Below are 115,343 nucleotides of genomic sequence, written 5' to 3'. Positions count from 1 at the left end.
CCGTACCGGCTTACTACATGGAATCGGCCGACGAAAAGATAACCATCAATTCTTTTAAGGAGTTTTTTGATTAGCAACCCTTATCGCCATGTGGTACTGATTCTTTTAAGCGTAAACTTTTCAAAAATCCCGACAGCAATTTCTTTGTGATCACCCTTTTCTGATTTACGCACGTAATTAGTTAAATTCAGGAGCTTTAACTGCGATGTATTATTGTTACCGCTGATGTTGAGGTTGGCATACATCGTTTTTAAAACTATGGTATCTGCATCTTTTACCCGCTCATAATCAATAAGCATGGCCAACGTATCTCTTTTGTTTTTAATTAAAGATGAACTGTAATAGAAAATACTGCTGCTGCGGTCAAAATCCACCCTCGCGGTGTCTTTATAAAGCGCGCCGTAACTGCGCTTATTATTATCCTTAACGTATTGGTTAAATTCATGAACATACTCCAGTTGCAGGGCGTTAATCCTGGAAACCAATTCCCTTTTAGAAAAATCGAAGGTGTAAACTTTATTGATATCATTAAACCTGGTATAGGCGCCCGGAGGCATGCTGGTAGCTATAAAGGATATTAACGAAAACAACATCAACATATTAAGAATTATGGGTTTAAAGTGATATACTGCAGGCTTGTTAAACTGATAAAAAGACACCGGTAAAATAAGCAGGGCTATATAATCGGTATAATCAATTGTACGGTAAATTGGTACGCCGGCACCATTTAATGCATCGATAACAGGCTGTATTAAGGGCGATTTCCAAACTACAAAAAACAGCAACGTAAAAAAGTAAACCAGCTTAATTTTCCGTGGAAATAAAGCGCTCAACAAAAACGGGAAAGCAAACAATCCGGCAAAATCCGAAAGTTTGCCCGTTAAACCGTTATGGAACGTTTGTTTAAAATACCAATCGTTTACAATAAGTAACAAAACCGCGGCTATAAATACCGGGTTACTTAATTTGTGCCTTTCCATTGCTAAAGTCTAATTAACAGCAAGTTATAATAATTAATTCAGTAGTTTATGAAGCTTTTCAAACTTCTTTTAAGCTAATCTCACGCTATTGTACAGGCAATCGCTTTTAAAGATTTGACATCGAAATATAGGTAGCCCCTAACGGGGCAAGGATTTTTTCCTTTTAGTTTCTACAAATATGTAGCCTCTACGAGGCATATCAGCATGGTTTTTTGCCTCGTAGAGGCTACATATTTGTAGAAATATTCCATCTAATCTTTATTTGCATCGTAGAGGCTACCTGTTTGTAGAAAAATATTGCAACCTTTTTTGCTCCTTAGGAACTACCTTTCTTCAGGACCAACTTTTAAGAGCGATTTTCATGCGCTATTGTATAAACGTTTGTTAAAACGGTATTAGTTGCCTATAAATCCGGCCCTATTTCTTCTCCCTTTCGGTCGCTAACACACAACATACTGTCCTAAATAACAAGCATATTGTTGGGCGTAAAATCCCTGTTTTTTATCATCGGTATATAAAAAAGGTTACTGCTATTTAATAGGGCTGGTAATTGAAAATGTTTCAAAAAAAATGAAGAATGGCATCTCCATTGATATAAATAATTTAGTATATTTAATTGGTATAATGAACGTTACAAATTATTATATGATAAAAAACTTATAAAGCCATGGACCATTTCAGAGAAATAAAAAACAGCTTAACCTGGCACAATGAGGGCAAATTTGAAGTTGAGCTGATTAACGGTATTATTACCAAACTTAACTTTTGCGAGCCGGGTAAGGGCCCCGAAGATGTAGGCAAGTGTCTTACATCAACCAACTATAAATATTTACAGTCGGTTTATTCATGCCTCGGCGACCTGTTCACTTTTATTGAGGAAGAAAACAAAAGGTTGGGCTACAGCTATGCACGTACAAGCGATGTTTTGCCACAACAGCAACAAGAAGTTACAGGAAACGCCTACCCGCTGCTTGGTGAAACCAAAATAAGGCCGTTAAATGATTACGCCAACCAACCGGAATCGGGCAATTCATCCCAGGCAAATGAATTGATAAGGGATGCCGGGTGATAGCTGCCTGCAAAAAGCTGATTGCTTTTTTGGTGTTGTGTGATACTTAAAGTATCGCATTGGCTTTTTTATGTGTTTTTCTTTGTTATTTGCCCAGTATCTTCTCATATAGCTTTAAATAGTCGGCCACCATTTTATCTGCCGAAAATTGCGAGCTCGCCCAGTTACAGCAGTCTATTCTATTAAGCTCGGCTAACCTGCCCACTGCTTCAACAGCCTCATCAACATTATTAACTAAAAATCCGGTTTGGGCGTGTTTAATTAACTCTGGCATCGATCCCTTGTTAAATGCTATCACGGGCGTTCCGCAAAGCATCGCTTCGGCCACGCTCATGCCAAAGGGCTCATTAAAACTGATGGGGTGCAGCAGGGCGGCGGCATTGCCCAACAACTCTTTACGCTTATCGGGGCCGGCATGGCCAATGTATTGTATTTGGCCCGATAAATAAGGTTCAACCCGTTCACGGTAATAATTCCCATCCTGTATAATACCTGCAATTAACAGCTTCCGTTTGCTTTTTTGGGCTATCTCAATAGCCTCGGCAGTTCCTTTATCAGGATGGATGCGGCCAAAGTATAAAAGGTAATCTCCCGGCTGCTCGTAAAACTCAAAATCGCGGGTATCCAATCCATTATAAACCGTACCCAGGTAATCCAGATGGGGACTACGATCTGAATTACTAATGGACACATAATGCCCTATATGGTTATATTTTTTATAAACCGGGATAATTTTCTGCGACGAAAAGCCATGTATCGTAGTGATAACAGGCGTGTTAATCAGCCCGGAATAACTGAGCGGCAAAAAATCGAAATTATTATGGATAATATCAAACCCGGCCGCTTTTTCCATCAGGTTGCTAATGTGCAGGCACTCCAACACTTTGGCATCCTGGCTCCGGTCTTCCTCGTACCCGGTGGCACAAACAGCATCCAGCTTTCCGGCAGTTATCGAATCGCCGGTGGCAAACAGCGTTACATCAATACCCAACTTTACCAGTCCCTCGGCAATGTTAGATGAAATTTGTTCCCACGGGCCGTAATGCCTGGGCGGTGTGCGCCAGGCTACGGGGGCTAAAACAGCTACCTTCATTTAGCAGATTTCCAGTTTCTGGCCGTATTTGTTATACTCGTACTCCAGTTCAAAAGCTTTCAATACCGTTAAATGCGATATCAGGTACGCCAGTGTACTTTCGGCTCCCTGGTTACGGTTAATACCGCCGGGCAGCAAGCCATCGCAGCAACCCTTTGTTTCGTGGTCGTAAAGAGGTGCACGCAGGGTATTTTCGCCCAGGAACCATTTGTAACTCAAAAACATTTTCTCTACATATTGTGGCACCCTAAAAATCTGGTAAGCCTGGAAATGCATCAGCACCATAGCCATGGTTTCAATAGCTTGCTGATCGAACGTTGGAAAAGTACCGCCACGGTAATACCAGCCATCATTACCAACCGGGCTTAAGTAACCGTTTGATAGCGTGAGCTTATCTAAAAACGCCATCGATGCCAGGGCAATCCTTTTAGCATCCTCGTTGCCGGTTATTTCACAGGAGTGTAACAAAGCCAGCGGAAGTATGGCATTATCGTAGGTCATTTTCTCCTCAAACCATTGCCAATCTTCTGATTGCGTTTTTTCAAAAGCATCAATGAGGGGCTGGGTTAAATCGTTTAGTATTTTAATCATCCCATCATCTGTGGGTACGGCCTGCAGGTAAAGGCTTATACCAATAATGGTGTTGCCTATTCCCCTCAAATGTTTCAAACTTGTAAAATGCGGTACCGATTTATGAAAAATCTCTAAAGCAAATTCACGGTATGAGTTACTTGCCGCGCAGCCTATCAAATGGCCTAACGACCATATGGTGCGCCCAAACGAATCTTCTGATCCTACTTCATCCAGGTAGCGCCTGTCAAAACTCAAAAAGTTGCGGAAGTTACCATCATCCGTCTGCATATAGTGAATATAGCTAAGGTATATAGGCAGCAATTCAAAAGCCTCCTTGCTGCCGCTGCGCTGGTAAGCCATTAAGGCCATGATAAGTGCGCGGGCGTTATCATCAAGGCAGTACCCCTCTTTTAAGTTGGGGATGCCGTATTTGGCGTGTTGCACAATGCCAGTATCATCGGTCAGGCGCAAAACGTGCGTGAGGCTGAATTTTGGCAATATCTCGGGGTCGACAATACTGTTTTTTAATATCTTATCACTAAAATCAAAACGGGCCGTAGCTTCCTGGGCCACTTTTATAAATTCGGCACCAATTACCGGCCAGCGCAGGTGCAGGCCATATTGGTAGGCATTCTCCTTCAGTTCCTGCAAAACTCTGTCCTGGTCAAGCAGCTCAATTACGGTATCGGCAAGCGCATCTGAATTTTTGAAATCGAATAGCCGGCCCCGGCCATCGGCCAACAACTCGGTAGCGTGCCAGTAAGGTGTAGATACTACAGCAGCACCAGCGCCAACAGCATAAGATAAAGTGCCACTGGTAATTTGTGCCTCGTTAAGGTATGGTGTTACATAAATATCACAGGCGGTAAGGTAATCTACCAATTCCTCTTCGGATACAAACTTATTGATAAAGGATAGATTTTTGGATACCCCCAACTGCGTTGCAAGCGATTTCAGGTGATCGCGATACTCCTCTCCCGAATTTTTTATAACACCCGGATGGGTGTTACCCAGTACTACGTACATTACATCGGGGTGTTTTTCAACAATTTTTGGTAAAGCCCTAACCACGGTTTCCAGCCCTTTATTACGGCTTATCAGCCCGAAAGTGAGCATTACCCTGCGATTTTTAAACGAACTAAGCGCTTTAACCGGGTTTTCTTCCGGTGCTTCTACATCGGGCACGCCATGTTCTATAATCTGTATCTTATCAGCAGGAATTTCATAAATAGTGGTTAAAAACTCCACAGCACGCTGGCTCATCACGATGATCTTTGACGATTGTTCGGCAATCTCGCGGATGATGATGCGCTGAACATAGCTGGGGTCTTTTAATATGGTATGTAATATTGATATCAGTGGTTTTTCCAGCCGGTTTATCAACGGTAATATATAAATACCACTCTCGCCGCCGTAAATGCCAAATTCATGCTCCATAATGCAAACATCCGCCGCGCTGGTATTGATGTAGTTGGCAGCACGGATATAGTCTTTTTGATGATTTTGACGGATAACATATTTCACTTCGTCCGGGTATTCGTATTCGTGCACATCTTCAGAATCATTAAGCGCTACCACGAAACCGCCCTGCAGTAATGACTTCCTGTCGGGATAATTTGCGCTGATAGCGTGCATTAAATTGTGGTTGAATGTGGCTAAGCCGCACTCGCGGGGAGGGTAAGTTGATATGTAGGCGATTTTCATAATTCGATAGCGTGTTAAAACTTGTAGTTGTGTGCATAAACAGCGATAGCAAGCCGGCTGTTTAATTTGTGACCATAAAAAAGTGCATTAATGTTCTTATTTCCCTGTTTAAAGGCCTTTACAGCATTTTTTTATATGATTATTCTATAAATGCATAAACCATACCAGTTTAATTCAAACAAAATATTATGAGGTATTATTCAATATTCGTTACATAAAAGTTACCAAAGGCTGTATAGGAATCTGCTTATTAAATTTAATTATAAGCCGGCCGCTTGTTCACCGTACCTTAAAAGGCCGCAGGCAACAGGGCGCTTTCGTTATAAATTTTAATGCAACTTACACACACCAAACTATAACCCAACCCACCTTTTTACAACACACCTTTCACACACTTTTATCCCGCCTTTGCGGCCAAACAAACAGTAGATAATTAACTTATGATGTAATTTAAAAGCGAAAACCTGTTTACAAAAAATGTAAAAAAGCCAATATGATATCAGGAAGACTTAGTAACAAGAAGAACATCTTCTCTGTTTCCCTACTGTGCAGAACCTTTACAACAAATATACTCAAAAATTGGGCGCAACAATAACTTATAGCCCGCCCCGGGGCTTTTTTCTTAACGGGTCAGTTAGTATAATGCCCTATTGCTTCTATAATCACCGCGCAGGCCTTTTCTATCTCGCGGGGCTGGATAATGAGTGGTGGTGCCAGCCGCATGGAGTTGCTGCAATGTAAAAACCAATCGGTTATTACACCGTTTTGAATACAACGGTCTATTATTTTCTTATTCAGGTCAAAGTTTTCCAGTTCAACGGCCAGCATCAGGCCTTTGCCGCGCACCGCTTTAATGGCCGGGTGTACCAGTAGCTTACGGAACAGGGCTTCTTTTTGGGCTACTCCAGGCACAAGGTTGTCATTAATCAATACATCCAATGCTGCCAGGCCTGCCGCGCAGCACACCGGGTGGCCCCCAAACGTGGTTATATGGCCCAGGATAGGGTTATCTTTTAACGCAGCCATAATTGGAGTTGATGCAATAAACGCACCTATCGGCATACCGCCGCCCAGCGCTTTGGCCAGCAACAAAATATCGGGTACTATGCCAAAGTGCTCAAAAGCAAACAACTTTCCGGTACGCCCAAATGCAGCCTGAATTTCATCTAAAATCAACAATGCACCCGTTTCATCGCAACGCTTGCGCAAAGCTTGCATATAGCTGCTATCTGGTACCCGCACACCAGCTTCGCCCTGCACGGTTTCCATAATAACGCATGCGGTTTTGTTGGTTATTAATTGCAGGTCATCGGTATTGTTAAAATTGATGAAACCTACCCCGGGTAGCAATGGGCGATACGCTTGCTTAAACTCCTCATTACCCATTACGCTTAAAGCGCCGTGGGTGCTGCCATGGTACGAATTGTGGCAGGCGATGATCTGTTGCCTGCCGCTAAATCGTTTAGCTAACTTCAACGCGCCCTCCACCGCCTCGGCGCCCGAATTGGTAAAATATACCGATTGCAAACTATCAGGTAATAATGATACCAGTTTATGTGCAAACATTACCTGCGGTGTTTGCACAAACTCGCCATAAACCATCAGGTGCATGTATTTATCAACCTGCTGTTTAATGGCCTCCTTTACATAAGGGTTGCCATGCCCAAGGCTGCTTACCCCAATACCCGATATCAGGTCAATAAACGCCCTGCCCGATGCATCGTACATATAAATACCCTCGGCGCGCTCAAACTCCAGCAATAAAGGAAAGCCGGTAGTTTGCGCGTTATTAGCCAAAAAAAGCTGACGGAGAGTAGACATGTGAAAGTTGTATGTTATAAGTTGTAAGTTGTATGTATAGAACAGCACAAAGATAATTGTTAATGCCGCAAAATGATCGTTTTTCAAAAATCAGGAATTATGCGTTCTCAATCGCGGTAAGGTTAAACAGGCTCAAATATTTTGATGGCCTGAATTGCGCTATACGTCAGTTTTCATGTTAACCATGATAAAACACAAACTATTGATTACAAAGTAAATATAAAATAAATATCTGAAATGTGTTAAGTTATGTTAACCCAATTTTATGCATTGCCGTGCAGCTTTTAACGTTTAAAATTTAGAGTTTAGATTTTAGCATTACCTTTGTGTTTACTTAGCGGTCATCTAAACAAAACACCGTCATTGCGAGGTACGAAGCAATCCCAAACTATTCGGGCGGATTTGCAATTCGGAGATTGCTTCGTACCTCGCAATGACGGTCGAATCAAATCAATTGAATAGCTGCTAAGGATTTTAAAAAACTATGAAAGATCACCTGCGGCATCCTGTATTTTCTGTTATCTCAAAACTTGCTGCGCAGCATAATGTACAGGTGTATGCTATTGGTGGTTTTGTGCGTGATATTTTTTTGGACCGCCCGTCAAAAGATATAGATATTGTAATTATAGGTAACGGGATTGATTTTGCCGAGGCCGTGGGTGCAAAGCTGAAGGTAAAAGTTGCTGTTTATAAAAACTTTGGCACTGCATCGCTCAAATACCAGGACCTGGAGGTTGAGTTTGTGGGCGCCCGCAAAGAATCGTACCGCCGCGACTCGCGTAAGCCTATTGTTGAAAATGGGACGTTGGAAGACGATCAAAAACGCCGCGACCTTACCATCAACGCGTTGGCCATATCCCTTAACCCGGAAACTTTTGGCCAACTGCTTGACCCATTTGGCGGCATTACCGATTTACAAAACAAACTGATCCGCACACCGCTAAACCCGGTGGAAACTTTCTCTGACGACCCTTTGCGCATGATGCGTGCCATCAGGTTTGCATCGCAGCTTAATTTCAGGATAGACGACGAGGCCGTTACTGCTATAAAAAACAATGTAGATAGGATTGCCATTATATCGCAGGAGCGTATAACTGACGAACTGAATAAGATCATCCTATCTAAAGTCCCTTCCATTGGGTTCAATTATTTGTTTGATACCGGCTTATTGCATAAAATATTCCCGTTGATGGCCGGCCTTTACGGTGTTGATTATATTGACGGCAAAGGCCACAAGGATAATTTTTACCATACCCTACAGGTGCTTGATAACATTTGCGAAACCACCGACGACCTTTGGCTACGCTGGGCCGCTATTTTACACGATATTGCCAAGCCCGCCACCAAGCGCTTTGAACCCGGCCACGGCTGGACATTTCATGGCCATGAAGACCGCGGCGCGCGCATGGTGCCTAAAATATTCGCCCAGTTAAAATTGCCCCTTAACGAAAAAATGAAACAGGTGCAAAAACTGGTACAGCTGCATTTAAGGCCCATAGTGCTCTCGCAATCTATTGTGACAGATTCGGCAGTGCGGCGCTTGCTTTTTGAAGCGGGAGATGACATCGAAGGGCTAATGTTGTTGTGTAAAGCAGACATCACCACAAAAAACGAATACAAGGTTAAAAAATACCGTAACAATTTTGAGCTTGTTCAACAAAAATTAAAAGATGTTGAAGAACGCGATAGCATCCGTAACTGGCAGCCGCCGGTTACCGGGCTGGATATTATGGAGCTTTTTGGCATAAAAGAAGGCCGCGAGGTAGGAATTATCAAAAATCAGATACGCGAAGCTATCCTGGAAGGCGAAATTCCGAACGAACGGGAAGCTGCCATCAGCTATACAATTGCCAAAGGTTTAGAAATTGGCTTAAAAGTTGTGGCAAGCTGAAATTGAATTAAAACACTATTTTTGTCCCCATTAAAAATTTACTAACAAAATGGCACTATACAGGTTCAGGGTTACTTTCGAAGATTATGATGATGTGATGCGTGAAATTGATGTAAAATCGAATCAGACATTCGAAGATTTACACCGCGCAATACACCAGTCAACCGGTTATAATCCCGAATTCCCATCGTCTTTTTATATCAGTAACGACCAGTGGATGAAAGGCGAAGAAATTACCTATTTGCCAAATCAAAAAAGAAAAGATCGTGGCATTTCGCTCATGACCAATGTAAAGCTACTGAGCTTTATTGACGATCCGCATCAAAAATTTTATTATACGTTTAACTTCGACCGTCCTTTTGATTTTCATGTCGAGCTGATGAAAATTATTCTTGACGAAACACCAGGAACAACCTACCCCGCAGTTATAAAATCAGTTGGCGAGGCGCCAAAACAATTTGGCAATGTATTTACGCCTGCTGCAACAGCTGCCGCACCGGATGAAGATTTTGACTTTTTAAATGAAATGGCCTATAACCCGGAAGATGCCGAAGATTTTTCGGAGGTAACCGACATTGACGCCGACCTTCCCGAGGAAAAAGCTGCCGAAGACGAAGAAGACGACGAATTTGGTAACGAATTTGCCGACGATGAAGGCTTTGACGATGACGACAAACCACATCGTGGTGGGGGTGATGATTATTAAGGACGATCTCAGCACCATGATTGCGAGGATTTAGCAGGTAATACCTAAAAAGAGGATAACGTCTTGGCTTCAGATGCTCATAGCAACTATGTCATTGCGAGCGAAGCGTGGCAATCGCGTCGCGTTCATGGCGAATTTGCATAGTTCGCGATTGCTTCGTTCCTCGCAATGACATATTTTATTTAAACATGCCTCATTTACCTACAAAAACCCTCATTGTAATTGCCGGCCCTACAGCCACTGGCAAAACGGCGGCGGCTATTGAGGTGGCAAAGCACTTCAATACGGTGGTAGTATCGGCCGATTCGAGGCAGTTTTTCAGAGAAATGAGCATTGGTACGGCTAAACCAAGCGCCGAAGAATTATCACAGGTAAAACATTATTTTATTGATTCCCATTCTATAACCGAGCCCTTTTCGGTAGGTGATTTTGAGAGGGAATGCCTTGTATTGCTCGACGAGCTTTTTAAAAAGCATGACTATGTCGTTTTGGCAGGTGGCTCGGGTCTGTACATTAAAGCTATTTGCGAAGGCTTTGATGATTTGCCAACTGCCGATCCGGCTATCCGCGAACAATTGAACCTTGAGCTGGAAGAAAAAGGGCTTAATTATTTGCAGGAGAAGTTAAAACTGGCCGACCCGGTTTACTATAACCAGGTTGACCTGGGTAATCCGCAACGCATTATCAGGGCGCTGGAAGTTTTTGAAAGCACCGGCAACCCCATTTCATCCTATAGGCAGGCAGCTGTTAATAAGCGCCCGTTCCACATCATCAAACTGGCCCTTAATATGCCACGCGAGTTATTGTACCAACGCATTAACTACAGGGTTGATATTATGTTACAGCAAGGCTTATTACCCGAGGTAACGTCATTGCTCCCCTATCGTCATTTAAACGCCCTGAACACGGTAGGTTATTCCGAAATTTTCGATTACATAGATGGTAATACTACGCTTGACAAAGCGGTTGAAATGATAAAGCAAAACACCCGCCGGTTTGCCAAAAGGCAACTCACCTGGTTTCGCAAGGATCAACAGTTTATTTGGTTTGATGCCGGAGCACCGGATTTAATCGAAAAAATGATTGAAACGGTTGAAAAAACTTCTTAAAAATTCAATCAGTTACTTCAGCGTTGTATAACCCGGTCAAAATCCATTTAATACCCTCAACATTAGTATAAAATTGCTAATATTGCAGTTTAAATGCTAAGTACTACAATTTAGGTGGATTTAGCGGGTTTTTAAATTAGCATGCACAAATATTATCTTACCCATCTGCAGGAATTAGAATCGGAAGCCATTTACGTAATAAGGGAAGTGGTTGCCCAGTTTGATCGCCCTGCAATACTGTTTTCGGGCGGTAAAGACTCCATTGTTGTTACTCACCTGGCTCAAAAGGCTTTTTGGCCCGCCAAAATACCTATGCCGCTTATCCACATAGACACCGGTCATAATTTCCCCGAAACTATGGAATTCAGGGACCAGCTGGTTGAGAGGCTGGGTGTACAATTAATCGTAGGCTCGGTTCAGGAAGCCATCAACAAAGGCCGCGCGGTTGAAGAAAGCGGCATTAACGCCAGCCGGAACGAATTACAAATTGTATCGTTATTAGATACCATCGAACATCATAAAATTGATGCTGCTATTGGCGGTGCCCGCCGCGATGAAGAAAAAGCACGTTCAAAAGAACGCTTTTTTTCGCACCGCGATGAGTTTGGCCAGTGGGACCCAAAAAATCAACGGCCGGAGTTGTGGAATATTTTTAACGGACGCAAGCGCATGGGCGAACATTTCAGGGTATTCCCAATCAGCAACTGGACAGAGATGGATATCTGGAATTACATCCTGCAGGAAAACATTGCTATCCCTTCGCTATACTTTGCACATAACCGTAATGCGGTTTACCGCGACGGCACCTGGTTGCCGGCATCGGAGTTCTTATCTCTGCGCGACGGCGAATTTGTAGAGAATAAACTGATGCGTTTCCGTACCCTTGGCGATATAACGATTACCGGTGGCATTGAATCGGACGCAGATACGCTGGAGAAAATTGTTGCCGAAGTATCGGCCACGCGCAGCACAGAGCGTGGTAATCGCAGCGACGACAAACGCTCGGATACATCAATGGAAGACAGGAAAAAACAAGGCTATTTTTAAATTGAATTAACAGGCTTTTTGGCCAACAATATACTACGCCAACCTGGCAACAGGCCATACGTACCTCATTATTATGGAACTATTACGTTTTACAACCGCCGGCAGTGTAGATGATGGAAAAAGCACCCTCATAGGGCGGTTACTATACGACTCCAAATCTATTTTTGAAGACCAGATGGAGGCCGTAAAACAATCGAGCGAAAGGAAAGGCTTGCAGCACATCGATCTTTCGCTGCTTACGGATGGCCTGCGATCTGAAAGGGAACAAGGTATCACCATTGACGTTGCTTACCGCTATTTTGCCACGCCAAAACGTAAATTTATTATTGCCGATACCCCCGGCCATATTCAATACACCCGTAACATGGTTACCGGGGCCTCAACAGCTAACTTAGCCCTGGTACTTATAGACGCCCGCAAAGGTGTTGTTGAACAAACCTGCCGTCACTCTTTTATCGCGTCGCTGTTAAAAATCCCTCACATCATCGTTTGCATCAACAAAATGGATCTGGTTGATTACTCGGAGGAAGTATTTAATAATGTAGTTGAGCAATACAAAGCTTTTGCTGCCAAAATAGATGTTAATGACATCCGTTTTGTGCCTATCAGCGCGCTTGAAGGCGACAATGTAGTTAACGATTCGGTTAACATGCCATGGTACAAAGGCGAAAGTTTGCTGCACACGTTAGAAACCATTCATATTGCGAGTGATGAAAACCATGCCGATGCGCGTTTCCCGGTACAAACCGTGATTCGCCCGCATGCTGCCGAATATCATGATTATCGCGGCTATGCAGGCCGTATTGCTGGTGGCATATTTAAACCCGGTGATAAAATAACGGTATTGCCTTCGGGATTAACATCGGCTATTAAATCAATCGATACATTTTCAGGACCTGTTGAAGAAGCTTTCGCGCCAATGTCGGTATCTATTACCCTGGAGGATGACATTGATGTAAGTCGTGGCGATATGATTGTTAAAGATGAAAGCGAACCATTTGTAAGCCAGGACCTGGAAGTAATGCTTTGCTGGATGGGTCCCCGTGGCCCGCGTCCGGGCGCCAAATATCATCTTAAAAATACTACCCGCGAGGTGATGGCCATTATAAAAGAAGTTTATTACAAGCTTGACATTAACACCATGGAAAAGCTTGAAAATGCAGGGGATATTAAAATGAACGAGATGGCCCGTGTACGCCTGCGCACCACCCAGCCACTTGTTTTTGATGAATACCGCAAAAACCGTATTACCGGCTCATTAATTTTGGTTGACGAAGCCACCAATGAAACCGTGGCCGCCGGAACGCTGGCGCCCCCCGCCCTGTAATTGCGGATGTACAGATTTCAGATGTGCAGATTTTAAATTTCAGATGATAAGAACAGGGTCCGGCTTCTTTTGAAACCGGACCCTGTTAGCTTAACAAGCTATTATTTTATCATTTGAAATCACTGTTGTCCGGGGAAATTTATAAACACAGAAAAAACCGGCTCCCAATTAAATAAAGGCAGTTTTAAGTGGTAATTCAAAAATCAAGGCCCTTTAGAAAAGCGTAGCCGCAGTTGGTTCAGGCGGCTTGTAGTTTAACAAGGCTTTCTCTGGGTCAAAAAGGAAAGCCATCAGGTTGATATAGGTCATCAGGTGATGCTTGACCATAGCTGCTAAGTTAGCGTAAGACCATTTCCGTTTACCGGCTTTGTTGACTTGGGAAAGGACGATCTGGACAAGGAGGTCGCATATCAGCATAGACCAGACCTGTATTTGGATAGCATTGACATTATCCCCCAAAAAGTACCTCAACGGGTATCGCTGCTTGATGCGTTTGAACAGTAATTCTATCTGCCACCGTTTTTTATACAAAGCAGCGATCTGTTCGGGCGCAAGAGTGGGCTCGTTGGTAATGAACGCGAGCTCTTTCTGGGTGGCAGGGTCCTTAAAAACGACCCTGCGGGCCCGGATAAGGGATACTTTGCGCCTGTTGCTATGCCGTCCAAGCAGCAGGGACTGGTCAGCTATTACCCCCTGTTCGGATGAATAGGTAGAAACAGGGGATTCGGACAACAACTGGTAGTTTGCATCATTCTTCTGCCGGGTAACCCAGGCAATGCCCTGTGCGCCCCACGCCTCGAATTGTTTATAATTGGTATAAGCCCGGTCAAAGACGACTATAGAGCCTGGCGGTACCTGTACTTCCTGCAGGAATACAAGGTCGTGGTGCCTGGCTTCCGTAAGTAAGGTAAAACAGGGCAAATTATGTTCCGCATCGATCATTACGTGGGCTTTTATCCCGCCTTTCCTTTTGCCATTGCTTTTCGACATACCTGCACCGCCCATAATATTCGAGAAAAGGGAGATCGTGGTCGAATCGATAATGAAAAGCTTCTTAAGCGAAGGGCGGCTGTCCGGTAAACTTCCGTAGAAATATCTGTACAGTTGATGATAGGCCGCCGCGAAGAAATCAGCCGGGCGCCTGCTATTGGCATCCGACAGCGTGCTCCTGCGTGGGGTATTGGTCAACCCCAGATGGAGAAGCCTGCTTCGGTTCGCCTGTAACCCCGTAACCAATTCACGCAGGGAAAGGCATTGGAAAAAGCCTTGGTAGAGCATCGTGACCAAGTGGTCGTAACTCATGAATGACTTACAATACCTATCGGCAGAATACTTTTGGCTTTGCTTTGAAACAATATGGCGGGGGATCAAACTAAGCAATTGTGCGAATACCGGCTGTCCGCTAAAAAAATTATCTTTGGGCATAAAGAATAGTTTGGTGTGGTAACTAAAGCTACTCTTTTAAAAGGAGGTTATGCCTCCTTTTTTATTTCCCCGGACAACAGTGATTTCAAATGTGCACATCTGAGACCCTAAATATACTTCGCTCCAAACTTGCTCTTCACGTCGGCAACAATCTGTTTCACATTTTGCTCCTCACTTCTCGGGCAAATCATCAGGGTATTGTTGGATTCAACTACGATAAAATCATGCAGCCCCTTTAAAATCACGAGTTTTTCGCCAGGTACGTTTACCATACAGTTTGATGAATCGTACATGATCACTTTTTCTGAAGGGATTACTGCGTTGCCAACGTAATCCTTCTCGGCAAGGTCATAGATAGACGCCCACGTGCCCAGGTCACTCCATCCAAATTCTGATGGCAATACATACACATTATTGGCTTTTTCCATAATCCCATAGTCAATGGATATGTTAACACATTGCTGATAAGCTTTGTGTATATGGGCTTTTTCGTCATCTGTATTATAAACCGGCCTCGCATCGGCAAAAATCTCATGCATTTCGGGCAAAAAAGTATCAAAAGCTTTTACAATCTCCTTGGCCGACCATACAAAAATACCTGCGTTCCATAAAAAGTCGCCGCTTTGGATAAAAGTTTTTGCTATATCAAGTGTTGGCTTTTCAGTAAAAGTTTTCACCTTGTGGAAGTCTGAATTTATGGTGTTATCAGTGTATTGAATATAACCATAGCCGGTATCCGGCCTTGACGGTTTGATGCCAAGAGTTACCAGGCAATTGTTAGCGGTGGCGGTTTCTAACGATTTAATGATGGCTGTTACAAAAGCATCTTCATCTAATATTTGCTGATCGGAGGGAGCCACAACAATGGCCGCGTCAGGATTAAGGCTTTCTATCTTAAAACATCCGTAAGCCACGCAAGGGGCGGTATTGCGCATAACCGGCTCGGTAAGTATTTGCTGGTCTTCCATATCCGGAAGCTGCGTTTTTACAAGTTTGGTGTAACTTTCGTTAGTTACAACATAAATATTTTCTTTAGGACAAACTTTTAAAAAGCGTTCATAAGTATTTTGTATCAGGGTTTTGCCGGTTCCAAGAATATCAATGAATTGTTTAGGATGCGATGTGCGGCTTATAGGCCAAAAACGGCTACCTATTCCGCCTGCCATGATGATGGCATAGTAGTTTTTGTTCATGTGTAATTTTAAGAATTAAGCTGAATATATCATAATCGAAAATTAGCAACTTTGAGCACTAAAATACATTAACAATTCAACAAACAAGTAGTTTCATTATAAATTATTTAACAATTAAACTACTCATTATTAAGCACAAAAGTCCCGGCCACATTAACAGCCGGGACTACTTTATAAAATAAGGCGTAATTATCAGGCTTTAAACACTCCTATTGGTTTGGCAGTGAAATCGGGAAAAAGAATTTTATCATTGCTGATCCTGAGGTGCTTATCGGCCACCTCGCTAAACACATTCCTGAAATCGGTTGTAACCGCAAGGTCGCGGCCATCTTCAAGGTTCTCTGCAGCAAGTGGCTGCATGCTGCCATGCACCAGGCCCCCGTTTACACCGTTGCCTAAAATAAAGTTGCATGATGCGCGGCCATGGTCGGTACCACCAGTACCGTTTTGATGAACAGTACGGCCAAACTCGGTCATCGTCATTACTGTTACATCATCCTGGTAGGTGCTGCCTATATCTGTCCAAAAAGCCATCATGCTATTACTCAGGTCGGCTACATTACGGGCAAATATGCCATTCCCTGTTCCCTGGTTAAAGTGCGTATCCCAACCGTTTGATTCGGCAAAAGCTACCTCCATACCCACATTCATTTTTATCAGCTGCGCAATTTGCTTTAAAGAATTGCCTAAGGCCGAGTTTGGATAAACTGCTCCGTTGGCCGGTATATAATTTTTAATATTAGCCTTTTGCAGCATTTTTAAGGCATCAAAACTTTCTTTGCCAGTATCTTTTAATAAACCAGGAGCGGTTCTGTCATAAAGCTCCTCAAAGCTTTTTGCGGCCAGGTTGGTGCCTGCCGGGTTGCCGCGCATTTGCAAAGCAAAATCCTGCAGATTGCTGATGGCAACAGCCGGGTTATCGCCATAAAAAGACCGGGGCATAGCCGATGTTAAGCTTACCGCCGTAAAAGGCGTAAGTGCATCATGTCCTAACAGGCCAACCGCACGGTTAAGCCAGCCACTGGCGGTACCTTTATTAAAAGGAGTACCGCTTTCCATATAATCCTGCGCATCAAAATGTGAGCGGGTATTATTTGGCGAGCCGATACCATGCACTATGCCCAGCCTTTTTTCGCGAAACATAGGTTCAAAAGCTTTCATAGCGGGATGTAATCCAAACCTGCCATCCAGATCTATAAGTGGATTGTTGTTATCTGTTTTGGCTGCATCCATAAATAAGCCGGGACGGGCCTCCTTAAGGTATTGATCGGTAAACGGAGTTACGGCCATCAGCCCATCCATAGCGCCACGCTGAAAAATGCACACCAGCGTTTTGCCTTTTTTATAAGGGGCTATTATCTTATCCTGCGCGGCAGCTTCGGCTATAAATGCCGGGATACCGCCCATAAGCCCAACGCCAAAAAGCGCAAGCCCACCTGTTTTTAAAAATCCTCGTCTTGATAACATAATCTTTTGCAATTTATCCAATTAACGTCTTTGGTATTCCGGCGATCCGATGATAATACCTACTACCTGGGCCATCATTGATTTTGCTTCGTCGGGCTTAGGCATTACTTGTACCCTGGCTTTTTTACCCATAGTGTCGCCTACCATTGATAAGGCATCTTTAACCGGCGGCGTGTTAATATTGCTTGCCTTATCTACCTTTACCACCAGCTGCGGATCATTGAGCATTGGGGTTAGTTGTTTTATGGTGTTATCCAGCGGCCGTTCGGGCATAATAAGTTTGCTGTAGGCAACAAGTGCCGCCTGGCTGCTTTCGGGCTCGTGGCCTTTGTTTAATTTTAACAAATCGAATGTAATCCCCGGTATCCGTCCAGTGGCAAAAGCCAGCCCGAAATTCATCCGGCTAAGTAAAGCGCCTGTATTGATCCAATACTGGCCTTTATCCGGAAAACCGGTTGGCGCCTGGTAATAGTATACTTTTTCGCCCATGCGGTTTATCCAGGTATATAACTGGTAGGGCTGTGTTACCTGAGCATTTAAGCTACGCACGGTATTTATGGCAAGCTCAAACGGCGATTTTGTTTTCTCGCGCAAGGCTGATGCCGACCAAAACTCCGGCGCAGATACCATCGTAATTAATACCTGTTTAATATTGCCATCACTGTTTAAAAAGGTTTTGGCCATTTTATCAATTAAACTTTGTGGCGGTGCATCGCTCACAAACCTTACCGCCAGCTTACGCGATATAAATTTTGCTGTAGATGGGTGATGTGCCAGCATATTCAATAATTGTACACCTTCATCGTAACCGCCGTTGGGCCCAAAATGCCGGCCTAATACAACCTTCTCACCGTTATCATGCCGACCCGGGGTGAATAAAAAGTCGCCGTCGTGCACCATTCCATCAGCAATAATGCCTTTATCTATAACTTTTGATATGATGTCGTTTCCCTTGCTATAATCGCCCATAGGGTATACCGACCAGCCTGTAAGCACCTTAGCAGCCTGGGTAACATCCTGCTGGCTGTATCCGCCATCAACACCCAGCGTATGCAGTTCCATTACTTCGCGGGCGTAGTTTTCATTAAGGCCACGTTGCTGCCTTGCTTTTTTTAACTTGTTAAGCGCCATGGCTTGCTTAGTTGTATCGGCAAACACCAATTTGAGTGTCATTTTAGGCTTCTCCGGCAGGGCAGATGCGCTGCTAAAATTATCCAGGTAATATAACATAGCCGGCGATTTGGCTGTGGCTAATAACAAATCATTAAACTTACCCAATGCGTTGGGCCTGATAACATCGCGCTCATAATCAGGAATAAACTGGGCGCATTCATTTTTAGTGATGGATACATTGAAATGGTTAAACCAAAAACTAGTCATCACCTCTTGCAACTGGTTATTTGTATAAGCTGCCCTTAATATTTTTTGATGTATAAACTGCCTGAACAACTCCTGCTGTGGTTTCATGCCGCTTTTTACCATGTAGTCCTGCAGCATCTTTTTATACTCAGGCTTGTTGCTTTGAATCGAATCTTTATTAATAACCCCATCTTTTACAGCCCGCCGTGCTACAATACCTGGCCGCGGATAGGTATCAACAATTTGGCTATTGCTTAACTTAAGTGCATCAAAGCTCTCCAGCACCTGGCTAAGGGAATCGTCGGGTAGTTCAGCATCCAATTGCTCGCTAAACCATTTTTCCAAACCCTCGCGGACAACGGCTTCAACCTGACCTGGCGTAGCACCATAAGTAAAGCGGCTTAGTAAATGTGCCGCTGCCTGATTTTTACTTAAGCCGGCTTGCTTATACGGGAATTTATGAATCTCGTTTGGATTATCGCGGCTATAAAACGACGAAAAAAACAGCAAACCGCCAATGAGCACAAACAATGGCAGCATCAACCCTTTTAATGATTTCATGAATGAATTATTTTTCGTTTACAATTCTATGACCAAGATGAGCAGGGATAGTTTAATCCAAATGTAACAGGACTTTGTAACAAATATGTGCAGGAATTATAAAAACTCAAAAACACGCAAATAGTTTGCCCGCTTTTTATTGAGGTTTTGAAAATACTAATAAAAACCAAACTGAATGGCAGCCATATCGGCAATTGCATTGCCAATAGCTAACGATGCTGTTGCCGCCGGTGATGGGGCGTTGATAACATGCAGCATATTATCCTTGGCCTCAATTTTAAAATCATCGAGAGTTTCGCCTTCGGCAGATATGGCCATTGCCCTTACGCCGGCGCGGCCGGGCTGCAAATCGTCCATAGTAAGGCTGGGAATAAGCTGTTGCAGACCGGTTAAAAAACGTTTTTTTGAAAAGGCGCGCCGGTACTCATCAAGCCCAAAACGCCAGTGTTTTGTAAACAGATTCCAGGTGCCTTTAAATTTTAAAGCTTCGATAGTATCGCCTAAAGAGAAATCTGTTTTACCATATCCTTCGCGCTTAAATACAAATACGGCGTTGGGGCCGCACTCTACGGTACCGTCAATCATCCTGGTAAAATGTACCCCGAGGAAAGGGAACTCAGGGTTTGGAACCGGATAAATGAGATTCTTCACTTTGCTTTTCCCTTGCTCGGTCAAATCAAAATAATCGCCCCTGAAACCAACTATATGGGCCTCGCTTGGTGCACCTGCGCCGGCTGCCAGTCTATCGGCCTGCAAGCCACCGGCAGTTATCAAATATTTTGTATTAAAGGTGCCTTTACTGGCAACTACAGTAGTATAGCCAGCATGGTGTTCAAATGCTGTAGCAGCACAATTGGTAAGCACCTTGCTTTGGGAGAATTTGGCCTCAAACAGTTCGCGGTATTTACGGGTAACAGCAGCAAAGCCGATGATTCCGGTACAAGGCACCCAGATGCCTTCAATCCCTTCGCAATAAGGTTCAATTTCTTTAATCTGCGCACTGTTAATACATTCAATCCCCTCTACACCGTTGGCGAGGCCATTATTAAAAACCTTGTTCATATGGGCCAACTCGGATTGTTTAGTGGCGACAATGATTTTTCCGCAAATGTCATGAGGTACATTATGCTCTTTTGCGAACGCAACCAGTTCCCGGCGGCCATCTACACATAATTTAGCTTTGTACGAATTAGGCTTATAATAAATACCTGAGTGTATAACTCCCGAATTATGGCCCGTTTGGTGGGCGGCTACCTCGCCTTCCTTCTCCAGCACCAGGATTTTTTTATCCGGGTTGCGGGTATTGATTTTATAGGCTGTTGCCATACCTACTATGCCACCACCTACGATAACGAGGTCATATAAATTTTCCATAGTTTGTTTACGCTACGTAACCCTAACAGCATTGATATTAGTAATACTTACCGCTTTTAAAGCAACCCAAAAATAAAAAAAAACGGGCTGACGCAAGTCAATCCGTTTTCATTTTTATAAAGCTCTGTATAATTTTAGGTTCCTTGATACTATTGTTGTATGCTTTGAATATACTTGCCGTAACCACTTTTAATATACTTTTGAGCTAAAGCCTGCAGGCTTTCGTAATTGATGAATCCCATGCGGTAAGCAACCTCTTCTATACAGCCTATTTTGGTTGCCTGTCGTTTTTCAATTACACGTACAAATTCAGTGGCATCGCTCAATGAATCAAAAGTACCTGTATCAAGCCATGCGGTACCCCTATCCATGACGCCAACATGCAATTGCTCTTTTTCAAGATACACACGGTTAACATCTGTAATCTCAAATTCGCCTCTTGGCGAAGCCGGGATATTTTTGGCTATTTCAACTACCTGGTTATCGTAAAAATAAAGGCCGGGAACCGCGTAGGATGATTTAGGCTTCAATGGCTTCTCTTCTATCGAAACAGCTTTAAAATTTTTATCAAATTCAACTACACCATAACGCTCAGGATCGGCAACGGGGTAGGCAAATATTGCGGCCCCCTTTACGTCATTAAAACTTTGCATCAATGTGCTAAAGCCCGATCCGTAAAATATATTATCACCAAGTACCAAAGCTACTTTATCAGTGCCAATAAAATCGGCTCCAATTACAAAAGCCTGGGCGAGGCCGTTCGGTACTTCCTGTACAGCAAATTCAAAGCGGCAGCCAAGCTCGCTTCCGTCGCCCAGCAAGCGTACAAAGCCTGGCTGATCTTCGGGCGTAGTTATAATTAATATCTCATTTATCCCGGCCAGCATCAATACCGATAAGGGATAATAAATCATTGGTTTATCATAAATAGGCATCAACTGCTTACTTATAGCTTTGGTAATTGGATATAGGCGGGTTCCGGAACCGCCTGCCAGGATAATTCCTTTCATATGAGTATCGGTTAGATTTTTATTGTACAGATTCAAGCGCTTTAATACAAACTATCAAACTATCACGCCAATACGGAATACTGATGCCAAATGTTTTTTTTATTTTGGATTTATCCATTACAGAAAAAGCAGGCCTTGCTGCCCTGGTAGGATATTCACTTGTACGTATCGGGTTGGTTTTTACCTGCGTGTTTGATATATCAAATATGCCTTTGGCAAAATCATACCAGGACGTTACACCCTCATTGCTGTAATGATAAATACCATAATTATCTGTACCAGAAGTAATGATATCCAATATCGCGCCCGCCAGATCGATACCATAGGTTGGCGTGCCTACCTGGTCGGCAATAATCTTTAACTCGTCCCTTTCTGCACCAAGCTTAAGCATTGTTTTAACAAAATTATTGGCAAATTCAGAGTACAACCAACTGGTGCGGATAATGTAGTGCGCCGGCAATATAGCGGCAACATCCTGTTCGCCTTCTAATTTCGTAAGGCCATAAATGCTTATCGGTTCAGCAATATCGTCCTCAACCAGTGGATTGGGTTTATCCCCTTTAAACACAAAATCAGTTGATACCTGTACTAATGCTGCGCCATACGCCTTACATTGGATTGCCAAATTTTCGGCTCCGGTTTTGTTGATTTTACGGGCAAGGTCAATATCGTCCTCCGCTTTATCTACCGCAGTGTAAGCCGCACAATTAATGACGTGAGTAGGTTTATATCGTTCAAATATCTGGTTCAGCAAATCGGCATCAAGAATATTAGCCTCAGATTCCGGGAGGAAAAATATCGAAGTTATACCTTTAAGGGCGGCCACCTTTTTTAAACATTGCCCCAGCTGACCCGAAGCACCAAACACCACTATATTTTGCATATCGAAACTTATAATCTTAATTATCGGGGATAAATGTAATTATTAAAAACCCAGATCGCCTGCATCTTTTAAAAATGGCAGCTCCAGGTCTTTTTCAGACACCAACAGTTCAGTTGCCGACATACCCCAATCAATATTCAATTCCGGATCTGCATAATGTAAACCACCTTCGGCGGTTTTGTTATAATAATTATCGCATTTGTATTGAAAAACTGCCACATCGCTCAAAACAATAAAGCCATGTGCAAATCCCCTGGGAATAAAAAGTTGTTGATTATTTTCTTCGGATAGCTTTACCGAAAAGTGTTGCCCGTAGGTAGGTGATCCGGTTCTCAGATCAACAGCAACATCCAATACCTCTCCTTTTGTTACTCTTACCAATTTTGCCTGTGCATGTTCGCCTTTTTGAAGATGTAGCCCCCTGAGTACACCTTTGGTTGAATAAGATTGATTATCCTGAACAAAATTAGCCTGGTAGCCCAGTGCTTTATTGAAATTTTGTTCATTGTACGATTCAAAAAAATATCCCCGATCATCATTAAATATTCTTGGGGTAATCACTATACATCCCTCGAGTAGGGTTGGGACAATTGTCATAAAATGCGTGTAATGGTTTTACTATTATTTGTTAATTGAGTATTGATTATGGTAATAACTGCAATAGGCCCCACTTATAACGTTATTTAACATAATTTTGTTGCCAAGACCAACAATAGTCGGGAAGTTCTTGCTCAAAAGTCAACAAAGCAACCGGTCAAATAGTTTTCAGCACGCAGCTAAATAGCATTATTAATCCATGCCTCCTGAAACAGAAAGCATGGATTAATTTATCAACCAATATAGGCAATTTAGGGATTTGTCTTTATCGCCCGCAATGACTATAACTATAGCCGCACAAAAACTATAGTTTCATAAGGGTCAACCGTGCCCGACTCGTAAAGGCAGGCGACAGTTTTTTTGTTTATTACACTTAGGCTGGAATAACCTGCGGGCCCCTTATGCAACACTTTCAAAAGCTGCCAGGTCCGTCCCTCGTCAAGGCTCATCTTGAGTGTTAAATTAACGCGGTATCCTAATGAGTTTAAGTTGGAGAATAACAAACAGCTGACAGTACTATCCGTTTTCCATGAATATCGATATATGCTTCCTTCGCAAATTGGATCGGTGAGGGAAAGTACCGGTAAGGACGCTGTCCAGGTAATGCCGCCATCATAACTGTTGGATTGCGCCCGAAAAGATCCTCCTCCGTAATACCTGCTGTTTAGCAAAATTTCGCCGTTATACTGCTTGTTGTTTGAAGAAACTTCAACCGGCTGACATTCATTGGTGTTTGCTATTGTATTTCCGCTTGCATGCCAGCTAACTCCGTGGTCATCACTGTAAATAATATGAGAGCTGTACATGAATTTGTCGGCATCTGTAAAAAAGGAATGATCACATCCAATAATTAGCCTGCCTTTGTGTGGGCCGTGAGCTAACTGTATTCCTGTTCCAGGGCCCGTAGCATACCAGTGCCATGAAGGGTCCTTAACAGCTTGCGTAATTTCGGTAGGGATTGTCCAGGTAACGCCATCATCGTTGCTGCTTGCCACCCAAACAGTGCGGCCATGTGTATTTTTTGTGGCAATTATAGAATCTTCGAAATCCTTATTTAAATTTTGCGACATCACCAGCCAAATAGTACCTGTGGTTTGGTCCTGAACAACCGACGGATTGTCGCAAGCATTTTTTCCGTCATGAAATGCTACTCGCTGTTCACCCCAAGTTTTGCCGTTATCAACAGAGCGCCTGAAAACAACATCAACCTCGCCAGAATCTCCTCCGCCTATCTTTCTACCTTCGCAAAAAGCGATCAATGTACCTTGTTGCGTGTTTAACAATACAGGTGCGCGATAGGCTGCGTAACCATTTATTCTATTTTGAAAAACAGTATCAATAAGTGATACTGCAGTATCTATTTTTAAAGTAGTATCCGTTTCTAAAGTCACTGGCGGTCTCGCCGAAGTATCTATGACTATTTTCGGGGTTGTTTTTTTGCATCCAACGGTACATATCGTTCCCAATACCGTTAGTACTAAAAGGCGTAGGCTCTTATTGTACATAATAGTTAAAATCATTAATTAGGGGATGCTGCAAACCAGCACCTGTTTGTAAATATAATATTTTTGGGGGCTGCTATATTATTTCAGGAGCAAAAAAACCGGTTGTACATCATAAATAATAAATTATAAATGTTAGGTTAACACGCACCGTCAAACAGACACTGAGAATTTAATTGATAGAGAGAAAAATGGCATTTTTTTAGCTGAATCGACTTCTATTTATAGAAAATTATGATAGTTTAGGTTTTATAACGGATAACGTGGAATGCAAATTGAATATGGAAGGCTTTAATCAAAAGTTAAAAAAGCAAACTCAGATATCACAACATATTAAATATCAAATACTGCAAAAATCAATAGATTTCCCGGCTAATGCAGCTTCGTTTCGTCTACCGATTATAATTTGATACCCCTCATCATGTGCTAAAGCTATGATATAATTAACTAATGCCATGTATGGGGGATATCAAAATAAAAATTGTTAGTTATCGCTCTGTAACAAATACGCCCTTACTTAAATAATCATGGTACGCAAATGTAATACCTTCCTTTAGCGTGGTGTGATATTTCCAGCCGGCTTTACTCAGCTTGGTAACATCCATTAATTTACGTGGTGTTCCATCGGGTTTTGACGTATCAAAAACTATTTCACCGGTATAACCAATTACTTCTTTAATCAAATACGCCAAATCTTTAATCGACAGATCTTCACCTGTACCGATATTAACCAGGCCGGGTTCATTATAATTTTGCATCAGGTAAAAACAAGCCTCGGCCAGGTCATCAGCAAATAAAAACTCCCGTTTAGGCGATCCTGTACCCCAAATAGTAACGCTTGGCGCGTCTTGTTCTTTGGCTTCGTGAAACCGACGTATTAAAGCTGGCAAAACATGTGAGTTTTGAGGGTGGTAATTATCATTAAGGCCATATAAATTAGTTGGCATCGCCGATATATAATTACATCCGTATTGTGCACGATAGGCATCACACATTTTTATGCCCGCTATTTTGGCTATTGCATAAGGCTCGTTAGTATCTTCAAGCGGACCGGTTAAAAGATATTCTTCTTTTAACGGCTGGGCTGCCATTTTAGGATATATACAACTTGAACCCAAAAACATCAGTTTTTTAACTCCGTTTAAATAGGAGTTATGGATAATATTATTTTGAATTTGGAGATTATCATACAAAAACTCGGCACGGTAGGTATTATTGGCTATAATCCCGCCAACTTTTGCGGCTGCTAAAAAAACATAATCGGGCTTTTCCTGCGCAAAAAAATCAGCTACCTGTTGTTGATTACGCAAATCGAGTACATCTGATGTTCTGGTTATAAAATTGGTAAATCCTTCTTTCAACAGTTTCCTGTGAATGGCCGAACCTACCATTCCACGATGGCCTGCAATATATATCTTGGAGTCTTTTTCCATTGGCGTTATTCAAATTGGTTTTTAATTGTATAACCCGATTCCTTTAGTAATTTTTCTTTGCGGAAGTGGTTAACATCAGCATCCATCATATCTTCCACCAGCATTTTCAAATCATATTTAGGAGTCCAACCCAGTAAAGTTTTTGATTTTGTAGGATCTCCTATCAGCAATTCAACCTCTGTCGGGCGGAAATATTTAGGGTCGACAGCCACAACTTCCTTACCAACTTCAACCTGAAAATCTGGAGAATCGCACGATACCACGTAGCCTTTTTCATCAACGCCTTCACCTTTAAATTCGATTGTTATACCTACTTCTGCAAAAGCCATTCTAACAAATTCACGTACGCGCGTAGTTACGCCTGTTGCAATTACATAATCAGTAGGGGTTTCCTGTTGTAATATCAAATACATAGCTTCTACGTAATCCTTGGCATGGCCCCAATCGCGTTGCGCATCAAGGTTACCCAAGTATAATTTATCTTGTAATCCCATCGCTATTTTAGATGTAGCACGGGTAATTTTGCGGGTTACAAATGTTTCGCCCCGTAGCGGGCTTTCATGGTTAAATAATATACCATTACAAGCGTAAATGCCATAAGCCTCGCGATAGTTCACTGTTATCCAATAAGCATACATTTTTGCTACTGCGTAAGGTGAACGGGGATAAAAAGGCGTGGTTTCTGATTGTGGAACAGCCTGAACCAAACCATACAACTCAGATGTAGATGCCTGGTATATTTTTGTTTTCTTCTCCAAGCCTAATATCCTGATGGCTTCCAATAACCGCAGGGTGCCTATTCCATCTGCATTTGCGGTATATTCCGGGGTATCAAAGCTTACTTTAACATGCGACATAGCACCCAGGTTATAAATTTCATCTGGTTGCACCTGTTGAATTATTCGAATAAGATTGGTTGAGTCACTCAGATCACCATAATGCAAGGTCAGATTTATATTTGTTTCGTGGGGGTCCTGATATAGGTGATCGATTCTATCAGTATTAAATAAAGAACTACGTCGTTTTATACCATGGACTTCGTAGTCTTTTGATAAAAGTAACTCTGTAAGATAAGCTCCGTCTTGTCCGGTAATACCTGTTATTAATGCAACTTTTTTCATGAATTGTAGTATGATTTATTGAGAAATTTATTTAATAATGCCCTATAATATAAAATTAAAAAAATAGTGTTCGTTACAAAATACCTTTTGAACAGACGATTAGGCTCTTGACATAAACGAAAAAGCCACTCTAAACTATTCTTTTGCATCCATCCAGGGGCACGTTTTTGCATACCTACTAAAACTGGCAGGGCACCTCCAACTCCTATCATAACTGCATCAATTTTACCCTTCATAGCACTCATCCATTTTTCTTGTTTCGGGCATCCAAGTACAACAAATACTATTGAAGGGGCCGCGTCATTGATTTTTTTTGCCACTTCAGCTTCCTCCTTGGCCGACAAGCTTCGGAACGGCGGGGAGTAAACGCCCGAAATTCTTAACGCCGGATAATTAATACTTAGGTAAGATTTCGTGTTATCGAGCATTTCTGTAGTGCCACCGTAAAAATACACGCCTAAATTGTCTTGTTCAGCTTTTTTTAATAAGTCAGGCAGTAAATCCATCCCGGCAATGCGCTCCTGCTTTATTCCATATAAAGATTTTATTGCCTTTGCTAAGGGCATTCCATCGGGAGTAATTATATCTGCGTTTTTAACAACATTTGCAAAATCAGTATCCTGATGAGCCTCTACAAGCATATGCACGTTTGCTACACATACATAAGATGAAACTTTTTTTGTGCCCAGCTCAACTATCGACTTAATGCACTCTTTATAAGTGCCTTTAGAAATAGGTATTGATATCAAGAATCTCTTATTTGAGGTCATTCTGCTTATTTAACATTTAGGTATTACTAACTCTTTATAATAAGATTTTATCCAAAACTAAAGTATTCTGTAATTAAAAAGCCAAAGTATATTTAAGATTTAGCGGTTTGCGATTTTTTATACTGATGCATTGCAGGCAAGTTACTATGTTTTGCACGGCGAATTCATAATGACAAATGGCGTAACGCATATCAAATAACTCTGCATTTTTCATTTCGTTGATATATCTTTTACCATTAATTCGAAATACATGCTTTTAAAGAATATTGCAAGATTTAAATTTAACATTTCGACAGTAAATCTAAGATTAAATATGTTAATTTTCAAAAAAAAGGTTTTATTTATCAAAATTTCATAAAAAAAATAAACCTTCCGCTGTTAGGAAGGTTTAACATTAAAAAAATGGCTGGCCTTTTACAGGGCAGATATCGGTTTATATCATCGCAATAAATAATGATACGAGGAATTTTCTATTTCCTTAATAAAGTTTTTTTTACTTTAGTACTTTTTGAAATATAGCATTCTGAAGCTGTTTATTCGAATTTACTTTTTCAAAATAGTTTGTTCCTATGGATATTTGCGACACATCTGAGTGATTGAAGCGGATGGTAGCATTTTTGACATTGTAAATAACATTGCTGTCAACCTTCATTAAAGATGAGCTCTCGTCAAAAAATATCCCATTATTAAACGAGCCGACAGCATCATTGCTACGTGAAATATTGTAAATATAATTACAGCGATAAACACAACCAACTTGTTTACCAAGTGTGTAAATACCGCCGCCATCGGCCAGTTGTTGCATCACATCATGAATGTGATTGTATTCAATAAGGTTGTAAGATGTAAAGTTATCCTGCGATTTAAAGTTCCAGCCCACAGCTATGCCGGTATAGGGCATATTATAAATTAAATTATGAGCTATTAAAGTATGATTTGCTTGCACTACAGCTATCGCGTCGGCTGTACGATGCAATAATCCGCAATTGTAGATTTTAGTGTTCGTAACTACATTTCTTGATGGAGACGATGCGGGGTTAAGATGCTGCCCTACGGGATCATTATTATCAATACCTATCATTACACCTCCGCTGCCACATGAAGTGATTACACAGTTATCTACCGTATTGTTAGCTGAATACTCACCTATTCTTAATGCATAATTGTCCAGACCAAAAAACCTGCAATTCTCAAAAGAGCAATTTTTAGCATATTGGGTGAATATGGCTTGTCCGCTCGTAAAAGCGCCCTGGGGCGATGTAAAGCCCGTTGAAAAATCAAGCCATGGGTAATGGGCCAAATTGGATTGCTGCTTAGCCGGAGTTAATGTGGTAACGCCCCATTCAGAATTTGTGTACCTAAAATCTATCCCGACGAAGTTTAGATTAGTTACAAAATTATTGCTATTGCCTTTTATTAACATCATCTTACTCAGCACCGGCATATAGAACGACATATTATTAGGATTGTCTTTTGTATTGCCATAATAGTATAGATATCCCGATTGTTTATCGTAACACCATGTACCCGGAGCATTTAAAAATGACTTTACATTTTCAACTATATATCGCGTGCGTTTGCTGAAAAAGCCTACCGGGAAGTGTGCCGGGCTCTTAAGTAATACTGTTTTTTTTGAAGGATCAATCTTATATATGTCATGCACAGAGGTATCCCAGCTTTCATACAAAATAATTTCTGCCGAGCCGATATCGTTTTGCATATTGTCCAAATCATTGCCGCTGTAGGTAAAGCCGGAAAATGCCGTTATCGAATCAACTGTCAAACGGGGGAAGGACTTGTCATCAAATACGCCGGATTTATAGCTGTTCCTGAATTCAGGTAATTGTTCCTGTGTATAATATACGGGCGAATGCGCCCTTACCAACCGGGTATCATCGACATATAACGACCGGGGGACGGCTTTATCTGATTTTGGTGCCCCTGTTTTATATACCCAGATATTAGCACCCTCTTTTTTCCAGGGGCCTGTCAATTTTTCACCTCCGCTTATGATAACTTTTTCTCCGGGATATGCCATGTAGGTAACACTATAGTTTTCATTACCCCCGTCCTGCGGGCCGAAATTGAGCGTATTGGTTACTTCATAAACGCCGCCTCTTAAAATAACTTGTACATTGGTGTTCAATCCATTTTGAGTAATGGCCCGTACCGCGCTCTTGGCTTTATTTATGGTAGCAAAGGGCTTTGATATTGAGCCATCATTGTTATCAGATCCTGTAAGCGAAATATAAATTTTTTGCTGAGCATTGAGATGACCGGAAAGTAAGATAAAGAAAAATAACAAAAAGCAGAAAAATCTAACTGTTAGTTTCATGGCGATTGTTTTAATAGGGGGTTGAAAAATTTGATTATTTATCACTTTGTTATAGACATCCAACACTTGGCGATAGTTTAACCGGGATGCGAATGATTCATTAAAAGAGATAAACGCATTTGACCATGATTTTTATATTCCTATACATTATAATAATTACATAAACCCGAGTTTGTTTTATCAGGTCGTCAGTATAGAACGCGGCATGCAGGATGCCATTGTATCCATTCTATATCAATTCCGCTACGCCATATAATGCAGCACCGATGACTGGCGCACCTGTAAAAAATGTTTCAAATACCCTGGCTGGCCGTCATTTCACGTAACGGTTGAGCCCGGGATTTGTTTTACAGCTTTATAAATAAACAAAGAATGGCACCATAATACCTCGATCGTTCCTGGTGACCTCATTTATCATCACCCCAACCTAATCCAGCACTGGCAAAGATCTCTCAAGAAACGTTTTATTGTTTATGCAAATCCAACGAAAAGGAATCACGCGGCCATAGCGGTGAGAAAAGATCAAGCCGTCCTACTTTCAGGTTCAATAAATTCCGGCGTACCAGCAATAAATTGCTCCTTTACCGTAACGTTATGAAATTACTAAAAGAGTTACAACGCCTCCTTATATAGGATATGCCGGCAAATGACATACAAAAATGCTGCTTTTACTATACTTAGTATAATAAAAACAGCAACAGTATCACAATGTATTTATACGATCCCGTTTTTTTCCCAAAAGCCCTTCAGCCATTTTGTGGTAATTTCTACCCCTTCATCAACTGAATATCTTGACTCACCCGTAACTTTGAAAGTTGGCTCCATAGGTGCCGGGTTTTCAGAAATCATGTTCTTATATCGGGAAAGCGTTATTGGGAATTTTACATTAATTTTTTGCAAACCGCTTCCGACTACGGCAAGTGTATAAACCATAAAAGATGGGACAACTCTGGCAGGCTTCCCGGTAATAGCTTTGGAAAAACTGTTTGCCCAGTCATATAAGTATAAAGGTCTGTCACCAACGTAAAGAAATTTCTTCGAAACTTTCGGACTCTGAGCATTTTCAATCAATTTAATTATCTGAATACAGACGTTTCCAACATACCCGTATGATCTTTGCACCTTCTTACTCCCTGGGTGAAAATATTTACCTTGTTTCACCACTTTCCAAAATTCATGCGGATAACGCAAATGCCATTTCCCCCAGATATTTGTAGGTCGTACGGTTACCCAATTGAATGAATAATTGCCATTCCGAAGCGTATTTTCAGCTATAATTTTTGATTCACCATAAACAGTATGCGGAGCATATTCATCGTCAGCAGTTGGAACAACATCCGATTGATTTACGTATTGTGTTGAAACATTAACTACAAAACAATTAGGATTACTTTGATCGGCAGCGTTAAATACATTCTCCGAACCTTTAGTATTTGTAAGATAATCCTGCATAACCAATCGCGGATCGCAATCGGTTACAGCAGCCATATGTACTACAACATCGGGCTTAACTTCAATAAATTTCGACAACAATTCGGGATAGTTTAAGATATCAATATTATACCACAACTCGTTTTTTTGTAATTCTATCTTAGGCGAATCAATATCGATAATAAACACGTCGCTTCCTTTTTGATATTCCCTTAGTGCTTCAACTAAGTTCGTTCCTATAAATCCGTTTCCACCCGTAATTAATATTTTCATAACCTATAATTTAATTAATTCTTTAAATGACATATTTAGTGCATTTATGTAACGTTCTAAAGTGTATTTTTCAATAAATAGTTCTCTTGATTTGTCTCCCATTTGTTTCAACAGCTCAGGATCACTTACTAATAAAAGGATTCTTTCCGCCAGTTGGTCAGAATTTCTAATATCTACCAAGTACCCATTTTGGTTTTCTTCAACAATACTTTGTATACCCCGCCAGCGGGTAGCAACAATAGGTAATTTAAATTCCATCGCCTCAAGTAACACCAATCCGAATGACTCCGAAATAAAGAAACTTGGGAAGCAAAAGATATCAGCATTCAAAAAAGCCTGCGTTTTCTTTTCCCCGGTTATTACGCCGAGATACTCTACGTAACTATCTAAATTAAATTCACTTATTTTTTCAAAAAAAGCATTTTTATAATCATCTGTTTCAAACTTTCCGGCAATCTGCAGTCTTACACGGTGCCCGCGCTGATGTAATTTATATATCGCTTCTAATAAAAACCCTTCACCTTTTGTGGAATTTAATAAACCAACAAAAAGCACGTTGATCTCTTCGTTAGTTTTGGCGCCGGCATTGTTTATAATATCAACATAATCATCGGGGATACCAAGCGGGACTATTGCAGTTTTTTTTGCTTTCAGAAACTTCCCGTCATTTGGATTAAACGCAGAACTGCTAATGGCTAAATCAGGTTTTTTTAGTGCAAGTAAAGTAAGGGCTCTAAATAGAAAGGGCATTTTGGGTATCACCTCGCTTATACCCGCAGCATGAAAATGAAATATCGTTTTTTTAAATAATAACCTGGTGCATAGCAGAAACACCACATCACGCAATATGCTCACTGTAGGCGCGTTAGAGGGAGGATAGTACAGAACCTGAATTTTGTGCCGGAATTTTAAAATGTAAGTTTGTTTTATAATTGATAAAATATGAAATATTTTATGAAACGAAAGCTTGCCGCGCTCGTTCATTTCCCTCGAAAAATTCATTCTAACGTGAAAAAACTGCACATCATCAAACTCGTTTTCAAGCATGTATTTGATCATCAGCGCTTGGCCACCGTAAGGGGGGGGGTTTGACCTATTACTAATATTTTATTTTTAAAATTCATTTTACTTTTTCCACAGCTCAAACAAAACAATAAAATTTAACATCTGTGCTCAAAACAAATGCTTTAACTACGGCAATATCCATATTTATGGAGTTCAATTGAGATAGGACGTATTTCCTTACTAAAGGTGATATTGCCCTCATCCTAAAAATCAAATAACATATATAAATTCAGCAACTTTATATATCTGAAACCAAACGGACATTATTTTGATATGTACAAATTATCAATACCGTTTGGCTTTACCCATTAGTATCCATAGTTTGGGGAATACTAACCTGATATATATAATCCCCGATCTGAATAAAGCCATATGTAACGAGGTATGTCGTCTTTCAAATATATATACCTGCCGGGGTTTAAAACAAAGGGGTGAATTAAAGTTTTTAAGTCTTTCTTTGAACGGAACTTTGGGATTACACCATTTAAGTAAAACGTCATTAGTTTCGCAAACTCCAACTACATCTGACGATATGTAGGAATTAATTCCATACTTTTTTGCTCTCAATCCATAATCTATGTCGCCACCTGGGTGGTGAAAAACCTCGTCTAAAAAACCTACTTTCAAAAAAACACTCTTAGGTATTAAAACAATGTTGCCATTAAAAAAATCGCAAATTACAGGTTTCCCTTGTGGTAGCAATTTCTTTTTGTCCTTTAATAAATAGCCACTATAGGAGATAGCATCTGAATCGCCGGCTTTGCAAACGCCGGCAATTATCGATTGGTAGTTAAAGAGCGCGGAATCCTTCAATAATTTGTCTATTGCATCTTCTAATAGGGTCGAATCATCATTTAACCACATATAAAAGTCATAGTCGTATTTTGCAGCTTCTTTCCATGAACTTATCATGCCCCGTCCCCAAAATAAATTACCATCACCTTTAATAATATTAACATCCGGGTATTGTGAGGCTACGGCTTCAGAAGTCCCATCTGTAGATCCGTCATCAGTTAAATAGATATCTACCTTTACCTGGCTTTTTTTAACAGAAGCATAAGCGGTTTTCAGGCACTCGAGTGTGGTATCTTTCCTGTTATGACAGGTTAAAAGAATTGCTATGTCTTTGCTTTTCACGGGATCTTAAATAATTTTTATAGTTTAATATCGGCAATGGTATCAGAAAAGGCAATCCAAGAAAAAACGGATACCTTAAATAAGCTTCGCCCTGCAACGAAATGATTATAACAATAATTAAAAATATGGCATCAACCTTTGATACTTTGGAAACGTTCTTATATAGAATGTAGAAAAACCAAAATGTGCCTATCAATCCGGCACAGGCAATAAAATCAGTGAACCCATTTCCCAAGCCGGGATTCTTGCCATTTTCAATCATATGTACTATCTCGGGATCGTCAGCAAACCTTGTAGCAGCATTGAACCCGTTTCCGGTAAACGGATGTTTTTGAATATAATGGTAATCAAATAAAATTTCGCCAAAGCGTGTGGTATTGTAATCGCCATTACTTGTAGATGCATCTTCAAATTGGTACTGTACTTTTGATCCCAAAAAATCAAGTGAGTTGAAAAGGTAAATACCTAATGTAAAAAATATCACTGTTATCGTTACTGCAAACGCCTTATTTATTTTGGTGTACGCCAGCAAGTAAACAACTACCAACACTGCAAACAGGAAGAAACCTGTAGTACTGATTGTGGAAAGGAAAGCGATAAATATGATAGCAAGTTTTTTACGTTGGTTTGCCATCAGGTAATTCAGCCTGCGGAAATTAAGGAAAAGCGCAACATTGATGTATCCTTGGAATGCCGTCGGCTCCCAAAACATGCCTGAATTACGAAGTACGTGTTCACCCGGCGCCAATCCCCTAAAGGTATATAAACCAACTGAGTGTGTATCGGCGCCTAAAAAGAATGATTGCATCACATTGTCGCCACCAATAAAATGTATTAAATAAAATGGAAAGCTTATTAAGCATATAAAATACATAACATCAAGTAACACCATCGAAAACCGCGCCCCCAGTATTGCCATCACAACTATCCCGATAAATATTTTTATTATAAATCCTAATAAAAATACACCCTGCGATGCGCCAAGAGTATAATATTGATAAATAATTAAAATTACGAATAAAAAAATATAAATGAAAAACGACCTGTAGAAAGGCCATTTTAAACGCGCACGATAGTAAAAGAAAAGAACACCTGCGATGGCAACCATCGCTCCGGGTGTCCAGGATTGTGCAGTAAGAGCAGGGTCGCCACTCGCAATCAGCAACAAAAATACCAGTAACCTGTCTTTAGTAACCCTTTTTAAAAAATTCATATATCAATTGCAAAGCTATAACTCATTTTCATTTAAAAATTGCTTAATGTTCTTAAATGACAGGCTATTTGCCTTTAGCCATTCAGGATCTTTATCCCACCACTTTAACTTCAGTAATTTTTCAATCTCCTCGGCTGTAAACCTATAACGTACGTGCTTTGCAGGCGCACCTAATACTATACTATAAGGTTCGACCGACTTGGTAACAATAGCTCCGGCGCCTATTATAGCTCCGTCACCAACAGTAACTCCATCAAATATCAAAACATTATTTCCAATCCAAACATCATTACCTATCTTAACGCAATAGGCACTGTCTTTCAAATAATTATGTTCGCTAAAACGTTGCTCATTAACGTAAGTAAAGCCTGCCTGTTTATAAATAGAAAAAAATGCAGGATGTATGGACACATATTCTTTCGAGGGATGCAGCCCCAATGAAATGCTCACGTTATCCCCTATTGCACAATACTTCCCTATATCTGACCTGAATACGGCAGAATTATTTGCAATGTAAGTACCATACCCTATAAAGCTGCTTCTCACCCTTGACCCTTGGTATACTGCGTTATTACCACCGAATTTCGTTTTGCTATCCAATTGAACCCCTTTTTGCAAAGTAACATTCTTCAACCAGCGCGCCTTACTTTTAAAATAAGTCTGCTTCATCCAATTATATATAAGGTTATTTGTCAAAAAGCTCATATTATTTCAATAACTGTCACTATGCAAGCGTTAATAAATATTTAAGCACCACCTATTATTTCGGCAAACTCGGCGGGTGTTTCAGGGTAAAATATTTTCGCACCGTCTTTCAAATTGCCATTAAGATATTTAATAAAATTAGCTTTATTATCGGTTGAAACAGGCTCAAACATGCAGATTAGTGATATTGTCGTTTTTCCTTTGTTGGCAGCCTCAAACAAAGCAGCAGATGAATACCCGATGATCGTATCAAAATTGTCGAAAATGATATTAGCCGGTATAAAGGAGGGTACAATAACACCATCCTTTTCTTTTCCATACAGGGAATTAAATCGTGGATGTATCTTAATGGCCACATTTTCAAGTCCCATAATTTCTATTATTGCATCATTTTTAGATATATATTCTTGTTCATACACCATATTGTCAGGAACGGTATTACCCGACAATAGCAAATATTTCTGATTACCGATATGAAACTTCTCATTCAGCAACTTTTTTATATAAGCGAAATTAATAGGAATACGCTCCAATACTTTAATATGGTATTTCCTGATATATTGGTCACTTACTTTTGGAAAATATTCTGTACCATTCCAAACCGGAATGGTAAGCGCATTAAAATTAAGCCATATCCAAAATTGCTTAACTAATGAATTAACAGTATACCGGTCTTTCCACATCGACATATCAATGTCCGGCTTGTAATAGATCGTATTATTCGCAGCAATTTTTGTTAGCCACCAGCTGATGTGAAAACCAAATGCGTTGTAAAATATATATATGTCTGATTTTTCAGGTTTGCCAAGCTTTTTCAACAGGTCAGCTTTATATTGTTTCAGTTTTAAAGGCAGGATAATTTTATTTAGGCCGGATAATTTTGGCGGCCGGTCAACAAGAATTACCTCTTTATCAGAAAACATTTTGCTACAAAACTCATGTAACGATGGCTGATCTGTTATGATTTTAAAATCATCGTGCCCTTCAGTTAACGATAGTACCTCCGGGATAGACAAGTAAGAAAGACAAACGATATATAGCATTTTTTTTAAATTAATTTATTTGATTCCGTTACCAAAAACATTCCTACTAATTACATACGGCAGCTATCATTATAGGTATAAATACCTTTGGCGATACCTGAAACCTGTTTAAATATTTTTTGGGCATATGCTTTGTTTTACAGTGCGCTTACTTGTTTACGCTCCTTAAATTTAGTGACTAAGCCAATTACCTGTTTGTAAAACATCAGGTAAAATATTATGACAATTATTGCCAATTTTAAAGTGAGCCCAAGCCATCCGGGAGAAACATATTTGAAAAATATAAATACCAATGCTGCCATCCCAACATAATATAAAGCTATTATTTTAAAGTTTATACGGAGCACATAGTATCTGAGTGATATCTTATAAATGATAGCAAAATATATTAGCTGCGTGATCACTGTAGAATAAGCCGCTCCATCAATACCATAATATTTAATCAGAAAATAGTTTAATATGATATTGGTTACAGCTGCAAAAACACTGATGAACATCAGTGCAATTATCTTTTTGCTTTGATGGAATGACAGGTTCTGCAATCCGTTCATCTGGATAAAAAAATATCCGAACGCGACTATAGGAACTATGTACGCTACTTTTAGGTAAGATTCCGTAAGAGATATCTTTATAAAGTCGTTACTGATAAATGCCACGATAAAGCACATAAACAGCTGCAGTAGGATATTATCGTTATGGAGCTTTTGTATTTTTTCATGATCCGGGTTGGGCTTATTAGCCATCTCAAAAAAGATGGGGTTATATGACATAAGTACCGCGGTAGAAAATAGCTGTACCACTTGCCCAATCTTGTATACTACCGAATACAAACCAACCTGGGTGAGATTATAAAAATGGTTTATAAAAAACCTATCGCTCATATTAATAACCCAACTTGACAACAATGATGGTAACATCGGCAGCGAATATTTAAGCGTAGTTGTAAATACTTTAGTATCGAATTTAAAGTTTACATTCTTTATGATTGCAGTTAAGTCAAACGGAAAAAAAAAGATATAAGATAATATACCCGCACCAAAAACTGCAGCAGCTGACCTATACCCCATGTACAATGCCACACAAGTACACGTCACTCCAAACACAGCCTGGCCAAGTGTAAGAAATAAAAACTTAAACGGCTTTCCTTCAACCTGAAAAAGTATCTTGGGCACTATCGTAATGGTTGTAAAGAAGGCATCGCACATACCCAGAATAATAAGTGGGTAAAAAGCCACGCCGGGAAGCAAGGCCGAAATTGCATCCTTTAGCAAAAAGGTTATTGAAATAACAATCGTTGAAATTATGACAATACCGATATTAATTGTGCCTAAAAAATTCCGGCGGTCCTGTACGTCTTTGTAATCATGATACAAACGGTATAATGATCGTTCAAGGCCAAACGAAAGGAAAAATACATAAATTACAGAGAACACCTGAAGTGTATTAATGATACCAATATCTGACGGGGTAAGATAATGGGTAAACATAAATACAAGTAAAAAGCTGAGCCCTTTTTGGGCCATGTTCCCGAGGCCATATATAGCTGTATTTTTTAATAGTGAAGCCATTATTTATTTTAAAATTACTGGGGCCATAATTAAGATGGCCTACCTTCAATTATTAAACCAATTCCACCAGGGCAGTTTTAACATTATTGTATATAAGTGAATGCCCTTCATTATTTACGTGAAACTCGTCCAACGCTATAAATTCGATATCTACGCTCTCATCAAAAGGATCAACAATAAAAAAACCGGGGAACTTTGAGCTTAACTCTTTATATATATTATTATATGAAGCGATGCTCTTTCTTATGTGCGGGCTTTTTCTTACAAATTCTTCTGTAACCGGTGCGATGGTAATTGCTAATACTTTGGTACTTATTGCCGCCGCCCTTAAGATGAACTGCTCCAATATTTTTTTAAATTTATCGGCCCGCACAAAAGCATAATTAGGATTACGTGTGGTATACTTCTTTATGAAACGGTAAAAAAAGGATTGAACTTTATTAGGCATCTGGTTCAATATTTTTACAAAAACATTTCTGTTGTTAACATACCTCGGCGAGCAGTCAACAATGCCTAATTGCAAAATAACAACGTCGGGATTGTAATATTCAAGTAAGTCTGCACCTTGTTTTACGTTAACAACATCGCCGCCTTCAGTAATAAGTCTTTCAACAGTGGAGGCTCTCCTGCTGCGATCAATAAAATGCAGTGCAGGCAACGATGTAATTAATTTATAAACCCAGGTTTCTTCGTAAGTGATCTCATTACGCGGCATCCCATTTGAGTCGGCAATTATCAGAATTTTGGTCATTTATAATAAAAATTATTTATATGTTGCCTAATGCGCTGAAAGAATAACAACGGAGGTTACCGACTATAAAAAAGACTCTATAGTTTCCGTTACGTAAAGTGCATCTTCCAAAAGTGATGGCGAATATCCAGACTCCGGAATCATACCAAGAAAATATCTTGCTTGGTCATAAAAACCAGGCTTAAATTTATCCTCGCTGCTGCCCCAATGTTGGCTTTCTTTTACTTTTGGCAAGTATTGACGAATGGGCAACTCCGGAGTAGGATCACGTATTTCGAAACCTTGATATATCTTTAAAACTTCCAGCGGTTTTAGTTCTATCAACTCATCTTCCATGTATATTTTTATGGAGAAATTAGATGGCGAATTCCATACAGATATAATGTTTACCTGAAAGCGGTAACTATCTCCTTTTGCCTGGAATAAAGAGTAAAATGTATCTTTTTCGTGTGTGACCTTTGACTGTGAATCGGCAAAAACAAGATCGAATTTTCCGACCAGATGGTAAACAAGATCTACCACATGCGATGAGTTTTGCAGCCAGAGGTTTTTCAGCAGGAAATCGCTTTTTCCGCCGGTAGTCTCAGGCACTTCCACAATAACCGAGCGGATTTTTCCTTTAATAATTCGCTCACGCAGGTAAGGTATAAATTTATAAAAACGCCTGTTGTACCCAATTTGTATTTTGGTACCGTATTCTTTTTGCAGTTCTATCGCTTTTTTTATTTTTTCAGATGATAAAGCAACTGGTTTTTCAACGAAAATATTTTTCCCGGTCTTTATCAGATCAAGTATCATTTCGTCAATTGCAGGCCAGCTGGCAACAACCCATATTGCATCAAAATCACATTCAGCCACCATGTCATTCCATGACATAAATGACTTATTTATCTGATATTTTATTTTAAATGCTAATAATCTGTCGTTATCTTCTTTGGCGGCTACACCTACAATTTTACAACCTAAACTCGTTAAAACATCTGCGTGAAAATGAGCAATCTGACCACAACCTATAAAAACAATTCTTTGCATAAACTACGTAATATTTAGCGGGGTTTTAACGTGTTGAGAAATATAATCGAACAAAAGTTTATGCGCCAGGAAACTATCTGCTATCGTTGGGAGGTAAACTTTATCAAATTCATTATTAAATACATAATCAACGATTTCATTGATGTAAGTGCTCACAAACCGCACATTCAAGTCGGTTACAACTGGCTTTTTATCGGGGCCGATCTTTATCAGCATATTCTGGCTTTCATGAACAGTATACAAATAGTCTTCGGTGATTATCTGTATGGAAGGGAAAGAAGGCACAGTATGATTCCTGAATACTGCTATATTGCCTTTTTTATCACTCAGCACAATACTTCCTGCAAGGTCATAAAATCCCTTCCTTTTTTGTTCATAAACTGAACTTACCTCAGAAAACACGACTTCATATTCTTTGATGCCAAAAAGCCAGAAGAATAATTCAAACTGATGCACGCCAACTGTAGACATTCCCCAATTAGGCATATTGGTGTAAAAACTGAACTCCTTGGCATCTTTAACATTTTGATATATCTCACGATAAAAATGCTGAGCATGAGCTATGAAGTTAACGTAAACCGGAACTTGGTTACTTTCCGCTATCGATTGAATATAATAATAATCTGCTTCAACCTGCACAATTGGCTTTTCAACAATAATAGCCTTGGGCTTGCGAATTATAACCGGCTCAAGCGTGTTGATCCTATCAGTAGCAGTTGTAGCAACAATAACCACCGAATCACCGTTTATGAACCCAAGCAACTTATCAAAACTTTCAACGGGCGTAACCCTGGCGGAATCAAGTTTGTTATCAATACAAAATTGAGATACCGATGACAATGACTCTTTAAAAACATCATAAACTACGATCTCAAATTCAAGGTCGCTTCTATATAATGCTTGTAAGTGCCTTTTGCCAATATTACCGGTACCGATAATTATTACATTGTTCATTACGGGTAGATTTGTATTATTTAACGGCTTTTTTGTATTTCAATTTTTCCCTTTGTACGTTTTCGATATCAAGCACGTCTTTGCTCTTGTAAGTAAGCGCTTTTGATACAGCGGCAAGGTCACGGATTAGCCTTCTTAAGCCATCTGGTTCCAGTGAAGCCGAATGGTCTGTTCCTTTCCAGGTCCTGTCAAGGGTGTAATGCCTCTCGATCCACTCTGCTCCTAAAGTGTAGGCTGCAATATCAACAGCTATACCCAAGTGATGGCCAGAGAAACCGATAGCTTTCACTTTATCTTGATATTTGTCAATCAGGGTATTGATCTCGAGCAGACACACATCTTCAAATGGCACAGGATAACCTGACGTACAGTTATAAACTACCAGGTTTTTATTTTTTCCTTTGGTGATGAAGAATTCAATTAAATCCTGTATTTCATCTTTGGTGGTCATACCTGTTGAAACATGGATCTCGCCATCGTAATTATCGCACAGCCAACCCAGCATATCGTAGTTATTATTACAAGCAGAAGGGATTTTTATCAATTCAGGATTCAACGCCGCAATCTCCTTTGCTGATGTCAGATCCCAAACTGAAGTTGAATAAACTATACCTAACTCGTCACAAAAAGCTTTCAATTCAGCATGTTGTTCTGCAGAAAATTCAAGAAACTCTCTGTGCGCACCATAGGTATCTCCATAAGCATGGGCAGCATTAGGGTGCGGTGCATTGTATTGTTCTTCTGTAAGCAACTCTCTGTTGTTTCTTTTTTGAAACTTAACAACATCTGCTTTGCAAAAAATCTTTGCCACCTTGATTAATTCTTTTGCTATTTCCATTTCGCCTTTATGGTTACAACCAATTTCGGCTATCACTTTCGGTGTTTTCATGTTTTTTTTATTTATTTTTAATTTCGATTGTTTAATTTCATTATAAAATCAATTCCTTCACGTATCGCCATGTCCCCGCCTTTTGAGTGGAGTACGAGATCTGCGATTACCTTGATCTCATTAACTGCATCAACTGGAGCCATTCCCCAGCCTACGCTTAACAGGTTGGCCATGTCGTTTACATCGTCGCCTATGTAAGCAAGCTCATCACGTCCTATATTCAGATCATTACAGCATTTGGTAATCAATGAGTATTTGTCTTTAGCCCATTTATAATAATGTTGAATATTGAGCTTTTTCATCCGCTGATCTACGATCGGGCTGTCTTCAGAAGTCATAACGATTACTTCCAGCCCCGCTTCACGAAATATCTCAAGCGCCATACCATCGCGCAGACTGAAAGCCTTACCCAGCTCTCCTTCCGGAGATACGATCATAGTTCCATCTGTAAAAACACCGTCAACATCCAGCACCAGTGCCTTTATCTTTTTCGATGCCTTCTTATTGCTCTTTAACCTACTGGAAAGTATTTGCTCAATCAGCACCCAATCAGCTGGCTCGTCAATTTCTACAAGGGTATCTTCCGGCATTTCAACAATGCCAATCTTGCCATATAACCGGTTGTTTTCTTTAAGGTAAGATTCCTTTTTTATCAGATAAAGAGCACCGTTTTCAATTAAAAATCCCGGGAAATCCTGCCTCCTTGGCCTGTTCCGGTAATCGTAATTGACGCTTTTCCCCTCTTCATTCCAAATAAACCTTTTGCTGTTAACAGCACTTAGTACAGAATCATAGCCTTCTTTTACCAGCTTATTCATTCCTTTGTTAATATCCTCTTTTGTTAAGAGCGGTGAAGTTGCTTGCAACAAACAGAGTATATCAAAATCATAATTTATACCTTCAGCAAGCTCAAGCATCCCCGATTCGGTACTCGCGGTATCAGTTGCAGAGTTTTCACTTCTCAACCATGTTTTTACTTTGTCAGTCCATTTGTAAACCGACTTAACTCTTTCTATTATCTCTTCATCATCAGTAAAAACATAAATCTCGTCGATATTGCTATGAATTGCCTCACCCAATATCCATTGGTACAACGGACGGCCTAAAAGCTTTTTTTTATTTTTATTTTTTATACTTTTCGAACCTTTTCTTAACGGCAGAATAGCAACAGTTTTCATAGATAAATAAGGTTTTATTAACGTTTAAAAAGCCTGCTTAAAATTCCGCCTTTTGCTTCCTCATTAGTATAATTACCATAGCCATAACCGTAGCCGTAACCATAGCCGTAACCATAACCATAACCATAACCATAACCGTTTTTACTCTTCATAATATCGTTCACAACAATGTAAACTTTCTTGAGCTTCTTTTGATTGTACAAATCCTGTGGTATGTTGAGTTGATTTTTGAATGTGTAATTCTGTCGCACTATATATAAACTCATGTCAACAAAGGGCTCAATAAGTAATGCATCAGATATCAAGCCAACAGGAGCAGTATCGATGATAATGAGGTCGAATCTCTGTTTCAATTCGTTCATCATTAATTCCAGCCTTTTGTTCAATAACAACTCTGAGGGATTTGGAGGTATTGGACCAGATGAAATTATGGAACAATTTTCAAAAAAAGGTGATGGCTGGAGAACATCATCAACAGTCAGTTTATCCGACACTACATAATTGGAAAACCCAAATTGATTACTGATACCCATTGATTGTGACAACTTAGGTTTTCGAAGATCGAGTTCTATGAAAACAACCTTCTTGTTCGACAATGCCAAAGCGCTACCCAAATTAAGCGTAATGAATGATTTGCCTTCCCCGCTCATACTTGATGTTATCATTATCACATTAGTCTGCGACAAGTTTAGTAGGTACTGAAGATTGGTACGCAAGGACCTAAACTGTTCTGATATAATCGATCTTGAGTTATTGGTAACAACTATGTTCATTTGATCCGAATTATGGCTAATTTCCCCAACAATTGGAATCGTTGTTAACTTCTCGATATCTTCTTTAGACACAATCCTTGTCTTCAGTATATCTTTAACAAAAAAGAAACCAATTGGTAAAAAGAAGCCTGCAAGAACAAAAATTGCAAATGCCAAAATTTTGGGGCCTGAAGGCGGCGAATACTCACTTTTTGCAGGGTCGATTATTCGCGCATCGGCCAAAGTTGAGGTTTTTGTTATCGCAGTTTCCTCCTTCTTTTGCAACAAAAACAAATAAATTTGCTCCTTAACATTCTGCTCCCTGGTGTAATCAAGGAATATTCTTTCTTTTACAGGAGCACTGGCAATCATATTATTGAATGTTCCGTTTTTCGCTTTCAAAGAATTAAGGCTTATTTGTAATCCTTTTTTGTAGGCAGCAATACTCTTTTTCAGATTATTCCTAAAATTTTCAAGTTGTGTATCGAGGTTTTGTATAACGGGGTTATTCTCATTATAGGAAAGCGTCATCTTATCTCGATCCAGTAACAATTGGTTGTATGAGCTTACAGCGGTTGTAAAGCCGTCATCGGGTATGGCAAGAGAAGTTGGTATGATTTTATGATTTTTAGGGTCATTTAGATATTTCTCGAGATCCTGAATAATCGATAATTGCACATTTTGCGTCAGCGATTGTTTGTCATAATCGCCGGCACTTGCAATTAAAGCTTTTGCCTGCTCCTGCACATCAACCAATTGATTTTGCTTTTTGAAATCTTCAAGGTTTTTTTCAACTCCGCTGAGATCTTTACTTACCAAGCTTAGTCGGTTATCAATGAATGCCAGTGTACTATCTGCAATTTGAACTTTATCTTGCAAATCGGATTTCAAGTACAACGCCATAAGTTTATTTAAAATAGCCTCTCCTTTTTTTGAATTTGGGTATTTTAATGACATATCTATTGTAGTAGCCTGTTTGTCAGATAGATCTGCAGTAAAATTTCTCAGCAGGAATTCAACCCGTTCTTCAACCGAAACAATGGCAACCTGATAAGTGTTGGTTCCAGTGACAGGCTTATTGGTCGGAGTGAATTCTAATACATACTGTCGTAAGTTTATTGGCTGATTATATGACACCAAAGTATCTATGTTATCAACTGAATTGACAATGTGAAGCTTATTCGTACTGGTTATGTCGATAACATAATTCCGCGCCTGAACTGATTCTACAAGATATTTTATATCAACTGTAAAAGGAGCTTCATCAAAAAACTCAGTTTTTTTTAGGTGCCCTTTTTTGTACGTGATTACATTTAATTTCAGATCCTTAACTGTTTCTGTCATCAAATGGATCGACTTCAATATTTGCACCTCGTTCAAGGCATTATTTTGCAAACCAAAAAGGGAACCAACATCTGTTAAAGCACCTAAATCCATTTGACTCCCAGGTGATGACTTTTGGTTCTCACTAACCAACATCATTGCCCTAATGGTATAGTTTGGACTTGTTAAGCGGACATAAAGAATACCCAGTGACACAAAAACCACAAGACTAATAGCAAAAATCACCCAATGAGATAATATAAGGCCTAAAACCTTTTTTATATCAAATCCGTTATCTTTGTTATCTTCAAAATAGATGTTTGCAGGTTCATTCTGCGAGTTATCTTTCATATAGCAATAAAGATTTTTATTTTATTCTTGTGGCGATGATTATTAGTAACGACAAAACGGAAGTTGCTATGGCTGCAACACGTGTTTGATAGGCATCATTAGCTTCAGCTTTTCCTTTTGTCGGCTCAACATAAATTATATCATTTTGACGCAGGTAATAATACGGAGCCGACATGATGTTGCTTTTATTTAAGTTTACTCTGTAAGGCGTTTTTGAACCATCGGGATTTTCTCTTATCAGCAATACATTTTCTCTTTTTCCAAAAATGGTTAGGTCACCAGCCATGGCAATAGCATCAAGTATATTTACTTTTTCATTAGGTACAATGTATTGACCTGGCCTTGCTACCTCACCGGTTACGCTAACCTTAAAGTTTGCAAAGCGAACTATTACGGTATAGTTTTTAAAGTAACCAGCAGCCTTTTTTTGAATGGTATCCCTTAACTGCGCAGTTGTATATCCCATAGCCGTTAATTTACCCAATATAGGTATCGTTACATATCCTTCTTTATCTACAAGGTAGCCAGCTGAGGCTTGCTGATTAAACGAAGTCGCTCCACCGGTGGAAATCGCAGAATTGGCGATAGGCACGTTTCCCTGATTAACAGAAATTGACGCCGCCGGGTCTACAGTTTCTATTATAATGGTCAATATATCGTCTCCCTGAATAGTTGGCTCGGTGTACTCGGCCTTCGCAATTGTCTTTAATTGTCCCGAATCTGGTATATCCTTAAAATATTTAATATTCTTGGCGGATGAACAAGAAAACAATCCCACTGAGACGAATAAGATGACGAGTATTAAATATGAATTTAAAAAGTAGGTTTTTCTCATTGGATTACGTTTCTCATATTTTATAGGTGTAAGTTTTAAAACGTTGCAATATATATACTTTTTTTTAAAACCGATTAATTAATTACTATTTTTTTTATAAATACGCCTTTAACGTAACTTTTTTTTAATCAAAAGTGCGTTTTAATATAATAATCAAAATTACGCCTGTCCCATGGTGCCTCCAAAATTCATTGGAAAACCTGATGGATCTTGCTGAATTTTGATGCGGCCGTTTAATGTTTCAAACTTTTCAATATTATCTTCCAACGCGGTTAGTAGTCGCTTGGCATGCTCAGGCGTTAATATTATCCTTGATTTCACCTTGGCTTTTGGTACTCCGGGCATAACGCGAATAAAGTCGAGCACAAACTCCGAACTGGAGTGGGTAATAATGGCGAGGTTTGAATAAATACCTTCTGCAATCTCTTCAGAAAGCTCGATATTAAGCTGATTTTCGTTTTGTTCTTCCATGCTACTAAAATAACAAAAAGACGTACTTTTCAATACAGTCTTTTGTTAGGGTAATTACTTTATTCTTCTGCTTTGTTACAATACCACGTTGTATACTGCATTCAGAACAAGCTTCCCTAAAACAAGTTATTTTTGCTTTTGTTTTGCATGACGTGTTTTTTTTTCAAAAAAAAAGTCCCCCGAAGATAAAACCCGGGGGACTTAATAATATAAGAAGTTAACTTATGCTTCTACTTCTTCAGCTTTTGAAGCCATTAGGCGGTCAAACTCTTCCTGTGAGCCTACACGGATATTTTCGTATTCGCGTAAACCTGTACCTGAAGGTATTAAGTGACCAACAATAACGTTTTCTTTCAAGCCAAGCATGTTATCTTTTTTACCTGCAATAGCTGCTTCGTTCAGCACTTTGGTAGTTTCCTGGAACGATGCTGCCGAGATAAACGATTTGGTACCTAATGAGGCCCTGGTGATACCTTGCAGTATCGGGCTTGATGTTGCTGCGATAGCATCGCGCACTTCAACCAATTTCAAATCTTTACGTTTTAAAATTGAGTTCTCATCACGTAACCTTCTTAATGATACTATCTGACCGGCTTTTAGCGTAGTTGAATCACCTGGCTCAACAACAACTTTCTTGTCAAATATCTCATCGTTCTCGTTCATGAAATCCCAGCTATCAACAGCTTCGCGCTCTAAGAAACGGGTATCGCCCGCATCTTCGATAGCTACTTTCTGCATCATCTGGTGAACGATAACCTCGAAGTGTTTATCATTAATCTTCACACCTTGCAAACGGTAAACCTCTTGTATACCATTTACCAGGTACTCCTGTACAGCAGCAGGGCCTTTAATAGCCAGGATATCTGCAGGTGATATTGAACCATCTGATAACGGCATACCAGCCTTCACAAAGTCATTATCCTGTACAAGGATGTGTTTTGACAATGGAACAAGGTATTTCTTGATCTGGCCATCTTTTGATTCGATGGTCATTTCGCGGTTACCACGTTTAATACCGCCTAAGGTTACCACACCATCAATTTCGGTTACTACAGCCGGGTTAGATGGGTTACGTGCTTCAAACAACTCGGTTACACGTGGTAAACCGCCGGTGATATCGCGGGTTTTACCAGTTGAACGAGGGATTTTAGCAATAACCTGCCCGGTTTGTAGTTTCTCGCCTTCTTCAACGGCAATGTGAGCACCCACAGGAATGTTATATCCTTTTATTACGTTACCTTTTGTATCGGTAATCTGGATAACAGGGTTTTTAGTTTTATCCCTGGTATCGATAATTACTTTTTCGCGGTGACCGGTTTGCTCGTCAGATTCTTCACGGAAAGTGATACCTTCTAATACTGCTTCAAACTGGGTTAAGCCTGCAAATTCGGATATGATAACCGCATTGTACGGATCCCATGAACAAATCCTGTCGCCTTTGGTGATTTTGGCACCATCTTTAACATACAGGTACGAACCGTAAGGGATGTTGTTGGTAACAATAACTTTATTGCTTCCCTGCTCAACAATCCTGAACTCGCCCGAACGACCTAACACCACATCGACCTTACCTTCTTCGGCAGTATTGAATTCAACTGTACGTACGTTTTCAAATTCGATAATACCATCAAACTTAGCGTTGATCTGTGATTCAGCCGCGATGTTTGACGCGGTACCACCCACGTGGAATGTACGTAATGTTAACTGTGTACCCGGCTCACCAATTGACTGCGCAGCAATTACACCAACAGCCTCGCCTTTTTGCACGCGTTTGCCGCTTGCAAGGTTACGGCCATAGCATAAAGCACACACACCTCTCCTGCTTTCGCATGTTAATACCGAGCGGATTTCAACACCTTCTAAAGGAGAGTTTTCAATTTTCTTGGCAACTTCCTCGGTCAAATCCTGTCCTGCTGATGCCAGCAATTCACCTGTAATAGGGTCATGAACATCATGCAAGGTAGTACGGCCTAAAATACGATCGTATAGTGGCTCAACAATATCTTCATTATCTTTTAACGCAGTTGTGTAAATACCCCTTAAGGTACCGCAATCAACTTCGCCTACAATCATATCCTGGGCAACGTCATGCAACCTACGGGTTAAGTAACCGGCATCAGCTGTTTTCAACGCCGTATCCGCCAAACCTTTACGTGCACCGTGGGTTGAGATAAAGTACTCCAATACCGACAAACCTTCTTTAAAGTTTGAAAGAATCGGGTTTTCAATGATCTCACCACCTGAACCAGATTTTTGAGGCTTAGCCATCAAACCACGCATACCTGCAAGCTGACGAATCTGCTCTTTAGAACCACGCGCACCTGAGTCAAGCATCATGTACACCGAGTTGAAGCCCTGGTTATCGTTGCTCAGGATGTCCATCACATTCGCGGTTAAGCGGTTGTTAATACGGGTCCAGATATCGATAATTTGGTTATAACGCTCGTTGTTGGTAATGAAACCCATGTTATAGTTACCCATAACCTCTTCAACTTGTTTAGAAGCTGTTTCGATTAATGTAACTTTCTCCGCAGGGATATTGATATCTTTCAGGTTAAATGATAAACCACCCTGAAATGCCATCTTAAAGCCTAACTCCTTAATATCATCAAGGAATTGTGCTGCACGTGCCATACCGGTAATTTTTACCACCTCGCCAATAATATCACGTAATGATTTCTTGGTAAGCAGCTCATTAATATAACCTACTTCAACCGGCACATGCTCGTTGAACAATACACGGCCTACGGTGGTATCAATAATTTTGCTTACAATTTTACCTTCGCGGTCTTTAACAAAAGCTTTCACTTTAATAAAGGCGTGCAGGTCGAGTTTTTTCTCGTTGTAAGCTATAATAACTTCTTCTGACGAGTAGAAGGTTAAACCTTGTCCTTTTACGATACGTGTTTCATCAGTTTTACGGCCTTTGGTTATGTAGTACAAACCAAGCACCATGTCTTGTGATGGTACTGTAATAGGCGTACCGTTGGCAGGGTTCAAAATGTTGTGCGATGCAAGCATCAATACCTGAGCTTCCAAAATTGCCGCGTTACCAAGTGGTACGTGAACGGCCATCTGGTCACCGTCGAAATCCGCGTTGAATGCCGTACAGGTTAATGGGTGCAATTGAATCGCTTTACCTTCAACCAGTTTTGGCTGGAACGACTGGATACCCAACCTGTGCAGCGTAGGCGCACGGTTTAGTAATACAGGGTGTCCTTTCAATACGTTTTCCAAAATATCCCAAACTAATGGGTCTTTACGGTCAACAATCTTTTTGGCAGATTTTACTGTTTTAACCACACCACGCTCAATCATTTTGCGAATGATAAATGGTTTAAACAACTCGGCAGCCATATCTTTTGGTAAACCGCACTCGTGTAATTTAAGGTTTGGTCCTACAACAATTACCGAACGGGCAGAGTAATCCACACGTTTACCTAATAAGTTTTGACGGAAACGTCCTTGTTTACCTTTCAGGATATCCGAAAGTGATTTCAAAGCACGGTTACCTTCGGTTTTAACCGCGTTAACTTTACGTGAGTTATCGAACAACGAATCTACAGCTTCCTGTAGCATACGTTTTTCGTTACGTAAAATCACCTCTGGTGCTTTAATCTCGATCAAACGTTTTAAACGGTTGTTACGGATAATTACACGACGGTAAAGGTCATTCAAATCTGAAGTAGCGAAACGACCACCTTCCAAAGGCACTAACGGACGCAATTCAGGCGGGATAACCGGAACGATTTTAACAATCATCCACTCTGGGTTATTTTCAATCCTGGTTTTTGCATCACGGAAAGCCTCAACAACCTGTAAGCGCTTTAACGCTTCGTTTTTACGTTGTTGTGAAGTTTCGTTTGCTGCCTGGTGGCGTAAGCTAAATGAAAGCTCATCCAAATCAAGGCGTTTTAATAGTTCTTCCAAAGCCTCGGCACCCATTTTGGCAACAAATTTCTGAGGATCTTTGTCGTCAAGGTACTGGTTTTCTTTTGGAAGGGTATCTAATACGTCAAGGTATTCTTCTTCAGTAAGGAAATCCATTTTGTTGATTCCGTCTGCTTCTTTAATACCTGGCTGTATTACTACGTAACGTTCGTAGTAAATAATTAAGTCTAAACGTTTTGTTGGCAAGCCCAATAAGTAACCAATTTTATTTGGCAACGAACGGAAGTACCAGATGTGCGCAACAGGAACTACAAGGTTAATGTGGCCCATGCGCTCGCGACGAACTTTTTTCTCGGTTACTTCAACACCGCAACGGTCGCAAACAATCCCTTTGTAACGGATACGTTTGTATTTACCGCAATGGCACTCATAATCTTTAACCGGACCAAAAATACGCTCGCAGAATAAACCATCACGCTCAGGTTTATAGGTCCTGTAGTTGATGGTTTCTGGTTTTAAAACCTCACCGCTTGAACGCTCAAGAATGGACTCCGGAGAGGCCAGACTGATCGTAATCGTGGTGAAATTACTTTTGATTTTATTATCCTTTTTGTAAGACATAGTCTCCTTTGTTTTTAATTATTGAAGGATGAATTATTGAATTATCGAATTCCAGAAATTACTGAAGGACTGAATTAATCAATAATTCAATCCCTCAATAATTCAATAATTATTCTAACGTGATATCTAAACCTAAACCTCTTAACTCATGAACCAATACGTTGAATGATTCAGGAACTGATGGTGTTGGCAGGTTTTCACCTTTAACAATAGCCTCATAAGTTTTGGCACGGCCGATAACATCATCCGATTTAACGGTTAATATCTCTTGCAGAATATTGGCAGCACCAAATGCTTCCAATGCCCAAACCTCCATCTCACCAAAACGCTGACCACCAAACTGGGCTTTACCACCCAATGGTTGTTGTGTAATTAATGAGTATGGCCCGATAGAACGTGCGTGCATCTTATCATCAACCATGTGACCCAATTTCAGCATGTATATAATACCTACTGTGGTCTGCTGGTCAAATCTGTCACCAGTTAAGCCATTGTATAAATAGGTACGGCCAGATTCTGGTAAGTTTGCTTTTTTAACCCACTCCTCAACTTCGGTATGGCTTGCACCATCAAAAATTGGGGTAGCGAATTTAATGCCTAACTCTTTACCTGCCCAACCTAATACGGTTTCGTATATCTGCCCTAAGTTCATACGTGAAGGTACACCCAGCGGGTTCAACACAATATCAACCGGTGTTCCGTCTTCAAGGAAAGGCATATCCTCATCACGTACAATACGTGCAACAATACCTTTATTACCGTGACGACCGGCCATTTTATCACCTACTTTAAGCTTACGCTTTTTAGCGATGTAAACTTTAGCCATTTGAACAATACCAGATGGTAACTCATCGCCCACGCTGATAGCAAATTTATCACGACGGTAAGCACCTAATTCCTCATTAACTTTGATGTTGTAGTTATGAAGTAAGGTTTTTATCTGGTCGTTTTTATCATCATCAGTAGTCCATTTAGTTGGGTTAATGTTTTCGTAATTAAGTTCAACTAAAATTTTCTGGGTGAATTTAACACCTTTAGGTACATGAAGCTCTTTGTAAACGTTGTAAACACCTTGTGATGTTTTGCCGTTCACAATCTCAAATAACTTTTCAATCAAAGTGTTTTTAAGGTCTTTTACTGCTTTATCATGTTTGTTATCCAATTTCTCCAACTGTGCTTTTTCTTCGGCTTTCGACGTTTTCTTGGCACGGCTAAACAATTTGGTATCTATAACCACACCTGCAATTGAAGGTGGAGTCTTTAGAGATGCATCCTTAACATCACCAGCTTTATCACCAAAAATGGCGCGTAACAGTTTTTCTTCCGGTGATGGGTCAGATTCGCCTTTCGGAGTAATCTTACCAATCAGGATATCGCCTTCTTTAACCTCGGCACCAACACGGATAATACCGTCTTCGTCAAGGTCCTTAGTAGCTTCTTCTGATACGTTAGGGATATCTGGTGTTAATTCTTCTTCGCCACGTTTGGTATCACGTACTTCCAATTCAAATTCTTCAACGTGAAGCGAAGTGAAAATATCCTGCGATACAACGCGCTCGGAGATCACGATAGCATCCTCAAAGTTGTAACCTTGCCAAGGCATGAAAGCCACTTTTAAGTTACGGCCCAGGGCAAGCTCGCCTGCCTGTGTTGCGTAACCTTCGCAAAGCACCTCGCCTTTTGATACCCTTTGGCCTTTTTTAACAATTGGCTTAAGGTTCATCGTAGTACTTTGGTTGGTTTTCTTAAACTTGGTTAAACGGTAGCTTTTTGAATCGCCATCAAAAGATATCAGGCGGTCAAGCTCGTTACGGTCATATTTAATACGGATTTCGTTAGCATCTACATATTCAACCACACCATCGCCTTCGGCATTGATTAGTGTACGTGAATCTTTAGCCACACGACCTTCCAAACCGGTACCAACAATTGGCGCTTCAGGGCGTAACAAAGGTACAGCCTGGCGTTGCATGTTTGAACCCATCAAGGCACGGTTAGCATCATCATGTTCTAGGAACGGAATCAGCGAAGCCGCGATAGAAGTGATCTGGTTTGGCGCAATATCCATTAAATCAAGTTTCTCCGGATCAATAATCGGGAAGTCACCTTCAAAACGGGCTTTTACTTTCGGTAAAGCAAATACACCATTATCATCATAATGCGCGTTTGCCTGGCCAATTGTTTTACCATCTTCATCTTCGGCCGATAAATAGATAACCGGCTCCTGAACCTGCACTTTACCTTCAACCACACGTTTGTACGGAGTTTCGATAAAGCCTAAATTATTGATTTTGGCGTGTACGCAAAGCGACGAAATCAAACCAATGTTTGGTCCTTCCGGAGTTTCGATGGTACATAACCTACCGTAGTGGGTATAGTGTACGTCACGAACCTCGAAACCCGCACGCTCACGTGACAGACCACCGGGCCCAAGGGCTGACAGACGACGCTTGTGCGTGATCTCTGCCAGTGGGTTGGTTTGGTCCATAAACTGTGATAACTGGTTAGTTCCGAAGAACGAGTTGATCACAGATGATAGTGTACGCGCGTTGATCAGATCGGTTGGTGTAAATACCTCGTTGTCGCGGATGTTCATACGCTCACGGATGGTACGGGCCATACGGGCCAAACCAACACCAAACTGGGCATATAATTGCTCGCCAACTGTACGAACACGACGGTTTGACAAGTGATCAATATCATCCACCTCGGCTTTTGAGTTGATCAGTTTGATCAAGTATTTTACGATGGCGATAATATCCTGCTTGGTTAATACCTTAGTTTCATCAGAGGTATTTAATTTCAACTTGCGGTTGATGCGGTAGCGGCCCACATCGCCCAGGTCATATCTTTTATCCGAGAAGAACAAACGATCGATGATACCACGTGCAGTTTCCTCATCAGGTGGTTCGGCGTTACGTAATTGACGATAGATATGCTCCACCGCTTCTTTCTCGGAGTTTGAAGTATCCTTTTGTAAAGTGTTATATATAATAGTATAATCACCGCTGGTTGAAGCATCTTCCTTGTTCAGGATGATGGTTTTAACGCCAGCATCAATGATCATATCAATATGGTCATCTTCTAATACAGTTTCACGCTCAAGGATAATTTCGTTACGGTCGATAGATACCACTTCACCGGTATCCTCGTCCACAAAATCTTCTACCCATTTTTTGAGTACCCTTGCAGCAAGCTTACGGCCAATGAATTTCTTCAGGCCCGATTTGCTAACCTTTACTTCGTCGGCCAGTTCAAATAACTCTAAAATGTCCTTATCAGAGTCATAACCAATGGCACGCAGCAACGTGGTAACCGGGAATTTCTTTTTACGGTCGATATAAGCGTACATCACGTTGTTAACGTCTGTAGCAAACTCAATCCATGAACCCTTGAAAGGAATAACACGGGCAGAGTATAATTTTGTACCGTTGGTGTGGCGGCTTTGGCCAAAGAATACACCAGGTGAACGGTGTAACTGCGATACAATTACACGTTCGGCACCGTTAATAACAAATGTACCTTTAGGCGTCATGTAAGGGATTGTGCCCAAATAAACGTCTTGTACAATTGTTTCAAAATCTTCGTGCTCTTCATCGTTACATGACAGGCGAAGCTTGGCTTTTAATGGTACGCTATAAGTTAATCCGCGCTCGATACACTCTTGTATATCATAACGTGGCGGATCAATAAAGTAATCCAGAAACTCTAAAACGAAGATGTTCCTTGAATCCGAGATCGGAAAATTTTCAGCAAACACTTTAAACAAACCTTCTTTATAGCGGTTGTCTGAGGTGGTTTCCAATTGAAAAAATTCCTGGAAAGATTGTAACTGAACATCCAGGAAATCGGGGTAATCAAGTACCTTTCTACTGGTTGCAAAGTTTACTCTTTGATTAATGTTGTTTGCCAAGGTGTTTAATTTTTAGTTTATTAATAAACTTTTGTAGATGTGAGATTTGAGATGTGAGATTTGAGATCGAGTTGATGTTTTAAAGACTTAGCAATTACAAAAATTGGCAAAGTCTCGTATCTCAAATCTCATATCTATTATCTTCTCAATCCAAACCTTTATAAACAGCAATAGACCCCGACCAAAATAGGTCGGAGTCTCATGCTATATTTTATTGGGTTAACTTATTTAACCTCAACTACTGCTCCAGCTTCTTCTAATTGTTTTTTCAAAGATTCAGCTTCTTCTTTAGTTACACCAGTTTTAACTTCTTTAGGTGCACCGTCAACAAGATCTTTAGCTTCTTTCAAACCTAAGCCGGTTAAGTCTTTTACTAATTTAACAACCGCTAATTTAGCGCCACCTGCTTCTTTCAGGATAACGTCAAATGCAGTTTGTACTGCTTCAGCAGCAGGAGCGTCATCGCCACCAGCCGGAGCAGCAGCAACAGCAACAGCTGCAGCAGCAGGCTCAATACCATACTCATCTTTTAAGATCTGAGCTAATTCGTTTACTTCCTTTACTGTTAAGTTTACCAACTGTTCAGCAAACGCTTTTAAATCCGCCATTTTATTTAAATTTTACTTTTAATGCTTTTTGTTTATTGTTATCTAACTTTAATGAGGTGTTAGTTAACCTCTTTCTTGTAATGTTTTTACCAAACCTGCGATAGTATTTCCGCCTGATTGCAGTGCAGAAATAACATTCTTGGCTGGTGATTGCAATAATCCGATAACTTCGCCTATCAGCTGCTCTTTTGATTTCAACTTGATCAACGTATCGATCTGGTTGTCGCCAATAAATATTGCTGAATCAATATAAGCTGCTTTTAAAATCGGTTTGTCACTTTTTTTCCTTAATTGTTTAATCAACTTTGCCGGAGCAGTTGCTGATTTTGAAAAAAGGATTGATGATGAACCTTTTAATACATCAAATATTGGAGTGTAATCGCCACCTGCAGCTTCCATAGCTTTTTTAATCAAGCTATTTTTTGCCACTTTCATCGTGATTTCGCTTTGGAAACACTGACGACGGATATCATTGATCTTTGCAACTGTTAAATTAGAGGTATCAGTAATATAGAAATTACCGTACTCTTTCATTTGCTCAGTAAGGGCAAGAACAAGGTCGTATTTTTCTTCTTTATTCATGATTAGATCCCCGCTACTGATTTAGTTTCAACTGTTATTCCAGGAGACATGGTTGAAGAGATGTGAATGCTCTTGAAATATGTTCCTTTTGCTGCCGACGGTTTTAATTTTGAGATAGTTTGCAATACTTCTAATGCATTCTCATAAATTTTATCTGCAGGGAATGATGCTTTTCCTATTGAGGTATGGATGATACCTGTTTTATCAACTTTGAAGTCGATTTTACCGCCTTTTACCTCAGTTACAGCTTTTCCAACTTCTGGAGTTACTGTTCCTGATTTAGGGTTTGGCATAAGGTTACGCGGGCCTAAAATTCTACCCAAACGACCTACCTTAGCCATTACGCTTGGCATAGTGATGATAATATCAACGTCAGTCCATCCGCCTTCAATCTTGGCAATATATTCATCCAAACCTACGTAATCCGCACCTGCATCTTTAGCTTCTTGTTCCTTGTCAGGAGTACAAAGCACCAATACACGTACAGTTTTACCGGTTCCATGAGGTAATGTTGCTATACCACGTACCATTTGATTGGCTTTACGCGGGTCAACACCTAAACGAACGTCTATATCAACTGATGAATCAAATTTAGTTAAGGTTAATTCCTTTACCAAAGCTGATGCAGCTTCTAATGAATACGATTTGTTTGCCTCAATTTTGGAGAGTGCCGCTTTTTGATTTTTTGTTAATCTAGCCACTGTCTTAAACTGATTTTGTATAAATTCTTGTTTATTTCGGATTTCGGATGTTAGATTTCGGATTTAATTCTCCGTTATCGCCGTCCTCCATCGAAACGTTAATTTTTGATCTGAAATTTGAGATTTTGAGATTTAAGATTTTAAAAATCCGAAATCGAAAATCCGAAATCCGAAATCAATTTAGTTCCAGGGAGCCGTACCTGATACGGTGATTCCCATACTACGGGCAGTACCTGCCACCATTTTCATGGCTGATTCTACAGTAAATGCATTTAAATCTACCATTTTATCTTTGGCTATAGTTTCAACCTGCTCCCAATTTACATTGGCAACTTTTTTACGGTTGGGTTCAGCCGAACCACTTTTTAAACCTGTAACTTCCAATAACTGGATTGCAACAGGAGGGGTTTTGATGATAAATTCGAAAGATTTGTCAACATAAACAGTAATCAAAACAGGCAACACTTTTCCAGCTTTATCCTGGGTACGTGCATTAAATTGCTTGCAAAACTCCATGATGTTCACACCTTTTGCACCCAATGCAGGGCCAATTGGAGGTGATGGGTTTGCGGCGCCGCCTTTAACCTGCAGCTTTACCATTGCACCGATCTCTTTTGCCATTTTAATTTACTTTAATTATAACTCAATGTTAGTAAGTGGAAGCTAAGTAACATTTAAGGACTTTTAATGACTGAATTATTGAATTAGTGAATTATTGATTTCAGCTTACCCAATTAAAAAGCCACTTATATTTTTTAAACTATATCCAACTGATAAATCAATAATTCAATAAATCAGTAATTCAATAATTATTCTTTCTCTACCTGCATGTAATTCAATTCAAGCGGCGTACGGCGCCCGAATATCTTTACCATAACTTTTAATTTCTTTTTCTCTTCGTTAACTTCTTCGATAACACCGCTGAAGCCATTGAAAGGTCCGTCCATTACTTTTACGTTTTCGCCTATGTAGTAAGGTACGTTCATTGTTTCGCCCTGGGCACTCATTTCATCAACCTTACCTAAAATACGGTTAACTTCGGCTTGGCGCAGTGGGATAGCATTACCGGCTTTATCGCCTAAAAATCCTATAACACTGTTTATATTCTTGATGATGTGTTCGGTTTCGCCATCTAATACGGCTTCCATCAATACATAGCCAGGAAAGTAGTTACGCTCTTTAGCAATCTTTTTTCCATCGCGCATTTGGTAATACTTTTCTGTTGGTATTAATACCTGTGGCACCAAATGGGTAATGCCCAAACGACTAATTTCGGCATCTATATATTGTTTAACCTTTTTTTCTTTACCACTTATGGCCCTAACTACATACCACTTCAATTGATCACTCATCGCTATCTCCTAAATATTATGTAAGTGAACTATAAAATGCTTTAAGCAAATAAGCTATGATCTGGTCCATACCTAAAATAACCATGGCAATGATAATTGCAGCAACCAATACCAATATGGCACTGCTTTGCAACTCACGCCAGGTTGGCCAGGTTACCTTCTCAGTTAACTCGATGTATGATTCTTTAATATATTCAATTACGTTAGCCATTTTAAACTTTGCTTATGCACGGGAACAAGGATTCGAACCCTGATCAAAGGTTTTGGAGACCTCTATTCTACCGTTGAACTATTCCCGTGTATATTTTATAATAAGAAAACATAAGTTTACTTTTTACAGTAAACTTATGTTTCCAATTAACCTTTTTGAAATTCTTATTTCAAAATTTCAGTTACCTGGCCAGCACCTACTGTTCTGCCACCTTCACGGATAGCGAAACGTAAGCCTTTTTCCATAGCGATAGCGTTGATCAATTTTACAGTGATGGTAACGTTATCACCTGGCATAACCATTTCTACACCTTCGGCCAATGAAATTTCACCGGTTACGTCAGTTGTACGGAAATAGAATTGCGGGCGGTATTTGTTGAAGAATGGAGTGTGACGGCCACCTTCTGCTTTTGATAATACGTATACTTCTGCTTTAAAGTCGGTGTGTGGAGTTACTGAACCTGGTTTGCAAATAACCATACCACGACGGATATCAGTTTTTTCAATACCACGTAACAATAAACCTACGTTGTCACCAGCTTCACCGCGATCAAGGATCTTACGGAACATCTCAACACCAGTTACAGTTGATTTCAAGTTTTCGGCACCCATACCAAGGATGTCAACTTGCTCACCTGAGTTGATTACACCACGCTCAATACGACCGGTAGCAACAGTACCACGACCAGTGATTGAGAATACGTCTTCAACAGGCATTAAGAAAGGAAGATCTGTCAAACGTGGAGGGATAGGGATAAAGTTATCAACAGCATCCATCAACTCCATGATTTTACCAACCCAGGTAGGATCGCCGTTAAGACCACCTAATGCAGAACCCTGGATTACTGGGATATCATCACCTGGATATTCGTAGAATGATAATAATTCACGAATTTCCATTTCTACTAATTCTAATAATTCCGGATCATCAACCATGTCAACCTTGTTCATGAAAACAACAAGTGCAGGTACACCTACCTGACGTGCCAACAGGATGTGTTCGCGGGTTTGTGGCATCGGACCATCAGTTGCAGCAACTACAATGATTGCACCGTCCATTTGAGCAGCACCTGTAACCATGTTTTTCACGTAATCCGCGTGACCTGGACAGTCAACGTGAGCGTAGTGACGGTTAGCAGTTGAGTACTCAACGTGCGCGGTGTTAATTGTAATACCACGTTCTTTTTCTTCAGGAGCTGAGTCAATTGAATCAAATGAACGAGCTTCTGATAAACCTGCATCAGCTAAAACTTTAGTGATAGCTGCAGTAAGGGTTGTTTTGCCGTGGTCAACGTGACCGATTGTACCGATGTTTAAATGCGGTTTACTGCGGTCAAACTTTTCTTTTGCCATGATTTATAATTATTTGTAGGTTAATTTATACTTAAAAATGTATTCTTTATTATGTTTTATTCTGTTGAGCCAACAATGGGATTTGAACCCATGACCTCTTCCTTACCAAGGAAGTGCTCTACCCCTGAGCTACGTCGGCTTATTTTTTGTTCATTGGTTCACTCGTTTATTAGTTCACTGGTCTTTTGCGGCTGCCACTAATGAACAAATGAACTAACCGACAAATGAACCAACCGAGCGGAAGACGAGGTTCGAACTCGCGACCTATAGCTTGGAAGGCTATCGCTCTACCAACTGAGCTACTTCCGCTTGTTTATTTTCAGTTTCCGTTTTGCAATTTTCAGTTGGCACCGTGCCTGCTGATAATACAAATTGGTAAACCTTTTTTAATCAAGTTAGCAGTTCCCAATCATCTGATAACTTTAACTGCTATCTGAAAACTGAAAACTGCCTACTCAATAAGTGGGGAGAGAAGGATTCGAACCTTCGTAGCCGAAGCAGCGGATTTACAGTCCGCCCCATTTGACCGCTCTGGTATCTCCCCAGTTGTTGATTTCGGATTTGTGCTGCCCAAGATTGAAGCTAAACATCACACCTCCGAAAAAAACAGAGCCTCCTATCGGGATCGAACCAATGACCTACTGATTACAAGTCAGTCGCTCTACCAGCTGAGCTAAGGAGGCTTATTTTTTATTTTACTCTTTCAATTACCGTAACCCTGGGGTTCCGTTTATCGAGCGGCAAAACTAATAAGTTTTTTATATTTTAAAGAACATTCTTTACAAAAATTTACAAGGTATTTTACTACGCTGGCACCTCTCTGAAAGGGATTGCAAATCTACAAAAAAATAGCGCGCTTCAAAATTTTTTATCAAAAAAAATCGACGGGCTGTAAACCCGTCGATTTTAACCATAAAATGGCCTTTTTTATATTAAAATCCTTCTTCTACCTCGGTTAGTATCACCTTTTTGGCGGCAGCATCGGCTATAGTTTTCTTCTGTTTATGCTTCTCAATCTGTTTGCGCAGGCTCTCAACTGCCAAATCCGTGGCTTCTTCAAAACTTTTGCATTTCTCTTTGGCAAAAATCTGGTTGCCCGGCAATAATAATTTAATCTCGGCAATTTTATTTGCCTCATCTTCCACGTTTTCAAGCTTTAAGTAAACCTCGCCACTTATAATATGATCATAAAACGTATCCAGCTTATCAGCTTTCTTCTGAATAAAATCTAATAATTTCCTGTCTGCGGTAAAATGAATTGATTGCACTGTAATTTTCATGTTTCCTCCTTTAATTACGCCTTTGGATGGGCTTGTTTGTAAATAGACTTTAATCGTTCAACTGAATTGTGTGTATAAATCTGGGTGGCGCTAAGGTTAGCGTGCCCCAAAAGTTCTTTAATGGAGTTCAGGTCGGCCCCATTGTTGAGTAAGCTTGTTGCAAATGTGTGCCGCAGTACATGCGGGCTTCTTTTTGTTTGGGTTGATATGTTAGAGAGGTATTTTTGCACTATCAAATAAATTAGTTGCCGATAAGCGTCGGTACCTTTACTTGTAACGATTAACATTACCGAAATGTTATGAAAATTTTGATTTTTCTTTAACTCCAGGTAACGCCCAAGTAATATCCGCAGTTCGGTATTGATAGGTATAATGCGTTCCTTATTACGTTTACCCAGCACTTTTAAGGTGCCTTCATAGTCGTTAATGTCACTGTCTTTCAGGCCCAACAGCTCGGCAAGGCGTATGCCGGTGCCAAACAATAATTCAACCACCAGCTTATTGCGCATGCCTTCAAAATCATCATCGGTAACAATATCGTTATCCAGCATTTGGGTAAGGCTTGCGCCCTCAACTACCACAGGCAGATGCTTAGGTATTTTTTGCGAACGGATTTTTGATGCCGGGTTTTGCGTAATAACACCCTCCTGTAGTAAAAATTTAAAATACTTGCGTAGTGTGGCCATTTTCCGGTTTACAGACCGGCCGGTCAATTTATGGTCAATCATGCTCACCATCCAGTTGCGGATGTCATGATAGGTAATTTGGTTGGGATGGGTAATTATAGGTTCGGGGACAACGGTGGCATTACCAGGGTTGTTGAGGAAGAGCATAAACTGATCCAAGTCTGATTGATAGGCCGATACGGTATGCAGGGAGTACCGCTTTTCGAACTTAATATATTGGATAAAACGCTCTAAAAACATAAAAACTATTTGAACATCCAGAGATTGAATGTACAAATAGTTTTAATATAGTGTTAAGAAAACTGAAAAATTCTTTTGACAGAATTAAACAGTGGTTTCTAAGTTCATATTTTGCTTGTAGATGGCATGTTTAACAACATGACGACGGGTTACAGATTTTTTTTCAAAAGCCTGACGACTGCGAAGTTCTCTTAAAACACCTGTTTTTTCAAATTTCTTTTTGAAGCGTTTCAATGCTTTGTCTAATGATTCGCCGTCTTTTACGTTAATAATGATCATAATTTCCTAAATACCTCCTTTCAAGGGAGGGCAAAGTTAACTATTTGGTTTTGAATATCAAATAGGGAAGATAAAATAGTTGATTGGGTTGATTAGGTAAGTGGTTAAAATTGCCGAGGCTTTATTTTAGCAGCTCTTTCAACCTTCGTACTTCACTAATCAACCTTGGGATGTCTTGTTTCGCAAAGGCAATAAAATCATAATCCGCAATAGTTGCTCCCGTCATTTCTATGTCTTCTTCCCTGCCGTCTCCTTCGCCGGTCATTATAAGCTATTGCCGCTTTCATGATCGCGGTTTTCTATATAGGCTTTCCACGGGCCATTTTGAGTACTGGCGCATCTTTGTTCTATTTCATTTAATTCTTCGTCAGTTATCATTTTGTATTCATTTAATGCATTCTATTATCCCATTTTACTATCCAATAAATGTGCCTCCCCAGATCAAGGGGAATTAAGGGATAGCTATTTACTTTTCTTTGTCTTCCACTGTGATACCAACACATAATCAGACCATATTACATGCTGGTCTGTTGGTGCAATTGAACTTAGCAAGAACCTATCCTTAAGCAAACCGTTATCGAATTTTCTCTGCACCGTCATTCCTATTTTGAAAATTACAGATGCCATTTCTTTAGGCACCAAAACAATAATATTTCTTATTACAAACTGATGAGGCGGCACTATACAAGTTATCGGCGAATTTTTATAACAGCTATTCGGTGAAAAAATTTTTATCTTCTGATGATCTGTTCGGTAAATATCCCACCAGGAACATGACATACTGAGATATCGTAAAGTATCGTCAGATGTATTGGTTAATTTCACCGGCACTTGAACATAATATTCTCTTGCGCCATCATAAAGAGGCCCGTGGAGCACATCTACCTTAGTTTGATCTACAGATAATATAAAACCTTCAACGGCAGGAGGAGAAGCTGTAAAATAGGCGATACTACTATTCCAACGCAGTGAATCTGCAGCAGTTAATTTTGTTAGAATACTCCGGGGTTTAAAAGTAAAATCCTGGGCATATCCACAATTAACGGCCATCGATAAGATAAAGGTTATGAGAAAATGCTTTTTCAATTCTTAAATATAAAGTTTTGAAAAAGCATTTTTTTATTTACGAATGTTATTTAATGTTAAATATAAACCTGTCTGAATCAGAATTTTCAAAATTAAAGAATTTTCAGAATTGCCTACCTTGTCCGCCAATTTACACACAACTCACAACTCACAACTCACAACTCACAACTCACAACTCACAACTCACAACTCACAACTCACAACTCACAACTACCTCAACACCTCCCTGCTTATCACAATCTTCTGAATCTCGCTTGTCCCCTCGCCTATCGTGCATAGTTTGGCGTCGCGGTAGTATTTTTCAACAGGGAAATCTTTGGTATAACCGTAGCCGCCGAAGATCTGTACCGCCTCGGTGGCTGCACGTACTGCTGTTTCTGATGCAAAGTATTTGGCCATGGCCGATTGTTTGGTAACCGACTGGTGACGGTTTTTCAGGTCGGCAGCCTGCATAATCAACAGTTCAGATGCTTCAATCTCGGTAGCCATATCGGCCAGTTTAAAGGCAATGCCCTGGAAATTGCTTATTGGCTGCCCAAACTGCCTGCGCTCTTTGGAGTAAGCTACAGCGGCTTCAAAAGCACCCTTAGCTATGCCCAATGATAAAGCTGCTATAGAAATACGGCCACCATCCAACACCTTCATGGCCTGTTTAAAGCCTTCGCCTTCAAGGCCCAGCAGGTTTTCTTTAGGTACGCGGCAGTTATCAAATATCAGTTCGGTAGTTTCAGATGCGCGCATGCCCAGCTTGTTTTCTTTTTTGCCATGGGTAAAACCGGGTGTTCCTTTTTCAATAACCAGCGCCGAAATGCCGTGCGAATCGCCTTTTGCCCCGGTGCGCACCATTACTACAGCCACATTGCTGCTTTTGCCATGGGTAATCCAGTTTTTTGATCCGTTTACTATGTAGTGGTCGCCATCTAAAACGGCGGTAGTATTCATTCCTAAGGCATCGCTGCCGGTGTTGGCCTCAGTTAAACCCCAGGCGCCAAGCCACTCGCAGGTGGCCAGTTTGGGCAGCCATTTCATTTTTTGTTCTTCGCTGCCAAAGGCCAGGATATGACCGGTACAAAGCGAATTATGAGCGGCTACCGATAAACCTATTGAACCGCAAACCTTGGCAATTTCTACAATAACGGTTACGTACTCAAAATAACCAAAGCCCGAGCCACCGTATTGTTCAGGAACCAGCACTCCCATCATGCCCAATTCGCCTAATTGCTTAAACAATTCAATGGGGAAGTGCTGCGCTTCGTCCCATTCCATTACATGAGGTTTAATGTGGCGTTCGGTAAAATCTTTGGCCATCTGGCCCACCATACGTTGGTTTTCACTGGTAGAAAAGTCGAATCCATGCATTGCGGGATCGTCTGTAAATAAGGTTTCCATACTAATTTATATAACTGGTTATACAAATAAACGATATAAGTATGGGTAAAGTTTCATCCCAAATACCGGGTAAACATAGTACAAAATGGTATACGGTATGAATAATAGGTTTAGTTTAAATAGGATAGTTTTTACACCAGGAAAAGCGAAGAAAAAAAAATAAAATATTTTTTTGCCTCCTATCTGTTTTTTGAACAACATCCTCACCCGCTCTTTTAGCACTGCAAACCAGTGCTGAATTTCATGTAACATTTGCACACTAATACTCACTTTTTGTGCACTTTTGGTATACTTTTCGTTACATTTCAGATACTTTTCATGCACTTTACAATACAATTATTTTTCTATTTATCACACAACAACCTATACTACAGTGCCTTACTAATAAAAAACTTTTTTTTTACTTCCCGCTGTTTTATTTTTTTCAAGGGCGCCCGGTATAGTTAAGTAATCAATACAATATACGAAATTATTCCGCCAGAATCAAATCAGGGTTTTGGCGACAGGCCGTCGCTTAACACCATCAACTCCCCAAACAAGGGCGTTGCCTGCGGCCAGGCTCTTCGCTCATACTGCACAGGCCTTAGCCACATTGGCCGGTATCCGCTTCAATCTAACGCATTTTTCTGAACCAGGATTAAACAGATTTGTCGAATTCCACAGATTTTTAAAATCCAATCCCAAGAATCTGATAAATCCGACGAATTCCGGTTCAGACAAAATCATCTGCACATCCGGAATCTGAACATCAAAAAAACCTGATATTTGATACCAACTACCTGATACTTTAAAGTTAATACTCTGCCAATACCACCAGCGTATCGCTTATTGGTGCTATCCGCTCGCGGCCTTTCAGGAAGCCAAGCTCCACAACAAACGAGAAGCCGGCCACTATGCCGCCCATCTCTTCAATAAGCTCGCTGGCCGCTGTTACGGTACCGCCGGTAGCCAGCAGGTCGTCATGTATCAGGATGTGCTGGCCCGGTTCAAAGGCATCGGTGTGGCATTCAATTACCGCTTCGCCATACTCCAGTTTATATGCCTTTCGCTTTATGGTGTATGGCAGCTTGCCTGCCTTACGTATTGGCACAAAGGGAACGCCTAATTTAGAAGCCAGCGTAAGCCCAAATAAAAACCCGCGACTTTCTATCCCTGCAATAACATCTATTTGGGTACCCTTCAATTGCTCCACAAAAGCATTAATAATATTGTCGCAAAGGGCTGGGTCTTTCAAAATGGGGGTTATGTCCTTAAATATTATCCCCGGCTTCGGGAAATCAGGAATGTCGCGGATGGCTTTCTTTATTTGCTCGGTAATCATTTAAAAACTAAATAAGGCCCAATTTTACGCAAAATTCCGTCATCAAGTATGGCAATATTTTTCATATCGGCTGTCGATTCATAGTCGCCGTGCTGGTTGTGGTATTCTATTATCGCATTTATCTGCTTAAAGCTTAAGTATGGGAAGCGCCGCAACTGGTCGAAGGTGGCGTTATTAACATTGAGTTTGGTAATATGGCTTCCGTTTACAGCAATGCCATTTTTAATTTCGGCGTACTTACTATCGTCCACTCCAAAAACTTCTTTCAGCTGTTCCTTGCTGTAAAAACCGCCAAGCCTGTCCCGGTACCTAATAATCCGCCTGGCAAATGAAGGCCCAATGCCCCTGATCATCGTCAGCTTTGCAGAATCAGCGCCGTTTATTTCTATAATTTCGCCCGGCGCAGCTTTCTTAGTATAATTATCGGCGGCAGGCAGGTTTATGTAGGGCTCCAGCCGTTGGTAATCGGCACCGGTTATAGTGTATATCTTTTTAACATCGGCTTTAGCATAAAACCGGCCGCCTTTGGCCTCATAGTTTTTTATGACTTTAACCTGATCTGCGCTTAGCCCCAGCCTTTCCCAATCGGCTTCGGGTAAATTGTTGGGATTAAACGCAAATAGCTTAATTTTCAGTTCCTTACCACCACTTTTCGGGCCGTTTGATGCCGAGCCTGTACTGTCAGTTTTGCTTAGCATAGCAGCGGCTTTATCAAACTCTTTAAAATTTATTGTATTATCTTTGCGGCTTGCCTGATAAACAAAGGGCGCTGCTAAAATCAATGCAATAATAATAACGAGTACTGCCATCCCGTTCCATTCCTTTTTAGTTATGGACAGGTAGCTTTTAATGCCATCCTTCATTTATATGAATTATCAGGTGTTAAATTAATAAAATTTCAAGATATTTATTTGTTAACAAAATACACAGTTATTAAAAATGAAAGTAATAACCACCGAAGAGTTTGCCAAAGCCACTAAACTGGATAAGCTGAAAATGCCTGGCCTGGCCGCTTTATTGATGGAAATAATGAAAATTAACCAGGTTAATGAACTGTTTGCCCAGGCGCAGCCCAAACAAGGCATTGAGTTTATTGATGCTATATTGGCAGGATGCGGCATCGATATAGACTTTGATGAGCGCGACCTGAGGCACATTCCCAAAACAGGCAGCTTTATTGCCATAGCCAATCACCCATACGGTGGTATCGAGGGCCTGGTGTTGTTAAAGATGTTATTAACAGTAAGGCCCGACGCCAAACTAATGGCCAACTTCCTGCTTAAAAAGATCCCAAACCTGAGCGATTTTTTTATCGCCGTAAACCCGTTTGAAAATGTTGAACACTCATCAAGCATCAGCGGCCTAAAAAACACCCTGGAGTTGTTAAACAATGGAACGCCGATAGGCATATTCCCGGCGGGCGAGGTATCTACCTTTAAAGTAGAGCAACAACAGGTAACCGATCGCCTATGGCACCCTGTGGTAGGTAAAATTATCGCGAAGGCAAAAGTGCCTGTTATCCCAATCTACTTCCATGGCAACAACGGCTTATTGTTTAACCTGCTTAGTATGATACACCCGGCCCTGCGCACGGCTAAACTACCCTCGGAGTTATTTAACAAACACGGCCATACCATTAAACTACGCATAGGCAAACCCATTAATGTATTGGATGTGCCCGATTATAACAATAGCGCCAAACTGCTTAATTTTTTACGTGCCCGTACCTACGCTTTAGGCACCGGGCTTGAAGAGGAAAAGAAGATTTTTAGTCCGCGTAACCTTTTCAAAATAAAACGGCAGCCAAAGGATATCGTGCCCGAAATAAGTGTGGATATACTTGAAAAAGAGGTTGCCCCGCTGCGCGATAACTATAGGATATGGATAGAAAAGAACTACGAAGTATTTATAGTACCCACTTCGGTGATTCCGAATGTTATCCGCGAGATTGGCCGCTTGCGTGAAATAACCTTTCGCGAAATTGGCGAAGGCAGTAACAAGGCTATCGACCTTGATGAATACGACATTTATTACAATCACCTGTTTATATGGGATTTTGAGGCCAAGCTTATAGTTGGCGCTTACCGTATTGGTTTGGGCGATGAAATATTTTATAGCGTAGGCAAAACAGGTTTTTACCTTAACGAATTATTTAAGTTAAAAGCCCAGTTTACACCGGTACTGCGTAAAAGTTTAGAGCTTGGCCGTTCGTGGATCCGCAAGGAATATCAAACTAAACCTTTACCGCTGTTTTTACTTTGGAAAGGCATCCTCAAATTCCTGATTGATAACCCAAGATACCGCTATTTAATTGGGCCGGTAAGCATCAGTAATTCATTTTCTAAATTCTCCAAATCGCTCATTGTCGACTATATTAACCGTAACCATTTTGATCATGAGCTTGCGCAATATGTAAAGCCGCGCAAAAAATTTAAGGTTGATTTTTCGAGCATAGACACTGACTTGCTGATGGCAGGCGAAGACAGCTTTAAGGGACTTGATAACCTGATATCGGAAGTGGAAACGCGCAATATGAAAGTGCCGGTATTGCTACGCCAGTACATCGCGCTTAATGCCAAGATCATCAGCTTTAACATCGACCCTAAATTTGCCGATTGCCTTGACGGTTTCCTGGTGTTGGACCTGGAGCAGGTACCACAGGATATATTGGAAAAACTGGGTAAAAATTTATAGTGTTAAGTCAGCAGTACTAAGTCCGAAGTCTTAAGTTCTAAGTCAAAAAAAATCAACTTAAGACTTCGGGCTTAGTACTTAAGGCTTAGTTACTATTTCCAATCCAGGTATTTTACGCCGGCATATCCGGCAAAGGTTTTGTTCTTAAGTTCTAAGTCAAAAAAATCAACTTATGACTTCTGACTTAGAACTTAAGGCTTAGTTACTATTTCCAATCCAGGTATTTTACGCCTGCATATCCGGCAAAGGTTTTGTTGTTATCCTTAATATCTGTATCCAAATAAACCGCGCTTATTAAATGATTTCCGGCATCATCATCAAAAGCGCCAAGCATATATTTAATATTGCTTTGGTAGGCAGGTGTACTTATGGCATTAAAACCTAATTTATAAGTTGGATACTGGGCCATATTATCAAACAGGTAAACGTTCGACACATCATCGCCCGGGCCTTCGAAACCAAGTACCATATCCAGGCCGTTAGCAGCAAAATTAATGGTAGCCATCGGCGGTAAGCCCGACTCTTCGGCCCTGTAAAAAACAGGATCGCCACCGCTTGCCTTTCTTATCACCATTTCGTACTGATCAAGGGCATCAAAGTTATATTTGCGCAGCAGGTACGCCAGGTCGCCGTTTTTTGATACAGCAGCTGATATAAAATCGTAATAGCCGGTAAAATAAATTATCGCGGGTACTTTCATGGCTGGCCCGTAAAATGCTACCTTATCGCTATTAATAATGTAAAGAGTTTTATCATCGGCACTCCAGTCAAAATTGCGGATATCATTATATTGCTTTAGCGAAACCAGCAGGTTACCCGTTTTATCAACTATATCAATAGATCCCGCTGCGTTTTTGTAAGCAAATTTGGTGTGGTCGTGCGACATCCTGATAAACTTCTTAGTCGATCCGTTGTTGGTGATTTTCTGTGGTTTACCTGCAAAATCAGCTACAAAGTAAACTTCATTATTGTAAATAAACGCAACATTTTTTATAGCCGGGTGCCTTATACTATCAATTTTATCAACCTGTGCTTTGGTAATATATGGGTTAACATCTTTTTGGCAGGCGGTAACGGATGTAATCAGCAACGCCATAAAAATCAGGTAAATATTTTTCATCATTAAAATTTATAAATTAAGCCTGCGCCGGTTGATATGGATTTATATAGCGTGCCGGTACGCGTGTTATAGTATGTTTGCCCTGTAGTAGCAAAAAAATTGTATGAGCCCTGGATATTAAGCTGCAGGTTTTCGCCAAAACTGAGGTTTATACCCGCCTTGGGGGCTCCGTAAAGTTCCTGTTCGTTAATATCTTCAGTCCTATCGGCAGTGGCATCAACTGAGTGCGAGAAAAACTTAGTTTCATAAGCCCCTAAATTTACGCCGGCAAAAAGCCGGAATCCATCGCTTATGTTAAAGTTATAGGCGCCACCCAAATAAAGCATATAGCTCCTGAAGTTGCCATAAGTAGCAGTTCCGTAATCGTTGTCGCCCACGGCATAATAAAAAACATCCTGTTTAGGCTTATAAACACGATAACCGGCGCTTACATTGGCAGTCCAGTTTTCATTAAAAATATAAAAGCTTGCTCCGTATGCAGGGGCGGCCTTATAAGTATACTTGAGGCTGCCCGCGGGCATGTCATAATCGGCATTAATGCCTACGCCAAATTTCTGCGAACTTTCGCCGTATGAGAATTGGGCTTTTGCAGTAAATGAATTAAGGATGAAAAATAAAAACAGCAGTTTTGAAAAGCAGGGAATAGTTTTGCAGAACCGATAATAACGGCGATAGTTTAAATACATATGTTGTAATAAGGTTTCGGGCCGAAAATATAAATAATTTTGGTGGTTAAAAAATATGCCGGCAAATTTCAGTAAAACGAAAAACGTCCCTGCCGGATAAACCGGCAGGGACGTTTTAATATTAACTATGTTGTTTGGTTATTAAAATCCGTAACGGATACCAAACTGCATTTGCCAGCGTGAAGCAAACAAATCAACCGAATAAGGCAATCCAGGATCCTGGAATGTATATTTAGGATAGGTTGTTGCTGCATTAGCAAACGATGGTGTAGTTTTTGGAGTTAAACCAATGCTTGATGTTGAGTTGAAGGTATTGGCCGAGAAATAATACTGACCCCATTTTTTGTTAAGCAAGTTGGTAAGGTTAACAATATCGTAGGTAAAAGTAATAACCTGTTTGTGTTTGCCACCAAATTTAAAGTCTTGCGAAAAACGGAAATCTAATTGATTATTCCATGGCGTGAAAGCTGCATTACGTTGGGTAAAGTTACCACGACGTGATGACAGGTAGCTGTTTTTGTCGATGAAGGCATCAAACGCAGCAGCTTGCTCGGCAGCAGTTTTGCCACCTACTATATCAGTAAAGAAGTTAACAGTTTCGCCTTGTTTAGGGATATAAGCTAAACTAACCTGTTGGCCGGTTCCGTCGATAGCGCTTGGGTAAAAACCGTAAGTGTAAGGGTTACCAGATTGTGCGCTAAAGAAGAAGGTAAAGTTTGCAGTATAGTTTTTAGCAGCATCCCAATCGTGCCTTAAGTTAAGGTTTGATACGATACGGTGACGGATATCAAAGTTTGAATTGGCTAAACCCGGGTTGTTAGGATTTAAAGCCTGGTTTAACTGCCAGTTTGACTCCATTGAGTTACGGATACCATTGGTAACATCTTTTGAATGACCATAAGTATAGGCAACATTACCGCTTAAGCCAAACGGAAAGGTTTTACCTACCTGTGCTGTGATGCTATAACGGTAGCCAAGGCTTGTGTTTGATAACTCATAAGCATTGGTGAATGATGAGCTAACTTTCTGGTTAACAAATATTGGTTGTTGTTTTTGGGTATCGTAAGTATAATAAGTTACGCTATCCTTGGTATTTACCTGTTGAAATTTCAGGTCATGGATGGTTTTGGTATAAATACCTTCCAAAGTAAATTTCCACTGGTCGTCGGTTGTATAGTCAAAAGCTAAGCTGCTTCTCCAAACCTGCGGCATTTTAAATTTATTATCAATTAAATCTACCTGGGTTGCACCGGTAGATGCAGTATTAAAGCCCTGCGCGTTAACATAATCTAAACGGCCATTTGGCGAAGTAGAAACCGGGTTTGTGCCAGCCTTTTGAGCCGCTTTGCTATCATAAGCGCCATATGTTGCGCCGTTGTTATAAAACGCATAACCAAACCATGCAAACGGTACACGGCCTGTAAAGAACCCGCTACCACCGCGTATAATCAGGCTTTGATCGCCATTTACATCATAGTTGAACGACACACGTGGGTTTATTTCAACGTTGTTCAAATAATTTTGTTTGATATCGCGGGGCTTGGTATAAGTAAAGGTATTACCGTAGTTCAAGTCACTGGCAGCACCTGTTGTTTTGCTGCTTAGTGGCTGTTTGTTAGGTATGCCTGCATAATCAAAACGTAAAGCGGCGGTCAGTTTAAAGTTATCTGTAACCTGAATTTCATCCTGCCCATATAAGCTTAACAGGTCAACATTAAATTTAGCAGATGGATTAGCCAATATATAGTCGCGGCTGTTGTTGGTATAGTTAAAGTTAGCACGAACACGTGACGGAACGTTGTTAATAAAGTTCTCGATGCTGCTGTAAGCAACGCGGCCGTTCCATGAGTTAACAAAGTTATAAGTGATGTTATAAAACTCGTTGTGTGTACCAAATGTAAATGTGTGCCTGCCTTTGGTTAAGGTAAAGTTATCGGTAAACTCAGCAGTTTTTTGGTGCATATCAAATATGGCTGCCTCGCGGTCGGTACCCATAAATATGGTAGTACCTGGGGTGCGGCCTGTTATTTCTATTTGCGGCAACGATGGATCTGAAGTAGGATCGCGGTAATCGTGTACATTTGAGTAACCAATAACCAGGCTATTGCTGGCGCTGTTTGAAAACCTTGATTTTAACTCGGCAACGGTTGAAGTTGAGTTGTTATGAGATACATAGTCAATACCGCCAAAACGGAAGTTTTGCTGATCGCGCTCCAGGTTGGTAGCCGTAGATGAAATGGTATTATTACGGATAGTTAACTGGTTGTTATCGTTGATATTCCAATCTAAACGGTTAAAAAATTTGTTCGATTTTGAATAAATTGAAGTATTTTGATAAGTACCTGGGCTTAAACCACCTGTAAAGCTTTTGAAAGCAGTGGTAAGGTTTTGAGCATCCTGCAGGCTCAGGATCTGGCTTGAACCGCTTGCATCGGCTCCGCGGATAACCGGATCCTGGCGACGGGCAATTTCTTCGTTGGTAAAGAAGAATAATTTATTTTTGATGATAGGGAAACCTAAACGGATACCTGTTTGGTAATCATGGAAACTTGTTGGCAGTTTTGAACCATCGCCACCGGCAGCGGCCGATGCATTGTTGGGACCTACTAAAAAGGAACCGCGGCCGTAACCATAAATTGCGCCGGTAAAATCGTTTGTACCGCTACGGGTTACCGCATTTATACTACCACCTAATACGTTACCAATTTTGATATCATAAGGAGCAACCAATACCTGAACGTCCTGGATAGCATCTAAAGATACCGGGCTTGTACGGGTACTGCTACCAACCTGGCCCGAAGCATTGTTTTGGCCACCTAATGATGGGCTAAAACCAATTGCATCGTTATTAATGGCACCATCAAGGGTTACGTTGTTGTAACGATAGTTGGTTCCCTGGAAAGAGTTGTTATTGCTTTGTGGTGTTAACCTTGTTAAATCCTGCAGGCTACGGTTAATTGAAGGCAGGTTTTTAATTTGGTTTTGGTTAATGCGGGTGCTTGCACCTGTTTTGGTGCCGCCTGCAGTACCTTTAATTTTTACTTCCGATAGCGTTGTGGTTTCATCGGCAAGGGCAAAGTTTAAGGTTGTTGTACCTAAACTTAAAGTAATATCTGTTCTTTCATCTTTTTTAAAGCCAATAAAAGAAGCAGTAATGGTGTAGGGGCCACCCGGATTAACGTTGGCAATTGTGTAACGGCCATCGGCATTGGTTTGCGAGCCGTAGCGTGTACCGGTACTTGTGTTAAGTACGGTGATAGTTACTCCAGGCAATGTAACGCCTTTTTGGTCGGTAACTTTCCCGCTTACTAACGAGGTTGTAATTTGCGCGCTGGCAACATTAGCAACCCCAATAATGAGCAGTGATAAAAGGATAAAGTATAACTTTTTCATTTGTGTTTTATTTGAACACAAAGGTGCACGCGCAATGTTATCCCTATGTTAACACTGTATTATTATATTAACACCTGTTTAATGTAACTTTAAGCTATTCCATGTTTTATATTAAATCTGGATGAATACAGCCTTATCAACCAATTTGCTACCGGGAATTTAATCTTTATTTTACACAGACGTTGTTTTCGCTGAGCTGGCACCAATTTAACCTATACGAAAGCTCGGCATAATGCGCTATACAAAGCATAATTAGCAGGAAGTTATTTCGCCCGCAGGCTCATATTCGTAGCACCGCTTTTTCATGATATAATTATTAAAAATGATTAATCCAATGGTTTACGCCAATACTATCCTAATCAAAAATTAACACCTTGTTAATATTAGCTATGTATCTTTATTTTTTAAACAGTCATTTCCGGCAAATTATGATCAGGGCTAAAATGGGCACAAAGATTTTCTCTTCATTAGTCGCCGGGCTGTACTTTATTTTTTCGTGCCTGTATGTTACCCGTTGTCCTAATGCTAACCGCGTTTCTGGCTATTATAATTTGCCGGGCGTTAGTATCAGCACAACCAAACAAATCAGCACAACATTATCCCGGAGTAAAAATACAAAATCAATACCACCGGCATTTTTATCACGCCCAAGGGTTATTTTAAGCAAGAATATCGATGTATCGTTAACGGCTCCCTCGGTAAGCTTATTCGTCGGCAATATAACTAACCTGAGTTATAAAGCCAGGTTGACAAACTTAAGCTTTACAAACAGGCTGATATACTCCAATAAAGTCCTTTCCGTTTTACGATCCTGGCGAATTTGATTGCAACATTTGTTTATCAACCAAGGGTAAAAAATCATACCCTGATTTTTCACCCTCAGCTAAACCTTGTTTTACCCAAAAGGTATTAAACCAGCGTGTTAAGCCATCATCAAAACACATGTAAAAATTCAATTTCATCCATTGATCTGATATGCCATTTACTGATTCAAAATTCTCAAATACAGATAACGAGTTGGCCAATTTTGCCAAAGCACTTGCCTTACCTGTACGTATAGCAATCATACGTACCATAATTGATAATGGCAATGCCATTACAAAACAAAACTTTTACCAGATTCCGTTTCATCATGAAACCATCAATAAGCATATTGCCGAACTAAGAACATTGGGCATAATAAAAGCCGGTGGCTACAAAGGCCATATAAAATATAGCGTAGACGAGCATTTATTTGAGCAAATGGCTTACAGGTTTGCCAGCTTGTTTCAAGCAATACACAGTTTTACCATTACATAACAAGCAAAATGGATTCCCGGCAATTTAACTATTGATACGAAGCTTCTTTAAAAGAAGATATACTAATACCACCGGGGCTACGGGCAACGACTTTATATTAAGCCCATATTGCGAGAAAGTTTTTTCGCGGGTGTTACCAATTAATACCAGGCTTACCGAAGGAATAAAAATAATAAGGCACACCAGCCACATTGCCGGGCCGCCTGTTGTTTGCCAGCTTAACAGCGTCATGATAAGATAACTGAATCCTAACAATACAAACAACATGGTGTACGAAATAAGCGGCGATATCCGCAGGTAATAATATACTGCTACAGCAATGGCAAATGACGCCCAGTTAAAATACCCGTTATACGTTCCTAAAAATTTAAAGTAGGGAAAAGGAATAGCCCATAGCAAGCCAAATATGCTAAACATTAACAATGGCACACATATATAATGTATCACCCGGTTGGCCGGGTCCTGATGACTTAGCGCATACCTGTTAATGTATTGTTGGGCAATACTTTCGTTAGCTTTGGCATCGGCTTGCGCCCCGTCTTTATTGTTTGCTGTTTTTTTGCTGGCCACGGTACAAATATAAAACCCTTCCGGGTATAAGCCGAAAGGGTTTGTATTGATTTTTTGTTATAAAACTATTTGGCGAATGCCACCGACCTGGTTTCCCTGATCACGGTAACTTTTATCTGGCCCGGATATGTCATTTCCGTTTGGATACGGTTTGAAATATCTGCCGCCAAAACTTCTGATTGCGCATCGCTTATTTTCTCGCTTTCAACAACCACACGCAATTCGCGGCCGGCCTGTATAGCAAATGTTTTTTCGACACCTGGATATGATAGTGCCAGCTCTTCCAGCTCTTTTAAACGTTTGATGTAGCTTTCAACCACCTCGCGGCGTGCACCGGGGCGGGCTCCTGATATAGCATCGCAAGCCTGTATTATCGGCGATAGCATCGAGGTCATCTCTATTTCGTCGTGGTGGGCCCCTATCGCATTGCAAACTTCCGGATGCTCCTTATATTTCTCTGCTAATTGCATACCCAAAATAGCGTGCGGCAGCTCCGGGTTATCATCAGGCACTTTACCAATATCATGTAATAAGCCGGCACGTTTAGCCATCTTCACGTTTAAACCTAATTCGGCCGCCATAGTTGCGCAGAAGTTGGCAACCTCGCGCGAGTGTTGCAACAGGTTTTGCCCGTAAGATGAACGGTAACGCATACGGCCAACCATACGGATCAGTTCAGGGTGTAAACCATGAATACCAAGGTCTATAACGGTACGCTCGCCTATTTCAACAATTTCCTCTTCAATTTGCTTTTTGGTTTTGGCAACCACCTCCTCGATTCGTGCCGGGTGGATACGCCCGTCTGTTACCAAACGATGCATGGCCAACCTTGCAATCTCGCGCCTTACCGGGTCAAAGCCAGATAAGATGATGGCTTCCGGGGTATCGTCAACAATAATTTCGATACCTGTGGCCGCCTCCAAAGCACGGATATTACGGCCTTCGCGACCGATGATACGGCCCTTGATCTCGTCATTCTCGATATTAAATATCGATACCGTGTTTTCGATAGCACTTTCGGTAGCGGTACGCTGGATGGTTTGGATAACTATCTTTTTAGCTTCTTTGGTAGCGGTAAGCTTAGCCTCGTCCACAATGTCCTTTATCTGGATCATGGCCTTACTGCGGGCTTCCTCGCGCAGGTTATCAACCAACTGGTTTTTAGCCTCCTCGGCCGATAGGCCGGCAATGGTTTCTAACTGTTGCAGGTGTGAATTTTTCAGGATATCAACCTCTTCCTGTTTTTTAACAACAATCTCGGTTTGTTTCTCCAGGTTTTTGCGGGTATTATCCAGCTCATTTTCCTTGCGGTTCATGTTCTCCAGGCGCTGGTTTAATGATTGCTCCTTTTGTTTTACACCGTTTTCGCGCTGGTTAATGTTGTTGTTTTTGTTGGTTACTTCCTGCTCATGTTCGGCTTTCATTTGCAAAAACTTCTCTTTGGCTTCCAGTAACTTGTTTTTCTTCAGGATCTCGGCATTGTTTTCAGCATCCTTTAAAATCTTTTTTACTTTATTTTGTGCCGATGTCTCCTGGTCTTTAAAAAGCTTCCGTAATAGGAAGCGCCCGATGACTATCCCGAGGCCGAGGCCCACGAGTAGTCCGATAATAACGTATAGTAATATGTCCATTTTAGGTTTATTGGGTATGTATGTATATAAAAAAACCGCAACTAATTTTTAAGTATCATGTATTGAAAAACCTCATTTCGGATATTGGAATCATGGGTTACGCTAATACTTGTAGTAACGCATGCCTCTTTGATCCGCTCATATTGAAGCGTTAAGTTTTTAATAGTGAAACCTAAAATTTAACTGCGGTTAAATCTTAAATGTGCTCTGTATGTTATGTAAAGAACGTTTATTACTTCGAAAAAAATTCGTTCAGCATGTGGTCTAACTGGTACACCTTTTCGGCAACATCGGTATCCTCGTTGTTCACCTTCTTCTCTGCCTTTAACGATGATGTGGCATAATGCAACACACACATCGAAAGCAAGTCCTGCTTATCCCTCACTGCATAATTTTCCTGATATTCCTTTATCCGGTCGTTAATTAGTTTAGCCGCCCTGCGTATTATCTCTTCTTCTTCCATGTTTACCTTTAAGGGGTAAACCCTGTCAGCAATATTTATTTTTATTGAGATTTCTCCCATTTGAGCTTTTCACTTTTTGTACTATTTTTTCAATAATACAATACACTTATCTATTTCTTGCACAAAGTCGTTAATTTTTTGCTTAATGTCAACACTTTTTTCATTTGTTTCTGAAAATGATTTTGCAAGTTTCAATACACGAAGCTTTTCTTCCAGGTCTTTCGTCTTATTTTTACTTGCATCAAGTGCAACAGTAAGCGCCTCACTCTCCAGCTTCAACAGGTCATTCTCCTCCTGTAAAGCAGCACAAAGCTCAATTAACCTTTCGGTTTTATCAACTATCTTGTTTAACTGTTCTGCTACTGAAGGCATTTTTAATTATTGAATTATTGAGTTAGTGAATTATTGATTTTTTTACCGATTTAATAAAAAAGCGAATCTTATTCACTAATTCAATAAATCAGTAATTCAATAATTACTTCCTTATCTCCGCTCCTGCTTCTTTTCCTAAATTATAAATTAATTTCTGCATTACCGAGTCGATGGCTTTATCGGTCAGCGTTTTTTCAATGTCCTGGATGATGAAGCTCAGCGCGTATGATTTTTTACCGGCAGGCAACTTATCGCCCTGGTAAACGTCAAATACACTTACTTCCTTTAAAAGCTTGCGCTCGGTACGCTGGGCAATCTGTTTTAACTGACCAAACGAAACCGACTTATCTATCAGCATAGAAAGATCGCGCCTTACGGCCGGAAATTTAGAAACCTCCTGGTAAACAATCACATTTTTGCGTACCGCGTTCAGCACCATATCGAAATTAAAGTCGGCATAAAAAACCTCTTTATCTACATCGGTTTTTTTCCGGGCGTTAGCGCCAACCGGGCCAAACTTAACCAGTTGTTTACCATTCAGCATGTATTGTAAACCGAAGGCCAGTTTGCTGCAGGTGGCATCTTCAACCACAAAATCGGTGATGTTTAAGCGTTGCAAAATACCATCGACAATTGCCTTCAGGTTATAAAACGAAACCGGCTTTTGTTTTTGGTTCCACTGCTCGGCAGCATCAGCGCCTGTGATGAATACCGAGAAGCGTTGTACCTCGCTATATTTATCGTCCTTAACGCTGTATACTTTACCAAATTCATAAAACTTTAAATCGGCGGCACGGCGGTTTTGGTTATAGGCGACAGCTTCTAATCCTGAAAACAGCAAGCTTTGGCGCATTACATCAAGGTCGCTGCTCAGCGGGTTCAAAATTTTCACCGCCACGTCCAGGTTATCTGAATAGGCAGATTTTGTTAACGAGTTTGATAGTATTTCATTAAAGCCATTGGCAGTCAGCAAATCCGAGATTTGGTTTTGAACCGTATCCTTCTCCTTTTTTTGCGAATTGTTAAGCGACGCCCTGATTTGAGTTGGGATGTGAATATTATTATATCCGTAAATGCGCAGGATTTCTTCCACAATATCAACCTCGCGGGTTACATCAACACGATATGGAGGAACTTCTAATGATAGCGAATCCGCAGTTTCACCCACTATCTTAATGTCAAGCGCCTCGATGATCGCCTTGATCTCGCCATGAGTAATTTGCTGGCCAATGAGCCTGTCGATATTTTTATAAGTAACCTCAAACGCAAAAGGCGCAACCGGGGCCGGGTAATGATCAGAAATTTGCGACGATACTTTACCACCCGCAACCTGCTGAATAAGCAAAGCAGCTCGCTTTAAAGCAAATACCGGCATATCCGGGTCGGTACCACGCTCAAACCTGAACGATGCATCCGTTTTTAAACCATGACGCTTGGCCGTTTTACGTACAGATACCGAATTGAAATAAGCGCTCTCCAAAAAGATATTTTTGGTAGATTCTTTAACACCAGATTTTGCACCACCAAAAACACCGGCAATACACATTGGCTCTTCGGTGTTGCCTATTATCAGGTCGTTTTCTGATAGTTTGCGATCAACATCATCCAGGGTTTTAAAAACAGTGCCTTCCGGGTAGTTCTTAACCAGCACCTTGCCACCTGTTATTTCATCAGCATCAAAAGCATGCAGCGGCTGCCCCAATTCATGCAACACGTAGTTGGTAACATCTACAATATTGTTGATAGAACGCAGACCAATTACAGCCAACCTCTCTTTTAACCATTTTGGCGATTCTTTAACCTCAACACCGCTGATGGTTAAGCCGGCATAACGGGGGCTTGCCTGCTCATTCTCAACCACTACCTCGATCGTGCGGCTGGTATCATCAACCTTAAAATCGCTTACATCGGGTTTCCTGATCCCAATTTTCAAAAACGCGGCAATATCTCGGGCTGTACCCAGGTGCGATACGGCATCGGCACGATTAGGCGTAAGGCCTATCTCGTACATATAATCGTCGTGCAATTTAAAGTAGTTCTTAGCCAACGATCCTACTACGGCGTCGTCATCCAGTACCATGATGCCGGCATGGTCGGTACCCAAACCAATTTCATCTTCGGCACAAATCATCCCTTCAGATACCTCGCCACGGATCTTCGATTTTTTAATCGAAAATGGTTCGCCTACGGTTGGATATATGGTAGTACCTACAGTGGCTACAACCACTTTTTGGCCCGCGGCCACGTTATGGGCGCCGCAAACAATTTGCAGGTCTTCGGGGCCACCTACGTCAACTTTAGTAACGTGCAGGTGATCTGAATTGGTATGAGCAACACTCTCCTTTACAAAACCAATCACAAGCCCTTCCAGGCCACCAGGAATAGGTTGTACTTTCTCCAGGCTTTCCACCTCCAAACCGGTACCGGTAAGGATGATCGAAATTTCCTGCGGAGTTTTATCGGTATCAATAAATTCTTTAAGCCAATTATACGATATCTTCATTATTCAGAAATGATAATCGGCAAAGATACAATTTAGGGTGAATAGTGATGTGCAGATATGCAGATTTCAGATCACTGTTGTCCGGGGAAATAAAAAAGGAGGCATAACCTCCTTTTAAAAGAGTAGCTTTAGTTACCACACCAAACTATTCTTTATGCCCAAAGATAATTTTTTTAGCGGACAGCCGGTATTCGCACAATTGCTTAGTTTGATCCCCCGCCATATTGTTTCAAAGCAAAGCCAAAAGTATTCTGCCGATAGGTATTGTAAGTCATTCATGAGTTACGACCACTTGGTCACGATGCTCTACCAAGGCTTTTTCCAATGCCTTTCCCTGCGTGAATTGGTTACGGGGTTACAGGCGAACCGAAGCAGGCTTCTCCATCTGGGGTTGACCAATACCCCACGCAGGAGCACGCTGTCGGATGCCAATAGCAGGCGCCCGGCTGATTTCTTCGCGGCGGCCTATCATCAACTGTACAGATATTTCTACGGAAGTTTACCGGACAGCCGCCCTTCGCTTAAGAAGCTTTTCATTATCGATTCGACCACGATCTCCCTTTTCTCGAATATTATGGGCGGTGCAGGTATGTCGAAAAGCAATGGCAAAAGGAAAGGCGGGATAAAAGCCCACGTAATGATCGATGCGGAACATAATTTGCCCTGTTTTACCTTACTTACGGAAGCCAGGCACCACGACCTTGTATTCCTGCAGGAAGTACAGGTACCGCCAGGCTCTATAGTCGTCTTTGACCGGGCTTATACCAATTATAAACAATTCGAGGCGTGGGGCGCACAGGGCATTGCCTGGGTTACCCGGCAGAAGAATGATGCAAACTACCAGTTGTTGTCCGAATCCCCTGTTTCTACCTATTCATCCGAACAGGGGGTAATAGCTGACCAGTCCCTGCTGCTTGGACGGCATAGCAACAGGCGCAAAGTATCCCTTATCCGGGCCCGCAGGGTCGTTTTTAAGGACCCTGCCACCCAGAAAGAGCTCGCGTTCATTACCAACGAGCCCACTCTTGCGCCCGAACAGATCGCTGCTTTGTATAAAAAACGGTGGCAGATAGAATTACTGTTCAAACGCATCAAGCAGCGATACCCGTTGAGGTACTTTTTGGGGGATAATGTCAATGCTATCCAAATACAGGTCTGGTCTATGCTGATATGCGACCTCCTTGTCCAGATCGTCCTTTCCCAAGTCAACAAAGCCGGCAAACGGAAATGGTCTTACGCTAACTTAGCAGCTATGGTCAAGCATCACCTGATGACCTATATCAACCTGATGGCTTTCCTTTTTGACCCAGAGAAAGCCTTGTTGAACTACAAGCCGCCTGAACCAACTGCGGCTACGCTTTTCTAAAGGGCCTTGATTTTTGAATTACCACCTAAAACTGCCTTGATTTAATTGGGAGCCGGTTTTTTCTGTGTTTATAAATTTCCCCGGACAACAGTGATTTCAGATGTGCAGATGAACTATCTGAAAGCGATAAAAGAATAGTTACTTTGCATCTTGTATTCTTTCTTTAAAATCATCCAGAGAAATTATGCCAACGCGGCTTAAAGCCATTGAGTAATAAGGCTCCAATTCTCTTGTATTGACATGATTTGGTAATTCACTTAACACCGTTATCAAATCAGGATTATCCTTAAATAAATGTATTCGCTTCAACGCTGCAAATTTTGCGTTTCTATCATGGTCATAAAAGATAACCCATTTTAACAACGGGAATAACTCTTTTTTTCCCGAATCGCCGTGATAGATGACGTTTCTTATTCTTTGTTCTGACGTTAACTTTTCAAAAATATTTAGAAGTTCATCATCCACTTCTTTTATATCGAGCAAGGTTGATACTTTGTACTCAATTGCCTTATTATTTTTAAATAGCTTTTTTAAAAAGTTAAAACTCATAAACTAAAAGATAAAAATACATCTGCACATTTGAAATCTGTAATCTGCACATCTAACCTTACATCAAATCCCCGTCTCCAAAACTAAAATACCCATTATCAGTAATTATAAGGTGGTCAAACACACTCATATCCAGCATCCTGCCTGCGGCAGAGAGTTTTTTGGTAAGCATAATATCTTCATGACTGGGCTTAAGATTGCCCGAGGGATGGTTGTGCACCAGTATGATACCGCTGGCCTGGTATTGCAGGGCGGCATGGAAAATAATTTTAGGGTCGCAAACGGTGGCGGCTAAACCTCCTTTACTAATCAATTCTTTACCCAACACTTTTTGTGAACGGCCCAATAAAATTATCCAGAATTCTTCGTGGTTCAGGTCCATCAAATGGCGGCGCATAATGTTGTAGCCGTCACGACTGGAATTGATATAATCCGGGGCCTGGCTTTCGGTATCGTTGCGGCGGCGGCCAATTTCAAGGGCCGCTATAATAGAGATAGCCTTGGCTTCCCCTATTCCTTTAAATTTCGAAAGTTCTGAAATCGAAGCCTTTCCAAGCTTATTCAAATCATTTTCGTAATGGTGCAGGATGCGCTTGCTTAGCTCAACAGCGGTTTCATTACGGCTGCCAGAGCCTATGAGGATGGCGATCAACTCAGCATCGGTTAATGCCCGGCGGCCCTGGCCGCTGAGTTTTTCGCGCGGACGGTCGGCTTCGGCCCATGACTTTATGCCGATCTTGTTTTCGTAGTTTTCCACGGCATTAAAGTATGAAAAAGCGTGGAAACAAAAAAAGGATCGTACCAATGATACAATCCTCTTTTTTATATTGAAAAGCTATAGTTTAGCTTAAGCCGTTTACAAATTTAGTAAGCTTCGATTTATTGTTTGAAGCTTTGTTTTTGTGAATAACATTCTTTTTAGCCAAACGATCAAGCATAGAAATCACTTTACCTAACAATGCAGCAGCATCGGCTTTGGTAGTAGTGTTTCTTAATTTTTTTATAGCGTTCCTGGTTGTTTTAGCCTGGTACCTGTTGCGCAGACGCTTCGCAGCGTTTGACCTGATTCTTTTTAAAGATGATTTATGATTTGCCATCGTATAGCTTGTTATTCTTTTTTCTACTTATTTTAAGGACTGCAAATATAGGGCGATATTTTGATTATTGCAAATAGTTTTTTCAAATTAGTTTATTGGTTGATTGGGTTAGATTGAGTTGATTAAGTTACCGTTAAAGGGCAAATTAGTTGATTGGTTATTTGGGTTAGATTAGGTTGATTAAGTTGGGATGATGGCAAAGTTTTTAAAACATTTCGCAACAATGGCCTATTGTTTATATGTATACAAATCATCGTAATAAGCTCAAACGAATCAACTTAATCTCAACTCAATCAACTTAATCCAATCCAACCCAATCCAACTTAATCAACTTAACAATGACCAACAACAGCACAACCAGGTTTAGCAACCGGGTAGACGATTATGTAAAGTACCGGCCTCACTATCCCAAAACTATTGTAGAATTTTTGGAGGACGATTACGAGTTATCCACCGACAAACTTATCGCCGATATTGGCGCTGGTACCGGCATATCCACGGCCCTGTTTCTTGACGCCGGATACAAAGTTATCGCCATTGAGCCTAACCAGGAGATGCGCGCTAAATCGGTTGAGCTATTGGGCAATTATCCCGGCTTTAAGGCCATGAACGGCACCGCCGAAAATACCGGCCTGGAAAGCGGCAGTATCGACTTTATCATAGCCGGCCAGGCCTTCCACTGGTTCGACAGGGAAAAATCAAGGGCGGAGTTTAAGCGGGTGCTAACACCTGACGGGATTGTGGCACTGATATGGAACGAACGGAAAACAAGTTCGGATTTTGAGATAGAGTACGACCAACTCATCATTAAGCATGGCAATGATTATGTGAAGGTTGATCACCGTAATATCAATAATGAACAGATAGGCGCCTTTTTTGCTCCCGAAACTTTCCGACTCAACGTGTTTCCAAACAAACAGGTTTTTGATTTTGAAGGACTAACAGGGCGGCTGTTATCATCATCATACATGCCTACGTGTGACGAGGCGGGGTATGAGCCGATGATGAATGACCTGGAGATACTTTTCGCCCGGTATCAACAGGAAGGTTTTATTACCATTAATTATGATACGAAGGTATATGTGGGGAAGTTGTGAGGCAATTTGGCCCCCAATTAAATGCACATTCTCAAATACCAAAACTTAAACCCATATTTACCCTTATGAAGCGCGCCATCCTTTTAAGCCTAACGGGTATCGGGTTAATATTACTGTGCTCTTCCTGGGGCTTCTTTGCGCATTACCGCATCAACAAGCTGGCCGTTTATACCCTGCCTAAGGGTATGATAGGCTTTTACAAAGCCAATATCGATTACATTGAACAGCATGCCGTAAGCGCCGACAAACGCCGCTACGTTGACTCTACCGAAGCACCCCGGCATTTTTTTGATGCCGACCATTATGGCAAAAAACCCTGGGCCGCTATGCCGCAAAAATGGAAGGACGCCGCTGCAAAATACACCACCGATACATTAAATAAATACGGCACCGTTCCCTGGACCATCCAATACCAGTATTATAAACTGGTAAGGGCGTTTAAAACCCATGACACACTGGCTATCCTGAATACATCGGCCAACCTTGGGCATTACATTGCCGATGCTCATGTGCCGTTGCACCTTACCGTCAACTACAATGGGCAGTTTACCACCCAAACCGGCATCCATGCGCTATGGGAAAGCCACATACCCGAACTTTTTGCCGATAAGTACAATTTAAAAGCCGGCAAGGCGCGTTATATAGAAAACCCATTGGCAGAGGCTTTCCGGATTTGCAGGGCATCATTTAAAAGCGTGGATACGGTTTTACGTTTCGAGAGGATATTGAGCAAAAACTTCCCGGCCGATAAAAAGTACAGTATGGTGCTGCATGGCAAAAAAGAGGTAAAAGATTATTCGGAAGCCTACAGCCTTGCCTATCAAAAAATGTTGAAAGGCATGGTAGAACGAAAAATGCGGGCGTCCATACTTTCGGTGGGCAGCTTCTGGTATTCGGCCTGGGTAGATGCCGGGCAGCCTAACTTAAGCCCCCCAGCCCCCTAAAGGGGGAGTTTTTGATTATTCGACCGTTGACCAATACAATATGATAGGTGTTTTGTAGTTTTAAGCTTCAGTAAAATCAATTCCATGAAAAAATTAATTCCTGCTATAATTTTTCTTACCTCATTTATTTGCCATGCATCGGCGCAAAACTGCAGCCCTTTCATCAGCAATGTAAACGGCAAAAAATTCACATACATTAACCAGGGCGGCGATAGCAAGCCAATGGGATCGATGGTGTGCAATACCAATAAAAAGGATGCCGCCACCGTAAACGCCCGGATAGAGCTGTTTGATAAGACAGGCAAATCAATGGGCAGCGGAAATTCCGAAATCATATGTACCGGGCAGGCTATAAAAATTGACATGAAAACGTTTATCCCCGCGGCTTCGTTAAGGCAATTGGGTAACATGGAGATGACCGGCGATACCAAATACCTGAGCTACCCCATTAACCTTAAAAGCGGGCAAAAGCTTGATGACGGGGCGCTTAATATTAATATTGGCAACAATGGCACCCAAATGGGCCAGGTACAATTAAATATTAATAACCGCAAGGTTGAAAAGCAGGAGAAGGTAACAACCAAAGCCGGCAGCTTTGATTGCTTTAAGATAACCAATGATATCATTTTCAGGATTAGCATGATGGGTGCATCCATCCCCTTTCAAATAAAAGTGATTGAATGGTTTGCACCAAAGCTGGGCCGTTTTGCCAAATCAGAAACTTATGGCAAGGATGGAAAACTGGTGGCTACAACCCTGCTTGATGCTATTAACTGAGCTACCATCGTGGCCCTACGATTGTTTAATTAATAGGATATCTTCATTACTTCAGCAATAAGCAAATGGCTTTACAGTATTATCAAATTGAGCATAAATTCACTCAAAAACACAGTATAAAACCAAAGTCGGGGTTTAGGAAATGGTTAAAAAGCCAGCGAAATCGAAAAATAAGGAAAACAGATAAAACAGATATCCCCAATATTAAATACGGTGGTTGGGAATATTAACAATTGCCGGTAAGCATTTCCCCATAATTCCTTCACCATCAACTGCACATGTCTCCCGTAATTTGTTTATCTGCAAAAAATACGTGAAATTGTTAGCACAAAAGCAAAGCTAATATGAGAAAAAAAGCAGCTAACCTTCACAAAAAGGCAAACAGCATTGAATGGCGCAGCCACGAACCATCGCGTATTGAAACCTTTAGCGATGCTGTTTTCGCATTCGCTTTAACACTCATCATTGTATCTATCGAAGTACCCAAATCATTTGATGAGTTGATGGAGACCATGAAGGGCACCATTAGTTTTGGCGTTTGTTTCGCCCTGCTTTTCCAGATCTGGAACAACCAGAACATTTACTTTCGCAGGTACGCCCTTAATGATTTTTATACCATACTGGTAAATGCTGTACTGCTTTTTGTAGTGCTTATATATACCTATCCGTTAAAATTCCTTTCCATGTTATTGTTCTCGTTTTCGGATGGGATGTATGCCAAAAACGGCCACGAATATCCGATGATGCGCAATGGGCAAACACAACCACTCATGCTGATATATGGTGCGGGTTTTTTGGTGATATACCTGTTGTTTTATTTGATGTACCGGCACGCGGCCAAAAATGCCGCGCAAATTGGTTTAAGCGAGCGCGAACTGTTTGATACCGAAACCGTAACCGGCATCAATTTTATTGGCATGTGTATTTGTGTGGTAGTTATGTCGGTTGGCATCATTTTTCCATCCCTGGCCGGCGTTTCGGGCTTTCTGTATTGCTCAATTCCGGTTGCCTATACTGTTTGGTTTTCGCGCCGGGGCAAAAAAAGCAGAGTTTTGTTTGGCGAAGGTGTTGTTGCCAGCACTACCGCCTGATATCAGAAAGTAGGGTGTCACAACTTCCTGGCTTAAGATAAACAAGGAAAGCGTATGGTACAATCGGTCTAATGGTTAACCAATGCAATTATATATGTTTAATTTCAGTGCAGTAAGCCAGGGCTTTTATTACCCGGCTGTATTCTTGCCTGTTTTAGCCTTTATAGCTGCATAAATGGGTGGCACTACCGATACCAGTATAATTACCATTACCACAATGGTAAAATTTTCTTTGATTACCGGTATATTGCCGAAAAAGAAGCCTATCATTAAAAAACTAAGCACCCAGGCAGCCCCGCCCACAATATTGTAGAGGCTGTAACGCAAAAATGGCATATGGCCAACGCCTGCTACAAACGGCGCCACTGTGCGGATGATGGGCAAAAAGCGACTGAAGATTACCGCTTTACCGCCATGCTTATCAAAAAAAGCTTTGGTTTTAAGGTAATAATCAAGCTTCAGTATCTTATTTTGTTCTTTAAACACTTTGGGGCCAAGGTAACTGCCCAACAGATAGTTTACTGTGTTACCGGCAAATGCTGCAACTACCAGTATTATGGCCAGCAGGTAAATATCCAATCCTGAATTACCGCCGGCTATGAGGGCGCCTGCAGCAAACAGCAGCGAATCGCCGGGCAAAAATGGGGTAACAACAAAACCGGTTTCAGCAAAAATAATGGCAAACAGTATCAGGTATGTCCAACCCTGGTAGGCGCTGGTTATTTGTACCAGGTGCTTATCTATATGCAATATAAAATCGATGATGCTTTTTATTACTTCCACTTTTTTAAATTTTGCCCAAAAATAGGAATATAAACAGAAAAGCCGGACGTAATCGCTTTTAAACTTTTGCGAGGGAAGCAAATGATTGTATCTGATTACAGGATAAAATTTAATTCGCGCAAAGACGCAATGGCGCAAAGAAAAATAAGTGAATAAATTGCGGACTGGTTCTTTTGCGAGAAGAACATCTTAACCGGATTACATTCGCAATAACCGGTACCAAGTAGGATTAAACTCCCGTCTACTGCGTTTTTTTTTCCAACAAATTATTGGTTAATACTGCAGCGCCAAAGGCAACAGAATCTGTTCGGCCTACTATGCCCTGGGTATAAATGGTGTAAGCGCGTCCGTCCAATATGCTAACGTTGCTCAGTTTGTATTCTGTTTTTGTTGGAGTGCTGTGCACGTTTATAGTAAAGGTATAATTACCGGTTGGTACTTTAACATATGGTGTCAGGGTATTAAATGCAACACCTGCTTTATCGGTAAGCAAAGTATCGTTTGCCCTTAAATCCAGGGTGGCCGATGAAGGAGAACCATGCAGAAACCTTACCAGCCCACGGCCAATTGGTGGCACCGTTGCGGTATCTAACGACAGGATGGAGTTTTTGATAGTACCATTGGCCAGGTAACCTGTTAAAAAAATGGTGTACTTGGCATTGCTTCTTAAAATAGTATCTATCTCAAAAGGAATATTCAAAGCAGCGGCGGTAGCCTGCCGAAACTGCAGGGGCGGCGTAATGGTAGCCAGGGTGAAATAACCTGAGCTGGTTGGGTAAGTGTATGTAGTTGTGTTTTGCTTAACCGAATTCTGATACAAATTTAACGGTTGCACATCCGAACTTAAGTTAACAATTTGCAGCCGGGTGTTAGTACCCGTGATGTTAGATGATTTGCCGCATGATGCTGCAAAACACAGCAGCATCACCAATGGTGTGCCGGTAAGTAACCATATGAACAGACCGTTTTTATTTTTATTATTCATTTTATTATTCGCTGCCGCTATTAAATAAACCTACAAGAATACTACCGTTGCCCGCTGGCAAAGCCGTACCATACCCATAAAATGTATAAATTTTACCCGCGGTTAATGTTACGGTATCAACTTTAGGTAAAGTTGGATAGGCTGCCCGATATATACCTATGTAATGTACTCCCTGTTTAATACGGGTAAATTCTGTTGATGTTTTAAAAGCAATATTTGTCTTCCAGGGAGTATCTATCGCAGCCGTTCCAGTTCCTCTCAACACAAAACTCATATTGCCTGCACTGGCCGAAGCATTTACAAATCTTACCCGGGCATATTTGGCCTTTATTGCACTGGCGGTATCGAGCACCAGGGTATCAAGGGTACTAAATACATCGTCGCTGTTTTGGCCCGCAATATATATAGTATGATCTGTTGCCGAATCGGCCTGGAAAGGTTTGTTATAAAACGGTGTAGAAGCGCCATCAACCTTAAATGAGTAATTTTTAGTACCGGCTGGCACTGTAAGATAACCAAGCGAACCGCCTGAATAAAAAGTTGATGTATTATTAAAACGCGTACCGTTTATATAAAAATTAACACTGGCGTTTGATACATTTACCACATCAACAAGTGCGGTTACCGTTGATGTACTGGCAGGTGCATCGTTACTCTTTTTACAGGATGCCCAGCAGGCAACAGCCATTGCAATAAAAAATAAAACCTTTATCCTGGTGTTCATAGTTAAGTCCAAAGTCTTAAGTCGTAAGCCTTAAGTTTTATTAATATTCTTTTTATGTGCCTGTGGCCGTTTTTTCAATACACGAAACCAAGGTAACATTCTATCCTGATGCTTTGTCATCCTGTGGTACGAAGGATCGATCAGCCATGCATGACAAAAACTCACAGATGCCTCGTATCGAGCCATGACGTGTTGTAGTTTACACAAATATTCGTTTGAACGCCGGCTACAACTCACCCTGGCTACGCTACGCTGGCCACCCTATCTCCGGCTAAAGCCGCAAAGAGGGTAAACCCCAATTTTTCTTTTTTTCGCTCCTCTATGCGACGAAGTCGGAGAGAGGGGCAGACGGGCGGAGCCTCGTCGGGGTGAGTCGTCGCTGCCATGCGATATACCCTTTTACATTCCCATCACTAATAACTCCCACCCGAAACATTTGTTATCTGCATCGAACAAAAAAGTCCGGTTTTTAAAGCCGGACTCTTGTTTTGGATTTATAATTTAAGTTTACACTTAAGCATAGCTATTGAGCATCACCGGCATAACCAGCATCAGCACATCTTCATTTTCATCCCCACCCTGCGGCAACAGTAAGCCTGCACGGTTTGGAGTTGACATCTCCAAAGATACTTCTTCGCAACTTAAATTCTTCAACATTTCTATTAAAAATCTTGCGTTAAAACCAATTTCCATGTCATCGCCCTCGTATTGGCAGCTTAAGCGTTCGTGGGCCTCGTTTGCAAAGTCAATATCTTCTGACGATATGTTCAACTCGCTGCCGTTTATTTTAAGCCTAACCTGGTGAGTTGTTTTGTTGGCATAAATAGCCACGCGATTTAACGAACCCAGGAAGGTAAGCCTGTCGATAGTTAATTTATTAGGATTATTTTGTGGGATAACCGCTTCGTAATCAGGGTAACGCTCATCTATCAGCCTACAAACAAGGTTAATGTGGTTAAATTTAAAAAACGCACTGGTTGAATTATACTCTACAGATACGTTTACATCGTCATTAGGCAAGGCCGATTTAAGCAACGTTAAAGCTTTTTTAGGTAAAATAAACGCGGTAGTGCTTGCGGCTTTGGCATCTTTACGGCGGTAACGTACCAGTTTGTGGGCATCGGTAGCTACAAAAGTAAGATGCTGTGTGCTTAACTGGCAGTAAACACCTGTCATGGCGGGGCGCAGCTCATCGTTACTTACCGCGAAGATGGTTTTGTTAATAGCCTCGGCCAAAACAGATGCCGGCAGGTTAACTGAAGATGCATTTTCAACAACGGGTATCTTCGGAAAATCTTCACCATTTTCGCCACTTAGTTTGTATTTACCATCACCGGCGTTTATCTCGATAGCAAAGGTTTGGTCATCAACCGAAAATGCTACCGGTTGTTCCGGTAACGATTTCAGGGTCTCTAACAAAATACGCGATGGTATGGCTATGCGGCCATTTTCCTTAGCTTCAACAGTTAAGGAAGTGGTCATGCTGGTTTGCAGGTCGGTTGCAGAAATGGTTAAGTTTCCTTCCTTTATCTCGAACAAAAAGTTTTCCAGTATGGGCAAAACAGTGCTGTTGCTTAGGGCACCGCTTACTGCCTGCAGTTGTTTGAGTAAAGTTGTGGTAGAAACAATAAATCTCATATGGGTCTAATTAATCTATCAAAAATATAAAATTTAATGGGCATACTTCCGCTTGCGGATATAATGTTGAAAAATAGCACATATTAACACTAAAGCAAGCGGGCCAACCGTATTTACCAGTTGCCAGTACAATTTTTCGTTACGGATGCGGGCGCGGTTAAGCAGGCGGATCTTGATCTCTTTGGTACGCAGGGCGATAAGGCCCGAATCGTCTGTCATGTAATCGGCAATATTAAGCAGCAGGTTTTTATTGCCATAGCTTTGCTGGGTGTAATGGTCGTACCCCAGCGGATATGGCGATCCATCACGGCCAATCTGGTTTTTTAAAATGTCGCCATCGCTTATAACCACCATTTTAGTACGTACACTTTCGGGTATAATGGTTACGGCCTCGCCCAGGCTATCGGGCAGCGGGCGGTTGCGCCAGTCGGATACAAACTTACCTTCCAGCAGTACAGCAACTGTTTTTGGCGTTCCCTGGAAATCCTTGGGGTTTGGCTCCTGCTCCAATGCCTGCAGTGATAAAATATGCGGCGCGCTTATCTTTTTATTATAGGGCGACGATGCCAGCAGGATAGTTTTTTTAACGTTTTTAGTATCCAACAGATCGATTGTGCTGGCAAATTCGCTGTGTATGGCATCCAGGTTTTTTACTATCGGGTGTTTGGAATAGGGCATAAACAGCGGATAATACAACCAGGGCAGCATTTGGATTTGTGCCTGGCCGCCAACCTCACCGGTACTTACCGGTATGGGCGAACAGCTCATATCGGCAATCAAATCGTAATTGATGCGCACCCCGTAACGAAACAGCTGATCGTCAAGGTTAAGCTGCTTGGGGAACGACATTTGCTCACCGCCGTGGCCGCGCAGGCTATCCAGTTCGGCGCTTACCTGGTCAATAGTCCACAGCACTTTGCCGCCGCGCATAATGTACTGGTCAAGCTTAAACTTTTCCAGTTCGGTAAACTTCTGGTCGGGCTTGGGGATAACCAATAGTTTAATGTTTTGCAAAGCCTTAAACGGAATAGTAGCCAGGTTTAACCTGCCCACCTCGAAACCATCCGACAACGATTTCATGGCATCATTCAGCTGTAAATCGGTAAGCTCATGATGGCCTTCGGTAAAACCAATCTGCGGCTTGCCGCCGCTCACCGCCTTTTTAATAGCCGATGTAAAGGCATACTCCAGGTTTTGCACCGAGATATTGATCTGCTCCTCATCCGATGAGCCGATGCGCGTTTGCACCAGGTTTACCACCACTTCCTTGTCGCCCGATTTTACAACAGCTTCGGGGAATATTAATTTTTGCGATACGCCATCGTCAGTTTTAAAGCTGATATTTTGGCCTGTTACGCCTTTGGCTTCAAAATCCTCGTAAGCTTCTTTTTGCTTATCATCGGGCAGCTTTTTAATTGTTGATAACAGGTCGACAAATTCAAACTGGATATTACCATGGCTATAAGCCTTTAAATCGGTTATCATATCGCGGGCCGCACCTTGCAGGCGTTTCATGCCGGCAGGTAGGCCACCGCCTTGCAGGTAAACTGTAATTTTTACCGGCTTTGGCAAATCGCTTATAATTTTCCGGCTGATAGGCGATATGGTAAAGCGTTTTTCGGTGGTAAAATCAAACCGGGTAAAGGCAAATTGGGCAATAATACCTACCAATATAAAAGCCGACAGCAAGCCAACCATAACCGTAGTATTTAGCTGCTTTTGCCGCTGCTTAATCAGTATAAATAAGGTAAGCCATATAAATGCGCTGGCTACCAGTAAAAAATAAATCAAATCGCGCGTATCCAACACACCGCGGCTTACCGATTGGTAATGCTGTGTAATGCCCAGGCTTTGCAGGCCCAGATCCTGCAGGGAAAGCATCTGGCTTAATGAATCGAACCCGTTGTAAAAAAAGAAACACAGGAAAACCGCGATGGTAAAGGCAATAATCTGGTTTTTGGTGATGGACGATGCAAACAGGCCTATAGCCGCGAATGCGGCACCCAATAAAAACAACCCGATGTACGAACCGATAACGGCGCCGGTATCAATGTTGCCTTGTGGTGTGCCCAATATGCTTACCGAGTAGTAATAAATTAGCGTAGGCAGTAGTGCAAATAGTACAATGAGCAGGCAGGCAAAGTATTTGCCCAACACAATTTCCCAGTCTTTTAACGGGCGGGTAAAAAGCAGTTCAAAAGTACCTTCTTTACGTTCCTCGGCCAGCGAGCGCATGGTGATGGCCGGTATCAGGAACATGAACAGGTAGGGTGCTGTGCTAAAAAGGCTGTCGAGACCCGCGTAACCATAATCCAGGATGCTGGAATCGGGAAATACCCAAAGGAACAAACCCAAAACCAATAAAAAAACGCCAATGGTAACATAAGCCACCAGCGAGCTGAGGTATGATGTTATTTCTTTTTTGAGGATGCTAAGCACTGCTGTATATAATATGCTGAAACGCCGAAATTACGATAATAATATTTAAAGTGGAAAGGTTCATTGGAACGCGGGCATGGCGGGCAAATGTTTTTTTGGATGAATGCCTCCTATCTATCAGGCAACCCCACCAGAAAAGACCAATGAACTAATGAACAAGTGAACCAATGAACTACTTGGCATTGAATTTGCATAACGTCCATTATAAACGTAAAGAGATATGTGCCGGCTTTTGATAATTGACGATAACCCGATTGAACACCTGATTTTACAACGGATGATTGATTCAGGTAACTTGTTTCAACACGTTACACATAGTTCGGATGCCCGGTTACAAGTTGAGTCGCTTAGGGAAAACAGTGGTTTTAATGACAAGCTTCCTGATCTGATATTTTTGGATCTTCATATGCCCGATTTTAACGGGTGGGAATTCCTGGCTCAATTTAAGGAGTTAATTCCCCTTTTTAAGAAAACAGTAGACGTATATATTGTATCATCATCCATCGATCCCAGGGACTTTTCAAGATCAAAGAATTATCCGTTCGTCAAATCCTTTGTTTCAAAACCTTTTAGTAAACAAACTTTAAACGATACCTATTTAAGGTACTCGGCGGCGTAACAGGAAAAAGCTTCTAATTGGGTTAACATAACTTAACATATTTCAGATAAATATTTATAAATATTTGATAATCAGTATTTTATATTTTATCATGGTTAACATTAAAATGGCAGCCGATTTAGCGAATCCAATATTTGTGCCTGTTGTTGGCCAATACAAATCCCTTTACTATCTGGATCATTTAACCACGATCAGCCAATAAAAATAAGTTAGCGTTTGATGCTTATACCCACCTCCCCAACACAAGTAGATGCGTTTAACCAAGGGCGGCGTAAACACTTTCATCGTAAGGATAAGTTATTTTTTCACTCGCTCAACTTAACCCTGATGATCCTTCGTTTTTTTCCACCATTTTTCTATCACCGATAGTATCTCATCCACTTTTATAGGTTTACTCAGGTAATCGTCCATGCCGGCAGCAAGGCATGCCCCACGGTCTTCGGGCATTGCATTGGCCGTCATCGCCACAATAACAGGCTGATGTGCATTTTCCAGCCTGATTAGTTTGGTGGCCTCCAGCCCATCCATTTCGGGCATCTGAACGTCCATAAAAATCAGCCCATAGTTTTTGTGGGCAAGCGACTCCAAAACTGCCAGTCCATTTGGTGCCACATCAGGCGCATAACCCATTTTTGTAAGTATGCGTACGGCCAGTTTTTGATTAATCAGGTTATCTTCTGCTATCAGGATATCTATCGGGTATTGTCTGGCAAACGCTACAGTGAACAGATTTCCACGCACATGTGGTTCGTGGGCTACATCAACCTTTTTTAACTGGTTAATAATAGCGTTATAAAGCACATGATACTTAACAGGCTTAGCTACCACAGCGTTAAAAAGGCCCGGTTCTTTTTTGTACTGCTCGTGACTTGCAGGCCCAAGCAAAATTACACGCATCGCGGGATACCCGGCCCGTATACGCCTTGTCATCTGGAAGCCATCCATTTCGGGCATATTAAAATCAGCCAATACCAGGTCAGTTTTATCATTCACAGCCAATATTTCCAGGGCTTCGCTCGCCGATGCTACCGCCGTTGCATCAAATTCCCATTGTGCAAGTTGCGCCTGCAATACCCCGCGGCCTGCTTCATTATCATCAACAATCAATATATGTTTTTCTTGCAAGCCGGTGTGGCTTTCCAAATGTTCGGCAATGCTACTTTCATTTCCTTTTGCCGATTTAATATGGAAACAAAAGGTGGTGCCTTTGCCAAATTCGCTTTCAACTTTAATATCGCCGCCCATCAGTTCAATCAGCCGTTTGCTGATGGTAAGGCCAAGGCCGCTCCCACCGTATTTGCGCGTTGTACCCGAGTCGACCTGCGAAAAAGCCTGAAAAAGCTTGTCCAGTTTTTCGGCCGGAATCCCTATCCCGGTATCGCGCACGCTAAACGATAAAGCAAAATCCTGGTTGTAACCGGGTATCATACTCACATTAATAACAATCTCGCCCCGTACGGTAAACTTAACGGCATTGCTCACCAGGTTAAGCAGCACCTGCCTCAGGCGCAGCTCATCGCCAAAAACAACAGCCGGAACATCGGGTGCAATCTGGTAAAGCAGCTCCAGGTTGGGTTTAAAGGCACCGCCTGCAAACACATCCAGGGTACCCTCAATGCAGTTCCGCAGATCGAAATCGTTTTCATCAAGCTCCATTTTTCCCGATTCTATTTTCGAAAAATCAAGGATATCGTTAATCACGGATAACAGCGCATCGCCGCAATTTTTAATGGTTTCGGTATACTCTTCCTGCTCGGGGGTAAGCTGTGTGCCCGATAAAAGCATGGCCATGCCCACTACGCCGTTCATCGGCGTGCGTATTTCGTGGCTCATGGTAGCCATAAAAAGGCTTTTGGCCGCGTTGGCCCGCTCGGCCTCCATGCGTGCTTTATGCTCATCAATTGTCATTTTGGCCAGCAGCTCGGTACGTTCCTGTACCTGCCGCTCCAACACCAGCTGCCGTAGTTTGATAGACCTGACGCGGTACCTGAAAAGCCCGTATATAGCCGATGCTAAAACGATAACTGCCAGCAACTTAAACCACCATGTTAACCAAAATGGTGGTACAATGGTAATTTTAAGGGCAGTTGTCACCGGCGACCATTGCCCGGCACTATTCTGGTACTTTATTTTAAAGTAGTATTCGCCGGCGGGCAGGTTGGTGTAAGAGGCAGTATTCCTGCTCCCTACTTCACTCCACTGGCTATCATAATTCTGCAGGATAAAGGCGTATTTTTTCCTGTCGGCAGAGGCAAAGTCGAGGGCGGCATATTCCATCGAGATATCCGATTGCCTGTAGGATAGGGTAATGCTCCTGGTATCGGCTATGTCCTGCTTCAGCGCGTTTGCATCATCCGCACGTAATACGGTGCTTATCGGTTTGTTAAAAATAAGAAACGAAGTGATAACCACCGGCGAAAATGGTGCCGGCCCGACTATCCGCGCCGGGTAAAAAGCGTTAAAGCCATTAATACCCCCAAAAAAAATCTCTCCATCGCTTGTCTTTAACGCCGAGTGCGGTTTAAAATCATCTCCCTGTAAACCATCTTCGGTAGTGTAATTTTTAAACATCCGCGTAACCGGGTTGTACATAGATATGCCATTATTGGTACTGGCCCAAAAATTGCCGGCACCATCCTCTTTTATCGCATAAATAATATCGCTGGCCAGGCCATCTTTTTTAGTGAAAACTGTAAAATGCTTAGTAACCGGGTCAAATAAGTTGAGGCCGCTAATGGTACAAAGCCATAATTTACCTTTGCTATCTAAAAAAATATCCGTAACCGTATTACTACTCAGGCTATTGCGCCCATCCTGGTGCCTAAAATGGGTAAAAACACCCGTTTTACTATCTAACATATCAAGCCCATTATCATTTGTGCCAATCCACAAGTTGCCATTGCGGTCTTCGCACAAATCGTAAATCCGGTTGCTGCTGATGCTTTGCGGGTTATGCGCATCATACCTGAAATGTTTAAACTTGCCGGTTTTATGATCATAAAAGTCCAACCCGTCATTAAATGTTCCCAGCCAGGTGTTTTGATCTTTGGTATGCAGTATGGAATAAATGTTGTTTCCACCTGGCCCATCCGGCTTAGCGGGGTTTACTTTATAATTTTTGAATATGCCAGTTTTAGGATTAAATATGCTGAACCCATCGCCCCAGGTGCCAATCCATAGGTTTCCATCGGGGTGTTGAGTGGTAGTTAACACATAATTGCCGGCAATGCCGTTTTTGCCGGCGGGTGGTTGTTTATAATGCCTGAATGACCCGGTTGACCGGTTAAACAGGTTGAGCCCGCCGCCATCGGTACCTACCCAGATATTTTTATCCCGATCCTCGAACAAGTCAAGCACAAAATTGCTCGAGAGGCTTTTTGGTGAAGAATTGTGCTGGTAAAGTGCGAAGCTGGAAGTTGCCTTTTTATAAAGGTTTATTCCACCGCCAAAAGCACCCAACCACATATTGCCGGTTTTATCTTTATAGATGGCATTAATGGTGATACCTTTGATACTGTTATTGTCAATATCATCATGTTGGTAGTTAAAAAGATTACCTGAAGCATCCAGCAAACTGAGCCCGCCATGCTCGGCCCCAATCCAAATATTGCCATTATCATCCTGGCCCAGGCTATTGACTGTGTTTACCGAGGTGGTATTACCCAGGCTATCTTTATTTTTTACGTGCCTGAAGGTATGTTTTGCAGGGTTAAATACAAAAACCCCTTCGGATATGGTGCCCAGGTAAAGGTTGCCGGCCCTATCTTCATAGATGCAGAAGATATGATCACCTGACGCGCCTGCATCAGTATCCGCATATTTAAACCTCGAAAAGTTATTACCTGCCGGCCGGTAAAGGTTTAATCCGCCGGCCGTTCCCACCCACAGGTTTTGGTGCGAGTCGGTAAAAACGGTGTATACGGTATTATTGCTCAAGCTATTGCTATCCACGCCGGAATGTGTGTAATGCCTGAATTTGTTTGAGCGTACATCAAGGTAATCAAGCCCCCCGTTTTGGGTAGCTATCCACAAATTGCCCGCGCTATCAAAGCTTAGCCGGTTCACCACATCTACAGCCAAACTTGCGGGGTCGCGGTCGTTATGCAGGTACCTGATAAAGCGGCCGGAAGCCCTGTCAAACTTATTCAATCCACCTTTGGTGGCTATCCAAATATTTCCGGATTTATCTTCTGCCAGGTCGCTGATAACGTTGTTGCTTAACGAACTGACGTTAGCCAGATCGAACCTGTAGTTGATGAATTTATACCCATCGTACCGGTTAAGGCCATTGCCTGTGCCAATCCACATAAACCCGCGGCTATCCTGAATAATACTGCTTACATCAATCTGCGATAGCCCATCCCTGGTCCCGATGTGCTCAAACTTGAGGCTTTGGTTCTGCGAAAAACAAGCCAGCGGCATGCCCGCAAATAAAAAAACACTAATCCATAAATGAATGATCTGGCTGGCTTTAAACACGAATTGTATAATTAGGTCTGTGCGCTGTGGTTTATGGCAGCGCTATAAGTAGTTTACGTATTTTAACTGCACAAGTTTCGTTTCTATAGCGCCGGACGCGTTTTTTTAAAAACAGGGCGAAATTTTGGCACTTTTATTTTAAAATGCTAATAAATTCTTTATTCTGCATTATTCGCCCTGGATGAAAATCTTAACTTAATTGTTTTGTCCTCCGCTTTCTCCACTTAACAATTTCATACCAGGCAACAGATATAAATCCACTACCAAAAGCAAATGCTAATTGAAATAAACTCAATGATGCAAATCCAAAGAAAACGGATAAAGGTTTTACATAAAGCAATAAACCTGTAACTATTATGGTAATACCAATTATGAGCAATACCAAATTATTTTTATACTTTAAAGTTGTAAAAACTGAATAGTAAAAAGAGCGGTTTACCAGCGTGAGCAATACATTGGCTGCTATAAGGCAGGTAAAAACCATGGTGCGGGTTTGCGGCTCATTTAACCCGACTTTTACTGCCCACTGGTAGGTAGCTAAAGTTCCGGCGGTTATCATTAGTCCCTGCACAACGCTGGTGGCCAACTCCTTCCAGTTAAAAAAAGTAGTAGTAAATGGCCGGGGCTTTTGCAGCATGGTGTTTTTTTCCATGGGTTCGTTTTCATAGATGATTGAACAGGTAGGGCCCATAATCAACTCCAAAAAAATAATATGCACCGGCGAAAATATGTTGGGATATATCCAGTCGAGCGCAAGCGGGATAAACACCGTTAGTATGATGGGTATGTGGATGGAGATGATATACTGTATCGCCTTTTTAAGGTTGGTGTAAATCCTGCGGCCCATGGCTACCGCATCTGTCATTTTTGATAAATCATCTTCCAGCAATATGAGCGACGCGGCCTGCCTGGCAATTTCAGTTCCCTTTTTACCCATGGCTATTCCAATGTGCGCGGCTTTAAGTGCAGGGCCGTCATTTACGCCATCGCCGGTCATGGCAACTATCTCCTGCTGTGATTTTAAGGCGTTAATTATCCTGAGTTTTGTATCCGGGTACATGCGGGTAAAAATGTTTAGCTTTTGAACACTATGCCCAAGCTGATTGCTATCCAGTTCCATCAGCTCGTCGCCACTGATGCATTTATCGGCACCTTTAAAATCAATTTGCCGGGCAATGGCTGCGGTGGTAGCGGCATTATCTCCTGTTACAATCTTTACCGTTATACCTGCTTTATAAAACGTTTCAAGTACCGCTTTTATATTTTTTTTAGGAGGATCATAAAAAGCCACCAAACCTTTAAACCCAAATTCAAACTCCTGTTGCGTAGCGGGAAAATTGTTCCCGGCAAAGTGGGCCTCTGCCACAGCCAGAATACGATAACCTTCAGATGCAAGCGCATTAATAGTAGTTTGTAACTGCTGTATTTGGATTTCATCCAGGTCGGCTACTTTCATTATCGCCTCGGGCGCGCCTTTGGCTGCTATAATCCGTTCATTATTCTCGTTTTCAAACAAGTGGGTCATCATGGGCGGCTTACCACCCAGCGGATATTCATGAACCATTTTATATCGGGGCCGCTCATCGGTTACAGCCGTTTTTGCATAAGCCTCATGTAAGGCAATTTCCATAGGGTCAAAAGGAATAGGTTCGCTGGCCCACATTGCCACCCTGATAAGTTTCCGTTCAGGTTCATCGTATGTGCCACCAGCATCAGTAATCTTGCCCGATTCGAGCGCAAAAACCTTAGCCAGGCTCATTTTATTTTCGGTAATGGTACCTGTTTTATCGGTACATATCACAGATGCGCTGCCCAGGGTTTCAACCGTTTTCATTTGCTTTACTACGATGCCCATTTTCATCAGCCGCCAGGCGCCCAAGGCCATAAACGAGGTGAAGGCAACAGGTATCTCCTCGGGCAAAATACTCATAGCCAGCGTAAGCGCTTTGATCAGGCTATCGGTAAGGTTGCGGGAATGTGTATAGTTAATAGCCCATACTATAATAAAAACAATGGCGCCGGCAACCACCATTTTTTTTACAAAATTGTTAATCTGCAGTTCAAGCGGGGTCTTTTCTTCGGTAATTGCTTCCAGGCTTTTGCCTATGGCGCCCAGCCGGGTTTTATTGCCAATAGCAGTTACCCTGGCTATCGCCAGGCCGCCGGCTACCGTAGTACCCCGCAGAATTGTATTATCGGTTGTTGATTTATCCTTGTAAACAGGCAGCGATTCGCCGGTAAGGATGCTTTCATTTACCGAAAAATCATTTGATTGGATAATTACGCCATCGGCCGATACAGACGTACCTTCTTCAACAATCAAACAATCGCCAATAACCAGGTCGCCGCTTTTTATTTCCACTATAACACCGTCTCTTATCACTTTACAGGTTGGCTGCGAGTAATCTTTAAGTTTATCAAGGGCATTCCTGCTCCGCGAATCCTGGTATAGCGAAATCCCCGATACCAAAATAACGGCCGATGCCAGGAAAAAGCCGTCGCCATTTTTCCCGCTGATAAAATAAATAGCCGCAGTAACCAATAGTAAAATAACCATTGGCTCTTTTACAATACTTTTCAGGGCGTCAATAAAACCGTTTTCTTTTTTATAGGTAAGGCTGTTGGCGCCATAACGCTGCCTGGCCTCTGTAACCTCTTTACTGCTTAGTCCTTTTATATCCAGGTTATTTAATGTCATTTGGGGCTTTTGAATCGGCAATTAGTCAAACAAAGCACATTATTGAATGTCCGCAGGAATAACCATTAGTGGGATATGATGACGGCCAAGCGCCTTTTCGGTGGTAGATTTTTTAAAAATACTTGAAAGCAAGCCATGCTCATAATGAACCAGCGCCAGCATATCCGATCCGTTCTCTTTACAAAGGTGGTTCAGCCTGTCAATTACATCTTTCCCGCGTATCTGTTTATAAACGACGCCCGAATCCTCAAGCTTTTTGATATGCCTTAGCAAAGCTTTTTCCTTATCAGGATCCTCATACTTTTCAAACACCGATATATGTACAATTTCCAGCTCAAAACCCAGCTGCTTACTCAGATTGGCCAGGTAGGTAATGGCAAAACTATCAAAAGGTTCAAATGCGGTTGCCAAAGTGATCTTCTTCAGCTTTTCCAAAGTAACCTTTGGAGGAATAATTATAACAGGGCATGTTGCATGGTCAACCACATCCATGGTATCGCTACCAAAAAAAAGATGGTTAACCGGGCTGTTTAAACTGCCCCCCATTACGATAAACGATACTTTTTTTTCGTTGATAACTGCCGCAAGGTTATTTCCCAGTGAGCCTTCGCCACTTTGCGTGTGGATTTGTGGCTTAAATTCTTCATTAACCTGTCCATTGTGTAAATGGCCTAATTGCCTGGCCAGCTTATGAAGGGCGGAGATACTATCTTCCTTCCGAAAAACAAGCTGATCAAGAGCTAAAGGGCCACCTGCATAAACGGGTATTACCGGATGGTCATAGTAGGAATTAAAAATAATTATATCGCTGTGCAATTTCGCGGCAAGCAGCGGGGCTGCTTTGGCTGCGTGGTTTGCATTTTCAGAGAAATCGGTAAGTACGAGGATGGTATTCATATCGCCTGAATTATTCGGTAAAAATAACCACTAATAAAAGGTCAACTGGTAACGCAGGTCATTAACAAACCTGATTTTCATCACTTTATCAACGCGGTGAAAAGACCTGGGATGAGATTTATTGGGAGGATGCTTTTTTTTTGCGCAAAGGCAAAATCACAAAAAATAGCCAAATCGCTTAGTTTCTTAGCGGGTTGCGGGTTGTAAATCCGGGAACTCTGAAGGGGAAATAGTGTACATCGCATGTCGGCGAGTCGACTCACCCCGACGAGGCTGCGCCCGTCTGCCCCTCTCTTCGACTGCGTCGCATAGAGGGGCGAAAAGAAAAAACAAAATGAGCTTCACCCTCTTTGCGGCGCAGCCGAAGAGAGGGTCGGCCAGCGCAGCGTAGCCGGGGTGAGTCGTGACCAGCGTTCAAAGCCAATATTTGTGTGAACCAACATCTCAGGCAGATTCTATTGCGGGAGACGCATGTGATGCGTCTCTACAAAAACATTGCTACCTCTGAGGTGTGACCTATTTTGCTTTATACCCGCCAATCGCTAACTTGCCCTTATGATTAAACCGTTATTAATAACATTGTTTGCGCTATCTGCCGGGATGGCAAACGCCCAAAGTTCAAGTACAATTGATAATTATTACCCACTTCTGCGAAATACATTTATTGAAGCCAATGCTTATAAAACGGTAGCATTTGTTGAAAAACGCTGGAGGATACCCGGTAATTCGGGCTTTAACGAAAGCATTTTCGAAGTTGAAAAAACACTGCAGCAGGCCGGATATAAAAAAGAGGTAAAAGGCGAGGCCGATGGTCCGCTAACCTACCGAATTGAAACCCGCGAAATGCACCGCCCCACCTGGGAACCGGTTAACGCTATTGTAACCATAGAAGGCGACGCAAAGCCACTGCTTACATTTGCTACCAACCGCAATATGCTGGCTATCTATTCGGCAAGTACGCCGCCGGGAGGTGTTAACGCAGAGGTGCTTTTTGTTGATGAAGCCGGCCTGAAAAACCTTGACGGCAAAGATTTAAAAGGCAAAATTGTTTTTGCGGAAACTAATGTGGGCAGATTTTATGCGTCGGCTGTTAAAAACGGTGCGCTTGGCGCAATGGGTTATAGCATGCCGGCCTACACACAGCCCGAAAAAAATGTAAATTCTATCCAGTTTGGCGGCATCAGGTACCAGGATTCCTTGAGTCAGAAATTTGGGATCCTCCTTTCGTATGCTGCTAAAGAAAGGCTTAAAGCTGCTTTACAAAAAGGACCCGTTAAAGTTCACGTTGAGGTGGAATCAAAAATATATCCATCAAAGGAGCTTACCATAGTGGCTAATGCCCGCGGTACAGCCAAACCCGACGAACGTTTTGTATTTAGCGCGCACGTACAGGAGCCGGGCGCCAATGACAACGCTACCGGGGTAGGCACACTTGCCGAAATGGCAAGGGTGACCGCAACAGTCATCAACCAGAAAAAATTCAGTCCTAAACGCACCATCACGTTTTTGTGGGGCGATGAAATTGTATCAACCGGCAGGTATATTACTGAAGATACCCTGAGGGCCAAAGGCATTAAATGGGGATTAAGCCTGGATATGGTGGGCGAAGATGTAAGCAAAACAGGCGGCAGTTTCCTGATTGAAAAAATGCCCGACCCATCGGCTATCTGGACCCGCGGTAAGGATAAACATACGGAATGGGGTGGCCGGGCTTTGCAGGAATCGGACTTGTTTCCGCATTATTTTAATGATTTAACACTTAACCGCTGTATGCAGCAGGGCCGCGATAATGGCTGGGTAGTAAAAAGCAACCCTTTTGAAGGCGGTAGCGATCACACTCCATTTTTGCAGTCCAAAATTCCCGGTTTATTGATGTGGCATTTTACCGATGTATTTTACCACACCGATGCCGACAGGTTAAATATGGTTTCGGCACAGGAAATGAAAAATGTTGGCGTAAGCGCGTTAGCGACAGCCTATACACTAACCGCGGCAGATGAGCCTACTACATTTACATTAATTGACGAGCTGCAAAAAAACGCGACCGACAGGCTAAAAGATGAATATGCATTAAGCGCGCAGTCCATTAAAGACGGATTGCCGGCCGATGCCGAAAGACATAAAATTGATGTATGGGCAAAATGGTATACCGATGCTTTGGGCAAAATGACAGATATTAACGTTGATGGCAGCACCGCGCCAATAAATACCAGGATAGCACACGCAAAGCAGGCAGTGATGGATTTAAATTTAAAAATTGATGCCGATCTTAAATAACAAGTAACATTTTGCCGTTTCAACAATTCAGCTAACTTTGAATAAAAATACTATGCACGCATAATGATTGCACAGGCTATATTTATCATCATTTTAGGGGCCGCCATTTACCTGTTTGCCAAAAACGCGGGTAAAATAAGGCGCAATATATTATTGGGTAAGGATGTTGACCGCAGCGATGAGTCGGCTACGCGATGGAAAATTATGGCCAAAGTAGCGCTTGGCCAAACCAAAATGGTTAAGCGCCCGGTAGCCGCCATAATGCATTTTGTTATCTATGTAGGCTTTGTTATCATTAACCTGGAAGTGCTGGAGATTATGATTGACGGCATTTTTGGTTCGCACCGTATTTTTTCGGCCCCGCTGGGTGGCTTGTATAACCTGCTGATAGGCGGTTTTGAGGTACTGGCGGTTTTGGTACTTGTGGCCTGTATTGTTTTCCTGAGCCGGCGTAACATTGTGCACTTGAAGCGCTTCTCGGGCACGGAGATGACCAAATGGCCAAAATCAGATGCTAACTATATCCTTTGTATAGAAATATTGCTGATGACCGCGTTTTTAACCATGAACGCGGCCGATTATAAACTACAGCTATTGCATTTTGAACATTATATAAAAGCCGGCAGTTTCCCGGTAAGCTCGCTTATAGCACCGATATTGCCCGATAGCACAGCTTCATTGGCAATGCTGGAAAGAGGCTGCTGGTGGTTTCATATTATAGGTATCCTTGCGTTTTTAAATTACCTGCCTTACTCCAAGCATTTTCATATCCTGCTGGCTTTTCCCAATGTGTATTATTCAAACCTGAACCCTAAAGGAAAGTTTACCAATATGGCATCGGTTACCAACGAGGTTAAGGCTATGCTCGATCCGTCCTTCGTTCCGGAAAATACAGGCGAGCCTGCAAGGTTCGGCGTAAAAGATGTAACCGACCTTACCTGGAAAAACCTGATGGAGGCCTATACCTGCACCGAATGTGGCAGGTGTACATCGGTGTGCCCGGCAAATATTACCGGCAAACTATTATCGCCACGTAAAATTATGATGGATACCCGCGACAGGCTTACCGAAGTGGGTAACAACCTGGATAAACATGGCAAGGATCATAACGATGGTAAATCGTTGCTGGATAATTACATCACCCGCGAAGAGCTTTGGGCCTGTACCACCTGCAATGCCTGTGCCGAGGCCTGCCCGGTAAATATCAATCCGCTGGAAATAATTGTCGAGATGCGCCGCTATGTAATGATGGAAGAATCACAAGCCCCGGCAAGCCTGAACAATATGTTTAGCAATGTAGAAAATAACGGGGCCCCCTGGAAGTACAGCCAGGCCGATAGGCTAAACTGGGCAAACAACGATTAATTACAGGCTTTAGTAAATACAAATATGCTGCAGGATATCGCAATCATCGAACTGAAATATAATACATTTATTGAACGGGCAGCCGCAGCCAGATCGGTATGGGGGTTGAAAAGTAAAACAGGATGGGCCAATTCGCACTCAAATGACGATGAGGAAGTTAGCGTAATTCCATTTTGGTCGGACAGAGCCCTTGCCAAAGCTTGTGCACGTGATGACTGGAAAGGCTACCTGCCGGTTGAAATTCTGATAGCCGAATTTTTAGAAAGCTGGTGTGTGGAAATGGACGAAAACGACGTGCTGGCCGGTATTAACTGGGACGCCAAAATGTTTGGAAAAGAAAGCCCTGCCTTAAATGTAGCACTTGATATCCTTAACCAGTTAAGTACTAACAACACAGCAATTGTATTTAAAAACTACAGCGGCGTAGATGACTTTATTGCCAATATAAACGAGTTGCCCGACGACTTATAATCCGGATTTATGACAAACTTCAAAATACCCACCATGGCCCAAATGGCCGCCGACGGCATTGAACCCGAAATATTGTTCTGGGTTGGCTGCGCAGGTAGTTTTGACGAGCGGGCGCAAAAAATAACCCGCGATATATGTAAAATACTGCATCATGTAGGCATCAGTTATGCCGTTTTGGGTACAGAAGAAAGCTGTACCGGCGACCCTGCCAAACGGGCCGGTAACGAATTTTTGTTCCAGATGCAGGCCATGACCAATATTGAGGTGCTTAATGGCTATAATATTAAAAAAATAGTAACCGGCTGCCCGCACTGTTTTAACACCATCAGGAATGAATATCCGGGTTTGGGTGGTAATTATGATGTAATACACCATAGCCAGCTGATACAACAATTAATTGATGAAGGTAAGCTGAAAGCCGAGGGAGGCGAAAGCTTTAAAGGTAAAAAGATCACTTTTCATGACCCCTGTTACTTAGGCCGGGCAAATAACGTTTATGAAGCTCCGCGGGCCGCGCTGGAGATACTGGACGCCGAACTGGTTGAAATGAAACGCTGTAAAAGTAATGGCTTATGCTGTGGCGCAGGCGGTGCGCAAATGTTTAAAGAACCCGAAAAAGGCACAAAAGATATCAACCTTGAACGCATGCAGGATGTAATTGAAGCCAAAGCAAATATTGTAGCTGCCGGCTGCCCCTTTTGTATGACCATGCTTACCGATGGTGTTAAGCTACAGGATAAACAGGATGAGATCCAAGTGTTGGATATTGCCGAGATAACGGTAAGGGCAAATGGGCTATAAATAACCTGAATGTTCGAAACATTACAAAGGAGCGGGGGATTGTGCGATTCCTTCCTTGGGGAAGGAGGAGGTAGGGGTTTAACCCGGCAGACAAGCCGCTTTGCAACTCATCGCTCGTATAAACCCCTCCCCGCCTTTACGCTCATTTCCAACCGCACCCCTCCCAAGGGAGGGAATTAAAAAAACTTTCGGACACTCAAAGCTTATAAGCTCTTCGCTTTAAAATAATTTAGCGCTATTTTCAAACTGTCCAGCCTTACCGGGCTCATGTGTTTTACGGGCAGTTCAATAGCGGTAGCCATCGAGTCAAGGTCGCCTTTTGGGTCTTCGTAAGTTTGTACTATAATGTCGTCGGTTAGGGTACTTAGCTTAAGGGTTCCGGTAGTATCGCTGCCCATGTATTCCACGTTGTTGAGGCGGTGTAAATTAAACGAAAAATACTCTTGTCTGTCGTGTTGATAAGTTTTCCTTAAACGCAAAAAACAATCGTTTGTAAGTATTAATTCCCACTTTTTCAGCGTAATATCCGGCGGTGGATTAAATGACTCTGTAAGGCATTTATTGCTCCAGGCAAGCCATTCCTGGTCGCCCATACCCCGATTAAAACCGTAAATAAAGCAACTGGAGGCCAAAAACGCTATAATTGCCGCTGCTTTTTTTATTAACGACGAGATTGATGTTTTCATGACAACAAAATGTTACCCTAAGTTAATAAATTGATATTTTTGCAAATGGAATTTTCTCAACACTCAAGAGTTTGGATCTACCAGGCCGACAAAAAATTAACCGACGAAGTGGTGCAACAAATCCAGCAGGAACTGGATAAATTCACCACCGGATGGACGGCCCACAATAACCAGTTAAAGGCTAAAGGCGAAGTGCGTTACAACCGTTTTTTGATACTGATTGTTGACGAAAGCCAGGCAGGCGCCAGCGGCTGCTCTATTGATAAATCGGTACACTTCATGCAGAACATCGGGCAGCATTTCAACATCAACCTGTTTGATAGGTTTAACCTGGCCTACCGCGATGGTGAAGAAATTTTATCCCTCCCTCGCCATGCTTTTGAGAACATGCTGAAACAGGGCAAAATAAATACCGAAACCATTGTATACAACAATATGGTACAAAACCTTACCGAACTGGAAACCAAATGGGAAGTGCCGTTTAAAAACAGCTGGCATATTCAGTTGTTCAGGGATTTGGTTAATGGTTGATAATTGCTACCTCACCCTTGAGTTTGTTTTATACTGAAAACGGTATTAATTAACCCTATCCAACCTTACCGGCTTTTCACCTGGAAAGTTAAATACTAAATATTTTTTGCCGCCTTCTGTTTTAAAGTTGATGTCGGCTTTTTCATCTTCGTACATAAAAAAAGAATCTTTGGCGTAAGGTGCAAATTCCTGGGGCAACTGGTCGTTTTGTTTAAAGTATAGTTTACCTCCTGACAAATACACTTTAAACGTATCTTTTTCGTCGCCGGCTACCTTGTAATTGCCGCTGTACGGTTCAAGCTCTTTTGCAGTTAGTATGATTGCTTTATGTTTTTGGCAATATGCAAACGCTATGGCATTTTGCATTACCTGTGCCAGGGCAGCACCATGATTTGCACCCGGAGTAATTGCAAAATCAATATCCAGGTTTTTACAGTTTTGTTTTTTCATGTAAGCGGTAAACTGCTCAATGTTCTTCGCATTTTCCTGCTCGTATGATCCCACGCCTAAAAACACCCGGCAATTAAGATCAGTATGGTTTGCAAAATATTTTTGCGCAGATGGTAGCAGCTCCCTGCCGGTATTACCGGGTGCACCTATAAATACCATATTAAACAAACCAGGATGGTTAAACAATACCATGGTGGTAAACATGCCCCCGAATGAGTAGCCATATAAAGCCTTATTATCATTAACCCTGTATTTGCCTTGTATAAAAGGTATTACTTCCTGTTCAATAAACGATATGAATTTTGGTCCGCCGGTTTCGGGGTTAAGGTCGCGGTTACGTTTGTTGGGGCGGCTACCATAGCCTATGCCAACAATCAGGGCTTCGGTAGTTTTATAATCCTGCCTCAGCATGTTAAAGCAGTTCATGGCAACCGTCATGTTCCAGTCGCCATCAGTCATGTATAATACCGGATATTTAATTTTTGTGGTATCATATCCCGGCGGAAAATGTACATAAATGGTATAGTCTTCGCCAATGGTTTTTGAGCTGTAATCCCATGAAACCATATCTTTATCAGTAAAGGGGCTGGGCGAGGCGGTTTTTACCTGGCAGTAACCGGTACTCACTGCAAAAGCCAGCATGAAGATTCCTGTAAATAACTTGAATGCTCTTATAGTCATAACCTTACATGATTTTGTGTGACGAAATTACCTGCTTTAGCTAAGATGCAAAATATCCCTTAAACGTTGCAGGTCGGTTGCGATTTAACAATTTGTTACTAAATTTATTTTATGGAACAATACGATAGCCGGGTTGATGCTTTTATTGAAAAAGCCGCCGATTTTGCCAAACCAATATTGGAATACATCAGGGAAATTGTACATGAAACATCCCCTTTATTGGTGGAGACCGTAAAATGGGGCTTCCCTTTTTTTGATTACAAGGGCCCGGTATGCCAGATGGCTGCTTTTAAAGAGCACTGTTCATTCGGTTTCTGGAAGGCAACGTTATTGATTGATCCTCATAGTGCATTAAGCATCGGCGATGGATCTGCCGGCAGCTTTGGCAGGATAACTAAAATAGAAGACTTGCCATCTAAAGAGATTCTACAGGATTTTATACGGCAGGCAATAGCCTTGAACGAAAGTGGCAAGAAAACACCTGAGGCTGTAAAAAAGGCGTCGGCTCCAAAAACCGAATTGGTTATCCCTGAATATTTCACGGAGTTTTTGAAAACTTACCCTAACGCGAGTTTTAACTTCGATAAATCCAGCTACTCGCATAAAAAGGAATATGTGGAATGGATAGTTGATGCCAAAAGCGATGCTACCCGCCAGAAACGAATGGAAACCGCTGCTGAGTGGATTGCCGAGGGCAAATCAAGACATTGGAAGTATAAATAACAGCGAAGCCCCCTAACCCCCTGAAGGGGGAACGAAAGTTTATAAAGGGGCATATTAACTGCAACTGTTGTTCCCCCTTCTGGAGGTTAGGGGGCTTCGCCTAAAAATCCAATGGCCCCAGCCTTTTCATGTTTTTCATGATCAAATACTGCCTGTGCTTTAAATACCGGGTAGGGTTTGTTGCCGACCATTTAAGCGGACTTGGGAATATTACCGCTATAGCGGCGGCCTCGTGTTTTGTAAGGTCCGAGGCATGTTTATGAAAATAGGCCTGCGATGCAGCTTCGATACCGTAAATGCCGTCACCCATCTCAATTTCGTTCAGGTACATTTCCATAATGCGTTTCTTGCTCCAGAAAACTTCAATCAATACGGTGAAATATGCCTCGATCCCTTTACGCAGCAACGAACGGCCTTCCCACAGGAAAACATTTTTTGCCACCTGCTGCGATATGGTGCTGCCACCTATCAGTCTTTTACTGTGCGCATTTTTTTCGATAGCTTTTTCTATCGCTTTGAAATCGAAGCCATGGTGCTCTAAAAAGCTTTGGTCTTCGGCAGCTACGGCGGCGCGTTTCATGTTGTCAGATATCTCATCAAAACTCACCCATTGCTTATCTATCTTCCAATCTACACCACGGGCTTTTTGCTGAAAACCGCGCTCAATCATCAGCCAGGTAAAGGGCGGCCGCACAAAGCGAAACAGCAACACGCCAAATAAACTAAGGCCGAAAAAAAGGATAAATCCCAGCTTAAAAATTCGGAAAACAAGCTTAAAGATACCATTGAACCTGCTTTTTGGCACCGAACTTTTTTTACCCGGCTTTGAGTTGGATAATTTTGATGAGTTGTAATTGCGTTGCACTATTGTAATAAGTTTCTATAAAATGAAAAAGGTGCTTTGCTATGCAAAACACCTTTTAAAATTCTAAAATTTAAGTCAAAATCCGAAATCAAAAGTTCGAATCCCGAAATATAAATTACTCAGCTACTACCGAGAAAGGAACTTGTACCTTAACTTCTTTGTGCAGGTTAATGTTTGCGATGTAATCACCAACAAACTTAGGCTCCTGATCAAAAGTGATACGGCGACGGTCAACATCAAAACCTTCTTTTTTCAATGCATCAGCAACCTGGATGGTATTGATAGCACCGAAGATTTTTCCGGTTTCGCCTGCTTTGGCACCAATGTTAAGTTTAACGCTTTCTAAACGGGCAGCAATCGCATCGGCATCCTTGCGGATTTTTTCTTGTTTAAACTGAGCTTGTTTCAAGTTTTCAGCTAAAACTTTGCGTGCGCTTGGCGTAGCTAATATGGCGAAGCCTTTAGGTAAAAGGTAGTTACGGCCATAACCTGGTTTAACGTTTACTACATCGTCTTTATCACCCAGGTTTTTTACATCTTGTTTTAAAATAACTTCCATTTCTTAAATCTCCTATTATTTTAATGAATCTGTAACGTAAGGTAATAAACCAATATGGCGGGCACGTTTAACAGCCTGGGCCACTTTACGCTGGAATTTTAATGAAGTACCTGTTAAACGGCGTGGTAATACTTTACCCTGATCGTTAATGAACTTCAATAAAAAGTTAGCGTCTTTGTAATCGATATACTTAATACCATTCTTTTTAAAACGGCAGTATTTTTTACGGTTATCCTCCACTTTTGGAGCGGTAACGTATTTAATTTGTTCGTTTGCCATTATTTTGAAGCCTCCTCTGTTGCTTTAGGTTTCTTGTTAAAGGCACCGCTGCGTTTTTTGTCGTTATACGCAACAGCATGCTTATCTAAAGCAATGGTCAGGAAACGCAAAACACGCTCATCGCGCCTTAATTCAACCTCCAATTTGTTAATTAATTCACCCGGAGCCTTAAATTCAGTTAAGTGATAGTACCCTGTAGTCTTTTTTTGAATAGGGTACGCTAATTTTCTCAAACCCCAATTATCCTCCTGGACAATTTCGGCTCCGCCATCAGTTAAGATTTTGCTGAACTTGGCGTTAGCCTCGGCAGCAACTTCTACTGATAACAACGGGGTTAGAACGATCACGATTTCGTACTGTTGCATTATTATACTTTGATTTTTAATTAATTACCCGCTATTACGGGGCTGCAAATGTAGTGATAATATTTTTACCATTCAAATATTTTCAGCTTGAAAATTAGCATATTTACCATCTAAAAATAAATCGTCAATTTATATTTGCGACAAATAAAAAACATGAAAAAATACCTAATCGTTTTCACTGCTATTCTTACATTAATTATTACTACCGCCAAATCCCAGACGGTTACCCCCGGGCCGGTAGAAAGAAGACTTGCTGACAGTATTTGCAGCAGCCTTTCAAAACTCGACCTCTCAAAAATCACTACCAAGAGTGAGGCCGTTAAAGCTTATACAAGTTGCGTAATGGCGCATGCTGATATGCTGCCGGATTTGGCAGCTGAAAAGAAAGTGGACATGACCGATCAGGCGGCTATGCGCCTTGTTGGTATTGAATTAGGAAAGGACCTGATGAAGCAAAACTGCAAGTACTTTTTACAGCTATCTACGGCAATGGCAAAAAACGAGGACAGCGAGGAGACCGCCACCAGTTCAACACTCGGCACATTTAAAAGGATTGATTTGAAAGGGTTTAATTATATCGTGATAAAAGATGATCAGGATACCGAAAAATCTTTTTTATGGTTTGGCAATTTCCCGGGCTCAGAAAAATTCATAAAAACACCTGCTTTACTTTTAAATAAAAAACTCAAAATAACCTGGGCCCCGAAAGAAGTTTATATGCCCGAAGCAAAGGGGTATTATACTATTAAAGAGATTTTAAGGATCGACTTTCTCTAATCCTTTATTTGGCAACAAACATACCTCTCTTACTTCTTGTTACATATCATTATAAAACATAATCTAAATATGGCCATATCTTTAATGCGTTCGGCAAACATTGAACCGGAAAGTTTTTTAGTTGAAAATAACACCAATGTATTGTCTTTTGGCGGCGGGGATGACGATGAGATTGAAGGCGACTGGGACGACGAGGACGATGAAGATTTTGACGACCAACTGGATGCCGAAAGCGACCTGCATGATATGCAAACAGGCAATGATGCTGACGCACCTGACCCGGACGATGATGACCACCTGCCGGATGACGATTTGCAATAAGCACTTTACTTACGATCAGAAGTCCGTATCAAAGATATCCGCAAACATATCCTCCATCATATTTTGCATAACAACATCTTTTGCCATCATCAATTGCTCCTTAAACCACCCTTTGGGCCTCTTTTTTGAGCTTGCGAGTGTTGATTTGAGTATTTCTATCTGTTTTTGGATATGCCTGCGGCTTGCTGCGAATTTTTGCGGACTAAACTTACCGTTTTTGTCAATGAAATCTGCAATGGCTGTACCGCTGGTAAAATGGGTTTCGTGTATGGAAGCATTTAGCTCTTCCAGTTGTTTACCTAATAATTTAACATAGCGTTTAAGCATATCATCGGCAACAGAAGTGGCATCGGTTTCATTATCATCAATATAGGTTATTTGCAATTTTAACAGTGTAAGAAAGTCATTTTCCTGGTAGGCGTGGGTCACCTGTTTTATGATTTCT

Annotated in this window: 99 protein-coding genes and 5 tRNA genes (2 of these 104 cut by a window edge); 23 read left to right on the top strand and 81 right to left on the bottom strand. The window is 41.4% G+C overall.

Annotated elements, in window-relative coordinates:
* Nucleotides 1-74 carry the 3' portion of an alpha-1,2-fucosyltransferase gene (locus FSB76_RS20000; RefSeq protein WP_147056429.1) on the top strand. Its footprint begins 787 nt before the window's first position, so the window shows 74 of its 861 coding nt (coding positions 788-861); its start codon lies off the left edge, out of view; the stop codon is at nt 72-74.
* Nucleotides 75-80: 6 nt separating this feature from the next.
* Here the strand turns inward: FSB76_RS20000 and FSB76_RS19995 are convergent, their stop codons facing one another.
* Entirely contained in the window at nt 81-980 is a 900-nt protein-coding gene (locus tag FSB76_RS19995) for a hypothetical protein (RefSeq protein WP_147056427.1), read from the bottom strand.
* Between the two features lie 667 nt (nt 981-1,647).
* Here FSB76_RS19995 and FSB76_RS19990 point away from each other — a divergent pair.
* Complete coding sequence (locus FSB76_RS19990) at nt 1,648-2,049, top strand: hypothetical protein (RefSeq protein ID WP_147056425.1); 402 nt, start codon at nt 1,648-1,650, stop codon at nt 2,047-2,049.
* Nucleotides 2,050-2,134: 85 nt separating this feature from the next.
* On the opposite strand, the gene FSB76_RS19985 is transcribed toward FSB76_RS19990, so the two are convergent.
* The 3 genes from FSB76_RS19985 to FSB76_RS19975 form a co-directional block, all read right to left on the bottom strand.
* On the bottom strand, nt 2,135-3,142 hold the full coding sequence (locus FSB76_RS19985; RefSeq protein WP_147056423.1) for a glycosyltransferase family 4 protein: 1,008 nt from the start codon (nt 3,140-3,142) through the stop codon (nt 2,135-2,137).
* Nucleotides 3,143-5,419, bottom strand: coding sequence for a glycosyltransferase family 4 protein (locus FSB76_RS19980; RefSeq protein WP_147056421.1), 2,277 nt, complete (start codon nt 5,417-5,419; stop codon nt 3,143-3,145).
* A 630-nt stretch (nt 5,420-6,049) separates the two neighbouring features.
* Complete coding sequence (locus FSB76_RS19975; protein WP_147056419.1) at nt 6,050-7,240, bottom strand: aspartate aminotransferase family protein; 1,191 nt, start codon at nt 7,238-7,240, stop codon at nt 6,050-6,052.
* Between the two features lie 484 nt (nt 7,241-7,724).
* Between FSB76_RS19975 and FSB76_RS19970 the strand changes: the two genes are divergently transcribed.
* From FSB76_RS19970 to cysN, 5 genes are all read left to right on the top strand, one after another.
* The gene (locus FSB76_RS19970) at nt 7,725-9,131 is read left to right on the top strand and encodes a CCA tRNA nucleotidyltransferase (protein WP_147056416.1); all 1,407 of its coding nucleotides are present in this window, start codon (nt 7,725-7,727) and stop codon (nt 9,129-9,131) included.
* A 49-nt stretch (nt 9,132-9,180) separates the two neighbouring features.
* Complete coding sequence (locus FSB76_RS19965; protein ID WP_147056414.1) at nt 9,181-9,837, top strand: IS1096 element passenger TnpR family protein; 657 nt, start codon at nt 9,181-9,183, stop codon at nt 9,835-9,837.
* 188 nt (nt 9,838-10,025) lie between these two features.
* On the top strand, nt 10,026-10,946 hold the full coding sequence (gene miaA / locus FSB76_RS19960; protein WP_147056412.1) for a tRNA (adenosine(37)-N6)-dimethylallyltransferase MiaA: 921 nt from the start codon (nt 10,026-10,028) through the stop codon (nt 10,944-10,946).
* Between the two features lie 141 nt (nt 10,947-11,087).
* A complete protein-coding gene (cysD, locus tag FSB76_RS19955) occupies nt 11,088-11,993 on the top strand; it encodes a sulfate adenylyltransferase subunit CysD (protein WP_147056411.1) in 906 nt (301 codons plus the stop codon).
* 73 nt (nt 11,994-12,066) lie between these two features.
* Entirely contained in the window at nt 12,067-13,320 is a 1,254-nt protein-coding gene (gene cysN, locus FSB76_RS19950) for a sulfate adenylyltransferase subunit CysN (protein ID WP_147056409.1), read from the top strand.
* A 213-nt stretch (nt 13,321-13,533) separates the two neighbouring features.
* Here cysN and FSB76_RS19945 read toward each other — a convergent pair whose 3' ends face one another.
* The 50 genes from FSB76_RS19945 to FSB76_RS19700 all read right to left on the bottom strand — a co-directional run bounded on the left by FSB76_RS19945 (nt 13,534) and on the right by FSB76_RS19700 (nt 67,696).
* Nucleotides 13,534-14,745: an IS4 family transposase gene (locus FSB76_RS19945; protein WP_147052667.1), complete on the bottom strand. Its 1,212-nt coding sequence runs from the start codon at nt 14,743-14,745 to the stop codon at nt 13,534-13,536.
* A 107-nt stretch (nt 14,746-14,852) separates the two neighbouring features.
* Complete coding sequence (locus tag FSB76_RS19940; RefSeq protein ID WP_147056407.1) at nt 14,853-15,938, bottom strand: mannose-1-phosphate guanylyltransferase; 1,086 nt, start codon at nt 15,936-15,938, stop codon at nt 14,853-14,855.
* A 192-nt stretch (nt 15,939-16,130) separates the two neighbouring features.
* Entirely contained in the window at nt 16,131-17,405 is a 1,275-nt protein-coding gene (locus FSB76_RS19935; RefSeq protein ID WP_147056405.1) for a DUF1501 domain-containing protein, read from the bottom strand.
* Between the two features lie 21 nt (nt 17,406-17,426).
* Nucleotides 17,427-19,325: a DUF1800 domain-containing protein gene (locus tag FSB76_RS19930; protein ID WP_147056403.1), complete on the bottom strand. Its 1,899-nt coding sequence runs from the start codon at nt 19,323-19,325 to the stop codon at nt 17,427-17,429.
* A gap of 156 nt (nt 19,326-19,481) precedes the next feature.
* Nucleotides 19,482-20,699, bottom strand: coding sequence for an L-2-hydroxyglutarate oxidase (gene lhgO, locus FSB76_RS19925; protein ID WP_147056401.1), 1,218 nt, complete (start codon nt 20,697-20,699; stop codon nt 19,482-19,484).
* A 149-nt stretch (nt 20,700-20,848) separates the two neighbouring features.
* Entirely contained in the window at nt 20,849-21,709 is an 861-nt protein-coding gene (gene rfbA / locus FSB76_RS19920; RefSeq protein ID WP_147056399.1) for a glucose-1-phosphate thymidylyltransferase RfbA, read from the bottom strand.
* Between the two features lie 19 nt (nt 21,710-21,728).
* Complete coding sequence (gene rfbD, locus FSB76_RS19915) at nt 21,729-22,604, bottom strand: dTDP-4-dehydrorhamnose reductase (protein WP_225976548.1); 876 nt, start codon at nt 22,602-22,604, stop codon at nt 21,729-21,731.
* A gap of 30 nt (nt 22,605-22,634) precedes the next feature.
* Nucleotides 22,635-23,189 carry a dTDP-4-dehydrorhamnose 3,5-epimerase gene (rfbC, locus tag FSB76_RS19910; protein WP_147056395.1) on the bottom strand — a complete coding sequence of 185 codons (555 nt, stop codon included), beginning with the start codon at nt 23,187-23,189 and terminating at the stop codon, nt 22,635-22,637.
* A gap of 287 nt (nt 23,190-23,476) precedes the next feature.
* Nucleotides 23,477-24,580 carry a sialidase family protein gene (locus FSB76_RS19905; protein ID WP_158642942.1) on the bottom strand — a complete coding sequence of 368 codons (1,104 nt, stop codon included), beginning with the start codon at nt 24,578-24,580 and terminating at the stop codon, nt 23,477-23,479.
* Nucleotides 24,581-25,179: 599 nt separating this feature from the next.
* Nucleotides 25,180-26,124, bottom strand: coding sequence for a GDP-L-fucose synthase family protein (locus tag FSB76_RS19900; RefSeq protein ID WP_147056391.1), 945 nt, complete (start codon nt 26,122-26,124; stop codon nt 25,180-25,182).
* Between the two features lie 5 nt (nt 26,125-26,129).
* The gene (gene gmd / locus FSB76_RS19895) at nt 26,130-27,245 is read right to left on the bottom strand and encodes a GDP-mannose 4,6-dehydratase (protein ID WP_147056389.1); all 1,116 of its coding nucleotides are present in this window, start codon (nt 27,243-27,245) and stop codon (nt 26,130-26,132) included.
* Nucleotides 27,242-28,015: a WecB/TagA/CpsF family glycosyltransferase gene (locus tag FSB76_RS19890; protein WP_147056387.1), complete on the bottom strand. Its 774-nt coding sequence runs from the start codon at nt 28,013-28,015 to the stop codon at nt 27,242-27,244. The genes gmd and FSB76_RS19890 overlap by 4 nt, the downstream gene beginning before the upstream one ends.
* Before the next feature lie 493 nt (nt 28,016-28,508).
* Entirely contained in the window at nt 28,509-30,350 is a 1,842-nt protein-coding gene (locus FSB76_RS19885; RefSeq protein WP_147056385.1) for a right-handed parallel beta-helix repeat-containing protein, read from the bottom strand.
* A gap of 714 nt (nt 30,351-31,064) precedes the next feature.
* Complete coding sequence (locus FSB76_RS19880; RefSeq protein ID WP_147056383.1) at nt 31,065-32,054, bottom strand: NAD-dependent epimerase/dehydratase family protein; 990 nt, start codon at nt 32,052-32,054, stop codon at nt 31,065-31,067.
* A 3-nt stretch (nt 32,055-32,057) separates the two neighbouring features.
* Nucleotides 32,058-33,101 carry a glycosyltransferase family 4 protein gene (locus FSB76_RS19875; protein ID WP_158642941.1) on the bottom strand — a complete coding sequence of 348 codons (1,044 nt, stop codon included), beginning with the start codon at nt 33,099-33,101 and terminating at the stop codon, nt 32,058-32,060.
* Between the two features lie 303 nt (nt 33,102-33,404).
* A complete protein-coding gene (locus FSB76_RS19870; protein WP_147056379.1) occupies nt 33,405-34,256 on the bottom strand; it encodes a glycosyltransferase family 2 protein in 852 nt (283 codons plus the stop codon).
* Nucleotides 34,216-35,469: a hypothetical protein gene (locus FSB76_RS19865; RefSeq protein ID WP_147056377.1), complete on the bottom strand. Its 1,254-nt coding sequence runs from the start codon at nt 35,467-35,469 to the stop codon at nt 34,216-34,218. The genes FSB76_RS19870 and FSB76_RS19865 overlap by 41 nt, the downstream gene beginning before the upstream one ends.
* 15 nt (nt 35,470-35,484) lie before the next feature.
* Nucleotides 35,485-36,138, bottom strand: a complete 654-nt coding sequence (locus FSB76_RS19860) for a CatB-related O-acetyltransferase (protein WP_158642940.1) — start codon at nt 36,136-36,138, stop codon at nt 35,485-35,487.
* Nucleotides 36,139-36,215: 77 nt separating this feature from the next.
* The gene (locus FSB76_RS19855) at nt 36,216-37,217 is read right to left on the bottom strand and encodes a hypothetical protein (protein WP_147056373.1); all 1,002 of its coding nucleotides are present in this window, start codon (nt 37,215-37,217) and stop codon (nt 36,216-36,218) included.
* Nucleotides 37,218-37,354: 137 nt separating this feature from the next.
* Entirely contained in the window at nt 37,355-38,785 is a 1,431-nt protein-coding gene (locus tag FSB76_RS19850; RefSeq protein WP_147056371.1) for a lipopolysaccharide biosynthesis protein, read from the bottom strand.
* A gap of 52 nt (nt 38,786-38,837) precedes the next feature.
* Nucleotides 38,838-39,536 (bottom strand): SGNH/GDSL hydrolase family protein, encoded by a 699-nt coding sequence (locus FSB76_RS19845; protein ID WP_147056369.1) that lies wholly within the window; start codon nt 39,534-39,536, stop codon nt 38,838-38,840.
* Nucleotides 39,537-39,599: 63 nt separating this feature from the next.
* Complete coding sequence (locus FSB76_RS19840; RefSeq protein WP_147056367.1) at nt 39,600-40,568, bottom strand: Gfo/Idh/MocA family protein; 969 nt, start codon at nt 40,566-40,568, stop codon at nt 39,600-39,602.
* A 3-nt stretch (nt 40,569-40,571) separates the two neighbouring features.
* Nucleotides 40,572-41,522 carry a Gfo/Idh/MocA family oxidoreductase gene (locus FSB76_RS19835; RefSeq protein WP_147056365.1) on the bottom strand — a complete coding sequence of 317 codons (951 nt, stop codon included), beginning with the start codon at nt 41,520-41,522 and terminating at the stop codon, nt 40,572-40,574.
* 16 nt (nt 41,523-41,538) lie between these two features.
* Nucleotides 41,539-42,411, bottom strand: coding sequence for an N-acetylneuraminate synthase family protein (locus FSB76_RS19830; protein WP_147056363.1), 873 nt, complete (start codon nt 42,409-42,411; stop codon nt 41,539-41,541).
* A gap of 17 nt (nt 42,412-42,428) precedes the next feature.
* Entirely contained in the window at nt 42,429-43,589 is a 1,161-nt protein-coding gene (locus tag FSB76_RS19825) for an acylneuraminate cytidylyltransferase (RefSeq protein ID WP_147056361.1), read from the bottom strand.
* Between the two features lie 17 nt (nt 43,590-43,606).
* The gene (locus FSB76_RS19820) at nt 43,607-46,015 is read right to left on the bottom strand and encodes a GumC family protein (protein ID WP_147056359.1); all 2,409 of its coding nucleotides are present in this window, start codon (nt 46,013-46,015) and stop codon (nt 43,607-43,609) included.
* 16 nt (nt 46,016-46,031) lie between these two features.
* Complete coding sequence (locus FSB76_RS19815; protein ID WP_147056357.1) at nt 46,032-46,850, bottom strand: polysaccharide biosynthesis/export family protein; 819 nt, start codon at nt 46,848-46,850, stop codon at nt 46,032-46,034.
* 159 nt (nt 46,851-47,009) lie between these two features.
* Nucleotides 47,010-47,321 (bottom strand): DUF3467 domain-containing protein, encoded by a 312-nt coding sequence (locus FSB76_RS19810; protein ID WP_147056355.1) that lies wholly within the window; start codon nt 47,319-47,321, stop codon nt 47,010-47,012.
* A 222-nt stretch (nt 47,322-47,543) separates the two neighbouring features.
* Nucleotides 47,544-51,833 (bottom strand): DNA-directed RNA polymerase subunit beta', encoded by a 4,290-nt coding sequence (rpoC, locus tag FSB76_RS19805; protein WP_147056353.1) that lies wholly within the window; start codon nt 51,831-51,833, stop codon nt 47,544-47,546.
* Between the two features lie 109 nt (nt 51,834-51,942).
* The gene (rpoB, locus tag FSB76_RS19800) at nt 51,943-55,746 is read right to left on the bottom strand and encodes a DNA-directed RNA polymerase subunit beta (RefSeq protein WP_147056351.1); all 3,804 of its coding nucleotides are present in this window, start codon (nt 55,744-55,746) and stop codon (nt 51,943-51,945) included.
* Between the two features lie 224 nt (nt 55,747-55,970).
* The gene (gene rplL / locus FSB76_RS19795; protein ID WP_073405423.1) at nt 55,971-56,354 is read right to left on the bottom strand and encodes a 50S ribosomal protein L7/L12; all 384 of its coding nucleotides are present in this window, start codon (nt 56,352-56,354) and stop codon (nt 55,971-55,973) included.
* Between the two features lie 63 nt (nt 56,355-56,417).
* Nucleotides 56,418-56,936: a 50S ribosomal protein L10 gene (rplJ, locus tag FSB76_RS19790; protein ID WP_090642968.1), complete on the bottom strand. Its 519-nt coding sequence runs from the start codon at nt 56,934-56,936 to the stop codon at nt 56,418-56,420.
* Between the two features lie 2 nt (nt 56,937-56,938).
* Complete coding sequence (rplA, locus tag FSB76_RS19785) at nt 56,939-57,637, bottom strand: 50S ribosomal protein L1 (RefSeq protein WP_090642963.1); 699 nt, start codon at nt 57,635-57,637, stop codon at nt 56,939-56,941.
* Between the two features lie 180 nt (nt 57,638-57,817).
* Nucleotides 57,818-58,258: a 50S ribosomal protein L11 gene (gene rplK, locus FSB76_RS19780; RefSeq protein WP_090642959.1), complete on the bottom strand. Its 441-nt coding sequence runs from the start codon at nt 58,256-58,258 to the stop codon at nt 57,818-57,820.
* A 188-nt stretch (nt 58,259-58,446) separates the two neighbouring features.
* Nucleotides 58,447-58,989 carry a transcription termination/antitermination protein NusG gene (gene nusG, locus FSB76_RS19775; protein ID WP_076374894.1) on the bottom strand — a complete coding sequence of 181 codons (543 nt, stop codon included), beginning with the start codon at nt 58,987-58,989 and terminating at the stop codon, nt 58,447-58,449.
* 16 nt (nt 58,990-59,005) lie between these two features.
* Nucleotides 59,006-59,200, bottom strand: a complete 195-nt coding sequence (secE, locus tag FSB76_RS19770) for a preprotein translocase subunit SecE (protein ID WP_147056350.1) — start codon at nt 59,198-59,200, stop codon at nt 59,006-59,008.
* 17 nt (nt 59,201-59,217) lie between these two features.
* Nucleotides 59,218-59,288 (bottom strand) — tRNA-Trp (locus FSB76_RS19765).
* 76 nt (nt 59,289-59,364) lie between these two features.
* On the bottom strand, nt 59,365-60,552 hold the full coding sequence (gene tuf / locus FSB76_RS19760) for an elongation factor Tu (protein ID WP_090642950.1): 1,188 nt from the start codon (nt 60,550-60,552) through the stop codon (nt 59,365-59,367).
* 67 nt (nt 60,553-60,619) lie between these two features.
* A tRNA-Thr gene (locus FSB76_RS19755) sits at nt 60,620-60,691 on the bottom strand.
* 97 nt (nt 60,692-60,788) lie between these two features.
* Nucleotides 60,789-60,861: transfer RNA gene (locus FSB76_RS19750), tRNA-Gly, on the bottom strand.
* A 154-nt stretch (nt 60,862-61,015) separates the two neighbouring features.
* Nucleotides 61,016-61,096: transfer RNA gene (locus tag FSB76_RS19745), tRNA-Tyr, on the bottom strand.
* 66 nt (nt 61,097-61,162) lie between these two features.
* A tRNA-Thr gene (locus FSB76_RS19740) sits at nt 61,163-61,235 on the bottom strand.
* A gap of 249 nt (nt 61,236-61,484) precedes the next feature.
* Complete coding sequence (hpf, locus tag FSB76_RS19735) at nt 61,485-61,832, bottom strand: ribosome hibernation-promoting factor, HPF/YfiA family (RefSeq protein ID WP_147056348.1); 348 nt, start codon at nt 61,830-61,832, stop codon at nt 61,485-61,487.
* A gap of 14 nt (nt 61,833-61,846) precedes the next feature.
* Nucleotides 61,847-62,794: a tyrosine-type recombinase/integrase gene (locus FSB76_RS19730; RefSeq protein ID WP_317131353.1), complete on the bottom strand. Its 948-nt coding sequence runs from the start codon at nt 62,792-62,794 to the stop codon at nt 61,847-61,849.
* A 48-nt stretch (nt 62,795-62,842) separates the two neighbouring features.
* Complete coding sequence (rpsU, locus tag FSB76_RS19725) at nt 62,843-63,037, bottom strand: 30S ribosomal protein S21 (RefSeq protein WP_090642938.1); 195 nt, start codon at nt 63,035-63,037, stop codon at nt 62,843-62,845.
* Between the two features lie 121 nt (nt 63,038-63,158).
* A complete protein-coding gene (locus FSB76_RS32510; RefSeq protein WP_225976254.1) occupies nt 63,159-63,302 on the bottom strand; it encodes a hypothetical protein in 144 nt (47 codons plus the stop codon).
* Nucleotides 63,303-63,499: 197 nt separating this feature from the next.
* Nucleotides 63,500-64,123, bottom strand: a complete 624-nt coding sequence (locus FSB76_RS19715) for a hypothetical protein (RefSeq protein WP_147056347.1) — start codon at nt 64,121-64,123, stop codon at nt 63,500-63,502.
* A gap of 210 nt (nt 64,124-64,333) precedes the next feature.
* Complete coding sequence (locus FSB76_RS19710; RefSeq protein ID WP_147056345.1) at nt 64,334-65,512, bottom strand: acyl-CoA dehydrogenase; 1,179 nt, start codon at nt 65,510-65,512, stop codon at nt 64,334-64,336.
* Between the two features lie 793 nt (nt 65,513-66,305).
* Nucleotides 66,306-66,833, bottom strand: a complete 528-nt coding sequence (locus FSB76_RS19705) for an adenine phosphoribosyltransferase (protein ID WP_147056343.1) — start codon at nt 66,831-66,833, stop codon at nt 66,306-66,308.
* Nucleotides 66,830-67,696 (bottom strand): helix-hairpin-helix domain-containing protein, encoded by an 867-nt coding sequence (locus FSB76_RS19700; protein WP_147056341.1) that lies wholly within the window; start codon nt 67,694-67,696, stop codon nt 66,830-66,832. Before FSB76_RS19700 ends, FSB76_RS19705 begins: the two co-directional genes overlap by 4 nt.
* Nucleotides 67,697-67,772: 76 nt before the next feature.
* Here FSB76_RS19700 and FSB76_RS19695 point away from each other — a divergent pair, with 76 nt between their 5' ends.
* Complete coding sequence (locus FSB76_RS19695; RefSeq protein WP_147056339.1) at nt 67,773-69,527, top strand: lysophospholipid acyltransferase family protein; 1,755 nt, start codon at nt 67,773-67,775, stop codon at nt 69,525-69,527.
* A gap of 205 nt (nt 69,528-69,732) precedes the next feature.
* Here the strand turns inward: FSB76_RS19695 and FSB76_RS19690 are convergent, their stop codons facing one another.
* The 4 genes from FSB76_RS19690 to FSB76_RS32210 form a co-directional block, all read right to left on the bottom strand.
* Nucleotides 69,733-70,650: a hypothetical protein gene (locus tag FSB76_RS19690; RefSeq protein WP_147056337.1), complete on the bottom strand. Its 918-nt coding sequence runs from the start codon at nt 70,648-70,650 to the stop codon at nt 69,733-69,735.
* Nucleotides 70,650-71,333: a hypothetical protein gene (locus tag FSB76_RS19685; RefSeq protein WP_147056335.1), complete on the bottom strand. Its 684-nt coding sequence runs from the start codon at nt 71,331-71,333 to the stop codon at nt 70,650-70,652. Before FSB76_RS19685 ends, FSB76_RS19690 begins: the two co-directional genes overlap by 1 nt.
* 141 nt (nt 71,334-71,474) lie before the next feature.
* Nucleotides 71,475-74,726 (bottom strand): TonB-dependent receptor, encoded by a 3,252-nt coding sequence (locus FSB76_RS19680; protein ID WP_147056333.1) that lies wholly within the window; start codon nt 74,724-74,726, stop codon nt 71,475-71,477.
* Nucleotides 74,727-75,270: 544 nt separating this feature from the next.
* Nucleotides 75,271-75,444, bottom strand: coding sequence for a hypothetical protein (locus FSB76_RS32210; RefSeq protein WP_158642939.1), 174 nt, complete (start codon nt 75,442-75,444; stop codon nt 75,271-75,273).
* A 257-nt stretch (nt 75,445-75,701) separates the two neighbouring features.
* Here FSB76_RS32210 and FSB76_RS19675 point away from each other — a divergent pair, with 257 nt between their 5' ends.
* Nucleotides 75,702-76,025: an ArsR/SmtB family transcription factor gene (locus FSB76_RS19675; RefSeq protein ID WP_147056331.1), complete on the top strand. Its 324-nt coding sequence runs from the start codon at nt 75,702-75,704 to the stop codon at nt 76,023-76,025.
* A gap of 24 nt (nt 76,026-76,049) precedes the next feature.
* Here the strand turns inward: FSB76_RS19675 and FSB76_RS19670 are convergent, their stop codons facing one another.
* The 5 genes from FSB76_RS19670 to pheT all read right to left on the bottom strand — a co-directional run bounded on the left by FSB76_RS19670 (nt 76,050) and on the right by pheT (nt 81,564).
* Nucleotides 76,050-76,595, bottom strand: a complete 546-nt coding sequence (locus tag FSB76_RS19670) for an Mpo1 family 2-hydroxy fatty acid dioxygenase (RefSeq protein WP_158642938.1) — start codon at nt 76,593-76,595, stop codon at nt 76,050-76,052.
* Nucleotides 76,596-76,660: 65 nt separating this feature from the next.
* A complete protein-coding gene (rny, locus tag FSB76_RS19665) occupies nt 76,661-78,226 on the bottom strand; it encodes a ribonuclease Y (RefSeq protein ID WP_147056327.1) in 1,566 nt (521 codons plus the stop codon).
* 232 nt (nt 78,227-78,458) lie between these two features.
* A complete protein-coding gene (locus FSB76_RS19660; RefSeq protein WP_090642882.1) occupies nt 78,459-78,749 on the bottom strand; it encodes a cell division protein ZapA in 291 nt (96 codons plus the stop codon).
* A gap of 21 nt (nt 78,750-78,770) precedes the next feature.
* Nucleotides 78,771-79,061 carry a hypothetical protein gene (locus FSB76_RS19655; RefSeq protein WP_147056325.1) on the bottom strand — a complete coding sequence of 97 codons (291 nt, stop codon included), beginning with the start codon at nt 79,059-79,061 and terminating at the stop codon, nt 78,771-78,773.
* Between the two features lie 103 nt (nt 79,062-79,164).
* Nucleotides 79,165-81,564, bottom strand: coding sequence for a phenylalanine--tRNA ligase subunit beta (pheT, locus tag FSB76_RS19650; RefSeq protein ID WP_147056323.1), 2,400 nt, complete (start codon nt 81,562-81,564; stop codon nt 79,165-79,167).
* 154 nt (nt 81,565-81,718) lie between these two features.
* Here pheT and FSB76_RS19645 point away from each other — a divergent pair, with 154 nt between their 5' ends.
* Nucleotides 81,719-82,930, top strand: coding sequence for an IS4 family transposase (locus FSB76_RS19645; RefSeq protein WP_147052667.1), 1,212 nt, complete (start codon nt 81,719-81,721; stop codon nt 82,928-82,930).
* A 138-nt stretch (nt 82,931-83,068) separates the two neighbouring features.
* Here FSB76_RS19645 and FSB76_RS19640 read toward each other — a convergent pair whose 3' ends face one another.
* From FSB76_RS19640 to rpsT, 3 genes are all read right to left on the bottom strand, one after another.
* Nucleotides 83,069-83,479, bottom strand: coding sequence for a hypothetical protein (locus tag FSB76_RS19640; protein ID WP_147056322.1), 411 nt, complete (start codon nt 83,477-83,479; stop codon nt 83,069-83,071).
* Nucleotides 83,480-83,537: 58 nt separating this feature from the next.
* A complete protein-coding gene (gene radC, locus FSB76_RS19635; RefSeq protein ID WP_147056320.1) occupies nt 83,538-84,236 on the bottom strand; it encodes a RadC family protein in 699 nt (232 codons plus the stop codon).
* Between the two features lie 85 nt (nt 84,237-84,321).
* Entirely contained in the window at nt 84,322-84,576 is a 255-nt protein-coding gene (rpsT, locus tag FSB76_RS19630) for a 30S ribosomal protein S20 (protein ID WP_090642860.1), read from the bottom strand.
* A 338-nt stretch (nt 84,577-84,914) separates the two neighbouring features.
* Here rpsT and FSB76_RS19625 point away from each other — a divergent pair, with 338 nt between their 5' ends.
* The 4 genes from FSB76_RS19625 to FSB76_RS19610 all read left to right on the top strand — a co-directional run bounded on the left by FSB76_RS19625 (nt 84,915) and on the right by FSB76_RS19610 (nt 88,485).
* The gene (locus FSB76_RS19625; protein ID WP_147056318.1) at nt 84,915-85,673 is read left to right on the top strand and encodes a class I SAM-dependent methyltransferase; all 759 of its coding nucleotides are present in this window, start codon (nt 84,915-84,917) and stop codon (nt 85,671-85,673) included.
* A 65-nt stretch (nt 85,674-85,738) separates the two neighbouring features.
* On the top strand, nt 85,739-86,617 hold the full coding sequence (locus FSB76_RS19620) for a zinc dependent phospholipase C family protein (RefSeq protein WP_225976253.1): 879 nt from the start codon (nt 85,739-85,741) through the stop codon (nt 86,615-86,617).
* A gap of 84 nt (nt 86,618-86,701) precedes the next feature.
* Nucleotides 86,702-87,394 carry a TapB family protein gene (locus tag FSB76_RS19615; protein WP_147056316.1) on the top strand — a complete coding sequence of 231 codons (693 nt, stop codon included), beginning with the start codon at nt 86,702-86,704 and terminating at the stop codon, nt 87,392-87,394.
* 344 nt (nt 87,395-87,738) lie between these two features.
* On the top strand, nt 87,739-88,485 hold the full coding sequence (locus tag FSB76_RS19610; protein WP_147056314.1) for a TMEM175 family protein: 747 nt from the start codon (nt 87,739-87,741) through the stop codon (nt 88,483-88,485).
* Nucleotides 88,486-88,614: 129 nt separating this feature from the next.
* On the opposite strand, the gene FSB76_RS19605 is transcribed toward FSB76_RS19610, so the two are convergent.
* From FSB76_RS19605 to gldG, 5 genes are all read right to left on the bottom strand, one after another.
* A complete protein-coding gene (locus FSB76_RS19605) occupies nt 88,615-89,268 on the bottom strand; it encodes a DedA family protein (RefSeq protein ID WP_147056312.1) in 654 nt (217 codons plus the stop codon).
* A 241-nt stretch (nt 89,269-89,509) separates the two neighbouring features.
* Nucleotides 89,510-90,253, bottom strand: a complete 744-nt coding sequence (locus tag FSB76_RS19600; RefSeq protein ID WP_147056310.1) for a DUF4397 domain-containing protein — start codon at nt 90,251-90,253, stop codon at nt 89,510-89,512.
* Nucleotides 90,254-90,257: 4 nt separating this feature from the next.
* On the bottom strand, nt 90,258-90,977 hold the full coding sequence (locus tag FSB76_RS19595; RefSeq protein ID WP_147056308.1) for a DUF4397 domain-containing protein: 720 nt from the start codon (nt 90,975-90,977) through the stop codon (nt 90,258-90,260).
* A gap of 513 nt (nt 90,978-91,490) precedes the next feature.
* The gene (dnaN, locus tag FSB76_RS19590) at nt 91,491-92,615 is read right to left on the bottom strand and encodes a DNA polymerase III subunit beta (protein WP_147056306.1); all 1,125 of its coding nucleotides are present in this window, start codon (nt 92,613-92,615) and stop codon (nt 91,491-91,493) included.
* Nucleotides 92,616-92,648: 33 nt separating this feature from the next.
* The gene (gene gldG, locus FSB76_RS19585) at nt 92,649-95,054 is read right to left on the bottom strand and encodes a gliding motility-associated ABC transporter substrate-binding protein GldG (RefSeq protein ID WP_147056304.1); all 2,406 of its coding nucleotides are present in this window, start codon (nt 95,052-95,054) and stop codon (nt 92,649-92,651) included.
* 220 nt (nt 95,055-95,274) lie between these two features.
* On the opposite strand from gldG, the gene FSB76_RS19580 reads away from it, so the two are divergent.
* Entirely contained in the window at nt 95,275-95,673 is a 399-nt protein-coding gene (locus tag FSB76_RS19580) for a response regulator (protein WP_147056301.1), read from the top strand.
* A 318-nt stretch (nt 95,674-95,991) separates the two neighbouring features.
* Here FSB76_RS19580 and FSB76_RS19575 read toward each other — a convergent pair whose 3' ends face one another.
* From FSB76_RS19575 to FSB76_RS19565, 3 genes are all read right to left on the bottom strand, one after another.
* On the bottom strand, nt 95,992-100,152 hold the full coding sequence (locus tag FSB76_RS19575; protein WP_147056299.1) for a hybrid sensor histidine kinase/response regulator: 4,161 nt from the start codon (nt 100,150-100,152) through the stop codon (nt 95,992-95,994).
* Nucleotides 100,153-100,342: 190 nt separating this feature from the next.
* The gene (locus FSB76_RS19570; protein ID WP_147056297.1) at nt 100,343-102,850 is read right to left on the bottom strand and encodes a cation-translocating P-type ATPase; all 2,508 of its coding nucleotides are present in this window, start codon (nt 102,848-102,850) and stop codon (nt 100,343-100,345) included.
* Nucleotides 102,851-102,889: 39 nt separating this feature from the next.
* Nucleotides 102,890-103,747: a universal stress protein gene (locus FSB76_RS19565; RefSeq protein ID WP_147056295.1), complete on the bottom strand. Its 858-nt coding sequence runs from the start codon at nt 103,745-103,747 to the stop codon at nt 102,890-102,892.
* A 555-nt stretch (nt 103,748-104,302) separates the two neighbouring features.
* On the opposite strand from FSB76_RS19565, the gene FSB76_RS19560 reads away from it, so the two are divergent.
* The 4 genes from FSB76_RS19560 (at nt 104,303) to FSB76_RS19545 (ending at nt 108,661) form a co-directional block, all read left to right on the top strand.
* Nucleotides 104,303-106,024: a M28 family peptidase gene (locus FSB76_RS19560; RefSeq protein WP_147056293.1), complete on the top strand. Its 1,722-nt coding sequence runs from the start codon at nt 104,303-104,305 to the stop codon at nt 106,022-106,024.
* Between the two features lie 63 nt (nt 106,025-106,087).
* Complete coding sequence (locus FSB76_RS19555; RefSeq protein WP_147056291.1) at nt 106,088-107,389, top strand: (Fe-S)-binding protein; 1,302 nt, start codon at nt 106,088-106,090, stop codon at nt 107,387-107,389.
* A 24-nt stretch (nt 107,390-107,413) separates the two neighbouring features.
* On the top strand, nt 107,414-107,860 hold the full coding sequence (locus FSB76_RS19550; protein WP_147056257.1) for a DUF2750 domain-containing protein: 447 nt from the start codon (nt 107,414-107,416) through the stop codon (nt 107,858-107,860).
* A 9-nt stretch (nt 107,861-107,869) separates the two neighbouring features.
* Complete coding sequence (locus FSB76_RS19545) at nt 107,870-108,661, top strand: (Fe-S)-binding protein (RefSeq protein WP_147056255.1); 792 nt, start codon at nt 107,870-107,872, stop codon at nt 108,659-108,661.
* 203 nt (nt 108,662-108,864) lie between these two features.
* On the opposite strand, the gene FSB76_RS19540 is transcribed toward FSB76_RS19545, so the two are convergent.
* Nucleotides 108,865-109,347: a hypothetical protein gene (locus tag FSB76_RS19540; RefSeq protein ID WP_147056253.1), complete on the bottom strand. Its 483-nt coding sequence runs from the start codon at nt 109,345-109,347 to the stop codon at nt 108,865-108,867.
* A gap of 45 nt (nt 109,348-109,392) precedes the next feature.
* Here FSB76_RS19540 and FSB76_RS19535 point away from each other — a divergent pair, with 45 nt between their 5' ends.
* Nucleotides 109,393-109,878, top strand: coding sequence for an ABC transporter ATPase (locus FSB76_RS19535; protein WP_147056251.1), 486 nt, complete (start codon nt 109,393-109,395; stop codon nt 109,876-109,878).
* A 45-nt stretch (nt 109,879-109,923) separates the two neighbouring features.
* On the opposite strand, the gene FSB76_RS19530 is transcribed toward FSB76_RS19535, so the two are convergent.
* Nucleotides 109,924-111,009, bottom strand: a complete 1,086-nt coding sequence (locus tag FSB76_RS19530; RefSeq protein ID WP_147056249.1) for an alpha/beta hydrolase-fold protein — start codon at nt 111,007-111,009, stop codon at nt 109,924-109,926.
* Nucleotides 111,010-111,120: 111 nt separating this feature from the next.
* Here FSB76_RS19530 and FSB76_RS19525 point away from each other — a divergent pair, with 111 nt between their 5' ends.
* The gene (locus tag FSB76_RS19525; RefSeq protein ID WP_147056247.1) at nt 111,121-111,732 is read left to right on the top strand and encodes a YdeI/OmpD-associated family protein; all 612 of its coding nucleotides are present in this window, start codon (nt 111,121-111,123) and stop codon (nt 111,730-111,732) included.
* Between the two features lie 100 nt (nt 111,733-111,832).
* Here the strand turns inward: FSB76_RS19525 and mtgA are convergent, their stop codons facing one another.
* The 4 genes from mtgA to rpsF all read right to left on the bottom strand — a co-directional run bounded on the left by mtgA (nt 111,833) and on the right by rpsF (nt 113,800).
* Nucleotides 111,833-112,597, bottom strand: coding sequence for a monofunctional biosynthetic peptidoglycan transglycosylase (mtgA, locus tag FSB76_RS19520; protein WP_394349418.1), 765 nt, complete (start codon nt 112,595-112,597; stop codon nt 111,833-111,835).
* Nucleotides 112,598-112,712: 115 nt separating this feature from the next.
* A complete protein-coding gene (gene rplI, locus FSB76_RS19515; protein WP_147056245.1) occupies nt 112,713-113,156 on the bottom strand; it encodes a 50S ribosomal protein L9 in 444 nt (147 codons plus the stop codon).
* Between the two features lie 15 nt (nt 113,157-113,171).
* Nucleotides 113,172-113,435 carry a 30S ribosomal protein S18 gene (gene rpsR / locus FSB76_RS19510; protein WP_022833472.1) on the bottom strand — a complete coding sequence of 88 codons (264 nt, stop codon included), beginning with the start codon at nt 113,433-113,435 and terminating at the stop codon, nt 113,172-113,174.
* On the bottom strand, nt 113,435-113,800 hold the full coding sequence (rpsF, locus tag FSB76_RS19505) for a 30S ribosomal protein S6 (protein ID WP_090652333.1): 366 nt from the start codon (nt 113,798-113,800) through the stop codon (nt 113,435-113,437). The genes rpsR and rpsF overlap by 1 nt, the downstream gene beginning before the upstream one ends.
* A 153-nt stretch (nt 113,801-113,953) precedes the next feature.
* Between rpsF and FSB76_RS19500 the strand changes: the two genes are divergently transcribed.
* Nucleotides 113,954-114,577 (top strand): hypothetical protein, encoded by a 624-nt coding sequence (locus FSB76_RS19500; protein WP_147056243.1) that lies wholly within the window; start codon nt 113,954-113,956, stop codon nt 114,575-114,577.
* A gap of 69 nt (nt 114,578-114,646) precedes the next feature.
* The gene (locus FSB76_RS19495) at nt 114,647-114,898 is read left to right on the top strand and encodes a hypothetical protein (RefSeq protein WP_147056241.1); all 252 of its coding nucleotides are present in this window, start codon (nt 114,647-114,649) and stop codon (nt 114,896-114,898) included.
* A gap of 15 nt (nt 114,899-114,913) precedes the next feature.
* Here the strand turns inward: FSB76_RS19495 and FSB76_RS19490 are convergent, their stop codons facing one another.
* A protein-coding gene (locus FSB76_RS19490) for a hypothetical protein (RefSeq protein ID WP_147056239.1) crosses the window boundary here: on the bottom strand, nt 114,914-115,343 show its final stretch. Its footprint extends 701 nt past the window's final position; the window shows 430 of its 1,131 coding nt (coding positions 702-1,131); its start codon lies beyond the right edge, outside the window — the gene reads right to left on this strand; it ends in the stop codon at nt 114,914-114,916.

It is taken from the genome of Mucilaginibacter ginsenosidivorax (genome assembly GCF_007971525.1).
Taxonomy (GTDB): Bacteria; Bacteroidota; Bacteroidia; order Sphingobacteriales; family Sphingobacteriaceae; genus Mucilaginibacter; species Mucilaginibacter ginsenosidivorax.
The sequence above is the reverse complement of the archived record's forward strand: the minus strand, read 5'-3'. Positions and strand labels throughout refer to the sequence as shown.

Coding starts and splice junctions, on each gene's coding strand:
- FSB76_RS19995 (WP_147056427.1), bottom strand. CDS start 980: ATGGAAAGGCACAAATTAAGTAACCCGGTATTTATAGCCGCGGTTTTG.
- FSB76_RS19990 (WP_147056425.1), top strand. CDS start 1,648: ATGGACCATTTCAGAGAAATAAAAAACAGCTTAACCTGGCACAATGAG.
- FSB76_RS19985 (WP_147056423.1), bottom strand. CDS start 3,142: ATGAAGGTAGCTGTTTTAGCCCCCGTAGCCTGGCGCACACCGCCCAGG.
- FSB76_RS19980 (WP_147056421.1), bottom strand. CDS start 5,419: ATGAAAATCGCCTACATATCAACTTACCCTCCCCGCGAGTGCGGCTTA.
- FSB76_RS19975 (WP_147056419.1), bottom strand. CDS start 7,240: ATGTCTACTCTCCGTCAGCTTTTTTTGGCTAATAACGCGCAAACTACC.
- FSB76_RS19970 (WP_147056416.1), top strand. CDS start 7,725: ATGAAAGATCACCTGCGGCATCCTGTATTTTCTGTTATCTCAAAACTT.
- FSB76_RS19965 (WP_147056414.1), top strand. CDS start 9,181: ATGGCACTATACAGGTTCAGGGTTACTTTCGAAGATTATGATGATGTG.
- miaA (WP_147056412.1), top strand. CDS start 10,026: ATGCCTCATTTACCTACAAAAACCCTCATTGTAATTGCCGGCCCTACA.
- cysD (WP_147056411.1), top strand. CDS start 11,088: ATGCACAAATATTATCTTACCCATCTGCAGGAATTAGAATCGGAAGCC.
- cysN (WP_147056409.1), top strand. CDS start 12,067: ATGGAACTATTACGTTTTACAACCGCCGGCAGTGTAGATGATGGAAAA.
- FSB76_RS19945 (WP_147052667.1), bottom strand. CDS start 14,745: ATGCCCAAAGATAATTTTTTTAGCGGACAGCCGGTATTCGCACAATTG.
- FSB76_RS19940 (WP_147056407.1), bottom strand. CDS start 15,938: ATGAACAAAAACTACTATGCCATCATCATGGCAGGCGGAATAGGTAGC.
- FSB76_RS19935 (WP_147056405.1), bottom strand. CDS start 17,405: ATGTTATCAAGACGAGGATTTTTAAAAACAGGTGGGCTTGCGCTTTTT.
- FSB76_RS19930 (WP_147056403.1), bottom strand. CDS start 19,325: ATGAAATCATTAAAAGGGTTGATGCTGCCATTGTTTGTGCTCATTGGC.
- lhgO (WP_147056401.1), bottom strand. CDS start 20,699: ATGGAAAATTTATATGACCTCGTTATCGTAGGTGGTGGCATAGTAGGT.
- rfbA (WP_147056399.1), bottom strand. CDS start 21,709: ATGAAAGGAATTATCCTGGCAGGCGGTTCCGGAACCCGCCTATATCCA.
- rfbC (WP_147056395.1), bottom strand. CDS start 23,189: ATGACAATTGTCCCAACCCTACTCGAGGGATGTATAGTGATTACCCCA.
- FSB76_RS19900 (WP_147056391.1), bottom strand. CDS start 26,124: ATGGAAAAAGACTCCAAGATATATATTGCAGGCCATCGTGGAATGGTA.
- gmd (WP_147056389.1), bottom strand. CDS start 27,245: ATGAAAAAAGTTGCATTAATAACAGGTATTACCGGACAAGACGGAGCT.
- FSB76_RS19890 (WP_147056387.1), bottom strand. CDS start 28,015: ATGACCTCAAATAAGAGATTCTTGATATCAATACCTATTTCTAAAGGC.
- FSB76_RS19885 (WP_147056385.1), bottom strand. CDS start 30,350: ATGAAACTAACAGTTAGATTTTTCTGCTTTTTGTTATTTTTCTTTATC.
- FSB76_RS19880 (WP_147056383.1), bottom strand. CDS start 32,054: ATGAAAATATTAATTACGGGTGGAAACGGATTTATAGGAACGAACTTA.
- FSB76_RS19875 (WP_158642941.1), bottom strand. CDS start 33,101: ATGCTTGAAAACGAGTTTGATGATGTGCAGTTTTTTCACGTTAGAATG.
- FSB76_RS19865 (WP_147056377.1), bottom strand. CDS start 35,469: ATGAATTTTTTAAAAAGGGTTACTAAAGACAGGTTACTGGTATTTTTG.
- FSB76_RS19860 (WP_158642940.1), bottom strand. CDS start 36,138: ATGAAGCAGACTTATTTTAAAAGTAAGGCGCGCTGGTTGAAGAATGTT.
- FSB76_RS19855 (WP_147056373.1), bottom strand. CDS start 37,217: ATGCTATATATCGTTTGTCTTTCTTACTTGTCTATCCCGGAGGTACTA.
- FSB76_RS19850 (WP_147056371.1), bottom strand. CDS start 38,785: ATGGCTTCACTATTAAAAAATACAGCTATATATGGCCTCGGGAACATG.
- FSB76_RS19845 (WP_147056369.1), bottom strand. CDS start 39,536: ATGACCAAAATTCTGATAATTGCCGACTCAAATGGGATGCCGCGTAAT.
- FSB76_RS19840 (WP_147056367.1), bottom strand. CDS start 40,568: ATGCAAAGAATTGTTTTTATAGGTTGTGGTCAGATTGCTCATTTTCAC.
- FSB76_RS19835 (WP_147056365.1), bottom strand. CDS start 41,522: ATGAACAATGTAATAATTATCGGTACCGGTAATATTGGCAAAAGGCAC.
- FSB76_RS19830 (WP_147056363.1), bottom strand. CDS start 42,411: ATGAAAACACCGAAAGTGATAGCCGAAATTGGTTGTAACCATAAAGGC.
- FSB76_RS19825 (WP_147056361.1), bottom strand. CDS start 43,589: ATGAAAACTGTTGCTATTCTGCCGTTAAGAAAAGGTTCGAAAAGTATA.
- FSB76_RS19820 (WP_147056359.1), bottom strand. CDS start 46,015: ATGAAAGATAACTCGCAGAATGAACCTGCAAACATCTATTTTGAAGAT.
- FSB76_RS19815 (WP_147056357.1), bottom strand. CDS start 46,850: ATGAGAAAAACCTACTTTTTAAATTCATATTTAATACTCGTCATCTTA.
- FSB76_RS19810 (WP_147056355.1), bottom strand. CDS start 47,321: ATGGAAGAACAAAACGAAAATCAGCTTAATATCGAGCTTTCTGAAGAG.
- rpoC (WP_147056353.1), bottom strand. CDS start 51,833: ATGTCTTACAAAAAGGATAATAAAATCAAAAGTAATTTCACCACGATT.
- rplL (WP_073405423.1), bottom strand. CDS start 56,354: ATGGCGGATTTAAAAGCGTTTGCTGAACAGTTGGTAAACTTAACAGTA.
- rplJ (WP_090642968.1), bottom strand. CDS start 56,936: ATGAATAAAGAAGAAAAATACGACCTTGTTCTTGCCCTTACTGAGCAA.
- rplK (WP_090642959.1), bottom strand. CDS start 58,258: ATGGCAAAAGAGATCGGTGCAATGGTAAAGCTGCAGGTTAAAGGCGGC.
- nusG (WP_076374894.1), bottom strand. CDS start 58,989: ATGAGTGATCAATTGAAGTGGTATGTAGTTAGGGCCATAAGTGGTAAA.
- secE (WP_147056350.1), bottom strand. CDS start 59,200: ATGGCTAACGTAATTGAATATATTAAAGAATCATACATCGAGTTAACT.
- tuf (WP_090642950.1), bottom strand. CDS start 60,552: ATGGCAAAAGAAAAGTTTGACCGCAGTAAACCGCATTTAAACATCGGT.
- hpf (WP_147056348.1), bottom strand. CDS start 61,832: ATGAAAATTACAGTGCAATCAATTCATTTTACCGCAGACAGGAAATTA.
- rpsU (WP_090642938.1), bottom strand. CDS start 63,037: ATGATCATTATTAACGTAAAAGACGGCGAATCATTAGACAAAGCATTG.
- FSB76_RS32510 (WP_225976254.1), bottom strand. CDS start 63,302: ATGACCGGCGAAGGAGACGGCAGGGAAGAAGACATAGAAATGACGGGA.
- FSB76_RS19710 (WP_147056345.1), bottom strand. CDS start 65,512: ATGGAAACCTTATTTACAGACGATCCCGCAATGCATGGATTCGACTTT.
- FSB76_RS19705 (WP_147056343.1), bottom strand. CDS start 66,833: ATGATTACCGAGCAAATAAAGAAAGCCATCCGCGACATTCCTGATTTC.
- FSB76_RS19700 (WP_147056341.1), bottom strand. CDS start 67,696: ATGAAGGATGGCATTAAAAGCTACCTGTCCATAACTAAAAAGGAATGG.
- FSB76_RS19695 (WP_147056339.1), top strand. CDS start 67,773: ATGAAAGTAATAACCACCGAAGAGTTTGCCAAAGCCACTAAACTGGAT.
- FSB76_RS19690 (WP_147056337.1), bottom strand. CDS start 70,650: ATGATGAAAAATATTTACCTGATTTTTATGGCGTTGCTGATTACATCC.
- FSB76_RS19685 (WP_147056335.1), bottom strand. CDS start 71,333: ATGTATTTAAACTATCGCCGTTATTATCGGTTCTGCAAAACTATTCCC.
- FSB76_RS19680 (WP_147056333.1), bottom strand. CDS start 74,726: ATGAAAAAGTTATACTTTATCCTTTTATCACTGCTCATTATTGGGGTT.
- FSB76_RS19675 (WP_147056331.1), top strand. CDS start 75,702: ATGCCATTTACTGATTCAAAATTCTCAAATACAGATAACGAGTTGGCC.
- rny (WP_147056327.1), bottom strand. CDS start 78,226: ATGGACATATTACTATACGTTATTATCGGACTACTCGTGGGCCTCGGC.
- FSB76_RS19660 (WP_090642882.1), bottom strand. CDS start 78,749: ATGGGAGAAATCTCAATAAAAATAAATATTGCTGACAGGGTTTACCCC.
- FSB76_RS19655 (WP_147056325.1), bottom strand. CDS start 79,061: ATGCCTTCAGTAGCAGAACAGTTAAACAAGATAGTTGATAAAACCGAA.
- pheT (WP_147056323.1), bottom strand. CDS start 81,564: ATGAAGATATCGTATAATTGGCTTAAAGAATTTATTGATACCGATAAA.
- FSB76_RS19645 (WP_147052667.1), top strand. CDS start 81,719: ATGCCCAAAGATAATTTTTTTAGCGGACAGCCGGTATTCGCACAATTG.
- FSB76_RS19640 (WP_147056322.1), bottom strand. CDS start 83,479: ATGAGTTTTAACTTTTTAAAAAAGCTATTTAAAAATAATAAGGCAATT.
- rpsT (WP_090642860.1), bottom strand. CDS start 84,576: ATGGCAAATCATAAATCATCTTTAAAAAGAATCAGGTCAAACGCTGCG.
- FSB76_RS19625 (WP_147056318.1), top strand. CDS start 84,915: ATGACCAACAACAGCACAACCAGGTTTAGCAACCGGGTAGACGATTAT.
- FSB76_RS19620 (WP_225976253.1), top strand. CDS start 85,739: ATGAAGCGCGCCATCCTTTTAAGCCTAACGGGTATCGGGTTAATATTA.
- FSB76_RS19615 (WP_147056316.1), top strand. CDS start 86,702: ATGAAAAAATTAATTCCTGCTATAATTTTTCTTACCTCATTTATTTGC.
- FSB76_RS19610 (WP_147056314.1), top strand. CDS start 87,739: ATGAGAAAAAAAGCAGCTAACCTTCACAAAAAGGCAAACAGCATTGAA.
- FSB76_RS19600 (WP_147056310.1), bottom strand. CDS start 90,253: ATGAATAATAAAAATAAAAACGGTCTGTTCATATGGTTACTTACCGGC.
- FSB76_RS19595 (WP_147056308.1), bottom strand. CDS start 90,977: ATGAACACCAGGATAAAGGTTTTATTTTTTATTGCAATGGCTGTTGCC.
- dnaN (WP_147056306.1), bottom strand. CDS start 92,615: ATGAGATTTATTGTTTCTACCACAACTTTACTCAAACAACTGCAGGCA.
- FSB76_RS19580 (WP_147056301.1), top strand. CDS start 95,275: ATGTGCCGGCTTTTGATAATTGACGATAACCCGATTGAACACCTGATT.
- FSB76_RS19570 (WP_147056297.1), bottom strand. CDS start 102,850: ATGACATTAAATAACCTGGATATAAAAGGACTAAGCAGTAAAGAGGTT.
- FSB76_RS19565 (WP_147056295.1), bottom strand. CDS start 103,747: ATGAATACCATCCTCGTACTTACCGATTTCTCTGAAAATGCAAACCAC.
- FSB76_RS19560 (WP_147056293.1), top strand. CDS start 104,303: ATGATTAAACCGTTATTAATAACATTGTTTGCGCTATCTGCCGGGATG.
- FSB76_RS19555 (WP_147056291.1), top strand. CDS start 106,088: ATGATTGCACAGGCTATATTTATCATCATTTTAGGGGCCGCCATTTAC.
- FSB76_RS19550 (WP_147056257.1), top strand. CDS start 107,414: ATGCTGCAGGATATCGCAATCATCGAACTGAAATATAATACATTTATT.
- FSB76_RS19545 (WP_147056255.1), top strand. CDS start 107,870: ATGACAAACTTCAAAATACCCACCATGGCCCAAATGGCCGCCGACGGC.
- FSB76_RS19540 (WP_147056253.1), bottom strand. CDS start 109,347: ATGAAAACATCAATCTCGTCGTTAATAAAAAAAGCAGCGGCAATTATA.
- FSB76_RS19535 (WP_147056251.1), top strand. CDS start 109,393: ATGGAATTTTCTCAACACTCAAGAGTTTGGATCTACCAGGCCGACAAA.
- FSB76_RS19530 (WP_147056249.1), bottom strand. CDS start 111,009: ATGACTATAAGAGCATTCAAGTTATTTACAGGAATCTTCATGCTGGCT.
- FSB76_RS19525 (WP_147056247.1), top strand. CDS start 111,121: ATGGAACAATACGATAGCCGGGTTGATGCTTTTATTGAAAAAGCCGCC.
- rplI (WP_147056245.1), bottom strand. CDS start 113,156: ATGGAAGTTATTTTAAAACAAGATGTAAAAAACCTGGGTGATAAAGAC.
- rpsR (WP_022833472.1), bottom strand. CDS start 113,435: ATGGCAAACGAACAAATTAAATACGTTACCGCTCCAAAAGTGGAGGAT.
- rpsF (WP_090652333.1), bottom strand. CDS start 113,800: ATGCAACAGTACGAAATCGTGATCGTTCTAACCCCGTTGTTATCAGTA.
- FSB76_RS19500 (WP_147056243.1), top strand. CDS start 113,954: ATGAAAAAATACCTAATCGTTTTCACTGCTATTCTTACATTAATTATT.
- FSB76_RS19495 (WP_147056241.1), top strand. CDS start 114,647: ATGGCCATATCTTTAATGCGTTCGGCAAACATTGAACCGGAAAGTTTT.